The organism is Pseudomonas cuatrocienegasensis (assembly GCF_900110925.1).
GTDB lineage: Bacteria > Pseudomonadota > Gammaproteobacteria > Pseudomonadales > Pseudomonadaceae > Aquipseudomonas > Aquipseudomonas cuatrocienegasensis.
Genome location: NZ_FOFP01000005.1, coordinates 64,252 through 179,594 on the forward strand (window position 1 = coordinate 64,252; position 115,343 = coordinate 179,594).

At 61.1% G+C, this 115,343-nt stretch carries 92 protein-coding genes and 3 pseudogenes (1 of these 95 running past the window's edge); 53 read left to right on the forward strand and 42 right to left on the reverse strand.

The window, feature by feature from the left end:
- From BMW49_RS08805 to BMW49_RS08820, 4 genes are all read left to right on the forward strand, one after another.
- Positions 1 to 194, forward strand: partial view of a translation initiation factor 2 gene (locus tag BMW49_RS08805; RefSeq protein WP_069518218.1) — the 3' end only. Its footprint begins 205 nt before the window's first position; 194 of the gene's 399 nt are visible here — the last part of the coding sequence; its start codon lies off the left edge, out of view; the stop codon is at positions 192 to 194.
- A gap of 6 nt (positions 195 to 200) precedes the next feature.
- On the forward strand, positions 201 to 881 hold the full coding sequence (locus BMW49_RS08810) for a response regulator transcription factor (protein ID WP_069518220.1): 681 nt from the start codon (positions 201 to 203) through the stop codon (positions 879 to 881).
- 210 nt (positions 882 to 1,091) lie between these two features.
- Positions 1,092 to 1,502: an LTXXQ domain protein gene (locus BMW49_RS08815; protein ID WP_069518225.1), complete on the forward strand. Its 411-nt coding sequence runs from the start codon at positions 1,092 to 1,094 to the stop codon at positions 1,500 to 1,502.
- Between the two features lie 84 nt (positions 1,503 to 1,586).
- Positions 1,587 to 2,915, forward strand: coding sequence for a sensor histidine kinase (locus BMW49_RS08820; protein WP_069518227.1), 1,329 nt, complete (start codon positions 1,587 to 1,589; stop codon positions 2,913 to 2,915).
- Positions 2,916 to 2,920: 5 nt separating this feature from the next.
- Here the strand turns inward: BMW49_RS08820 and BMW49_RS08825 are convergent, their stop codons facing one another.
- A complete protein-coding gene (locus tag BMW49_RS08825; RefSeq protein WP_069518229.1) occupies positions 2,921 to 3,484 on the reverse strand; it encodes a nitroreductase family protein in 564 nt (187 codons plus the stop codon).
- Positions 3,485 to 3,565: 81 nt separating this feature from the next.
- On the reverse strand, positions 3,566 to 3,925 hold the full coding sequence (locus BMW49_RS08830) for a YkgJ family cysteine cluster protein (RefSeq protein WP_069518231.1): 360 nt from the start codon (positions 3,923 to 3,925) through the stop codon (positions 3,566 to 3,568).
- Positions 3,926 to 4,103: 178 nt separating this feature from the next.
- Between BMW49_RS08830 and BMW49_RS08835 the strand changes: the two genes are divergently transcribed.
- From BMW49_RS08835 to BMW49_RS08850, 4 genes are all read left to right on the forward strand, one after another.
- Complete coding sequence (locus BMW49_RS08835; RefSeq protein WP_069518233.1) at positions 4,104 to 5,558, forward strand: TrkH family potassium uptake protein; 1,455 nt, start codon at positions 4,104 to 4,106, stop codon at positions 5,556 to 5,558.
- Between the two features lie 5 nt (positions 5,559 to 5,563).
- The gene (locus tag BMW49_RS08840) at positions 5,564 to 7,018 is read left to right on the forward strand and encodes a TrkH family potassium uptake protein (protein ID WP_069518235.1); all 1,455 of its coding nucleotides are present in this window, start codon (positions 5,564 to 5,566) and stop codon (positions 7,016 to 7,018) included.
- 92 nt (positions 7,019 to 7,110) lie between these two features.
- Positions 7,111 to 7,428, forward strand: a complete 318-nt coding sequence (locus BMW49_RS08845; protein ID WP_069518238.1) for an Mpo1-like protein — start codon at positions 7,111 to 7,113, stop codon at positions 7,426 to 7,428.
- 143 nt (positions 7,429 to 7,571) lie between these two features.
- Positions 7,572 to 8,960, forward strand: coding sequence for an adenylate/guanylate cyclase domain-containing protein (locus BMW49_RS08850; protein ID WP_069518240.1), 1,389 nt, complete (start codon positions 7,572 to 7,574; stop codon positions 8,958 to 8,960).
- A 2-nt stretch (positions 8,961 to 8,962) separates the two neighbouring features.
- Here the strand turns inward: BMW49_RS08850 and BMW49_RS08855 are convergent, their stop codons facing one another.
- A complete protein-coding gene (locus tag BMW49_RS08855) occupies positions 8,963 to 9,994 on the reverse strand; it encodes a glycosyltransferase family 4 protein (protein WP_069518241.1) in 1,032 nt (343 codons plus the stop codon).
- Positions 9,991 to 10,815 (reverse strand): UDP-2,3-diacylglucosamine diphosphatase, encoded by an 825-nt coding sequence (locus BMW49_RS08860; protein ID WP_069518243.1) that lies wholly within the window; start codon positions 10,813 to 10,815, stop codon positions 9,991 to 9,993. The genes BMW49_RS08855 and BMW49_RS08860 overlap by 4 nt, the downstream gene beginning before the upstream one ends.
- Positions 10,816 to 10,940: 125 nt before the next feature.
- Between BMW49_RS08860 and BMW49_RS08865 the strand changes: the two genes are divergently transcribed.
- The 3 genes from BMW49_RS08865 (at position 10,941) to BMW49_RS08875 (ending at position 13,052) form a co-directional block, all read left to right on the forward strand.
- The gene (locus BMW49_RS08865; RefSeq protein WP_069518245.1) at positions 10,941 to 11,696 is read left to right on the forward strand and encodes a helix-turn-helix domain-containing protein; all 756 of its coding nucleotides are present in this window, start codon (positions 10,941 to 10,943) and stop codon (positions 11,694 to 11,696) included.
- A gap of 172 nt (positions 11,697 to 11,868) precedes the next feature.
- Entirely contained in the window at positions 11,869 to 12,204 is a 336-nt protein-coding gene (locus BMW49_RS08870) for a tRNA-binding protein (RefSeq protein WP_069518247.1), read from the forward strand.
- On the forward strand, positions 12,201 to 13,052 hold the full coding sequence (locus tag BMW49_RS08875) for a DMT family transporter (RefSeq protein WP_069518249.1): 852 nt from the start codon (positions 12,201 to 12,203) through the stop codon (positions 13,050 to 13,052). The genes BMW49_RS08870 and BMW49_RS08875 overlap by 4 nt, the downstream gene beginning before the upstream one ends.
- A 3-nt stretch (positions 13,053 to 13,055) precedes the next feature.
- Here BMW49_RS08875 and BMW49_RS08880 read toward each other — a convergent pair whose 3' ends face one another.
- The 5 genes from BMW49_RS08880 to recQ form a co-directional block, all read right to left on the reverse strand.
- Positions 13,056 to 13,355, reverse strand: coding sequence for an Rdx family protein (locus BMW49_RS08880; protein WP_069518251.1), 300 nt, complete (start codon positions 13,353 to 13,355; stop codon positions 13,056 to 13,058).
- On the reverse strand, positions 13,352 to 15,412 hold the full coding sequence (locus tag BMW49_RS08885) for a motility hub landmark protein FimV (RefSeq protein ID WP_170829044.1): 2,061 nt from the start codon (positions 15,410 to 15,412) through the stop codon (positions 13,352 to 13,354). Before BMW49_RS08885 ends, BMW49_RS08880 begins: the two co-directional genes overlap by 4 nt.
- Before the next feature lie 237 nt (positions 15,413 to 15,649).
- Positions 15,650 to 17,050 (reverse strand): DHA2 family efflux MFS transporter permease subunit, encoded by a 1,401-nt coding sequence (locus BMW49_RS08890; protein WP_069518253.1) that lies wholly within the window; start codon positions 17,048 to 17,050, stop codon positions 15,650 to 15,652.
- Complete coding sequence (locus BMW49_RS08895; RefSeq protein WP_069518255.1) at positions 17,050 to 17,484, reverse strand: MarR family transcriptional regulator; 435 nt, start codon at positions 17,482 to 17,484, stop codon at positions 17,050 to 17,052. The genes BMW49_RS08890 and BMW49_RS08895 overlap by 1 nt, the downstream gene beginning before the upstream one ends.
- A gap of 396 nt (positions 17,485 to 17,880) precedes the next feature.
- Positions 17,881 to 20,007 carry a DNA helicase RecQ gene (gene recQ / locus BMW49_RS08900; RefSeq protein WP_069518257.1) on the reverse strand — a complete coding sequence of 709 codons (2,127 nt, stop codon included), beginning with the start codon at positions 20,005 to 20,007 and terminating at the stop codon, positions 17,881 to 17,883.
- Positions 20,008 to 20,617: 610 nt separating this feature from the next.
- Between recQ and BMW49_RS08905 the strand changes: the two genes are divergently transcribed.
- From BMW49_RS08905 to lapD, 4 genes are all read left to right on the forward strand, one after another.
- A complete protein-coding gene (locus BMW49_RS08905) occupies positions 20,618 to 21,205 on the forward strand; it encodes a UPF0149 family protein (protein WP_069518259.1) in 588 nt (195 codons plus the stop codon).
- 10 nt (positions 21,206 to 21,215) lie between these two features.
- Positions 21,216 to 21,614: a YbaN family protein gene (locus tag BMW49_RS08910; protein WP_069518261.1), complete on the forward strand. Its 399-nt coding sequence runs from the start codon at positions 21,216 to 21,218 to the stop codon at positions 21,612 to 21,614.
- Between the two features lie 87 nt (positions 21,615 to 21,701).
- Complete coding sequence (lapG, locus tag BMW49_RS08915) at positions 21,702 to 22,394, forward strand: cysteine protease LapG (RefSeq protein WP_069518262.1); 693 nt, start codon at positions 21,702 to 21,704, stop codon at positions 22,392 to 22,394.
- 9 nt (positions 22,395 to 22,403) lie between these two features.
- Positions 22,404 to 24,347, forward strand: coding sequence for a cyclic di-GMP receptor LapD (gene lapD, locus BMW49_RS08920; RefSeq protein ID WP_069518263.1), 1,944 nt, complete (start codon positions 22,404 to 22,406; stop codon positions 24,345 to 24,347).
- A 104-nt stretch (positions 24,348 to 24,451) separates the two neighbouring features.
- On the opposite strand, the gene BMW49_RS08925 is transcribed toward lapD, so the two are convergent.
- Positions 24,452 to 30,661: a retention module-containing protein gene (locus BMW49_RS08925; RefSeq protein WP_069518264.1), complete on the reverse strand. Its 6,210-nt coding sequence runs from the start codon at positions 30,659 to 30,661 to the stop codon at positions 24,452 to 24,454.
- 457 nt (positions 30,662 to 31,118) lie between these two features.
- Here BMW49_RS08925 and BMW49_RS08930 point away from each other — a divergent pair, with 457 nt between their 5' ends.
- The 3 genes from BMW49_RS08930 to BMW49_RS08940 are packed head-to-tail and all read left to right on the forward strand — an operon-like array spanning position 31,119 to position 36,014.
- The gene (locus BMW49_RS08930; RefSeq protein ID WP_069518265.1) at positions 31,119 to 32,474 is read left to right on the forward strand and encodes a TolC family outer membrane protein; all 1,356 of its coding nucleotides are present in this window, start codon (positions 31,119 to 31,121) and stop codon (positions 32,472 to 32,474) included.
- Between the two features lie 12 nt (positions 32,475 to 32,486).
- Positions 32,487 to 34,643 carry a type I secretion system permease/ATPase gene (locus tag BMW49_RS08935; RefSeq protein ID WP_069518267.1) on the forward strand — a complete coding sequence of 719 codons (2,157 nt, stop codon included), beginning with the start codon at positions 32,487 to 32,489 and terminating at the stop codon, positions 34,641 to 34,643.
- A gap of 12 nt (positions 34,644 to 34,655) precedes the next feature.
- The gene (locus tag BMW49_RS08940) at positions 34,656 to 36,014 is read left to right on the forward strand and encodes an HlyD family type I secretion periplasmic adaptor subunit (RefSeq protein ID WP_069518269.1); all 1,359 of its coding nucleotides are present in this window, start codon (positions 34,656 to 34,658) and stop codon (positions 36,012 to 36,014) included.
- A 3-nt stretch (positions 36,015 to 36,017) separates the two neighbouring features.
- Here the strand turns inward: BMW49_RS08940 and BMW49_RS08945 are convergent, their stop codons facing one another.
- The 5 genes from BMW49_RS08945 to BMW49_RS08965 all read right to left on the reverse strand — a co-directional run bounded on the left by BMW49_RS08945 (position 36,018) and on the right by BMW49_RS08965 (position 46,747).
- On the reverse strand, positions 36,018 to 36,620 hold the full coding sequence (locus BMW49_RS08945) for a tRNA-uridine aminocarboxypropyltransferase (protein WP_069518271.1): 603 nt from the start codon (positions 36,618 to 36,620) through the stop codon (positions 36,018 to 36,020).
- Positions 36,621 to 36,896: 276 nt separating this feature from the next.
- Positions 36,897 to 39,596: a M16 family metallopeptidase gene (locus BMW49_RS08950; RefSeq protein WP_083251710.1), complete on the reverse strand. Its 2,700-nt coding sequence runs from the start codon at positions 39,594 to 39,596 to the stop codon at positions 36,897 to 36,899.
- Positions 39,597 to 39,651: 55 nt separating this feature from the next.
- Positions 39,652 to 41,235 (reverse strand): AAA family ATPase, encoded by a 1,584-nt coding sequence (locus tag BMW49_RS08955; RefSeq protein WP_069518273.1) that lies wholly within the window; start codon positions 41,233 to 41,235, stop codon positions 39,652 to 39,654.
- 74 nt (positions 41,236 to 41,309) lie between these two features.
- Positions 41,310 to 43,955 carry a TonB-dependent siderophore receptor gene (locus BMW49_RS08960; RefSeq protein WP_069518275.1) on the reverse strand — a complete coding sequence of 882 codons (2,646 nt, stop codon included), beginning with the start codon at positions 43,953 to 43,955 and terminating at the stop codon, positions 41,310 to 41,312.
- 65 nt (positions 43,956 to 44,020) lie between these two features.
- Complete coding sequence (locus BMW49_RS08965) at positions 44,021 to 46,747, reverse strand: M16 family metallopeptidase (protein ID WP_069518278.1); 2,727 nt, start codon at positions 46,745 to 46,747, stop codon at positions 44,021 to 44,023.
- A gap of 148 nt (positions 46,748 to 46,895) precedes the next feature.
- On the opposite strand from BMW49_RS08965, the gene BMW49_RS08970 reads away from it, so the two are divergent.
- The 7 genes from BMW49_RS08970 (at position 46,896) to BMW49_RS09000 (ending at position 54,465) form a co-directional block, all read left to right on the forward strand.
- Positions 46,896 to 48,644: an ABC transporter ATP-binding protein/permease gene (locus tag BMW49_RS08970; RefSeq protein ID WP_069518281.1), complete on the forward strand. Its 1,749-nt coding sequence runs from the start codon at positions 46,896 to 46,898 to the stop codon at positions 48,642 to 48,644.
- 48 nt (positions 48,645 to 48,692) lie between these two features.
- Complete coding sequence (locus tag BMW49_RS08975) at positions 48,693 to 50,456, forward strand: ABC transporter ATP-binding protein/permease (protein ID WP_069518283.1); 1,764 nt, start codon at positions 48,693 to 48,695, stop codon at positions 50,454 to 50,456.
- A gap of 360 nt (positions 50,457 to 50,816) precedes the next feature.
- Positions 50,817 to 51,530, forward strand: a complete 714-nt coding sequence (gene exbB, locus BMW49_RS08980; RefSeq protein ID WP_167362794.1) for a tonB-system energizer ExbB — start codon at positions 50,817 to 50,819, stop codon at positions 51,528 to 51,530.
- Between the two features lie 2 nt (positions 51,531 to 51,532).
- A complete protein-coding gene (gene exbD, locus BMW49_RS08985; RefSeq protein WP_069518287.1) occupies positions 51,533 to 51,955 on the forward strand; it encodes a TonB system transport protein ExbD in 423 nt (140 codons plus the stop codon).
- Positions 51,956 to 51,972: 17 nt separating this feature from the next.
- A complete protein-coding gene (locus BMW49_RS08990) occupies positions 51,973 to 52,776 on the forward strand; it encodes a TonB family protein (RefSeq protein ID WP_069518289.1) in 804 nt (267 codons plus the stop codon).
- A 126-nt stretch (positions 52,777 to 52,902) separates the two neighbouring features.
- Positions 52,903 to 53,418: an RNA polymerase sigma factor gene (locus tag BMW49_RS08995; RefSeq protein ID WP_083251715.1), complete on the forward strand. Its 516-nt coding sequence runs from the start codon at positions 52,903 to 52,905 to the stop codon at positions 53,416 to 53,418.
- 57 nt (positions 53,419 to 53,475) lie between these two features.
- On the forward strand, positions 53,476 to 54,465 hold the full coding sequence (locus tag BMW49_RS09000) for a FecR family protein (protein WP_069518293.1): 990 nt from the start codon (positions 53,476 to 53,478) through the stop codon (positions 54,463 to 54,465).
- Positions 54,466 to 54,486: 21 nt separating this feature from the next.
- Here BMW49_RS09000 and BMW49_RS09005 read toward each other — a convergent pair whose 3' ends face one another.
- The gene (locus BMW49_RS09005; protein ID WP_069518294.1) at positions 54,487 to 54,948 is read right to left on the reverse strand and encodes an Lrp/AsnC family transcriptional regulator; all 462 of its coding nucleotides are present in this window, start codon (positions 54,946 to 54,948) and stop codon (positions 54,487 to 54,489) included.
- 124 nt (positions 54,949 to 55,072) lie between these two features.
- Here BMW49_RS09005 and metC point away from each other — a divergent pair, with 124 nt between their 5' ends.
- Both metC and BMW49_RS09015 read left to right on the forward strand, forming a co-directional pair.
- Positions 55,073 to 56,269, forward strand: coding sequence for a cystathionine beta-lyase (gene metC, locus BMW49_RS09010; protein ID WP_069518296.1), 1,197 nt, complete (start codon positions 55,073 to 55,075; stop codon positions 56,267 to 56,269).
- A 15-nt stretch (positions 56,270 to 56,284) separates the two neighbouring features.
- On the forward strand, positions 56,285 to 58,090 hold the full coding sequence (locus BMW49_RS09015) for an aminopeptidase P family protein (RefSeq protein WP_069518298.1): 1,806 nt from the start codon (positions 56,285 to 56,287) through the stop codon (positions 58,088 to 58,090).
- Between the two features lie 18 nt (positions 58,091 to 58,108).
- Here the strand turns inward: BMW49_RS09015 and BMW49_RS09020 are convergent, their stop codons facing one another.
- The 3 genes and pseudogenes from BMW49_RS09020 to BMW49_RS09025 form a co-directional block, all read right to left on the reverse strand.
- Entirely contained in the window at positions 58,109 to 59,209 is a 1,101-nt protein-coding gene (locus tag BMW49_RS09020) for a methyl-accepting chemotaxis protein (protein WP_425272760.1), read from the reverse strand.
- 186 nt (positions 59,210 to 59,395) lie between these two features.
- Positions 59,396 to 59,674 (reverse strand): annotated as a pseudogene (locus BMW49_RS25575) (PAS domain-containing protein); the annotation flags it as partial.
- A gap of 131 nt (positions 59,675 to 59,805) precedes the next feature.
- The gene (locus BMW49_RS09025) at positions 59,806 to 60,699 is read right to left on the reverse strand and encodes a LysR family transcriptional regulator (protein ID WP_069518302.1); all 894 of its coding nucleotides are present in this window, start codon (positions 60,697 to 60,699) and stop codon (positions 59,806 to 59,808) included.
- Positions 60,700 to 60,946: 247 nt separating this feature from the next.
- Here BMW49_RS09025 and BMW49_RS09030 point away from each other — a divergent pair, with 247 nt between their 5' ends.
- From BMW49_RS09030 to BMW49_RS09065, 8 genes are all read left to right on the forward strand, one after another.
- The gene (locus BMW49_RS09030; protein WP_069518304.1) at positions 60,947 to 61,789 is read left to right on the forward strand and encodes a sugar phosphate isomerase/epimerase family protein; all 843 of its coding nucleotides are present in this window, start codon (positions 60,947 to 60,949) and stop codon (positions 61,787 to 61,789) included.
- Positions 61,790 to 61,797: 8 nt separating this feature from the next.
- Complete coding sequence (locus BMW49_RS09035; RefSeq protein WP_069518306.1) at positions 61,798 to 62,838, forward strand: isopenicillin N synthase family dioxygenase; 1,041 nt, start codon at positions 61,798 to 61,800, stop codon at positions 62,836 to 62,838.
- A gap of 42 nt (positions 62,839 to 62,880) precedes the next feature.
- Positions 62,881 to 63,690, forward strand: coding sequence for an ABC transporter substrate-binding protein (locus BMW49_RS09040; RefSeq protein ID WP_069518308.1), 810 nt, complete (start codon positions 62,881 to 62,883; stop codon positions 63,688 to 63,690).
- Between the two features lie 89 nt (positions 63,691 to 63,779).
- Positions 63,780 to 65,294, forward strand: coding sequence for an amino acid ABC transporter permease/ATP-binding protein (locus tag BMW49_RS09045; RefSeq protein WP_069518310.1), 1,515 nt, complete (start codon positions 63,780 to 63,782; stop codon positions 65,292 to 65,294).
- 187 nt (positions 65,295 to 65,481) lie between these two features.
- Positions 65,482 to 66,441 carry an agmatinase gene (gene speB / locus BMW49_RS09050; RefSeq protein ID WP_069518312.1) on the forward strand — a complete coding sequence of 320 codons (960 nt, stop codon included), beginning with the start codon at positions 65,482 to 65,484 and terminating at the stop codon, positions 66,439 to 66,441.
- Positions 66,442 to 66,480: 39 nt separating this feature from the next.
- Positions 66,481 to 68,085: a 5-guanidino-2-oxopentanoate decarboxylase gene (locus tag BMW49_RS09055; RefSeq protein WP_069518313.1), complete on the forward strand. Its 1,605-nt coding sequence runs from the start codon at positions 66,481 to 66,483 to the stop codon at positions 68,083 to 68,085.
- 224 nt (positions 68,086 to 68,309) lie between these two features.
- On the forward strand, positions 68,310 to 69,662 hold the full coding sequence (locus BMW49_RS09060) for a purine-cytosine permease family protein (protein ID WP_069518315.1): 1,353 nt from the start codon (positions 68,310 to 68,312) through the stop codon (positions 69,660 to 69,662).
- A gap of 128 nt (positions 69,663 to 69,790) precedes the next feature.
- Positions 69,791 to 70,525, forward strand: coding sequence for an MBL fold metallo-hydrolase (locus BMW49_RS09065; protein ID WP_069518317.1), 735 nt, complete (start codon positions 69,791 to 69,793; stop codon positions 70,523 to 70,525).
- Between the two features lie 57 nt (positions 70,526 to 70,582).
- Here BMW49_RS09065 and BMW49_RS25320 read toward each other — a convergent pair whose 3' ends face one another.
- The 3 genes from BMW49_RS25320 to aceK all read right to left on the reverse strand — a co-directional run bounded on the left by BMW49_RS25320 (position 70,583) and on the right by aceK (position 74,650).
- Complete coding sequence (locus BMW49_RS25320; RefSeq protein ID WP_256540153.1) at positions 70,583 to 70,717, reverse strand: PA1414 family protein; 135 nt, start codon at positions 70,715 to 70,717, stop codon at positions 70,583 to 70,585.
- A 122-nt stretch (positions 70,718 to 70,839) separates the two neighbouring features.
- Complete coding sequence (locus BMW49_RS09070; protein ID WP_244168323.1) at positions 70,840 to 72,873, reverse strand: TonB-dependent receptor family protein; 2,034 nt, start codon at positions 72,871 to 72,873, stop codon at positions 70,840 to 70,842.
- Between the two features lie 55 nt (positions 72,874 to 72,928).
- Positions 72,929 to 74,650, reverse strand: a complete 1,722-nt coding sequence (gene aceK / locus BMW49_RS09075; protein WP_069518321.1) for a bifunctional isocitrate dehydrogenase kinase/phosphatase — start codon at positions 74,648 to 74,650, stop codon at positions 72,929 to 72,931.
- Positions 74,651 to 75,106: 456 nt separating this feature from the next.
- Between aceK and BMW49_RS09080 the strand changes: the two genes are divergently transcribed.
- A complete protein-coding gene (locus BMW49_RS09080) occupies positions 75,107 to 75,997 on the forward strand; it encodes a DMT family transporter (protein WP_069518323.1) in 891 nt (296 codons plus the stop codon).
- 64 nt (positions 75,998 to 76,061) lie between these two features.
- Here BMW49_RS09080 and BMW49_RS09085 read toward each other — a convergent pair whose 3' ends face one another.
- Both BMW49_RS09085 and cysK read right to left on the reverse strand, forming a co-directional pair.
- The gene (locus BMW49_RS09085; protein ID WP_069518325.1) at positions 76,062 to 76,922 is read right to left on the reverse strand and encodes a DMT family transporter; all 861 of its coding nucleotides are present in this window, start codon (positions 76,920 to 76,922) and stop codon (positions 76,062 to 76,064) included.
- A gap of 579 nt (positions 76,923 to 77,501) precedes the next feature.
- Entirely contained in the window at positions 77,502 to 78,476 is a 975-nt protein-coding gene (gene cysK / locus BMW49_RS09090) for a cysteine synthase A (RefSeq protein ID WP_069518328.1), read from the reverse strand.
- A 131-nt stretch (positions 78,477 to 78,607) separates the two neighbouring features.
- Between cysK and BMW49_RS09095 the strand changes: the two genes are divergently transcribed.
- The 4 genes from BMW49_RS09095 to BMW49_RS09110 all read left to right on the forward strand — a co-directional run bounded on the left by BMW49_RS09095 (position 78,608) and on the right by BMW49_RS09110 (position 82,271).
- Entirely contained in the window at positions 78,608 to 79,675 is a 1,068-nt protein-coding gene (locus tag BMW49_RS09095) for an AsmA family protein (protein ID WP_069518330.1), read from the forward strand.
- A 122-nt stretch (positions 79,676 to 79,797) separates the two neighbouring features.
- Complete coding sequence (locus BMW49_RS09100) at positions 79,798 to 80,643, forward strand: AAA family ATPase (RefSeq protein WP_069518332.1); 846 nt, start codon at positions 79,798 to 79,800, stop codon at positions 80,641 to 80,643.
- Positions 80,644 to 80,659: 16 nt separating this feature from the next.
- Positions 80,660 to 81,055: a GFA family protein gene (locus BMW49_RS09105; protein ID WP_069518334.1), complete on the forward strand. Its 396-nt coding sequence runs from the start codon at positions 80,660 to 80,662 to the stop codon at positions 81,053 to 81,055.
- 37 nt (positions 81,056 to 81,092) lie between these two features.
- Complete coding sequence (locus tag BMW49_RS09110; RefSeq protein WP_069518335.1) at positions 81,093 to 82,271, forward strand: vWA domain-containing protein; 1,179 nt, start codon at positions 81,093 to 81,095, stop codon at positions 82,269 to 82,271.
- Between the two features lie 43 nt (positions 82,272 to 82,314).
- Here the strand turns inward: BMW49_RS09110 and BMW49_RS09115 are convergent, their stop codons facing one another.
- The 4 genes and pseudogenes from BMW49_RS09115 to BMW49_RS09130 form a co-directional block, all read right to left on the reverse strand.
- Entirely contained in the window at positions 82,315 to 84,477 is a 2,163-nt protein-coding gene (locus BMW49_RS09115; protein ID WP_069518337.1) for a methyl-accepting chemotaxis protein, read from the reverse strand.
- A gap of 829 nt (positions 84,478 to 85,306) precedes the next feature.
- Positions 85,307 to 86,209: pseudogene (locus BMW49_RS09120) on the reverse strand (IS5 family transposase).
- A gap of 349 nt (positions 86,210 to 86,558) precedes the next feature.
- Complete coding sequence (locus BMW49_RS09125; protein ID WP_069518339.1) at positions 86,559 to 87,140, reverse strand: GNAT family N-acetyltransferase; 582 nt, start codon at positions 87,138 to 87,140, stop codon at positions 86,559 to 86,561.
- Positions 87,140 to 87,694 (reverse strand): RNA polymerase sigma factor, encoded by a 555-nt coding sequence (locus BMW49_RS09130; protein ID WP_069518341.1) that lies wholly within the window; start codon positions 87,692 to 87,694, stop codon positions 87,140 to 87,142. The genes BMW49_RS09125 and BMW49_RS09130 overlap by 1 nt, the downstream gene beginning before the upstream one ends.
- Positions 87,695 to 87,957: 263 nt before the next feature.
- Here BMW49_RS09130 and sctW point away from each other — a divergent pair, with 263 nt between their 5' ends.
- The 13 genes from sctW to BMW49_RS09195 all read left to right on the forward strand — a co-directional run bounded on the left by sctW (position 87,958) and on the right by BMW49_RS09195 (position 104,715).
- A complete protein-coding gene (gene sctW, locus BMW49_RS09135; protein WP_069518343.1) occupies positions 87,958 to 89,076 on the forward strand; it encodes a type III secretion system gatekeeper subunit SctW in 1,119 nt (372 codons plus the stop codon).
- A complete protein-coding gene (gene sctV, locus BMW49_RS09140) occupies positions 89,073 to 91,178 on the forward strand; it encodes a type III secretion system export apparatus subunit SctV (RefSeq protein ID WP_069518345.1) in 2,106 nt (701 codons plus the stop codon). Before sctW ends, sctV begins: the two co-directional genes overlap by 4 nt.
- Before the next feature lie 10 nt (positions 91,179 to 91,188).
- Complete coding sequence (locus BMW49_RS09145) at positions 91,189 to 92,163, forward strand: FHA domain-containing protein (protein WP_069518347.1); 975 nt, start codon at positions 91,189 to 91,191, stop codon at positions 92,161 to 92,163.
- On the forward strand, positions 92,160 to 93,518 hold the full coding sequence (locus BMW49_RS09150) for a FliI/YscN family ATPase (protein WP_208600962.1): 1,359 nt from the start codon (positions 92,160 to 92,162) through the stop codon (positions 93,516 to 93,518). The genes BMW49_RS09145 and BMW49_RS09150 overlap by 4 nt, the downstream gene beginning before the upstream one ends.
- Positions 93,505 to 93,969 carry a type III secretion protein gene (locus tag BMW49_RS09155; RefSeq protein WP_069518351.1) on the forward strand — a complete coding sequence of 155 codons (465 nt, stop codon included), beginning with the start codon at positions 93,505 to 93,507 and terminating at the stop codon, positions 93,967 to 93,969. Before BMW49_RS09150 ends, BMW49_RS09155 begins: the two co-directional genes overlap by 14 nt.
- The gene (locus BMW49_RS09160; RefSeq protein ID WP_069518353.1) at positions 93,966 to 94,520 is read left to right on the forward strand and encodes a type III secretion system HrpP C-terminal domain-containing protein; all 555 of its coding nucleotides are present in this window, start codon (positions 93,966 to 93,968) and stop codon (positions 94,518 to 94,520) included. The genes BMW49_RS09155 and BMW49_RS09160 overlap by 4 nt, the downstream gene beginning before the upstream one ends.
- 1 nt (position 94,521) lies before the next feature.
- Entirely contained in the window at positions 94,522 to 95,565 is a 1,044-nt protein-coding gene (gene sctQ / locus BMW49_RS09165) for a type III secretion system cytoplasmic ring protein SctQ (RefSeq protein WP_069518355.1), read from the forward strand.
- Positions 95,562 to 96,215, forward strand: a complete 654-nt coding sequence (gene sctR / locus BMW49_RS09170) for a type III secretion system export apparatus subunit SctR (RefSeq protein ID WP_069518357.1) — start codon at positions 95,562 to 95,564, stop codon at positions 96,213 to 96,215. Before sctQ ends, sctR begins: the two co-directional genes overlap by 4 nt.
- A 14-nt stretch (positions 96,216 to 96,229) precedes the next feature.
- Positions 96,230 to 96,490: a type III secretion system export apparatus subunit SctS gene (gene sctS, locus BMW49_RS09175; protein ID WP_069518359.1), complete on the forward strand. Its 261-nt coding sequence runs from the start codon at positions 96,230 to 96,232 to the stop codon at positions 96,488 to 96,490.
- 1 nt (position 96,491) lies between these two features.
- Positions 96,492 to 97,289, forward strand: coding sequence for a type III secretion system export apparatus subunit SctT (sctT, locus tag BMW49_RS09180; protein WP_069518361.1), 798 nt, complete (start codon positions 96,492 to 96,494; stop codon positions 97,287 to 97,289).
- 24 nt (positions 97,290 to 97,313) lie between these two features.
- Entirely contained in the window at positions 97,314 to 98,399 is a 1,086-nt protein-coding gene (gene sctU / locus BMW49_RS09185) for a type III secretion system export apparatus subunit SctU (protein WP_069518363.1), read from the forward strand.
- A gap of 108 nt (positions 98,400 to 98,507) precedes the next feature.
- Positions 98,508 to 104,000: an AvrE-family type 3 secretion system effector gene (locus tag BMW49_RS09190; RefSeq protein WP_069518365.1), complete on the forward strand. Its 5,493-nt coding sequence runs from the start codon at positions 98,508 to 98,510 to the stop codon at positions 103,998 to 104,000.
- Between the two features lie 106 nt (positions 104,001 to 104,106).
- Entirely contained in the window at positions 104,107 to 104,715 is a 609-nt protein-coding gene (locus BMW49_RS09195) for an aspartyl/asparaginyl beta-hydroxylase domain-containing protein (RefSeq protein ID WP_069518367.1), read from the forward strand.
- Positions 104,716 to 105,204: 489 nt separating this feature from the next.
- Here the strand turns inward: BMW49_RS09195 and BMW49_RS09200 are convergent.
- From BMW49_RS09200 to BMW49_RS09265, 14 genes and pseudogenes are all read right to left on the reverse strand, one after another.
- Positions 105,205 to 105,525 (reverse strand): annotated as a pseudogene (locus tag BMW49_RS09200) (transposase); the annotation flags it as partial.
- Between the two features lie 185 nt (positions 105,526 to 105,710).
- Positions 105,711 to 106,040, reverse strand: a complete 330-nt coding sequence (locus tag BMW49_RS09205) for an HrpW-specific chaperone (RefSeq protein ID WP_069518369.1) — start codon at positions 106,038 to 106,040, stop codon at positions 105,711 to 105,713.
- Between the two features lies 1 nt (position 106,041).
- On the reverse strand, positions 106,042 to 107,631 hold the full coding sequence (locus BMW49_RS25325) for a pectate lyase (protein ID WP_090390909.1): 1,590 nt from the start codon (positions 107,629 to 107,631) through the stop codon (positions 106,042 to 106,044).
- A gap of 145 nt (positions 107,632 to 107,776) precedes the next feature.
- On the reverse strand, positions 107,777 to 108,175 hold the full coding sequence (locus tag BMW49_RS09215) for a type III secretion system chaperone (RefSeq protein ID WP_069522386.1): 399 nt from the start codon (positions 108,173 to 108,175) through the stop codon (positions 107,777 to 107,779).
- 99 nt (positions 108,176 to 108,274) lie between these two features.
- Positions 108,275 to 108,628 (reverse strand): negative regulator of hrp expression HrpV, encoded by a 354-nt coding sequence (locus tag BMW49_RS09220; protein WP_069522384.1) that lies wholly within the window; start codon positions 108,626 to 108,628, stop codon positions 108,275 to 108,277.
- Positions 108,629 to 108,937: 309 nt separating this feature from the next.
- The gene (sctC, locus tag BMW49_RS09225) at positions 108,938 to 110,707 is read right to left on the reverse strand and encodes a type III secretion system outer membrane ring subunit SctC (protein ID WP_244168325.1); all 1,770 of its coding nucleotides are present in this window, start codon (positions 110,705 to 110,707) and stop codon (positions 108,938 to 108,940) included.
- A 241-nt stretch (positions 110,708 to 110,948) separates the two neighbouring features.
- Complete coding sequence (locus tag BMW49_RS09230; protein ID WP_069522380.1) at positions 110,949 to 111,362, reverse strand: type III secretion system chaperone; 414 nt, start codon at positions 111,360 to 111,362, stop codon at positions 110,949 to 110,951.
- Complete coding sequence (locus BMW49_RS09235) at positions 111,349 to 111,570, reverse strand: serine kinase (protein ID WP_069522378.1); 222 nt, start codon at positions 111,568 to 111,570, stop codon at positions 111,349 to 111,351. The genes BMW49_RS09230 and BMW49_RS09235 overlap by 14 nt, the downstream gene beginning before the upstream one ends.
- A gap of 71 nt (positions 111,571 to 111,641) precedes the next feature.
- Positions 111,642 to 112,220: a type III secretion system stator protein SctL gene (gene sctL, locus BMW49_RS09240; protein WP_069522376.1), complete on the reverse strand. Its 579-nt coding sequence runs from the start codon at positions 112,218 to 112,220 to the stop codon at positions 111,642 to 111,644.
- Positions 112,186 to 112,710 carry a hypothetical protein gene (locus BMW49_RS09245; protein ID WP_090390911.1) on the reverse strand — a complete coding sequence of 175 codons (525 nt, stop codon included), beginning with the start codon at positions 112,708 to 112,710 and terminating at the stop codon, positions 112,186 to 112,188. The genes sctL and BMW49_RS09245 overlap by 35 nt, the downstream gene beginning before the upstream one ends.
- Before the next feature lie 95 nt (positions 112,711 to 112,805).
- Complete coding sequence (gene sctJ / locus BMW49_RS09250) at positions 112,806 to 113,597, reverse strand: type III secretion system inner membrane ring lipoprotein SctJ (RefSeq protein WP_069522374.1); 792 nt, start codon at positions 113,595 to 113,597, stop codon at positions 112,806 to 112,808.
- A gap of 9 nt (positions 113,598 to 113,606) precedes the next feature.
- Positions 113,607 to 113,969 carry a type III secretion system inner rod subunit SctI gene (gene sctI, locus BMW49_RS09255; protein WP_069522372.1) on the reverse strand — a complete coding sequence of 121 codons (363 nt, stop codon included), beginning with the start codon at positions 113,967 to 113,969 and terminating at the stop codon, positions 113,607 to 113,609.
- A 35-nt stretch (positions 113,970 to 114,004) separates the two neighbouring features.
- Entirely contained in the window at positions 114,005 to 114,967 is a 963-nt protein-coding gene (locus tag BMW49_RS09260; RefSeq protein ID WP_069522370.1) for a DNA-binding protein, read from the reverse strand.
- 69 nt (positions 114,968 to 115,036) lie between these two features.
- Positions 115,037 to 115,243: a type III secretion system major pilin HrpA gene (locus BMW49_RS09265; protein WP_069522368.1), complete on the reverse strand. Its 207-nt coding sequence runs from the start codon at positions 115,241 to 115,243 to the stop codon at positions 115,037 to 115,039.
- Positions 115,244 to 115,343: the final 100 nt, after the last annotated feature.

The window sequence follows — 115,343 nt, forward strand, 5'->3', positions numbered from 1 at the left end:
AAGTCGCGCGCCTGCGCCAGGAAACCCAACGCCTCAAGCTGCAACTCAAGCAGGCTCAGGCCAATGCACCAGACCGTCTACTCAGCGAACAGCAGACCTGGTTCGCCATTGGCGGCGGCGCCAGCTTACTAGGCGTGCTCTTGGGTGCCCTGCTGCGCGGCAAGCGCAGCTCCCGCCGCGAATGGATTAACTGAGTCGCCATGAGTAACAACCTGCTACTGATCGACGATGATGTCGAGCTCTGCGAGCTGCTTAGCCACTGGCTGACCCAGGAAGGCTTCAGCATCACTGCTTGCCATGACGGCCAGAGTGCGCGCCAGGCACTGGGCGGCCCGGCACCTGACGCCGTGGTGCTGGATGTCATGCTGCCCGACGGCAGCGGCCTGGAACTGCTCAAGCAATTGCGTAGCGACCATCCGGAGTTGCCCGTGCTGATGCTCTCGGCTCGCGGGGAGCCGCTGGACCGTATTCTTGGCCTGGAGCTGGGCGCCGATGACTACCTGGCAAAGCCCTGCGACCCCCGCGAGCTGACCGCCCGCCTACGCGCGGTACTGCGCCGCAGCGCGCCACCTGCGGTCTCCAGCCAACTGGAACTGGCCGACTTATGCTTCAGCCCAGCGCGCGGTGTAGTCAGTATCGGCGAGCACGAGGTACTGCTGACACTGTCTGAAAGCCGTGTGCTCGAAGCCCTGTTGCGCCAGCCCGGTGAGCCGGTGGACAAACAAGCCCTCGCGCAACTGGCATTGGGCCGTAAGCTGACACTCTACGACCGCAGCCTGGACATGCACGTCAGCAACCTGCGCAAGAAGCTTGGCCCCCACCCCGATGGTCGCCCGCGCATCCTCGCATTGCGCAGCCGTGGCTATTACTACAGCGCCTGAGAGGGATGGCTCGGACCATCTGGCTATTGTAGGAGCGAATTTATTCGCGATAGATGTCGTGAATTTCGCGAATAAATTCGCTCCTACAGGATGGCTGTAACAGACCTAGCCTTTACCCAAGCTTTACCCAGGCCTGACCGCCCTTGACCTTGACCGCCCTAGACTGAGCACATCCGGTAAATGACCGGTTTCGAGACAAGGAGAGACACCATGCGCAAGATTCTTACCGCTGCTCTGCTGGCCCTGACCCTGCCTACCCTCGCAATGGCCATGCCCGATGCCGGCCCGCGCCACGGTGGTGACCATGGCGGGCGGATGTTCAAAGAGCTGGACCTGAGCAAGGAACAGCACCGCGAATTTCGCAAACTCATGGGCGAGCAGATGAAGAGCCGCCACGAGATCAGCAAACGCTACCTCGATAAGCTGCCGGCTGCCGAAAAGCAGGCTATGCAGGATGAGCTCAAGGCCTCTCAGGCCAAGCAACAGGCCGCCATGCGTGACCTGCTCAAACCCGAGCAGCAGAAAGCCTTCGACGAGCACCTGAAGAAAATGGCAGAACGCCGCGCTGAACGTGCCGAGTTCAAAGCCTGGAAAGAACAGCAGGCCAGCAAAACCCAGTAAATGGGCTGAGCACTCCCCCGACCCGTCCCGCCTCCCGGTGTGACGGGTTTTGTTCGTTAAACCCTCAGCCAAGAAGAGGTTTTCATGCGTTCATTGTTCTGGCGAATCCTGGCCAGTTTCTGGCTGGCCATCGCCGTAGTCGCCGGCCTGTCAATGCTGTTGGGCCGCGCCATGAATCAGGACGCCTGGATTCTCAGCCGCCACCCGGCTCTGGACAACCTCGCCGAGCGCTGGACGAAAGCCTACGAGACCCAAGGCCCGGCTGCTGGCCAAGCCATTCTGGAGCGGCGCAAGCGCGAGGCACGTATCGATATCCAGGTGCTGGACGACAACGGCCAGCCGCTGGTCAAGGGGACTTTCCCGCCCCGTGCCGCAGCCTTCGAGGCACGCCAGCAGAATCGCCGCCTGCCCTGGCGGCGCCTGACCGCCGATTACACCAGCCCAGAGAGCGGCGAAACCTACCTGTTCATCTACCGTATTCCCATGCCAGAGCTGGATGCCTGGCACCGCGGCAGCCTGTTCTGGCCCCTCAGCGCTCTGGGCATCGCCCTGGTAGTACTGACCCTGTTCAGCCTGCTGCTGACCCTGTCGATCACCCGCCCGCTCAATCGCCTGCGCGGCGCCGTGCATGACCTGGGGCAGACGGCTTATCAGCAGAACAGTCTGGCGCGCCTGTCACGACGACGCGACGAACTGGGCGTGCTGGCCACCGATTTCAACCGCATGGGCGCACGCCTGCAGGATTTGATCAGCAGCCAGCGCCAACTGTTGCGCGATGTCTCCCATGAACTGCGCTCACCCCTGGCACGTCTGCGCATCGCCCTGGCCCTGGCCGAACGTGCCGAGCCGGCCGAGCGCGCGCTGCTGTGGCCGCGCCTAAGCCGCGAATGCGACCGCCTGGAGGCCTTGATCAGTGAAATTCTTGCCCTGGCCCGCCTGGATGCCGACAGTGGCGCATCCAGCCAAGTGGACCTGCCGGGCATGCTGGCGCGCCTGCAGAGCGAAATGCCCCAGGCATTTCCTGGCCAACGCATCGAGCTGCAACTCGAACCCGGCCTGCACCTGACGGGCTGGCCGGATATGCTCGAACGTGCATTGGACAACCTGCTGCGCAACGCCTTGCGCTTCAACCCAGCCGAACAACCCGTCGTGCTCAGCGCCAGCCGCGACGCCGGGCAGTTACGCCTGAGCGTCCGCGATCATGGGCCTGGTGTAGCCAGTGAACACCTGCAACGCCTTGGCGAGCCCTTCTTCCGCGCGCCCGGCCAGACGGCTCCGGGGCACGGCTTAGGTTTAGCCATCAGCCGCCGCGCCGCCGAGCGCCATGGCGGTCGTCTGGAACTGGCCAATCACCCCGATGGCGGTTTTATCGCCAGCCTGGTATTGCCGCTTACTCCGGCACTTGGGCAGTAAAAGCTTTACGCAGACGGCCAGGCGCTGACGAAGTCCTCGATGACCGCCTGGGGCGCTGTGCGCGGTTCACGCTCCGGGGTACCGATATAGAGAAAGCCCAGGTTCTGCTCGCCGTCACCCAATCCAAGCCCGGCATTGACCCAGGCGTCATAGGCCATGTCGCCGGTGCGCCAGACCGCGCCGAGCCCTTGTGCATGGGCCGCCAGCAGCATGCCATGGGCCGCACAGCCCACCGCCAGCACCTGCTCCTGGGTCGGCACCTTGGCATGCGCCTGGGTGCGGGCAATCACCACTACCAGTAGAGGGGCCCGCAGCGGCATGTTGCGGGCTTTATTCAGCGCCTCCTCGGCAGTCTGCGGATTCTTGCGCAACAACGCTTCGGCAAAGAGCTCGCCCAGTTGCTCACGCGCCTCACCCTCGATAGTCAGAAAACGCCAGGGCCGCAGTTGACCATGATCAGGCGCGCGCAGCGCAGCACGAAACAGCTGTTCGCGCTGTGCGGCATCCGGCGCCGGTTCGCACAGGCGAGGAACGGAAACGCGGTTGATCAGGGCATCGAGGGCATCCATCGGCCTACTCCAGACAGGTCAAAAGCGCAGTGTAGAGCCTGTCTCACTGCGCTTGGGAGAAAAACCGTACATCGCGCGCGCTCAGGCCACGCGCTCAGGCGCTACATGAGGCTGCAAAGGCGGCAGTCCATGGGCCTTGCGCGCCTCATCGCAATGCGGATTGTGCTCGCCGTTGACCCAGGAAGCCTCGAACTCCCTGCACGTACTGGAGCGCTGTTCGTACAGGGTGCAGCGCACACCCTGACCAACATCGCCAAGCAAGGCCGTACAGCGTACCGGCTTGTGCTCGGTGCCACGCATGGCCACCCGATGCGGGGTGATCAGTACTACCTGCTCATCCGGCACGCAGCCACCGGCCGATTGGCACTCACCCCAGAAGAAGGACACACGAAAATGCGCGCAGCAGGCGCCGCACGTAAGACAAGGATTGCTTTCGGACATGATTAGGGTCTGTTGACGTTTCGTTGCACGCCGCGTTGCTGCGCAACCCATAGGGCCGGCACCTGGCGGCTATTCTATGCAGCGCCATGGCGTTGTAAAGCCCCGTATGTTCGCGGTTTACAGCGCCATTGACGCAGGTAGAATGGCGCCCTTTATCGCCCCTTCGCGAGCTTTGCTCATGGCCTTGCCGACGCTACGCATTATCGGTTTCATCCTCGGCATCTTTCTCATCACGCTGGCTGTGAGCATGCTGATCCCCATGTTCACGCTTATGGTCTATGAGCGCACCGACGACATCGGCGCCTTCCTCTGGTCGAGCCTGATCACAGCGGTGACCGGCCTCGTCCTGCTCGCCAGCGGACGCCCGCAGAACGCCCAATTGCGCCCGCGCGACATGTACCTGCTGACCACCGGCAGCTGGCTGGTGGTGTGCATTTTTGCGGCCTTGCCGATGATGCAGATCCAGCACATGAGCTATACCGATGCCTTCTTCGAAACCATGTCGGGGATCACCACCACCGGCTCGACGGTCTTGGTCGGTCTCGATCATGCGTCACCAGGCCTGCTGATCTGGCGCTCGATGCTGCACTGGCTGGGCGGTATCGGTTTTATCGGCATGGCCGTGGCCATCCTGCCGTTGCTGCGCGTAGGTGGTATGCGCCTGTTCCAGACCGAGTCCTCCGACTGGGGTGAAAAGGTCATGCCGCGCTCGCACATGGCGGCCAAGTTCATCCTGTTCATCTACATCGCCTTCACCCTGCTCGGCACCCTGGCATTCTGGCTGGCCGGCATGAGCGGTTTCGACGCCCTAAACCATGCGATGGCATCGATTTCCACCGGCGGCTTCTCCACCTCCGACCAATCTCTGGCCAATTGGACTCAACCCGCCGTGCATTGGGTTGCCGTGGTGTTCATGATGATCGGCGCCCTGCCCTTCACACTGTACGTGGCCACCCTGCGCGGCAATCGTCAAGCGCTGCTGCGCGATCATCAGGTACGCGGCTTCGTCGGTATGCTGGTACTGACCTGGCTGATATTTGGCAGCTGGCTGTGGCTGAACTCCGATTACGCCTGGCTGGACGCCTTTCGCATCGTTGCAGTCAATGTCACCTCAGTAGTCACCACCACCGGCTTTGCCTTGGGCGACTACACTCAGTGGGGCAGTTTCGCGGTACTGATGTTCTTCTACCTGACGTTTGTCGGCGGCTGCTCGGGTTCTACGGCCGGCGGTTTGAAGATTTTTCGTTTTCAGGTCGCCTATGTCCTGCTCAAGGCCAGCCTGCAGCAGTTGGTGCACCCGCGCGCGGTAATCAAGCAGCAGTACAACCACCACAACCTGGATGAGGATATCGTCCGCTCGCTGATCACCTTTTCGTTCTTCTTCACCATCACCATCGGCATCATCGCCCTGGCCCTGACCCTTACCGGCCTGGACTGGGTCACCGCCCTGACCGGCGCGGCCACCGCGGTGTGTAACGTTGGCCCAGGCTTAGGCCCAATCATCGGCCCGGCCGGCAACTTCGCCAGCCTGCCGGACTCAGCCAAGTGGATTCTCACCGCTGGCATGCTGCTCGGGCGCCTGGAAATTCTCACTGTACTGGTGCTGTTCACCCGCGCCTTCTGGAAACACTGACCCGCATGGCTGTGCCGACGCTTCGCATCATTGCCTTTGTCAACGGCATCTTCCTGATCACCCTGGCGATCAGCATGCTGGTGCCGATGCTCACCCTGGTGCTTTTTGATCGCGCCACTGAGCTCAACGGCTTTCTCTGGTCGAGCCTGATCACCTTTGTCGCGGGCCTGGCGATGATCATCCAGGGCCGCCCGCAGGATGTGCAGCTGCGCCCGCGTGACATGTACATGCTGACGGTCTCCAGCTGGCTGCTGGTGTGCCTGTTCGCCGCGCTGCCGTTCATGCTCAGCCAGCGCATGGATCTGACCGACGCCATATTCGAGAGCATGTCCGGCATCACCGCCACCGGCGCCACCGTGCTAAGCGGCCTGGACAGCATGTCGCCGGGCATCCTGATGTGGCGTTCGCTGCTGCACTGGCTCGGCGGTATCGGCTTTATCGCCATGGCCGTGGCCATTCTGCCCATGCTGCGCATCGGTGGTATGCGCCTGTTCCAGACCGAGTCCTCGGATCGCTCGGAAAAGGTCATGCCGCGCTCGCACATGGTCGCCAAGTACATGATCGTGGCCTACCTGGGCCTGAGCATGGCCGGTTGCCTGGCATTCTGGCTGGCTGGCATGAACCTGTTCGATGCCATCAACCACACCATGTCAGCCATCGCCACCGGCGGCTATTCGACCTCGGACCTGTCCCTGGCGAAATGGCAGCAACCGGCCGTGCACTGGGTCGCGGTGGTGGTGATGATTCTCGGCAGCCTGCCGTTTGTGCTTTACGTCTCGACCCTGCGCGGCAACTTTGGCGCCCTGGCGCGAGACCAGCAGGTGCGCGGCTTTCTCGGCATCCTGCTGGCCTGCTGGCTACTGCTGGGCACCTGGTATTGCCTGACCACCGAACTGCATTGGCTGGAAGCAGTACGCCACGTGGCGGTCAATACCACCTCGATCATGACCACCACCGGTTTTGCCCTGGGTGACTACAGCCTGTGGGGCGGCTTTGCCGGCATGCTGTTCTTCTACCTGGGCTTCGTCGGCGGCTGCTCCGGCTCGACCGCCGGCGGCCTGAAGATCTTCCGCTTCCAGGTCGCCTACATCCTGCTCAAGGCCAGTCTGCTGCAACTGGTGCACCCGCGAGCGGTGATCAAGCAGAGTTACAACGGCCACCGCCTGGATGAAGACATCGTCCGCTCGATCCTTACTTTCTCGTTCTTCTTCACCTTCACCATCGCCACACTCGCCCTCGGCCTGACCCTGTGCGGCCTGGACTGGATCACCGCACTGAGTGGTGCAGCCAGTACGGTATCGGGCGTTGGCCCGGGCATGGGCCCGATCATCGGCCCGGCCGGCAACTTCGCCAGCCTGCCGGACACCGCCAAGTGGCTGCTGACCGCCGGCATGCTGCTAGGCCGTCTGGAGATTCTCACGGTTATGGTCTTGCTGATGCCGGCCTTCTGGCGGCATTGAGACGATTCAACACAAGCTGTCGGCGTGCAGGTGCGAGGGACTCGGCTTAGACTCCAAATAGACATAGCCCATAACAATAATCGGAGGCCACGATGCCCAGCCAAGCGACCGAGCGCTACCAGAGTTTCGCCGAGTTCTACCCCTATTACCTGCAAGAGCACAGCAACCCCACCTGCCGCCGCTTGCACTATGTCGGCAGTCTACTGGTGCTGGCGATCCTGGCTTATGCGCTGCTCAATCAACAGTGGTTGTGGCTGCTGTGTGTGCCATTGGTTGGTTATGGCTTTGCCTGGATTGGCCACTTCGTCTTCGAGAAGAACCGCCCCGCCACCTTCCAGTACCCGCTCTACTCGCTAATGGGCGATTGGGTGATGCTCAAGGATGCCTTCACCGGGCGTATTCGCTTTTAGCTGACCGCTTGCCTAGCGCGGCGTGCCGTTCGGCTGCGGTGCTTGGCTGGCGTGCCCGCGCTTGGTTATGATCCCCGCTTTGTCGCAGGCCAACCAGATGCTCGCCAGAAGCGTCGGCTTTCAGCAGGGACACTGACCAACGCATGAATGCAACCACCACCAGCCGACTCTATGCGATACCGGCCCCGCCCCTGCGCGAGTATTACTCCAGGGTGCTGGCCTATATCGCCATTGCTGCGAGCATCGCTGCGGGCACCTACAGCCAGCACTTCAGTTACGACATCCTCTGGGTAGTGCCCTATGCACTGCTCTATCCGCACCTGGCGCACCACCTGAGCCTGCGCTACAAGCAGGCCCATAATCAGCGCACCACCCTGACTTTGCTGTTCGTCGACGCCCTGCATGCTGGCGCTGCTACGGCCCTGCTGGGCTTTTCGGTGGTACCCAGCCTGATGTGCCTGCTCACCCTGGCCTTCAGCGCTCTGGTGATCGGCGGCCTGCGTCACCTTGGCCTGGCGCTGCTGAGTGCACTGAGCAGTGCCAGCCTGACTGCGGCGCTGAGCGGTCTGCACATCAACATCGCCACGCCGCCGCTGGTGGCCATCGCGAGTATTGGTTTTACCGCGCTGTACATCTGCATCACCGCCTACTTCGTTCACCAGCAGGGCCTGCGCCTGAATCAGGTGCGCAGCGAGATCAAGCGCGAACAGGAAAAGGCGGCACGCCTGGCACGCAACCTGGCCAAGTACCTGTCGCCGCAGGTCTGGGAATCGATTTTCAGCGGCAAGAAAAGCGTGCGCCTGGAGACCCAGCGCAAGAAGCTGACCGTGTTTTTCTCCGACATCAAGGGCTTCACCGAGCTGTCCGAAGAGCTGGAAGCCGAGGCCCTGACCGACCTGCTCAACACCTACCTCAATGAAATGTCGAAGATCTGCCTGAAATACGGCGGCACCATCGACAAGTTCATCGGCGACAGCGTCATGGTGTTCTTTGGTGACCCCGCCAGCCACGGCGCCAAGAAGGATGCCGTGGCTGCCGTATCCATGGCCATCGCCATGCGCAAACACATGAAGGTACTGCGTCAGCAATGGCGCGCCCAAGGCATCACCAAGCCCTTGGAAATCCGCATGGGCCTGAATACCGGTTACTGCACGGTGGGCAACTTCGGCGCGGACACGCGCATGGACTACACCATCATCGGCCGTGACGTGAACCTCGCCAGCCGCCTGGAAAGCGCCGCCGAGTCCGGCGAGATCCTGATCTCCCACGAGACTTATTCACTGATCAAGGACGTGATCATGTGCCGTGACAAGGGCCAGATAACGGTCAAGGGCTTTACCCGGCCTGTGCAGATTTATCAGGTCGTCGACTTTCGCCGTGACCTGGGCGCCACCTCCAGCTACGTGGAGCATGAACTACCGGGCTTCTCCATGTACCTGGACACCAACGGCATCCAGAACTTCGACAAGGAGCGAGTGATCATGGCGCTCAACCAGGCCGCCGAGAAGCTGCGCGACAAGATTATTTTGTAGCGTCAGGACACCGCCAAACGCTCAACACTGCAAGACGCACCATTGAGCAAGGGCTGGCGCGCCAGAAACTCCAGCGCACAGGCGCGCCAACTATGCTGCGCGGCCTTCTCAGCGCACACCTGGCGGTCGAGTTGCAGGGCCTCAAGACAGGCCTGGCCCAAGTCGTCCGCCATCACCCCTGTGACCCCCGGCTCCAGCACATCCAAAGGCCCCGGCACGGCAAAGGCCGCCACCGGCGTACCGCAGGCCAATGCCTCGAGCATCACCAACCCATAGGTATCGGTGCGTGACGGAAACACCAGCACACTCGCCTGCTGGTATGCCGCCGCCAGCGCCTGGCCCTGGCGATACCCGAGAAACCGTACCTCAGGATAAGCCGCCTGCAACGCGGCGCGCTGGGGACCGTCGCCGACAACCTGTTTTTCTCCGGGCAATACCAGGTCGAGAAAGGCCGCCAGGTTCTTTTCCGGCGCGAGTCTGCCGACGTAGAGAAATACCGGTTGCGCCTGGTGCACAGGCTTGGTCGCCGGCCGGAACAGCTGGCCATCTACGCCCTTGCGCCACAGCACCAGGCGCTGCAAACCCCAACCAGCAAGGGTGTCGCGCAAGCGTTCGGTGCTCACCAATACCGCCTGACTCGGCCGATGGAATGCCCGCAAGCAGGCGTAGCCCCAGCGCAACGGAATCCAGCGACAACGCGCATGCAGGTACTCGGGGAAACGGGTGTGCACCGCACTGGAGAACGCCAACCCGCGGGCACACAGCCAGCGCCGCGCCGCCCAGCCCAACGGCCCTTCGGTGGCCAGGTGTACGGCATCCGGGGCAAATGCACGAATGGTTGGGCCAACGCGCCAGAGGTTCCAGGCCAGGGGGATTTCCGGGTAGCTTGGGCAAGGCAGCGTGTGAAAATCACCTGGTGACAGCACCCGCACCTCATGCCCCAGGCCCTGCAACTCAACCACCAACGCCTGCAAGCTGGTGACCACACCGTTGACTTGCGGTAACCAGGCATCGGTGACAATCAGCAGCCTCATGCCACCGGCTCGACAGCCGCCACCTGGGTAGTCTGGCGCGGGGCCTCGCGGCTGTGATCGTCGGCCAGGCGATAGAGCTCGATGCGCCCATCCAGGTGTTCGATCAGGGCCGTGCAGGATTCCACCCAGTCGCCGCAGTTGAGGTACTCGACCTCACCCATCGGGCGAATTTCAGCATGGTGGATATGCCCGCAAACTACGCCGTTGAAGCCCCGCCGCACACACTCGTGGGCTATGGCTTCCTCGAAGTCGCTGATGAAGTTCACCGCCCGTTTGACCTTGTGCTTGAGGTAGGCCGACAACGACCAATAGCCGTAGCCGTAACGCGCGCGCCAGTGGTTCAGCCAACGGTTGAGGGTCAGGGTCAGCTCGTAGGCCGAGTCACCGAGAAAGGCCAGCCAGCGGTGGTAACGGGTGATCACATCGAACTGATCGCCATGGATCACCCATAGCCTGCGACCATCGGCAGTCAGGTGCTCAGCCTCGTCGACCAGTTGGATATTACCCAGCATCAGGCTGGAGTAGCGGCGCAGGAACTCGTCGTGGTTGCCGGTGACGTAGATCACCTCGGTGCCGCGCTTGCTCATGGTCAGCAGGCGGCGGATCACGTTGGTGTGCGCCTGCGGCCAGTAGATGCCGCCGCGCAGCTTCCAGCCGTCGATGATGTCGCCCACCAGGTAAATGCGGTCGGTCTGGTAGCGTTTCAGAAACCCCGCCAGGGCTTCGGCCTGGCAGTCCCGCGTGCCCAAATGCACATCGGAGATCCACAGGGTGCGAACGCGTTGTTTGCGGCTGGGCGTAGCGAGCTGGGCACTGGTCATCGGCGACCTCCGGCTTGGTTTAGTCGAGCTTGGGCTGTCGGGGTGAAGGCCTTATGACAGACACAAGACCGTTCGATGACGCACCTCGCCCGCGCTACACTGCACCAGCTGCCGAGGAGCCCGCCATGCACCCGATCCTGTCCCTACGCCATTACAGTCACGATGCGTTGAGCCATAGCCACGACCACGCTCAACTGGTGTTCGGCTTGACCGGCGAACTGCAGTTCGAAGTAGAGGGTCGGGGCAGCCGGGTATCACGCCACCACCTTGCGGTGGTACCGCCCGAAGCTCGCCATACCTGCGCAAGCCCCGGAGGCAGCCAATGCCTGGTACTCGACCTGCCGGCCAATGGCTGGCTTGAACAGCAACTAGGCCACCACGCCTCGCACATCCAGCGCCTACTGGATAAACCGCAAGCCCTGCAGCTTGATGCGGCCCAGGGCCAGTTGCTCAGCTGGCTAGCCGACTGCCCGATCAACGATACGGTAATCGCCGGCCAGGGCGCTGCCCTGCTGCTTGGCAGCCTGGCTTGTACGCAACCACGGATGCCTGCGGGTGGCCTACCCCTGACGATGCTGCAACGGCATATCGAACAACACGCGGCGCACCCATTGCAGGTTGCCGACCTGGCGCACTTGGCGGGGCTGTCGGTGGCACGCTTTCACGCGCGTTTCCTCGCGGAAACCGGGCGCACGCCCATGGAGCATATCCGCGACACCCGCCTGCACCTGGCCGAACGCCTGCTGCACAGTAGCGACCTCGCCGTGGGTGAAGTCGCCGCACGGGTCGGCTACGCCTCACAGAGTGCCTTTACTGCCGCCCTGTCACGTTACCGGGGCATTACGCCACGCCAGTTGCGGCGCACACGGGAAACCTTTTAGGGGCGGCTTTAGCCAAGGCTCTAGGGGCTGCAAAAGTCTTCCCGGGTGTCGCTGCGCTCGACCCAGGCTACCGAGCACTGTGCGAGAGCCTGGCGACAAAACCCGCGAGGACGGCGACAGACAGCAGCGAGTGGGCGCCCCTACACTGCCTGGCATTATCTTAGGAGTTTCCATGAACACCATCGACTGGCACGACTTCGAGCGTGTGGAACTGCGCGTCGGCACCATTCACTCTGCCCGCCCCAATGTAAAAGCCATCAAGCCTGCTTATGTGCTGGAAGTGGACCTCGGCGAACTGGGCCTCAAAACCTCCAGCGCGCAACTCACGGCCCACTACAGCTGCGACGAATTGCTCGGCCGCCAGGTGCTTTGCGTGTGCAACTTCGCCGCCAAACGCATCGCCGGCGTGCGCTCCGAGGTACTAGTGACGGGCGTGTATGACGCGGAAAATCGCGTGGTCCTGGCTGGCTTCGACAAGCCTCTGCCTAACGGCGCGCGCCTGGCATGAAGGCGGGTAACGCGCTGCTGGCGCTGCACCTGGGCGCCCTGCTGTTTGGCCTTTCCGGCATCTTCGGCAAACTTGCGAACACCACACCGCTGGCGGTCGTCGCCGGACGCGGGCTATTCGCAGTGATCGCCCTGGCGCTGTTCGCCCAGTTGTTCAGAACCGCACAGAGCGCCCGCCCCACCGCTCGCCAGGTGTGGCAACTGGGCTTCGGCGGCCTGCTCCTGGGTGGGCACTGGCTGGCCTTCTTCGAGGCGGTAAATGTCGCCGGCGTGGCCATCGCGACCCTGGGCTTTGCCAGCTTCCCCGCGTTTACCGTGCTGCTCGAAGGCCTGTTGTTTCGCGAGCGCACCCGCATCAGCGAATTTGCCATGGTCGCAGTGGTAACCCTGGGCCTGGTTCTGGTGACGCCGGCATTCGATCTCGCCAGTCAGGCAACCTTGGGCCTGCTCTGGGCGGTGCTCTCGGGGCTACTGTTTGCCCTGTTATCGCTACTCAACCGCGCCACTACACGAGAGATTGATCCCGTGCGCGCCGCCCTGTGCCAGAACCTGGTGGTGATGACCTGCCTGCTGCCAGTCGCCTGGCCAACACTGGCTGAGCTCGACGCCTGGGCCTGGGGGTGGTTGGCGCTGCTTGGCGTACTGTGCACCGGTCTGGCACACAGCCTGTTCGTCGCGAGCCTGAGAGTCATCAAGGCACGCAACGCGGCAGTAATCTTCGCGTTGGAGCCGGTCTACGGCATCGCGTTTGCCTGGTGGCTGTTCAGTGAGGAGCCTACCTTGCGCATGTTGCTCGGTGGGGCACTGATCATCCTGGCGATCATTGGCTCGGCGCGGCTGGCGCGCTGAACCTCAGGGGCGGTCGTTGTGCCCCAGCGCCCGATCCGGATCAATCAGATCACGCACACGCTGCTTGAGTTCTTTGGCTTCGGGAAAGCCACCATCGGCTTTACGTTCCCAGATCTGCACGTCGTTGCAGGTAATGCGAAACACCCCACCGCTGGCCGGCTCCAGGCTGACCCGTGCGAGGTCTTCAGCAAAGGTGCTGAGTAACTCCTGGGCCAGCCAGGCGGCACGCAGCAACCACTGACATTGGGTGCAGTAGGTAATGGCGATCTCGGCTTTTGCCGGGGCCGTGCTCACGTTGGTCATGCGATGCGCGCGAGCAGCTCGCGAGCTTCCTGCTTGTGCTCGTCATCGCCATTGTTGATCACGTCATTGAGGATGTCGCAGGCACTTTCCAGGCTGCCTTGCTCGATATAGGCCAAGGCCTGATTGAGTTTGGCGAGGTCGTCGCGGTCGCCGGCAAGGGCATCCAGATCCGTAAGCAAGGCATCCCGTGGGCTCGTGGTCACGTCATTGAGCAACGCGTCGAAATCCGCCGCCTGCCAATGCTCATCGCTTTCCTCGACCAGCATGCTGGCCGCGAATGGGCTTTGCGCATGGTGCGGGTCGTTGAGCTCGAACACCTCTGGCAGATCACTCAGATTACTTTCCAGCGGTGCCGCGGGCGCGGGCTTCTTCGCCGTGGGCGAGAAAGGGCTGACCAAATCCCAGTCCGCATCCAGCGACAGATCATCGAGATTAAGCTGGAAGTCTTCATCGCTGGCGCCAGGCGCGCTGGACGCCAACATCGGCTCGTCGAGTTCAAGCACTACATCCGCCAACTCATCGGCTTGTGCCGCATTGCCCAGTTCGGGATGGCGCGCCTTGAGCTGATCGATACGCGCCGGGGTAAAGCCGGCTTCACGCAGGGTCGCTTCCTCCTGGGCGAAGGCAGCGGTGTTGCCCATCTGCGCCAGCACTTCAAGTAAGCGAAAGCGGATATCGCTGCGCCCAGGCTGGGCATCCAGGGCCTGGCGCAGCACGCCGGCCGCCTCACCGAAACGGCCGTATGCAATGTAGATATTGGCGCCTTCGAGGGCGTCGGCCGGCACGGTCTCACGCGGCGCGGCGGCGGCCACATGCGGAGCAACCGCTGGGCTCACGGCAGCGGCAACCGGTAAGACAGGTTCGGGCTGGGATAGCGCATCCACTGGCGCTGCTGGCTGCGACGCCACGACTGTTACCCGCTGACGCTTGTTACGCCATACGGCCAGCAAAGCACCGAGCAGCACCAGCAGCCCACCCAGGCCAAGCCACCAGGCATTGCCTCCCGCCGCTGGCGCAGTAGCCGACACCTCAGGGGTTGCAACAGCAGGTGTCTGGACCGCTGGCGTGGCCGCAGGGGCCTCATTCAGACGCGTCTGCAAATCGCTTAACAAGGCGTCCTTTTCGGCCATCTGCGCCTGCAACACCTGCAACTGGGTCTGAAGTTCAGCCAGGCTCTGTTGCAGTTGCAGGCTTTCTGCCGACTGGCTCGCCAGGTCTTCTTCAACCCGACGCTGAGCCTGCACCAGGCTCTCCACCTGTGGGTCTAGCGGTTGCTCGGGAGCCGAATCCGTCACCGCGACAGCAGATTCGGCTACCGCCGCATTGCTGACTGGCGCCGCTGCCGGCGCGGTTGCAGCGTCTGGCAGTAACAGCTCTGCACCGGCACGCATGCGGTTGATGTCACCATCGGCGAACGCCTGGGGATTAAGAGCGTAAAGCGCACGCATCAGCGCCTCTTGCTCCATACCACTGCCAGCGGCACGCAGCTTGGCGGCGATCTTCCATAGGCTGTCGCCGCTAAGCACCTGATAGCGCTGTCCCTGCTGTGCCGCGGGTAGCTGCGCGGGCGCAGCATAAGCCTGTACAGGCGCAGGCGCGCGGGTGGTATTCGTTTGGCTAGCCGCAGCAGGTAGTGCCGCACTGCTCTGGTACGCCGACGCACCGGGCGGATCCAGCAGCACGGTGTATTCGCGCAGTAACTGCCCGTTGGGGCGTGCTACCTCGACGATAAAATTCAGGTAAGGCTCACGCACCGGCTGGTTGGAAACCACCCGGATGACACTGCTGCCCCCGCGCAACAAGGGGGTGAAGCGCAGGTCATTGAGAAAATACAGGCGGTCGACACCAGAACGGGCGAAGACATCGGCAGGCGCCAGACGTACTACCAGGTCGGCAGCGGACAGGTCACCCACTTCAAGCAACTCGATTTCGGCATCCAGCGGCTGGTTGAGCGCCGAGTTGAGGCTGATCTCACCCAAGCCAAGCGCAGGGACCAGACCCGAATAGAACGCCGAGCCGGATGCCAGCCCCAACAACAGATGGCGAACGCGGGTCATGCAAACCTCCAAAAAAACCGTATCGATAACACCCTCACGTGCACAGTTAGCAGTGAGAGGTCGACATAAAGCTATGGCAGCAAAGAATAAATGGGCCGTGTCGAGGCACTCGCTCACAAGTATGACGTCGATTTACCAAGACACGAATGCATATGTGACGCAGAGCACACTGCCATCATACGCAAATCCGTCCAGCGCAGGCGGCAAACCGACCATTTGACGTGACAACATGTCGGGTCAGTGCCGTGTCGCGCGAACCTGCCAGGCCGCAATACTGGTTAGCAGGAAAATACCCGCCAGCAACCAGAAGCTCTGCTGAAAAGCCAGAGCGTCGGCCCGCGCATCGTGGCCCTCAGCAACATGCCGCCACTCCAGGAAAAACGTCAGCAGGTTGACCCCGAAGGCACCGCCCAACTGACGAACGAAGGTAATCGCAGCAGCGCCTTGAGCCAGCTCATCAGGGGCGAGAATATCCAGCGAGCCGGTGGTCAGTGCCGGCAACAAAAGCCCCAGACCCATGCGGCCAATACAGGCCCAGATACACAGCCACAAGAACGAAGCACCAGAGCCCATTGCGCCCAGCCCGGCAGCCGACAGCGCGCATAGCAGCAGCCCCGCCACCAGCAGCCCGGCGGCTGCGTAACGATCGCTCAACCAGCCACCGGCAAAGGACGCCACACCCATCAGAATGCCGGTGGGCAGCAATAACAGCCCGGCGCGACCAGCGCTGTAGCCCTCCACCGTCTGTAGATAGAGTGGGATCAGGTAGATGGTCCCGTACAACGCCAGGCCAAGGGTCATGGCCACCCAACTGGCGTTACGAAAACCGCGGTGCCGCCAGAGCTGCAGTGGCAGTAAAGGTTTGGCCTGACGCCGACTGCGCATCAAGAAGCCCAAACAAGCCAGCGCCCCAAGCAAACCCAGCGCCCACACCCAAGCCGACGAGCCGGAAAACCGCTGCGCCTCAGCGAGCGCCCCAAGCCCGGCGAACAACGCCACGCACAACAGGACAAAGCCCAACACATCGAGAAATGGCGTACGCCGCTCACGCTGGTCCGGCAGCAGCCACTGCCCACCGAGCAGGGCCAGCGCGCACATGGGTAAGGGCATCCAGAACACAGCGCCCCAACCAAAGTGGTCAACCAGGTAACCGCCGATACTCGGCCCCAGGGTTGGCGCAAGCATCACGCCCAGGCCATATATGCCGAGGGCCATGCCTCGCCCGCCATCGGCGAACACCCGAAAGATCAACACCATGGCCAAGGGCTGGACGATACCCGCACAGACGCCTTGCACAATGCGCAGGCCGATCAGTTGCCAGGCCGCCGTGGCCACCAAGGCAAGCAACGAAGCGAAGATGAACAGACCCAGGCCAACCAGGGCGGTGCGCCGTGCGCCAAGCCTGGCCTGCGCCCAGGCAGACAACAGCAAGCCGGCGGTCATCGCGGCGAGAAAGCCGGTGGACAGCCACTGGGCCAGGGGTCGCCCGATGCTGAAGTCGTGCATGATCGCCGGCAGGGCGACGTTGATGCTGGTCGAGGCCAGCACCATGGCCATGCTGCCGATCATCAACAGCGCCAGTAGCCACTGCGGATAACGCGCGCCAACCCGGGCATGCAGCGCCTCGAGGTCTTGCATCAGCGTTTTTCCAGGTTACCCAGAATACGCGCGTGCACTTGCTGGCAGCGACGCAGCTCCTCCTCGTCAATGCCGGCAAACAGTTCGTGGCGCAGCTGGGTGGAAATGGCTTCGATTTTCTCGATCAGCGGCTGAGCCTGGGGGCTGAGTTCGATTTTCTTGGCTCGACGGTCTTCGGGCACCGCATGGCGGCTGACCAGACCCTGCCCCTCAAGGCTGTCGAGCAGCCGGGCCAGGGTCGGACCTTCGACCCCGACGCTCTGCGCCAGCTCACGCTGGGTGGGCGGCGCCTCGAAGCGCGCCAGATGCAGCAACACCAGCCAGCGTGCCTGGGACAAGCCGAGGCCGGCAAGACGACGGTCCAGTTCAGCCCGCCAGGATCGAGAAAGCTGCGCAAGTTGCATCGCGAAACGATGCTGATCGGATTGAGTCATGGGAATGGCTCTTATAAGTATGAAAAACTAATTATTAGTCAGCTAATCATAACCCCAGAGCCTGAGCAAGCCTGCCGATGTTTCAGAGTGTCGCAGTGCCAGCAGCTAACGACATTAGGGTCTGTTGACGTTTCGTCGCGAGCCGCGTTGCCGCGAAAAATCTCGCCAGGCCGGGCGGCGTTCCGCTAGGCGGAGGACGCAGGGAATGGTTGCTCCCTTGCCAAGTCCTCCAACAACGCATGGCGAGATTTTGCGCGCAACCCGAAGGGCCGGGCCCGTTTTAACGCGATGCTGCGTTTCTCGATGGCTCATTTAGCCGGCTAAACTTCGCATCTCGTGCCTTGCCTCGCGCTAAAACGGGCTCCGGCGCGGCCGCGAACGAAACGTCAACAGACCCTAGCCCTCGAACTCTGCCGCCAGGGCTGCCCGCACGCAGTGCAGCACGCCGTCCTCGACCCGCCCGGCGAACAGCGCGCTGATCTCGGCCACAGCCGGTAACTCGCCTTCACCATCGAGGAACGCATCCTGAATCTCGCCCATCAGCGCTTCGGGCAGATCCAGTGCCTGCTCCAACGACAGTTGCTGGGCACTGATCGCTTCGGCCAGCAGGCTGTAGACGTTCTTCTCGCTGCAGTTGAGCTGACGAGCGATCTGCGTCGGCGTCATGCCGGCGCGGGCCAGGCTGACCAGCTCGTGGCGCAGGTCGACCACCGCCTGGGGCGCCTCGCCCGCACCACCGAGCACAGCGAGAAACGCCTCACCGTAGCGCTCCAGCTTGCGTGCGCCAACGCCACTGACCCGCGCCATGTCGCTGAGGGTACGGGGTTTGCTGCGCAGCATTTCCAGCAGCGTGGCATCGGGAAAGATCACGTAAGGCGGCACGCCATGCTCCTCGGCCAGCTTGCGCCGTAGGCTGCGCAAGGCTTCCCACTCAACTCGCTCCTCGCCACGCACCAGTTGGCTGGCGGCACTGCTCGAACTCTTCGCGGTGTGCTGGGGTTTGAGGTCGCGGCGCAGTTGCAGGCTGACCTCACCGCGCAGCAGCGGACGGCAACTGTCGGACAGGCGCAAGCCGCCGTACCCCTCCAGGTCGACATCGGCCAGACCGCGGGCCACCAGTTGGCGGAACAGTGAGCGCCACTCGCCGTCACTTAGGCTCTTGCCAACACCAAACACCGCCAGGTGCTGATGCCCGAGGCTGCGCATTTTTTCGTTATCGCGGCCAAGCAATACATCGACCAGATGACCGACGCCATAGCGCTGGCCAGTGCGGTAAATCGCCGACAGCGCCTGGCGCGCGGCTTCGGTGGCATCCCAGGTCTGCACGCCGTCCAGGCAGTTGTCGCAGTGCCCGCAGGGCTGCGCCAGCTCCTCATCAAAATAGGCCAGCAGGGCCTGGCGTCGGCAGCGGGTTTCTTCACAGAGTGCAAGCATGGCGTCGAGCTTGTGCTGCTCGACGCGCTTGTGTCGCTCATCGCCCTCGGAATTGCTGAGCATCTGCTTGAGGAAGATCACATCCTGCAGGCCGTAGGCCATCCAGGCATCGGCGGGCAGGCCATCGCGCCCGGCGCGACCGGTCTCCTGGTAATAGGCTTCCAGCGACTTGGGCAGGTCGAGGTGGGCCACATAGCGCACGTTGGGCTTGTCGATGCCCATGCCAAAGGCAATGGTCGCGACCATGATCAGGCCTTCCTCGTTGAGGAAACGCTTCTGGTGGTAGGCGCGCAGCTCGGCAGGCAGACCGGCGTGATACGGCAGCGCCGGGAAGCCCTGCTCGGAGAGAAACACCGCCACCTCGTCGACCTTTTTGCGCGACAGGCAGTAGACGATGCCGGCATCGCCCTTGCGCTCGGCGAGAAACGCCAGCAACTGCTTGCGCGGCTGATCCTTGGGCACGATGCGGTAGAAGATGTTGGGGCGGTCGAAGCTCGAGAGAAAGCGCTCGGCGTTCTGCAGGTGCAGGCGCGTGACGATCTCTTCGCGGGTGCGCATGTCCGCCGTGGCGGTCAGGGCAATGCGCGGCACCGTGGGGAACAGCTCGGCAAGTTGGCCCAGCTGCAAGTATTCGGGGCGGAAATCATGCCCCCATTGCGATACGCAGTGGGCTTCGTCGATGGCGAACAGGGCGATGTCCAGACGCTGCAGAAAATCCAGCATGCGCGGCTGCACCAGGCGCTCGGGGGCCAGGTAGAGCATTTTGATCTCACCCCGGCGAATGCGCTCGGCGATGTCGCGCTGCGCGGCTGTATCAAGGGTGGAGTTCAGGGCGACGGCCGCCACGCCGAGCTCGTCGAGGGTCGCCACCTGATCGTCCATCAAAGCGATAAGCGGCGAAACCACCACGGCCAAGCCTTCTCGCAGCAACGCCGGCACCTGAAAACACAGCGACTTGCCACCGCCAGTGGGCATCAGCACCAGGGCATCACCACCGCCGGCCACGCGCTCGATGATCGCGCCCTGACGGCCACGGAAGCTGTCATAGCCGAATACGTCTTTGAGGATGCGTGAAGCCTGGTCGAGCATGGAAGGTCTCCGAAACGAGGGGCGCATTATACGCAAGTGACTCGCCGACAGGCCGCTGATCTGCCAAACAGACGCAGGTCAAAAGCCCAAGGACCTATGCCCTGTCTTTTCGCGCGGGTGTCGCGTCGACCATAATCATCGCTCCAACTCCAGACTGCGGGGGCCGGCGCTCCGCTTTAGCCGCGATATGCTCAGCGCTTTCAAGATCAGTCGCGGCTAAAGCCCCTCCCACTGAAAGCGACCTATTATTCGTGTCGCGCCCCTAACCGTCACTGCAACTCTGGCCGCTGTGCCCGGTCTGCTATAGGGGCTGCTCCCGTTTCGTTCGCGGCCGCGCCGGAGCCAGTTTTAGCGCGAGGCAAGGCACGAGATGCGAAGTTTAGTGAGCTAAATGAGCCATCGAGAAACGCAGCATCGCGCTAAAACGGGCCCGGCCCTGCGGGTTGCGCGTAAAATCTCGCCATGCGGTGTTGGAGGACTTGGCAAGGGAATAACCATTCCCTGCGTCCTCCGCCTAGCCTGGCGAGATTTTACGCGGCAACGCGGCTTGCGACGCAACGGGAACAGCCCCTAGAATCCAGCCTCGTTTACTTCTTCAAGGTAGCCTCCGATGTCCTTTGCCGAGCAACTGTCCCGCCTGCAAGCCTTCCTCGACGCCGACGAGCTGCACGAAGAGGCCCTGGACTACGTGGCCGCTCATGGCTACCTGACCGCCCTTTCGATCTGCCCGACTCAGGTACCTGAGCGCGAGTGGATCGACGCCCTGTTTTCCGAGCCGCCGCATTACCGCAGCGACGAGGAGCGCGTCGACATCGAAGCCACCCTGGTGCAACTGCAGTCGCATATTGCCCGCCAGTTGGCCAGCGATGACGAGCCGGAAATCCCCTGCGAGCTCGATCTGGGCGATGAGCCGGATGACTCCGACCTGCGCGGCTGGTGCATCGGTTTTATGGAAGGCGTATTCCTGCGTGAAGCGGTGTGGTTCGATGACGCCGAAGACGAGATAAGCGAACTGCTGCTGCCGATCATGGTGGCGTCCGGGCTGTTCGACGAACAGCCGGAGTTTGCCGAAATCGCCACCGACCGCGACCTGGTCGACAGCATGGCCGAGCAGATTCCGGAAATTCTCACCGCGCTGTTCCTGCTGTGCCAGGCGCCCGACGAGAAGCCTGCCCTGCTCAAACCCCGCCAGCACTGAGCCACGCGCCATGGCGCGTGATGTTCGCGAGCATGCCAACCCGGCGGTGCGCTACGCACTGCTGGCCGTGGGCTGGCTGAGCGTAGCGCTCGGCGTCATCGGTATATTCGTACCGGTGCTACCCACCACCCCTTTCCTGCTGTTGGCTGCGGCCTGCTTCGTGCGCAGCTCGCGGCGCTTCTACCTGTGGTTGGTCGAACACCCACGGCTCGGCCCATGGATTCGTGACTACCTGGAAGGTAACGGCATGCCACGCAAAGCCAAGGTCTATACCTTGAGCCTGATGTGGGCCAGCATCGCCCTCTCCTGTTACCTGGTGCCCATGGTCTGGGCACGGGCGTTCATGCTCTGTAGCGCCGTCCTGGTCAGCCTCTATATCCTGCGCCTAAAAACGCTGCCCAATCCCTAACGCCGCGCATATAAACTTCAGCATTGACGCGACGAATCGCCGAAACTGCGCCTAGAATTCGCGCAATAGCCTATGGAGACTTCGGCAATGCGGCACAGTGCGCGCAGGGCACCCGTTACTCGCTGCCTGCAGACTGCCTTGCTGAGCCTTGTCCTGGTCGGCATCGGACTGGCCAGCACATTGGCCAACTGGGACTTCTCGCTGATTCTGCAAAATGCCGAAAGCCGCTATGGCGCACTGGGCTCAGCCAAGACGCGCATCCAGGCCTGGGATGCCTTGATACAGGCCAATCTTGGCGAGCCGCAGGCCGTGCAACTGGAGAACGTCAACCTGTTCTTCAACCGTCAGCTCGTCTTCGCCGATGACCTTGCCATCTGGCAAGAGAACGATTACTGGGCCACGCCAATTGAAGCCCTGGTCAAAGGCGCAGCCGACTGTGAGGATTATTCGATTGCCAAGTACTTCACCCTGCGCCGCCTCGGCATCCCCAGCGAGAAACTGCGCATCACCTACGTCAAGGCCTTGCGTCAGAACCAGGCGCACATGGTGTTGACCTATTACGCCGAGCCTACTGCCATGCCTCTGGTACTGGACAACCTGATCAACCCTATTCGCCCGGCCAATCAGCGCAACGATTTGCTGCCGGTCTACTCCTTCAATGCCGAAGGCCTTTATCTGCCGGGCTCGAACAGCAAGAAAGGCGACACCAAAAAACTATCGCGCTGGCAGGATCTGCTGAAGAAAATGCGCGCAGAGGGCTTCGCCATCGGCGAGGGCTAGGAGAGCGTCATGTCACTACTCAAACAATTGTTTCTGGCCATCTGTCTGTTCCTTGTGGTGGCCTTCACCGGCAGTTTCATCGTCGGCGTGGAAAGCTCGCGCGGACAGTTGATCGGCCAGCTGCGCTCCCATGCGCAGGACGCGGCCACGGCGCTTGGGCTGTCGATGACGCCACATGTCGACGACCCAGCCATGGTCGAACTGATGGTCAGCTCGATCTTCGACAGCGGCTACTTCGCCCGTATTCGCGTGCTGCGCATTCCGGGCGATGAGGTGATCGTCGAGCGCCAGGCCGAACGCGATAGCGATCAGGTACCACAATGGTTCGCCAAGCTGGTTGACCTGCAGCCCCAGGCGGGCGACGCACTGATCATGCGTGGCTGGGAGCAGGCAGCACGGGTCGAGGTGATCAGCCACCCGCAGTTCGCCCTGGCCAAACTATGGGACAGCGCCCTCGGCAGCCTGGCCTGGCTGCTGCTCTGCGGCCTGGTCAGCGCCGTACTCGGCGGCTGGCTGCTGCGCACTCAGTTGCGCCCCCTCGACAGCATGGTAGAGCAGGCCCAGGCAATCAGCCGTCGCGAGTTCCTGAGCCTACCCCGCGTGCCACGCACACCGGAGCTCAAGCGCGTCGTCACGGCCATGAACCAGATGGTCGAGAAGTTACGCACCCTGTTCAACGAAGAAGCGGCGCGCAGCGAACAGTTGCGTGCCCAGGCCTATCAGGACAGCCTCACTGGCTTAGCCAACCGCCGCCTGTTCGACAGCCGGCTGGCCACTCAGCTCAGCGTGACGGAACACCATGCTGGCGGTTACCTTTTGCTACTGCGGGTCAACGATCTGGCCGGGCTCAACCAGCGCCTGGGTGGACCCCATGCCGATGCACTGATCAGCGCAATTGGCGAACTGCTTACTCGCCTCCTGGACCGCCCGGAACGCCGCGGCTGGCTCGCGGCACGCAGCCGTGGCGGTGAATTCACTCTGCTCGCCCCCGACCTTGATCAGGACGACACCGATGGCCTTGCCCGCGAACTGCACGAAGGTCTGGAAAGCCTGCGCCAGACCGGCGCCAGCGATTGCCAACCGGTCGCTCACATAGGCCTGACCGCCTTCCAACCCGGAGATGCCAGCCAGCAAGTGCTGGCCCGCGCCGACCAGGCCCTGGCACAAGCCCAGGGCAGCAGTAGACCCTGGGCGCGCCAGGACGCTACCGATCGCGCCGCCACGCCACCCGACCTACACGACTGGCGTCAGTGGATAGACCAGGCCCTTATCCAAAACAAGATACGCCTCTACTTGCAGCCAGTGGTAGCCTGCGCCGACGGCGCCCGGCTGCTGCACCACAAGGTGCTGGCACGACTGATCGACCCGAGCGGCGAACCCATGACTGCAGGACGCTTCCTACCCTGGATCGAACGCCTGGGTTGGACTGCACGCTTCGACCTGGCCATGCTCGAGCACAGCCTCGCTCATCTAGCGCGCTACGGGCAGCCACTGGCGCTCAGCCTATCGGCCGCCAGCCTGCGTCAACCGCAGCTCGGCGTGCTCCTTGAACGACTGCGCCAACGCAACGATGTGGCGCCCTTGCTGACCCTAGAGATCGACGAACGCTACCTACCGCCCGCAGCAGAACTGCAGGCACTGAGCCAGGCGATACACGGCGTAGGCGTGAACCTGGGCCTGCAGCATTTCGGTGGACGCTTCAGCCTGATCGGCAACCTCACGCACCTGGGCCTGGCTTACCTGAAGATCGACGGCAGCTATATTCGCGCCATTGACCAGGAGAGTGACAAGCGCCTGTTTATCGAGGCGATCTACCGTGCGACCAACAGCATCGATCTGCCGCTGATCGCCGAGATGGTGGAAACCGACGGCGAACTGGCCGTGCTCAAGACCCTGCATATCGACGGAGCCATGGGTCGGGTGGTGGGTGCACCAGCGCCTTGTCCGGACTAATCGTCTACCAAACGGATTGATTTGCCCGCACAGTAAAACGCCTGCCCGTTTGACACGGGCAGGCGTTTTAAAGCACGCGCTACGACTGATCAGGCTTACCGAGGTTAAACGGTATCCACCTGCAGCGTGCCATCACCCAGCATGCCGTTGATGATGCCCGCCGTATCCTGGCCAGCCGAGACAATTCCATTGCCGGCCACGCCCAGGTAATGCTGCGACAGGTCCACGCCTACCAACTCGATGGACTGGCTAGGCGCTCCGACACCACCTGGGCTCACGTTAATCAGGGTATTGCCCCCAGTGATTTGGAATGACAGGTAGTCATCCAGCGAGCCTGCATCAGCCTGTTCACCCGAAAGCAGATCACGCAAGTCAAGAGTGTCACCCTCCGCCAGGCTGAAATCGAATATCTTGTCAGTTCCACCGTGTCCTGCCAGCCACTGGAAGGTATCCGCCCCGCCCCCACCGTAAAGGTCGTCATTGCCTGCACCACCGATCAACAGGTCATCACCGGCCAGACCGCGCAGGGTATCGTTGCCGCCCAGGCCGATAAGCACATCGTCGTTTTCCCCACCGAGCAAGGTGTTAGCACTATTGGTGCCGGTGAGCACCTGCGGCGCGGTGGCCTCACCTTCAGCGACATTGATGGTCAGTTGTGCACTGTCCAAATCGCCATCCTGATCACGCAGGGTGTAGGTAAAGCGCTCCTGTTCAACACCCGTAACGCCTGCAGCAGCGGTATACACATAGCCGCCCGCAGCGTTGATGCTGAAAACCCCGCCTAGGGCAGTGGTGAACTCGACACCAACATCCCCGACCAAATGGTCGTTCCCATCATGACTGACCGAATAGAGCGTGGCGTTATCGTGCAGGTTGTCCCGCGCGCCCAGCGGATCAAGGCTGGCAGCGTCATTGTTAGCCTCAAACAGAAGGTTGCCGGCGACCTGATTGGTTGCCCTGAGGGTCGCATCATTAACCTCAACGTTGTCGATAACTAGGCCGCTCGTGGCCTTGTCGTCGTAATCGTCGACGGTCACAAAAGCAATCGTGTACAGGCCGGCCACCCAGCTACTGGGCAGGGTAAAACTAAAGGTATTCACCCCACTTTGCCGACTGAACCCGGCGCCGTCGCTATTACCCAGCACATCGTTAGCACTGCGCAGCACGAACAGCTGTGAATCGACCCCATTGCTGATATAGAACGCTCCAATGTCGTCGTGGTCCTCACTCTGCACCTCATTGGTGACGAAGTTCCATTGGAAGCTGACCTTGTCTTCGGGGCTGAGCAGTGCCGTGGTTTTCAGGGCACCACCCTCAATGGCCAGATTTTTACTGGCACTGTCCTCGTAATCACGCAACGCCGCTGTCAGGCTGCCGCCATCCATACCCAAAAACTTCTCGATCGAGCTGGCGTTAGCAGCGCTGCCATCGGTCCGCAGCAGCGCTGAGTGCAGACCGTCAATAACCAAACTCCCGTTGGCGCTCTGGCCTTGTACATGTCCCAGAGCTTGCCAACCCACCAGACCGAGCTCAAAGTTACCCGCCACGCTGCTGGACTGCTCGACATAAGCCTTGTTGTCGAATGCAACCGGCCCCATGTCCTGGACGTTGATCACCAGATCGGCCGTCGAACTGTCACCATCGGTATCGGTAATGGTGTAGCTGAAGCGGTCTTCTGCATCCGTGCTGAGATCGCGCGGAGCAACGTAGGTGTATGAACCGTCGCTGGCAATTACCAGCGTGCCGCCCAGCTCGGTAATCAAGGGACCACTGTTGCCCGCCGCAGCAATGGACACAGTGACCAGTGCGCCCAGCGAGTTGGTGTAACTCACGCTGGTCACACTGACCGGACCGTCATTACCTGACGCGTCGGCACCCTGCGGCCCATCGTCAAGGATCACGTTGCCGGTCAGGGGACGGGGCACAGTTTCGCTCAGAGTCTCGGCCAGTTCGTTGGGATCCTGCACGACGATGACGCTATCGCCGGCATTGCCCACTTTGGTCAATTCCTTCTCGGCTTTTCCGCCCTGTGGGATCTGGATGCCGACGGTGATTACATCGATACCATTGGCATCGACAAAGTCTTGCCAGCCAGCAGGTGCTTCATAGCCTGCGGGATAGGGCTCACCGTCCGAAAGGAAGTACACGCGGTTGGCATAGCCATCGAGCTCCTTGTTGAGTAGGTCAGCCTCCAGTTCGCTGCGCGCCAGACTCAGGGCATCGAGGTAGTGGGTATTGCCACCTGCTCTCATGCTATTGATCGCCGCTTGCGCCTCAACGGGATCAGAGCCTTCATAGGTCAGCTTAGTCACCGAATCAAAGTCGATCACTTTAAAGTTCAGCGGTACACCCAAGGCCACGTAGCTATTGATCAGGTTGACCAGCGACGCCTTGGCCGCATCCAGACGCGTCCCGCCCGCGTCAGTGCCGACCAACTTGCTCATGCTGGCGGAGGAGTCAAGCACCAGGGTCAGGCTGACTGGCGGTTGTCCGCTTTCACTGGTGCTGGCGTAGTTGTCGCGCGCCACGGGCACGCTGTCCGCGATACCGATGGTCAGCTTGGCGCTCGATGTATCACCATCGGTATCGATGATGGTGTAAGTGAAGACATCCTCGGTGTTGCTACTCACATTAGCCGGCCCCTGATAGCTGTAGCTGCCATCACTGGCAATCGTCAGGGTACCGCCGAGCTGAGTCAGCAAGGGGCCACTGCTGCCGCCCTCAGGAATAGTGACGGTTACCAGCTCACCTGCGGCATTGGTGTAGCTAATCGTAATCACACTAACCGGACCATCGGCCCCAGCAACGTCGACGCCGTCAACACCGACATCGTCGATCACATTGCCGGTCACGGTCTGCGGCACGGTCTCGACCAGAGTTGCCGAAAGATCATTCGGATCCTGTACGACGATCACGCTGTCGCCGGTATTACCCACTTTCCCCAGTTCATTCTCAGCTTTCCCGCCCGGCGGAATCTGGATGCCGACCGCGATCACATCGATACCGTTGGCATCAACGAACTCTTGCCAGCCAGCAGGTGCTCCGTTGCCTGACGGATAGGGCTCACCGTCAGAGAGGAAGTACATGCGATTGGAATAGCCATCGAGCTCCGGGTTGAGCAGATCAGCTTGCAGCTCGTCGCGCGCCAGGTTCAGGGCGTCGAGGTAATGGGTATCGCCACCCGCTCTCATGCCATTAATTGCCGCTTGCGCCGCAACAGGGTCAGAGCCCTCGTAGGCCAGCTTGGTGGTCGAATCAAAGTCGATCACTTTGAAGTTCAGCGGCACACCCAGGGCCACGTAACTATTGATCAAGTTGACCAGCGCCGCCTTGGCGGCATCCAGCCGCGTGCCGCCAGTGCTGACCAGTTGGCTCATGCTGGCGGAGGAATCAAGCACCAAGGTCAGGTTGACTGGCGCCGGGCGCCCTTCACTGACCTGAGCCTGGTTGTCCTTGGCCGTGGGTACGTCATCAATGATGGTCACATCCAACTGCCCGGTTGCACGGTCGCCATCACGGTCGGTAACAATGATGGCGAACTGCTCGGGCAGGCTGTTTTCACCATCAGCAGTAGGGTGCTGCGAGTCGGTTTGCAGGGTGTAACTGTAGCTCACACTGCCACCGCTGCTGTCACCGACGAAGCCGGTGATCGCCAGCACCCCAGCCGGGCTGTCGATCAGCAGCGGGGTGTCGACACTGGCAGCTTGCAACTGGGCGAAACTGAACGCCGGACTGCCGCCGATGCTGATGGACTGGATGCCATCGGCCGCCTCGATACTGAAGCTTCCGGTTTGCGTCAACGCAGCACTGTCCGGCGCAGAGCCATTGGCCAGGTGCTGCTCGTCGACGAGCACCTCACCGCCCTCCACATTCAGATTGCCCAGGCTGACGCCGTTGTTGCTGCCGTTAATGGTGAAGGTCAGGAACGCTGTGGAAGTATCGCCGTCTGCATCACGCATCGTATATTGCAGGCGCTGGCTGACGGTTTGCCCATCGCTCAGGCCAATGGTCTCAGGGGCGTCACTGTCCAAGGTGAAGCTGTACTCGCCGGTTACCGGGTCCAGCTCAAGGACACCATACTTGGCAAGCTCGGTCATCGCCGCGCCATTAACCGAGGTATTCCAGGTGACGAACGCCTTGCCGCCGTCGGCGCCCGCCTGGTCGTTGTCCAACACATTGCCACTGGCGACGCTAACAGCGCTACCCTCCGTCAAGGTTGCGGCTGCATCGTCGATCGCCACAGGACCATCATCTCTAAAGACAATGGCCGCGCCGATATCGACGCTATCGACGGCTACATCGCCATCGCCATCGGTGACCGTAATCACCGCCTGAACCTTGCCCACCAGACTCACTGCATCGTCATCGCCGGGGTGCTGCAGGGCAACGTACTGCACAACGCTAAGCGTTCCATCAGCACCAAGGCTGATAGCAAAAGCCGCATTACCAGCCTGAGCGCCATCAGCGATGCGCCCGACCACTAGACCATCTTCCAGGTTCAGCACAATTTCAGCGCCATCACTGGTCTTCAGCCCCGAGTCGGTACCATCGCCACCGATCACCGAGAGACTGACAAGGCTCGTTGCGCCCTCATCATCCTGCCCTACCGTACTGGCAGAAGTATCCACCACCGCCCCTGCACTTTGGGCGTAGCCGGCAGTAGCCAAACCGCTGGCGACATTGGCGACAGCGCTGAACAAAGCGGCCACAGCCGGATTGTTGGTATCGTCGCTACCGCTCTGCAGGCCTGCACTTTCGTCATGCACTACACGGCCGGTCTCATTGAGACGGATGACCGCAGTGGGGCCATCATCCTGGAAACGAATCGCCTGACCGATATCGACACGACTTACTGCGCTATCACCATCACCGTCGGTCACCGTCAGCACGGCATCCACCAGCCCGGACAGGTCAATCGCCTCATCATTGCTCGCGGCGTCGGGGTGCTGCAGCGAGGCATACTGCACCACGCTCACCACCCCTGTATTGGGATCGATGGCCACGGCGAAAACTGCTTGTCCCTCACCGTCGCGGCCGACGACCAGGCCACTCTCCAGGCTCAACGAAATCGAACCACCGTCCGTCGTTGCCAAGTCGCTCGACCCTTCGCCCAGCGCCAGGCTGAACAGCGCCGTAGCGCCCTGCTCATCGGCACCAATGCGGAAATCGGCATCCACTGCGGGCCCGGCGCTCGTGGCATAACCAAGCATATCGGACGCGACAGCAGTAACTCCGGCAAAAACAGCTAGCGGCCCGCTGACGTCATCGCTATCCGCCTGCAGCCCGGCACTTTCATCGAGTACCAGTGTGCCACCTTGCTGAGCAAGAGAAAGCAAGGCGCTGGGACCATCGTCATTGATCGCGATGCTCAGCGGCACGGTGGCCGAGACATCGTTATCGAGATCAAACACTCGCACGCTGAACGGATCGAACACCTGATCATCGGCGCCAATCACGTTAGGGTTGCTGTGTTCGAGGCTGTTATCGCCCAGGGTGTAAGTCCAATTACCGTCGGCGTCGAAGGTAAGGGTGCCGTACACCCCCTGAACCACGCCGCCGCCCAGCACATTGACCCAGACACCACTGGCGTCCAGCACCTCGATGCGGCCAATCCCATCAGGCGCGTCGATAAGCAGCGCACCCTGGGTCGACTCTGCAAGGCTTTCAGGGTTGCTACCAGGCTGGCCACCGCCTGCAGGCCCACCATTGAGCGCGGCTTCATCCACGACGCCGAGACCGGTGATTACCAGGCCAACGCCATTATCGACCACCGGGGGCAGGTCAGGGGTGTCCTCGTCCAGACCGGCGATCTCGCCATCAGGAAACTCAGGTGCACCCAGTAACCCTTCTGTCGGAAAACCGATTTCAGGCTCGAGCGCTCCACCTACGGCATCGAGCAGAACAAAGCTATTACCGCCACCGACCCCACCAACACTACTTCCGGCCCCAGGGCCTGCAGCGGTGGCTTCACCTTCCAGAGTCGGATCGAGGCCAGCTTCGATAGCCGCCTGCAGCCGCTGCACATCGGTCAGCTGCGCCTCGCTGGGGGGAGCAGGTGTCTCGCTGGTGGGGGTGACAGCGGACTCATTACCCGCAGCTAATTGTTGTGTGCTCAGAGGCAGGCTGCTATCGCGCCCCAGGGTTAGTTCCTGGCCATTGGTCAGGGCGATGGCTACGGCACCCGATACGCCTGTGACCAGTTGCTCACCTGCGAATACTCGATCACCTTCCAGTAGGGCCCGCCGCGTTCCATCGCTCGCTACCGCGAACACTTCGCCGACAACCTGACTGACGACACCTATCAAAGTAGCCATGATTCCTTCCCTCACTGCCCCTGCCGACGCTGCCGACATCTGCCTGAAAAGACCGAAAAGCACCTTCCACAACGCCGGGCATAATCCAGTGCAGTTGAGTGAGAAGCAACGGTGCGCATGCTTTGAAAAAATGACGCGTCATAAAAATGTCGCACATTTATCCCCGTCCAAACTCAACAACCAACCCCGTCCCAGCTCGTGTCAAGCCCTTTGTAGCCTTTAAATTTTATGACCCGGTCTTAAATCAAACCCAAGAAAACGGGAATATATTGAAAAACATTGTGTTGTTTTTCACAATTTGCATAAGATTTTTTTGGCATATGATATATGAAGAATTGTTCCAAGGCTCTATAGGAAATATTCGTAAGCTGCGCCTTTAGAAAGGCTGACTGCTTCGAAAGAAGAAAAAGTCAATTAATTGGCGACACGAAACACTACAAAAAGGAGATTTCATTCCATGCGGGAACTACATTCGTTATGGGTAGGCGTTGCCATGACCCTGGCCTGTGCCCAAGCTCATGCCATCACCCTGTCTGAAGCTATCCAGAGCACTCTGGATAACCACCCGGAAATCAGCGCCGGTATAAACAGTCGCCTGTCTGCCGATGACGAGGTGAAGATCGCCAAAGGTGGCTACCTGCCGACCGTCGACCTGCTGGTTGGCTATGGCCGAGAGAACACCGACAGTCCCAGCACACGAGCTCTGGGCGATCACAACACAGAAACCCTGAACAACCGTAACGCCGAAGTACGCTTGCGGCAAATGCTCTTCGACGGCTTCGCCACACCCAATGAAGTGAACCGTACCGAAGCGGTGGTCAACTCACGGGCCTACCGAGTGCTGGGCACCTCCGAGAGCCTGGCGCTGCGCACCGTGGAGGTGTACCTGGAGGTGCTCAAGCGCCGCGAGATGGTCAGCCTGGCGCAGAACAACCTGCTCGCCCACCAACGCATCAATGACCAGATCGACCTGCGCAGCCGCCAGGGTGTGGGCAGCAATGCCGACTTCGATCAGTCCAGTGCGCGCCTGGCCCTGGCGGAAAACAACCTCTATACCGAGCAGGTCAACCTGGCCGACGCCGAAGCCAGTTTTGTCAGCGTGGTCGGCCATCTGCCGGATCAGCTTGTCACCCCATCGACCGCCCGCAGCGCATTACCCGCAGACCTGGCCAGTGCACGCCAGGCCGTACTGGAAAATAACCCCTTCCTGAAATCGGCCCAGGCCGACGTGAATGCCGCAGAACAACAGTACGAGGTAGCAAAATCACCGTTCTACCCACGTTTTGACGTGGAGCTGGCGACCAGCGCCGACGACAACGTGCAGGGCGATGAAGGCCACTACAACAGCTGGCGCGCCGCGGTGGTGATGAACTACAACCTGTTCAATGGCATGCGCGACAAGGCGCGCCTGAGCTCGACCTCGCACCAGATCAACGAGGCCATGGACATTCGCAACAACGCCCTGCGTCAGCTCAACGAGAACCTCGCCCTGGCCTGGAACGCCATGGAAAACGCCCGTTTGCAGACCCCCAGAGCGCGCAGCTACGCCGACAACACGGCACGGGTACGCGAGGCTTATCAGCAACAGTTCGGCCTCGGTCAGCGCACCCTGTTAGACTTGCTCGACAGCGAAAACGAGCTGTTCACGGCCAACCGTCGCTACAGCGAAGTGCGTTACACCGAGGAGTACTCGATGTTCCGCGTGATCGCTGCCATGGGTGATCTGCTGCGTCAGCAGCAGGTCGTCGTACCAGCCGCTGCCGTCGCCCTCTCCGATGTGAAGAGTCAAGCCCGGCTGCCGGAGATGAAGTAGCAGGAGCCTGGCATGACCAGCATGGAACGAAGCGGGCCCGCAGTCGACCCGCGCCTGGGTCACGATGACCCCTTGCTCGACGGATTGTTGATCCTCTGCCGCCTGCACGGCTGCAGCGTCAGCCGTGGCAGTCTGAGTGCCGGCCTGCCGCTGGCGCAACAACGCCTGAGTGCCGAACTGCTGCCGCGCGCCGCCGCCCGCGCTGCATTGCAGGGCCGCGTGCTGCGCCGTGAGCTGAGCGCCATCGACGCCCTCAATCTGCCGGTACTGTTGTTATTTAACGATGGCCGCTGCGCCGTGTTGCGTCAGTGGGATGGCGACCGTGCGTTGATTCTGCCGTGCGAAGCCGATGGCGGCGAGCAGTGGGTCAGCCGCGACGAGCTGGCTACGGTATATGCCGGCCAGGCGTTTTTTGCCCGCCCCCGACATACCCTTGAAGATGCCCGTAGCCCGCTGCTGCCCAGGGTCGAGGCCTGGTTTCGCGACACCCTGAAACTGTCGCGCTGGCTGTACACCGACGCCGTACTGGCCAGCCTGATCATCAACCTGCTGGGGCTGATGGTGCCGCTGTTCGTCATGCAGACCTACGACCGCGTAGTGCCCAACCAGGCACTCTCGACCCTGTGGGTGCTGGCCATTGGTTTGCTTATCGGCTCGGGCTTCGAGTTGCTGCTGCGGGTGCTGCGCGCGAACCTGCTCGACAGCGCCGGCAAGAAGACCGACGTGGTGCTCTCGGCCACCCTGTTCGAGCGCATCACCGGCATGTCGATGAGCGCCCGCCCGGCCACCATCGGCGGCTTCGCCCAAAGCATCCATGACTTCCAGGGCCTGCGTGAATTTCTCACGGCAGTGACCCTGACCAGCCTGATTGACCTGCCCTTTGCCCTGCTGATGATCCTGGTCATCGGCCTGCTTGGCGGCTGGCTGGTACTCATCCCACTGCTGGCCTTTCCGCTGACCATGGGCTTTGCCCTGCTGATCCAGATGCGTCTGCGCGACACCGTGCAAAAGAGCCTGGCCCTGGGCGCCCAGCGCCAGGCGCTGCTGATCGAAACCCTTGGCGGCCTGGAAATGCTCAAGAGCTGCGGCGCCGAGAGCGAACGCCAACACCAGTGGGAAAAGACCCACGGCGCCCTCACCCGCCTGGACAGCCACGCCCGCTACCTGGCCTCACTGGCCACCAACGGCACGCTGTTCTTCCAGCAACTCGCCGGCATGGCGACCATAGTCGCCGGTGTCTACATGATCATCGCCGGCCAGCTCAGCGTCGGTGCGCTGGTCGCCTGCTACATGCTCGGCAGCCGGGTGCTGGCGCCGCTAGGGCAAATCGCCGGGCTGATCACCCGCTACCAGCAGGCGCGCCTGACCATGACCAGCACCGATGCGCTCATGGCCCTGCCGCAAGAACGCCAGGCCAGCCAGCGGCCACTCGAGCGGACCCAATTACAGGGCGCCATCGAACTACGCCAGGTCGGCTTCAACTACGCCGGTCAGGGCCAGCCGGCCTTGGCCGGGATCAATCTGAAAATCGCCGCTGGCGAGCGGGTCGGCATCATTGGCCGCAGCGGCTCGGGCAAAAGCACCCTGGCCCGCTTGCTGATGGCCTTCTACACCCCGAGTGAAGGCCAGGTGCTGCTCGACAACCTCGACCTGCGTCAGCTGGATGTCTCCGACCTGCGCCACCAGATCGGCTACGTCGCCCACGACCTGCCCCTGCTGGCCGGCAGCCTGCGCGACAACCTGACGTTGGGCGCGCGCTACGTCAACGACGCGCGCATGCTCGAAGTCGCCGAGATGACCGGTGTCAGCGAACTGGCGCGGCAACACCCGCAAGGCTACGACCGCCCCGTGGGCGAACGCGGCCAACTGCTCTCCGGCGGCCAGCGCCAGGCCGTGCTGCTGGCCCGCGCACTGCTGCTCGACCCGCCGATCCTGCTGCTCGACGAACCCACCAGCGCCATGGACAACACCAGCGAGGAAACCCTGCGCCAACGCCTGCAAAGCCTGGCCCAAGGCAAGACACTGCTGCTGATCACCCACCGTACCAGCATGCTCAGCCTGGTCGACCGCCTGGTGGTGCTGGACCAAGGTCATATCGTCGCCGACGGGCCTAAGGACGCGGTCATCGATGCCCTGCGCAAGGGCCGTGTCGGCCCCGCAGCCGCCTAAGGAAGTCTTGCCATGTCCAAACCCTCCTCAACACCTGGCTACTTCAGCGGCTGGCGCCGACAGCGCGAAGACCTCGCCTACATGCCCGAAGTGGAAGGCGCCATCCTGGAGAACAGCCCCTGGTTCAGCCGTGTTACCGTCTGGGCGGTCAGTGCCTGCCTGCTGTCGGCACTGGTCTGGGCAAATTTCGCAGTGCTCGATGAAGTCACCACCGCCGAGGGCAAGGCGATCCCGTCAAGCAAGATCCAGGTGATCCAGAACCTGGAAGGCGGCATCGTCAGCGAAATCTTCGTGCGCGACGGCCAGGTGGTGGAGAAAGACGCCGTGCTGCTGCGCCTGGACGACACCCGGTTTCTCTCCAACCAGGGGGAAACCGAAGCCGATCGCCTGTCGCTGACCGCGCGCATCGAGCGCCTGAGTGCCGAAGCCGAGGGCCGCGAACTGGTGATGCCCGAGGAAATCAGCCGCGAAGCGCCGCAACTGGCCGAAGATGAGCTGGCCCTGTACCGCTCGCGCCAACAACGCCTGCAAAGCGAGCAACGTACCCTGGGCGAGCAGTTGCGGCAGAAGAGCCAGGAGTTGGCCGAATACCGCTCCAAAGCCCAGCAATACCGCTCCAGCCTGGAACTGCTGCAGCAGGAACTGAATATGTCACAACCGCTGGTCGCCACTGGAGCGATTTCCCAAGTGGAAATTCTGCGCCTGCAACGCAGCGCCGTGGAAGCACGCGGCGCCTTGAACGCCACGACCCTGGCGATCCCGCGGGCGGAATCGGCGATCAGTGAAATCCGTAGCAAGGTCGAAGAATCGGAACTGGCCTTTCGTTCCGAAGCCTTCCGCGAACTCAACGAGCTGCGCACCGAACTGAAGAAGATCACCGCCACCCGCTCGGCCATCGAAGACCGGGTCAGCCGCACTACCGTCACCTCTCCAGTGCGCGGCATCATCAAGCAGCTCAAGGTCAACACCATCGGTGGTGTGGTGCAGCCCGGCAGTGACATGTTGGAGATCGTACCGCTGGACGACAGCCTGCTGATCGAGGCCAAGGTCCGCCCGCAAGATGTGGCCTTTTTGCACCCTGGGCAGAAAGCCATGGTCAAGTTCAGTGCCTATGACTACACCCTCTACGGTGGGCTCAAGGCGCAGTTGGAGCTGATCAGCGCCGACACCATCACCGATGAGGAAGGCAACAGTTTCTACCTGATTCAGGTACGCACCGACCGCAGCCATTTAGGCAGCGACGAGCAACCACTGCTGATCATCCCAGGGATGGTCGCCACGGTCGACATCATCACCGGCAACAAGAGCGTGCTCGACTACCTGCTAAAGCCCGTGCTCAAGGCCCGCTCCGAAGCATTGCGCGAGCGCTGAGTCTTACGCCTGCCTGTGCCCATGGTTGCGCAGAAAGGTTTCCTCGCCCATCGCCGCAATCTGCCCCTCGATCAAGGCATCGAAGGGACGTAGCAGGGCCTCGAATGTGGACGGCGCCTCCAACACCTGCAATGCCTCGACTATCGCCTCGATGGTCGAGAGCGCACCCGCCTCAGGCGCCTTGCGCAGGCGATAGCGCGAGGCGCCCACAGCGCTCAGGCGAACCCGCGGCAAGGCCGCCAGAATGGGATTCAGGTGCAACAGCTTGCGCGCCTTGCGCCAGGTGCCGTCGGGCACCACCAGCAACAGCGGCGTATCGGTCTTCGCCGGTACTGTCAGCACCTGCGCTTCGTCTCCCGGAAATAGCAGGCAAGGCCGATAGCCCGGCTGCTCCAGCCACTGCGCGAGATCATCGAATACTTCACCCACACAGAGTTGCGCATTACGCAACCCCAGGGCCGCCAGGCGTGCGGTATTCAGGGCATGGGTGGTTTCGCTCGGGTGTTGCAGAATCAGCACCCGCGTGCGGCTATCGATATCTGGGATCAACGCGCACAGGCAATGCGTGAGCGGACGTTGGCAGCGGGGGCATAAGGGTCGGGACATGCTGCGCAGTTTGCCATGAAGCAGAACATAAGACAGCTCGCCGCGGTGCCCTGGTGTCGTGACACAAATCAAACGTCGGTCAATGCCAGGGCGCGCGGGAGGGGCCGGGCGGCGTTCAAGGATTATCGCGAATAAAAGCTAGGCGCCCCCTTCGCGCCTACAGATAGCGACCAACTATGTGCAGTGACACTAGGGGTCTACTCCCGTTTCGTCGCAAGCCGCGTTGCCGCGAACGAAACGGCAACAGACCCTAGCACTATCGACCAAACACACGGCTCAATAATGGGACGGATAGAGGCTTTCACCAAGATCGGTAATCCGCCCCATAGGCCCCCAGTCAAGCGCGTTCAGCGCCGCGCCGATGCGTTGCAAATCGCCCACCACGATCCAGGTCAACTGCTCAGGCTGCACGATCTGCCGAGCCAGGTGCTGCACCTCGTCGACATGCAGGTCGGCCAGTTGCTGGCAGTAACCCTGCCAGTAGTCATCCGGCAAACGGTACTTCAAGAGGTGTTCAATGCTGCCACTAAGCCGGTCCAGGCAATCGGTCATCCCTGCCAAACCGAGCAGCATACTCTCTCGACTCTTTTCGACCTCCTGCGCGGTGAACGGACGCTGCGCTAGAACATCCCGATAGATCTGCCGGATCTCCAGCATCGCATCGCTCGTTCGCGCATCATCCACTGTGGCTTGCACCCCCCAGAGTTTGGGACCGATACCGTCACTAAGCAGGCTGCCTACCCCATAGGTCCAGGCGTTTTCCTCACGCAAGCGCATGTTTAAGCGCGAACCGAAACCGTTGCCGAGGATTTCGTTGAGCACTGCGAAGGGGGCGAATTCGGCAAGTGCTATTTGAATCAGAGAACCGGCGAACAGCGTCGCTTGCACCGCGCCAGGCCGGTCCACGACGAACAGCCCTGGGCGTGGACTGAACTCGCACGGGATAGGCCGTTGTGGTGATCGACAAGGATGCCACTGCGCAAATCGAGGTTGGATACAGTCCAGCACCTCGGCCAGCGAGACATCCCCGGTCACCACCAGGCTGGTCCGCTCGGGACCGATGTAACGTTGATAAAAATCCTGCACCTCGGCAACCCTCACAGCTTGCAGGCTGGCCTGGGTACATTGGTTGAACGCTGGCCGGGCATAGGGATGCCCTTCGGGATAAAGCAGCCCAGGTGCCAGGCGTTGCACCAGGGCCGGCGCGGAGGTCGCTTCCTGGGCCAGTTCATCGAGCATGCTGGCACGGATGCGTTCAAAAACGGCCTCAGGGAGTCGCGGATGCAGCAGCAGGTCGCCCAACAGATCGACCGCCTCGGCAAGGTTGCTGCGTAATGTGCGCAACCTGATCCAGCTACAATCCTGGTTGCCACCCAAGGAAATACTCGCCCCGATCTGCTGGAAGGCTGCAGTGAGCGCCTCGCCGTCACGCGCGCCCGCGCCGCCTTCCAGCATCAGCCGCCGGGTCAGACGTGCCAGCCCGGCGCGCGCTGCCGGTTCGACTGCCGCTCCCGCATCTACACGCAACAGCAGATTCACCACCGGCAGTCCCGCGCGGGGGTTCAACAGTACCTGCAAGCCATTGTTCAGCCGCTTTCTGTGCACTTCGAGCGAAGGCGCAGACCACGCATCCCGCCTGATCGCCGGTACCGGGCGTAACGCCATGCCCTGGCGTTCAGCGACATTACATGTGAACGGCACGACCCAAAGGGTGTAGCACTGCTCATTCAACCACTGCAGCGCAGTGGCTCGAATCGATTCGGCAGTAGCACTGCCCCGCTGCGCCAGTACCTGATGGAAACCATCCGGGCGCCCCAACAACACCTGACTCGAGCTGAACAATTCGGCGATGGCAGCCATGGTTTCATGCTGGTTGAGGAACCCCGCCCATTGGGCCATCTTGACCCGCTGCAGATCATCGACCGCGATACCCTGGGTGACCAGCAAACCTATTTCATCTTGTATTGCCTGCTCGAGATCAGCCAGGGAAACCTCTGGTCGGGCGATGGCAGTAACGATGAACTGACTGGCCAGCATACCGCTGGAAATATCTGCACTCGTCTCCACAGCCAGGGGGCGCTGCACAACCAGACGCTGGTGCAAACGACTGGACAAGCCGTTGGCCAGCAGGTCAGCCAGCAGGCCCAAGCGCGTGTGATGGGCATTGCCATAGGGCGGGATGTTCCAGATCAGTCGCACACAGCCATGCGCCACACGATCCTCCAGCACCTCTCGCGTACCGGGCACGATGGGCGGCACCTGGATGGCAGGACGACTCAAGGGTGGCCCGGATGCAATCCAGCCGAAGTACAGCTCGACCTTGGCTTTTGCGGTGGCCATATCAATGTCGCCCGCCAGAGTCAGGACTGCATTAGACGGGGTGTAATAGCGCCGAAACCAGGCATGCACATCCTCCAGGCGCGCGTTCAGCAGATCCTCCTCTGCGCCCAGCACCGTATGGGCATAAGGGTGGCCCTGGGGATAGGTGGCGCGCAACTGCCGCTCATGAATGCCGCCGTAGGGGACGCTCTCGGTCTGGCGCTTCTCGTTGAGCACGACATTGCGCTGCAGGTCCAACGTGGCCTGGCTCACCGTGTCGATAAAGCATCCCATTCGATCGGACTCGGCGAACAACACAAAATCCAGGGCTGCAGTGGGCACGGTCGCGTAATAATTGGTGCGGTCGTGACTGGTGGTGCCATTGAGGTCCGTCGCGCCGGCCTCAATCAAGTGATTGAGGAAGGAACCGGGAAGGTTGCGACTACCGCCAAACATCAAATGCTCGAACAAGTGCGCAAAACCGGTCTGACCCGGCCCCTCGTCCTTGGAACCGACGCGATACCACAGGTTGAGCGCAACCTGTGGGGATGTCCGGTTCTCATGCACGATAAGCGTCAGCCCATTGTCTAGCACACAGGTATCAAAGGTCGTGCTGAACGCCTCCTCGAAGCCCTGGGCCTGCGTCGTAACCATCATTCAAACACTCCTGGCGGAAACAGCGTCACCTCACGCAGAGGCGAGTTAAGTGACATTACCAACCGCAGGCATCACTGCCGCAGGCGCCAGCATCCGTCACCGGATAGCTGCCCGTACCGCCGACACGCAGGCTGTCATCCCCCAAGCTATCGGCCATCAGGCCGCGCAGACGGATAACTTCGTCAATCGCATTCTGCAGATAAGTACCTGCCTGGAGTTCGCGGCGCTGTTTGACGATGTCCATTGCATACAGCGCCTTGGCATCGCTGACGACTCGCCGCAGGTCCGCCGGTGTGAAGCCCTCTGTGGTTTCGGCGAGGTCTTGGAACATCACCGGCGCGCTCGTCGGCAAACCGCAGCCCTCTACCCAGCGCTCGAGGATGCGGGCCCGTATCGGCGCAGCCGGTACATGGGTCTGCAGCCATAGTTCGACACGCCCGGAGCGCAGCAAGGCCTCGGGCACCAGCGCGGCGTTCATCGCCGTCATCATCACGCACACACCACTGGCCGATTCGCTTTCCAAGCCGTCCAGCAAGGTCAACAGGTAGCGCTCCAGGCCGGCGATATGGTCGATTTTGAACAGCAAGTCGGCGTCATCAATAAACAACACCGAAGGCGCATTCTCCTTGGCCTCGTTGACCACACTTTGCAGCTTGCCGAAGAAATTGCCGGGAGGCTCACTGACAAAGGAGCCATCAATGAGAAAGAACTTGCCTTTCATTCGGTGGGCCAAGGCCCTGCCGATGCTGGTTTTCCCAGTGCCGGGCGGGCCGTAAAGCAGGACGCCACGCTTGGGCTTAAGCCCCAACTGCATTGCCAACTGGCGATTTTCCAGCGGCAACACAATATGGGTTTCCAGGGCCTCGACGATATGCTCGGCGCCCGGCAGGCGGTCGAAGGTCAGCGCCTCAACTTCCGAAACCCGCGTGTTGCTGCTCAACACATAACGGCTCAAGGTATCGATCAACTGCTCGCCGGTCAGCTCCAGGTTATCGAGCGTATGCAGGTTGAACAGGGTCCGCAGTTGATGGCCGTTGAGCAACGCGGCGTAGCGATAGACCAGTTGGAAGTCGGTCGCAGCCACGCGCGCCTCGCCCAGCAGGTTGCGCGCAATCGCCTGATAATCAGCAGGCGAAAACGCCGGCAGGCTCAATGCCGCCATAAAATCGCCGTACACATCGCCCACGCTTTCCCAGGCCTGCGGCGGTGAGCCGGCGAGCACCAGGCGCTTGTTATCGCGGCCAGCTTTGGCGATCAATTGGCGCATGGCCAACATCGGGAAATAACCACCACGGGTATCCGAACGGCCGCTCACGCTGGCGATGTAGTGATAGTCATCAATGACCACCACTGGATATTGCTCAAGCGCTTGCTCGATGCGCAGGCGCACCGCTTCGTCCCAGTTTTGCGCAGACACACTGCGGCAGGCATCAACGACTGTTTCAGCACTGATCAAGGTGCCGCCCATGGCATCGGCCAAGTGCTGCAAAACCAGGGTCTTGCCACTGCCGGTGGAACCCATCAGCACGATAGCCGGCATAATCGCCAACAGGTCCAACAGTTGCTGATAAACCTTGGCCTGGCTGGGGGCCAAGGCAGGCAGTAAGGTATTTTCTGAAGCCTTGATAATTGCAGTCATCGTTAGATATCCAAATTCGGAGAATAGAGCGCCGTTTCCCATCACTGAGAAATAATTAAAACAAGTGGAATTAGTTAGTCAAAGCTACCGGTTAGCGACAACATAAAGTTACGTGGTTCGCCATACCAAAAACCACCAGAAAACTGACCTACGGTTTGGTAGTAGGTTTTGTCGAATAAATTTTCGACATTCAATGCAACATTCCAATTGTCATCAATTTGGTATGCGGCGCGGGCAGAGACTACCGCATAAGGCTTACCCTCAAAGTTAAATTCACTGTAGTTAAAATTATCATCGAAAACCCCACCCGCCACATAGGTAGCAGACTGTGCCTTCACGCCGATACCAAGCTGCGTGCGATCGAGTATTTCATTGCCGCTCAGGTTAAAACTATTCCAAACTTTCAAATTGTGCTTGGGCGACTGCGTGTGCAACGGCTTGCCTCTCTGGAGCGGATCAGTAACACCCGCTTGCTGGTTCATATTAAAGCTGTAACCGAGACTTGCCTGCCAATAAGGAGTAATTTGCCCGGTTACTTCAAAGTCAATACCACGACTTAAATCCGGGGAAGTTGCATTGGTGAAGTAACCTTGGCGGCCTCCACCGAGATCGATTGTCGCATCGGTCAACTGCCCGGTTTGCTCATCGATGTATAACACCGGTACGGCTGTGCCAATGCGTTCGTTGCGGTATACCGACAATGACGCATTCAGCAGGCCGTCAGCACTGGCAAACTTCAAACCGCCCTCAATGCTGGTCCCGGTCAGTGGCGCAACCGGGGCACCACTGAGGGTAATGCTGCCCAACTGCGGCGTGTAAACATCGGTATAACTGGCGTACAACGACCACTCGGGCGCGAGGTCGAAAACAGCGGCGTAATAGGGCCGTTCAAATTCGCGAGCTGAACTGATAATGGCCTCTTTGGTGATAACCATCTCGGGGCCAGAAAAGTCATAAGCATTTAGCGTCGCGCGGTCCAAGTAGCGGTTCAAACGCCAACCGGTAATCAAGTGCAGCGGCTCCCACGGAGTAATCTCAACGCGAGCATAGAGCCCCCACTGCTTCAAGTCGTTGTATTGCAGATCGTCATACTGATCGGCAGGGATCGGCGGTTTGGGCACGCTGGAGTCGAACGGCAGAACGCTGACAATGGGTGCGCCGTTCGGGTAGATATCGCTAGTGCGGCCATTGCCGGGTGCGGTGTAGTACGACTTGATCTTCTGGTAGTTACCACCCAGCAACACTTTTTGGGTCAGGCCAAACACCTCGAAATGGCCATTCAGGTTGATATCCAATGAGTCCTGGGTGCTGTTTGTCTTACTGGCGTAAGTAGTCAGATACACGCCACTGCCATCGCGTGAAATGCTCCCATCGGGGAAGGCGCTCAATGTGTCGTTGTCCTGATCCAGACGGGTGAACTTTATGCTTAAGTCCGCGTTATCGCCCAACTGTTGCCTGAGAGAGGCAAACACTTCCTTGGTCTCGGTATTTAAGTGCGTCCAGGGATAGGTCCAGGCGGTACTGCGGGGTAGCTCGGGGTCGTCGCCATTGCCGTACATCGATAGACCGCCCTCCCAGGGCGTGGCATGCATCCGCGAGTAACTGCCGCCGAGCTCGAACAATGTGTTGTCAGTGAGATCGGCCTCCAAGGTGCCATAGATCAGCTTGGTGTCATCGTTGGCGATGTCATAAAAATATTTTCGGTCCTGCCAGGTCACCACCCCCCGGCCACGCAACCGCCCATCGAAACCCAATGGCCCGGAGACATCGAACGAGGTCCGGTAGTTGTCCCAGGAGCCCGCCTGCATGGTGATTGCGGTCTGGGCATGATCGAGCGGCTTCTTGCGCACCAAGTTGACCGAGCCGCCGATGGCATCGCCGTTGCCGTTGAACAGCCCATCGGAACCACGCAGCAGCTCCATATGGTCATACATCGACATATCGAAGTTGGGCCTTAGCCGATACGAGCTGATCGCTCCCACAATAAACGGTGAGCCGCCATCGATCTGGATATTCTTGATCTCATAACCGCGCGAATAGAACATCTGATCCAGGGAGCCCGTACCCTGCAACACGGTAATACCCGTCGCCTGCTCCATGGCCTCGCCCAGGGTCTTGATGTTCTGCTGCTTCATCCGCTCCTCGGTAATTACGCTAACCGACTGCGGGGTGTCCTTGATGCTGCTCGGCCCCTTTGAACCAACACTGAGCCGCGGCCCATTCAAGCTGCCCGAGCCCTCGGTTGCGGTCACATCGCGGCTTCCATTTCCACCACCCCTGAACTGCGTACCCGCAGCGCCACTGAGCCCCTCGACTCGTACCGGGCCCAATACGCGCTCAGCAGAATCGGGCTTCGGCCCTGCCGCAAAGACTTGCACCGTGTCAGTGCCAACGAAGCGGAAGCTCAGGGGAGTCCCCTGCAACAGCGCCGTCAAAGCCGTATCACTGGTGTAACTGCCCTTCAGGCCACTGCTGGACAGCCCCAGCACCAATTCCCCGGGAACCAATAGTTGCAAACCACTTTGCCGACCGAACTGCAGCAGCGCACTGCCTAAACTGCCAGAGGTAATCGTGTAATCACGCGCCTCATCCGCAACACGCTTGGCATTTACACTGGCCGGCGCAACTTCCGCAGTTGCCAGACTGCTAAAGCTTGCAGCCTGCGCAACAGCAAGCGCCAATAAGCATGAAATAAAAGGCCATTCTTTTTTGGCTGCCATTACATCGTCTCCCCATATGAGTTCCTATGAATTAAACGACTGAGTGCCTCCCTCACCACAATGACTCAACCATTAATTTGCGTGGCCGCATATAATTCAATCTGATTACTCGGTAGATAGCGCATGGGCAAGCCCAGCAAGCTATTCAACTCATTTTCAAAACCCTCAAGATCGCCGGCGATATACCAGAAACTATTATCCAGCCGAATATATTCACGGACACAGTGATTGAGCTCACTGAGTTCTAGCGCCTGCAGCTTGTCTGCCGCCTGACGCCAATGGTCGGCGCCCTGTTCGACGTACAGGGCATGCTCCAGAATCGCCGCCATCGACGCTGGCGAATCACCCAGCATGGTCAGTTGCAGCAACTCGCTGCGGCGCGCCGCCTCAAGCTCGACTGCCGTGAAGGGCCGCGTGTCCAGCATGCTGCGCAGTTCAGTAACGATCTCTGCGACCGCTGCGCCGACATTCCCAGCGGCCACCGTGAGCTCAAAGCCCATAAAACGGTAACCGGGTAGTTCGCTCATCAAGCCACTAACGCCATAGGTCAGCTGGCGATGCTCACGCAGGCGCTGGTTGATCCGCGAATCGAAACTCTCACCAAGCAATTTGTAGAGCGCGGTCAACACCGCGTCCCGCCCCTGCGCCGGAACATCGAACAACACGCTGATGGTCGTCAGTGGCATGCCCGGATAATCGGCCAGGGCCACCTGCCCCATGCTCGCGCAGCCGGCTTGCGGGTATGCATCGGCAACACCGGCAACGCCGGTCTGCCAGACGCCAAAATGGCGCTGCAGCATCGGCTCCAGGGCGTCCTGGTCAATGTCACCAACGACGAGCAGGCGGGCATTCTCGGGGCGGTAATAGGCCTGATGGAAAGCCTGGGCATCCGCCACCCGCAGTTGCTGCAGTGATGCCAGGGTTCCCTCCCGGAACAGCGGTTTGGCATAGCCATGCCCAGCTGGAAAAATCAGCGCGGGCATCACCACCAGAATCCCGGAGCGTTGCACGCTCGCCTCCAGGCTCTCCTGACGCAGTGCCTCGAACGCCTGCTCATCCAGCCAAGGCGCCTGAATCGCCGCAGCCAGCAAGGCCAGTCCCGGCTCCAGCACCGCCCGCGAAAACTGCAGGCGCAGGGTCATCCGCTCAACGCTTGTGCCCAGCTCGAAAGTCGCCCCTATACCGCGCAACGCCTCATTGAATGCCCCCGGGTCCAGCTCACCCGCCCCGCCCCCGAGCAGACCGAAGGTGAGTTGCGCCAACCCGGCCTGGGCCATCGGCTCCTGCAAGGGGGCCGCAGCCAGCAGCAGGCTGACCGACATCAGCGCTTGCCCCGCCCGCGGTACAAAGGTGACGTCCAGCCCATTGCCCAGACGCAGCTGCTGCATGGCCGGCAAACGCAACGGCGGCGACAGGGCGATGGTCGGCGGCGTAGTGCGTAATGGGCCGCTGCCAGGCGCCCACGTCAGTGCGGGCGGCGACACCTGCAGCACCAAGCCATCGTCTCCCAGCCATTCGCGCAACATGGCTCTAAGCTCTGCTGCCTCAAGCCGCAGCAGGCGCTCCAGCACCTCACGGTGAGCCCCGGGGTAGCCATACAACAGCTCGCTGAAGCCCAGCATGTGCGCCACCGTATGGTTGCTCCCGGATGCCTGCAGCGCCCCGGTCAAATGGCCGCGCTTGCACAGCTCCAACTCTTCCCAACCCGGTCCTTCGGCGGCTAGTTCGGCCAGCACTTCGCGCACGACCCGTTCCACGTGAGCATGGGTCTGGCCGGGCAAGAGCATTACCGAAATATTGAAGTAACAGGCAAGCATCCCGGTCTCGACATAAGCGGAAACCTGACTCGCGAGCTGCAACTCATGTTCCAGGCGCCAACTCAGCCGCGCACGCCAGTGACCGGTCAGGAGTTCGGCTAGCAACTGCATCCCCAAGGTCACTGGATGACCGTTGCGCGGCAGGGGCCAGGCCATCCGCAACAATGCCGGAGCCCCCCAAAACTGCTGAGCCCGGCGTTGTGCACCCACGCAAGGTACGGGACATGCCAGGGTTCGCTCCAATGGCTCGCCGGGAGCAATGTCACCGAACCAGTGCGTCACCTTCGCCAGTGCTTCGTCAGCGGTGATCGCCCCCGCCAGGCAAATCACCGCATTGTTCGGGCGGTAATAGCGCGCAAACCAGGCCTTGGCATCGGCGAGTGTCGCCTGACGCAGATCGCGCTCACTGCCAAATACGCTGTGTGCATAAGGATGGTCAGCGGGAAACAGCCCCCGCAACACCATCGCCGGCACCTTGCCGAGGGGCTGCAGCTCGGCTTCGCGCATTTCGTTGATGACCACCTCGCGCTGCACATCCATAGCCGCCTGATTCAGGCTGTTGGCGAAGCAGCCCATGCGGTCGGATTCGGCAAACAGGACAAAATCCAGCGCGCCCTGCGATACACACTGAAAGTAGTGGGTGAGATCGGCATCGGTGACGGCATTCAGCTCGCTGGCACCCGCACCCTGCAAATGCGCAATGTAATTGCCGGGCAGGTTATCGCTGCCGGAAAACATCAAGTGCTCGAACAGGTGCGCAAAACCATGCAGACCAGGCGGCTCATCCTTGGCCCCCACGCCATAGAACAGATGCACGGCGACCTGCGGCACCTCAGGACGCTCGTGCACGATCAGCACCAGGCCGTTGGGTAGCACGAAACGCTGATAGGCCAACACCGGCAATTGCGCCAGCTCATCAATAATCGCCGGCCGGGGGGAAGCAGTCGAAGAAGCGGAATCGGTCGAGAAACTCATGAGCAACCTGCCAAAGACGGCTCGCGGTGCGCGAGCCTGGATGCAGGGAGAACGAGTACCTCACCCAATCACCACACTTCAGGTTGTCAGTGCGGGTAAAGCGCTTGTCACTCGTTCTTTGAACATTCCCTCGTCCGGATCAGTGTTCATGCCTACCGCACCGCTCATCTACAACGACCCGCGCAACGCCAAATTAAACGGTCTGTTCTTTCGCCGGTTGTACCGCTTGTGCCTGCCCTATTGGACGCGCAAGGACGCTTGGAAATCCTGGCTGGCACTGGCGCTGCTGCTGGGCTCAGCGAGCGGTTTCGCCGTGCTCGGCGGTTATCTCTCCCAGCTTACGGCAGACACCACCAATGCCCTGGTGGACAAGGATCAGGTCTATTGGCGGCTGATGATCTGGATGAGTTTCGTGGGCCTGCTGATTTCAGGCGCAACCCTGACTACCAGCCTGATCAGCACCAAACTGCTGCTGCATTGGCGCGAGTGGATGACCGCCAAACTGATGGACGACTACCTGGACAAGCGCACCTATTACGAAATTCAGAAGAACGACCTGCTCGACAACCCGGACCAGCGCATTCAGGAGGAAGTGGCGCCGTTCTGCCAGACCATGATGGGCATTCCGCAATACATCTTCAGTTCACTGACCATGCTGGGGGTGCAGGCCGGTGTTCTCATGAGCATCTCTATGTCGATGTTCTGGGCGGTGATCATCTATTCCGTGGTCAATACCCTGATCACCCTCTGGCTGTATCACCCACTGATCAAGCAATACTGGAACAGCACCATGGCCAACGCCGAGCTGCGCTCCAGCCTGATGCACCTGCGCAATAACGCGGAGAACATTGCCTTCTACCGGGGCGAAAAAAACGAGCGCAGTACCCTGCAATCGCGCCTGAACGATCTGGCAACGGCACAGATGAGGATCATCCTCTACAACCTGCGCATCAGCAGCGTGACGGAGGTGATGGGGAAAATTTTCAACTTGCTGCCGCTGATTTTCATCGTGCCGCTGTATTTTCAGGGCGAGTTCCAATTTGGCACCATCGACCAGGCCACTGCGGCCGCCGCCATGATGCTGAGCGGCTTATCCACCATCAACACCTTTATCCCAACGCTGACGCAAGTGGTGCCCACCACCGTACGCCTGGCCGAGATACAGGAAAAACTCCAGGAGGTGATCGCTGCCGCAAAGAAAGACAGCACCTCGCGGATCAGCCTGGGCGAGGCTCAGACAATTCGCCTGAACCAGGTCGATATTTACACGCCACAAGGCGAACAGCTTCTGGTCAAAGACCTGTCGATCGGCATCGAGCCGGGCCAGCACACCGTCATCATTGGCCAAACCGGGGTCGGCAAAAGCTCTCTTCTACGCGCCCTTGCAGGGCTCTGGACGCGCGGCCATGGACAGATCGAGATGCCGTCGATCGAGCACCTGATGTTCATTCCCCAGCGCCCGTACATGATCCTCTCCGATCTGCGCTCACAACTGCTGTACCCGCGCATTGATGACCAGGTCGACGATGACCGCCTGTACCGAGCGTTCGCCAGCCTGGGCCAGGCCGACTTCATCGATCAACACGATGGTCTCGATAGCATCAAGGACTGGCGCCGCACCTTATCCCTCGGCGAACAACAACTGGTGGCGTTCGCGCGCATTGTGCTGCGCCAACCGCGCTACCTGTTCCTCGACGAAGCCACGAGCGCCCTCGACATCCAAAGCGAACAACGGGTTTATCAGTGCCTGAGCGAGCTGGGCATCACCTTTATCAGTGTCGGCCACCGCGAAAGCATCCTGCCCTTCCATCGTCAGACCCTGCAGCTGCTCGCTGAAGGTCATTGGCATGTCACGCAACAGAGCGAGCGGGCGTTACCTAGCCCGGCACTGGCCTGAGCCGCCCAGGCGCCTTCTTATACAGCCTGCCGAACATCGGAGATATTCATGGCCATCCTGCTTTCGGAACTGCAGAACGACCCGCGCAAGTACCGCATCGACGGGCTGTTCTTTCGCCGTGTCTACCAGCTCTGCCTACCCTACTGGACCCGCGCGGATGCCTGGAAATCCTGGCTGACCGTGGCCGGCATGCTGGCGATGATGAGCGCGTTCAGTGTTTCTGGTGCCTATATCTCGCAGGTCGGCGCCGACGTGACCAACGCCCTGGTCGACAAAAAGCCGGAACTGTACTGGGGCCTGATCATCTGGCTGACCCTGCTGGGCCTCATGCGCTTCGCGGCAGGCTTGCTGCAGCAATTCGTCGGCGCCTATCTGGATCAGCATTGGTGGAAATGGCTGACCGGCTACCTGATGGACAACTACCTGGGGAAACGCACCTATTACGAGATCACTCTGGACGAGAAAATCGACAACCCCGACCAGCGCATTCAAGAGGAAGTCGGCCCGCTGTGCAGCACCGCCGCGATGGTGCCGTATCAGTTTTTCGGGTCGATCCTCGACATGAGCGTGCAGGGCTTCATCCTGATGAGCATCTCCCCCGTGATGTTCATCAGCGTGCTGATTTTTGCGGTCTTCCAGACGGTGGTCACCCTGTACATCTACAAGCCCACCATCAAACAGAACTTCGACATCACCGTGGCCGAAGCCGACCTGCGTTATGGCCTGACCCATGTGCGTGATAACGCGGAAAATATCGCCTTCTATCAGGGCGAAGCCGTCGAACGCCAACACCTGCTGCTGCGTTTACGCAACGCCATCACCAAACAGATGCGCCTGGCCATCTACAGCCTCTACATGGGCATGATCGGCGAAGGCACCAGCCTGATCTGGACAGCCCTGCCCCTGGTGATTCTCGTGCCGCTGTATTTCGCCGGCGATATCGACTACGGCACCATCGGCCAAGCCACCCTCTCGGCCGGCATGTTGCTGTCCAGCCTATCGCTGCTGATGAACTTCATTCCCTTGCTCAGCCAGGCCGTCCCACGCGCCATTCGCCTGGCCGAGATCCATGAAAAATTTATCGCGCTGCAACACAACAGCCCCAGCGGCGAGGGCGAAAAGCGTATTGACCTGCAGGCAGGCGACACGATCCGCCTGGAGCACGTCAGTCTGCAGACGCCTGGTGGCGAACAAGCCTTGGTGCGCGACCTCAACCTGGACCTGAAGATCGATGCGCGCCTGGTCATAATCGGCCGCACCGGCATCGGCAAAAGCTCGCTATTGCGTGCCATGGCTGGGCTCTGGAGACGCGGCGAAGGCCGCATCGTGCTGCCCGACGGTGAGCGCGACTGCCTGTTCCTGCCGCAACGGCCCTATACCTTCAAGAGCGATCTGCGCAGCCAATTGCTTTACCCCAATCTTGACGCCCAGGTCAGCGACCAGGAGCTGCAGGCGCTATTGAATAAGGTCGCCCTGGACAGTTTGCTGGAAAAACACGGTAGCCTGGATACAGTCAAGGACTGGGCCCGCGTTCTTTCCCTCGGCGAACAGCAACGCATCGCCTTTGCGCGCATTTTGTTACTGCGCCCACGCTACGTGTTTCTCGACGAGGCCAGCAGCGCCCTCGACCCCAGCACTGAAGCCAAGCTCTACCAAATGCTGGAAGACGAAGGCTTCAGTTACATCAGTATCGGCCACCGTCCCAGCCTGTTGCGCTACCACACCGAAGCACTACGCCTGCTCGATGAGGGCAAGTGGCAACTCCTGCCCGCCACCTCGGTCCAGCTCACCGCCAACGAGGCTCAACTATGAGCTCGTGGTAAACGCCAGCGCAGAAAATCCCAGAAAATGTGCAAACCCACTGAGGGAAATACAACCGCGGCTCGTTTACTCATTGACCCTGCTGCAAAGCAGGCCTAGATGACAACCGTATGCGTGGCCCGAACGATGCCTCAAAAAAAACCTCACCACTCGTCCGCTGGCAAGCCACCCAGCAAGCGCAGCCAATTGCCCGTGCTGCTGGTGCTGCTCACCACCCTGGCAGCCCCTCTCATTGCGACAGCCGGGTCGGCTAGCGAGTCGCCGCCCATAACGGACATCGCTCCCACTGCCGTTGCTCCCGCAGTGACTGAAACGCCTGAGATGCCCCCTGAAGCGCTCCCCGAGATACCTGTGCAGCCTCCCGAAGCCGCGCACATCTCGGCCAAGCTGTCACCGCAGGACATGTACCAACAGGCCGATAGTGTGGTGCGGACCATCATGATTGTGCTGATGGGCTGCTCCGTACTGAGCTGGACCATCTGGCTCGGCAAAGCCATGGAGCTTAGCCGACTGCACCAGCGCTTACGCACCAGCTTGAAAACACTCGGGGACATGCGTCGACTGCAAGAAACGAAAATCGTTGCCGACCCCATTGCCGCGAAAATGCTCGACATCGCCACCCTTGAAGTAGCCTCTGTGCGCAGAGAGGGTTACCTGATTGCCGAGACCCTCAACGAGCGCGTGGCAGCGCGCATCGGTCGGGTCGAGATGCAAGCAAGCAAAAAGCTCGCGTCGAATACCGGCATTCTCGCCTCCATCGCCGCCGTAGCACCCTTTGTCGGTCTGCTGGGCACGGTCTGGGGCATCATGAACAGCTTCACCAGCATCGCGCAGATGCAAACCACCAATCTCGCCGTGGTCGCGCCAGGCATCGCCGAAGCCCTGCTGGCCACAGCTATGGGGCTGTTTGCCGCGATCCCTGCGGTGGTGCTGTACAACATTCTAAGTCGTCAGGTCGGCAATTGCCGGGTTCAACTGGGCGACCTGTCGACCCAGGTGATGTGCCTACTCAGTCGCGAAGTGGACTACCTGCAACCTGTTCACTCTCTCAGCAAGGCGGTGTGACAATGGCATTCAACCTCAATCACCAGGAGGACGATGTCGCGGAGTTGCGCGATATAAACGTCACCCCCTTCATCGACGTCATGCTGGTTTTGCTGATCATCTTCATGGTCGCAGCGCCTTTGTCGACGGTAAACATGCCACTGGAGCTGCCCACCGCCGCCAGTTCCACCTCACCACCGCCGAAAGACCCGCTGATCGTCAGCCTCAAGAGCGACTTGTCCATGGCCTTGGGTGATCATCTGATCAGCCGCGCAGAACTTGCGCCGGCCCTTGAACAGCAAACCCAGGGCGACAAGGACTCACGTATCTTTATTCGCGCCGACAAAAGCGTTTCCTATCAAGACCTGATAACCCTGATGGACATGCTCAGAGATGCCGGATACTTGAAAGTGGCGCTGATCAGTCTCGACTCACCCGCCTCCTAGAACAGCAGGAGATGGTTATGGAACGAGACTGTTTCGGCAAACGAGCGCGCCTCTGGGCATGTAACCTTTCACTGTCTATTGCCCTGCATGGCGCCTTGTTGCTGTTGTTTTGCACGCAATGGCAGCCCCCGCCTGTCATCACCCCGGCGATGGCGCCACCGGCGGCCATGATGATCGAGCTGAGCGCCATTGCCAGTGCCCCACCGACACCCCAGGTCGAGGTTGAAGAAGGCCCCGTGCAGATCGAGTCGCCCCCAGCCGCGCAACCGGAGCCCGACCCGGTCGAAGAGCCTGAGCCGAAACCAAAGCCAAAGCCCAAGGTGGAAAAACCCAAGATCGCAGCCCCCCCCAAGGTGGTGGAAAAGGCGCCGGCTGAAATCGCTGATACGCAACAAGACAAACGCGCACCTGTTGCCCAACAGCAAACAGCTGCGAAAACCACCTCAGCACCGGCCAGCCTACCCGCACCCGCGAAGACCGAGACCAAAGCCGAACAGCTTGGCCGCTCCAGCAACCTACCGAACAGCCAGGCGCAAACCTGGGAGAACGAATTGCTCGCAAAGCTGGAAAAGCTCAAGCGCTACCCGGGTTACGCCCAACGCATGAAACAGGAGGACATCATCTACCTGAAGTTCGCCCTGGACCGCTCGGGCCAGTTGCTGGACTACCGCATTGAAGCCAGCCGGGGTTATCAATTGTTGGACGCAGAGGTCCGTTCCTTGATACAACGGGCTACCCCATTTCCTCCACCGCCTGCGGAAATCCTTGGCGAACGGATCGAACTGATGGTCCCCATCGAATTCGTTGTACGGCGTATTTAATATGTACGGCCATACAACAGACATAATAATTAAACACAACAACCACAGCCCAACGGCCCTTCTCCACTCGGTTACTGCCCTAAACATACGTTGTATAAAGGGGGAACGACCTTGAGCGCACTTAACATGACTGAAATCGTTAACACTTTCTTGGAGATGCGACCAAATCTAGAACGCATCATCAGTCATCGAATGCACTGTCGTCATACCGCTCAGGACCTGACTCAGGAGTTGTATTTTCGTGTGCTGAGAATTGCCAACGAATTACCCTCCCAGAGTGATGCCAGACGCTATCTGATCCGCATGGCGATCAACGCCGCCAACGATCACGTCCGGGTCGAAAATCGCAGGGTAGAACTGCTTATGGGCAATATCGGCTTGTTCGAAAACTACGGGAGCTGCCCGCAGGACAGTGCGCTTACTGACGAGCAAATCAAACTCGTCAGCAACGCCATGCTGGAGCTGCCGAAAAAATGTCGTGACGTGCTCTACCTGAGCCGAGTCGAAGGCCTGACCCATGCGGAAATTGCCGAACGCCTCGGCGTTTCACGCAGCATGGTCGAGAAATATGCAGTGCGCGCCATAATCCATTGCCGTCACTGCTTGCAATCCCAAGACGCGGCCACCGAGACCAAACAGTGACGAAGAGACGCCGCTGGCTCGTTATAGCCAGTAGTATCTCTTAGACAAGGAGCCCCCATGCTTTCCGAAGAAGCCCACCCGCTGGTCAGCAGCATCGACGAAGAAGCGATTGAGTGGGTGGTACGCCTGACCTCCGGCGAAGCCTCTGCCGATACAGTCGCGCAGTATCAAGCCTGGGCAGACAGAAGCCCGGAACATGCACAAGCGGCGGCTAACGCACGGGCGCTATGGATCGGCTTGGGTAAAAGCCTGCCTAGCCTCCCAGCAGAACCCCCTGCCCCGCCCACGCTGGCACCCGGTCTCGCCCAGCCTGACGCGCGCCGTAGCAAGCGACGCTCCCTGCAGCTTTCGCTCGCTGCCAGCGTATTAGTCGCCGTACTCATGGGCACGCTCTACGGCTATCAGCGACATGACCAGAACACCGAAGTCGGCCAACAGCGACTGATCACCCTCAGCGATGGCAGCCATGTCCAACTGGACACCGACACGGCTCTGGACATCAATTTCGCAGTGGCCAACCGGCATATAAGTCTGGCCCGCGGCGAGGCCTACTTTGACGTCCAGCACAACCCCCAACGACCGTTTATCGTGGATGCCGGCTTTGGTCAGATCAGGGTATTGGGAACCGCTTTCTCGGTTCGCCGAGACGCTGACAACATCTGGGTCACGGTTACCCGGGGCAAAGTGCAAGTCAGTAGCAACGCGGTGCACAAGCCACTCTACCTGACAGCCAACCAGCAATTGCACTTCAGCGAAACCGATCGCGACCCACACATCAATCACGTCGATACCGAGCAGGTTCTCGCCTGGCGCACGGGCCAGATTCAGTATGAAAACGGCTCCCTTGGCGAGGTTTTACAACAGTTGCAGCGTTACGATCGGCGCTACTGGATCATAGACAAAGAGCTGGCTGACAGCCTAAGGATCAGTACCAGCATCAACCTGAACAATATCGACGAATGGCTTAAAGGGCTGCAAACCACGCTGCCACTGAAGGTGACGCAGCTAGGCCCTATCGTTTGGCTCAGACGCAACCAAACGCTGTAAGCGTCCCGTGGCGAGCGCAGCTTATCGGCAGTAGTCCAGCGGCAACTGGGTCGTGCATTTAATCTGCTCCATGGCAAAACTCGAACTGATATCCGACAGCCCCGGGATCTCGATCAGACGCTTGTACACCGCGTCATAGGCTGCGATATCGGGCACCGTCAGCCGCAGCAGATAGTCGGTATCTCCCGCCATCCGATAGAACTCGACCACCTCGGCAATCGCCGCCACCTGCTGGTGGAACTGTTCCAGCCAAGCACTGTTGTGCTGGCTAGTGCGGATCGAAACAAAGACATTCACCCCCACGTTCAGCTGCTTCGGCTCCAGAAGCGCCACCCGTCCGCGAATAACCCCCGCCTCCTCCAGCTTCTGGATGCGCCGCCAACAGGCTGTGGTGCCCAGGGCTATCTGCTCGGCAATTTCGCTCACCGCCTGGGTGCAGTCGCGCTGCAGGATATCGAGAATCTGCCGATCGAACTTATCCATGGCCAAACCCACGTTTATTAGAAAAATATTCTAATAAAGCTACGTAAAGCAGGTTCATAAAGCAAAATTATCCGCTGCAATCAGTAATAGAATTTTTCTACACCCCCCCACTGAGCGGCTCGGCATGGCGTATCCAGACACGCAGATAATCTCCACCGGGAGAACCCCAGAGCGCTTTGCCGGCATGGTCAATACGCCGGTCTTTCGCGGCTCGACCATCCTCGCCAAAGACTTCGAAAGCTGGGAGACCTCGACCTCCAGCGATAACCCTTACTCGTTGTATTGCCGCTTCGGCACACCCACTACCCAGTCTCTGGAAACGGCCATGGCCGAACTCGAAGGCGGCTACGCCAGCCTGGTCTATCCCTCCGGGTTGTCAGCTTGTACCCATGCCCTGCTGGCCTTTGTCACCAGTGGCGGCCATGCGCTGCTCAGTGACAATATTTACGGCCCAACACGGCACTTTGCCGACCACGTACTGACGCGCCTGGGTGTGCAGGTGAGCTATTTCGACCCCAGCGACCTGCAGGACCTGGAAAAAAACCTGCGTGCGACGACCCAAGTCGTGTTCGTCGAGTCGCCCGGTTCACTCACCTTCGAGATAGGCGACATCTCGGCCATCGCCGCGCGCACGCACTCCATGGGCGCCTACCTGCTGCTCGACAACACCTGGGCCTCACCGCTGTACTTCAAACCCTTCGAGCATGCCGTGGATGTGTCCGTGCATTCAGCCACCAAATACATCGTTGGCCATTCCGATGCACTGCTCGGTGTCGCCACCGCCAATGCCCGCGCCTGGGACAAACTGCGCAGCACCACCCATGCCTGTGGTGAGACCGCCGGTGCCGACGATGTCTACCTGGCCCTACGCGGCCTGCGCAGCATGGCCGTAAGGCTTCGCCAGCACTGGCAGAACGGCCTGGCACTCGCCGAAGATCTCCAGCAACACGCCGCCATTGCCCAGGTCCACCACCCTGCGCTGCCCAGCCATCGCAGCTATGCGCTGTGGCAACGCGACTTCCTCGGCGCCAGCGGGCTGTTTTCGTTCGAGCTGAAACGCTCGGACCATGACTACCTGCAACGCTTCTTCGATGCCCTCCAGCATTTCGGCATCGGATTGTCCTGGGGCGGCTACGAAAGCCTGGTACTCCCCGTGGGGACGCCGTTGCGCAGTACGCGCCCCTGGTCGGGGCAGGGCTATCTGGTGCGCCTGCATGCAGGCCTGGAAGACCTCCGCGATCTACAGGCCGACCTGCATCGTGCGCTCGACCTTGCCGAGGCGACCCTTACGGTCAGCGTCGCCTCGAACCCCACGGCCTGAAGTGAAGCGAAAACCATGACCTCATCTCTGATCCAAAACATGCGCGCGCTTATGCGCCAACATGCCGTTGACGCCTACCTGGTGCTGTCGTCGGACCCTCACCTGTCGGAATACCTGCCAGACCACTGGCAAGCAAGACGCTGGCTCTCGAACTTCGACGGTTCGGCGGGCGACCTGCTGATCACCGCCGACTTTGCCGGTCTGTGGCTCGACAGCCGCTATTGGCTCGCCGCCGAAACAACCCTGGCGGGCGGACCAATCCAGCTTATGCGCCAGGGAGCTGAGGCGGATACCCTGCAGTGGCTGCAGCACAACCTACCCAGCGGCACCTGTGTTGCAGTTGATGGCCGCACCTTGTCGGTGGCTGCCGAGCGCAAATTGCGTCAAGGCCTGCAAGCATGCCAGATACGCCTCAACACTCGCTTAGACCTGCCAGGGCTGCTCTGGCAGGATCGCCCAGCCGCACCCAGTGCAACCATCTTCGAGCCGCCGGCGGCATTTATCGGCAGCAGTCGCCAGAGCAAGCTGCAACGCTTGCGCTGCTGCATGGCCGACCAGGGCGCCACCCATCACATGATCTCGAGCCTCGACGACATCGCCTGGCTGTTCAATCTGCGCGGCAGCGACCTGAGCTACAACCCGGTATTCCTGGCACACGCATTGATCAGCCAGCACAGCGCCCGGCTGTTTGTCGCCGAAGGACGTATCGAGGCGACCTTGCGCGCTCAACTGACCCTACAAGGCATACGTCTGGAGCCCTACGAACAGGCCAGCACTGCCCTGGGCGAACTGGCGCCGGAAGAAACCCTGCTGCTCGATCCCAGGCGCGTCGCCCACGGGCTCATTACAGACCTGGATCCCTGCATCAAGGTGCTGGAAGCAACCAGCCCTTGCCTGCTACTGAAATCCTGCAAGGAGGCGTTCGAGGTGTTGCGCATCCGTGAAACCATGGAGCAGGACGGTGCCGCGCTATGCGAATTCTTCGCCTGGCTGGAACAGCACCTGGTTAGCCACAGGTTGACCGAGCTGGACATCGACACCCATCTGGTCGAGGCCCGCAGCCGTCGCCCTGGCTTCGTATCGCCGAGCTTCGCCACCATCGCGGCCTTCAATGCCAACGGCGCAATGCCACACTACCGGGCGACGGCCGAACAACATGCCTGCCTGGAGGGCGATGGACTGTTGCTGCTCGACTCCGGTGGCCATTATTTCGGCGGCACCACCGATATCACCCGCATGGTGCCGATAGGCACACCAAGCGCAGCGCAACGGCGCGATTGCAGCCTGGTTCTCAAAGGTATGATTGCCCTGTCCCGGGCCAGCTTTCCCAAAGCCATAGGCGCCCCGCTGCTCGATGCCATCGCCCGCGCGCCTCTCTGGGCCGAGGGCCTGGATTACGGCCACGGCACGGGGCATGGGGTGGGCTACTTTCTCAACGTACACGAAGGCCCTCAGCGGATTGCCTATCACGCGCCGGTGACGGGCGACGACGCCATGCTCGCGGGCATGGTCACCTCGATCGAACCGGGTCTGTATCGACGCGGGCAATGGGGCGTACGCTTTGAGAACCTGGTCCTCAACGTCCCCACCGATGGGAGTGAAGATTCAGCGTTCCTACGTTTCGAGACACTGACTCTATGCCCGATCGATACCCGCTGCCTGGACCTCTCTTTGCTCAACCAAGAGGAGCGGGACTGGCTTGATGACTACCATCGCCTGGTCCGCAAGCGCCTTTCGCCTTTACTGGAAGGGCGCGCATTGAACTGGCTGCAGGCACGCACTCAGGTAGTCGGCGCCGCTACCGACCATCGAGCGGCCTAAAAGCCGCTTCAGCTGCTGTCAGCGGTTGAACCGCTCGGCCAGGCTATGCAGATAGTCCGCCATTTCTTCAAGTTCACGGCCAACCGTTGCGCCCTGGTGAGCCTGCCCGGCGCTGCTGTCGGAGAGCTGCGCGATCCGCGTGATCTGTCGACTGATGTCTTCAGCGACGTGACTCTGTTCCTCTGCAGCTGAAGCCATTTGCTGACTCATGCCGGTGATGCGGCTGACCGACTCACTGATGCCGTCCAGCGCGGTGCGTACCGACTCAACGCTCTGCACGCTCTGCCGCGAGATTTCATCACCGCGCTGGGCCGTAACCACCGCGCGCTCGGCACCCGCGCGCAGCGAAGCGATGATCTGGTGGATCTGCTCGGTCGACTCACGGGTGCGCGAGGCCAGTGAACGCACCTCATCAGCCACTACGGCAAAGCCACGGCCCTGCTCGCCTGCGCGGGCAGCTTCGATGGCCGCGTTGAGCGCGAGCAGGTTGGTCTGTTCGGCAATCGAGGTAATCACATCGGCCACGCTGCCAATCGATTGGGTCGAGTTGGCCAGGTCATTGACCGCCTGGCCGATGTCGGACACCGCGGTGGCCATGTGCTTCATGGCATCAAGGCTACCGACAGCCAACTCACGTCCCTGCCGGGACAGGTTGTCGGCGTCCTGGGCGGCAAGGGAGGTGTTCTGTACGTTGTGCGCGACCTCCTGAATGGTCGCCGCCATTTCGTTGATCGCGGTGGCCGACTGATCAGTTTCAGCGCGCTGCTCATCAAGCAGTTCAGCAGTGGCGTTGGACAGGTGCGCCGACTGCGCGGCGTGCTTGCGCACATTGGTGGCAGCATCTTCCATGCGCGTCAGAGCGGTTTGCAGGCGTGCTTCCTCGCTGACCATCGCCATATCAAGCAAGCCTCGCGCGCCCGGGTTGTCACTGTAGGTCAGGGCGACCAGCGGGCTGGTATACGCCTTGGGGTGTGCCGCCAGAATCGTGTAGACCCACTGCCGTGCACTGCGTTGCTGATAAACCCCCATGACGACCAGCAGCACAGCAATCGCAGCCATTAGCCAGGGCCCATCAAGCAATGCATGCACCGCCAGAATCAATGCCCCGAACAGCAACATTGGCCAGGCAATAAGCAGTTGCTGAGACAGCGCACCTAAACGCGACACAGCTGGCTTGCCGGCTCGCAGCCGGGCATAAAGCGCCTCAGCGCGACGCTTCTGCGCGTCGCTGGGCCGCGAGCGCACCGACTCGTAGCCGACCATGCGCCCACCCTCATAAATCGGCGTGACATAGGCGCTGACCCAATAGAAGTCGCCATTCTTTGAGCGGTTCTTGACCAGGCCCATCCAGGGTTTGCCCTGTTTGATGGTGTCCCACATATGGCCAAAGACCGGCTCCGGCATATCGGGGTGACGCACCAGGTTATGCGGCTGGCCAATCAACTCCTCGCGAGTAAAACCACTGATGGCGACAAACGCATCATTGCAATAGGTGATATTGCTGTTCATGTCCGTGGTGGAGATCAGACGCTCATGCTCATTGAAGGTCCACTCGCGCTGGGTAACTGGTAGATTTTGACGCATGGTGATTCCCTGGAAATTTTGTCCTACAACGAGTGTAGAGCACACCTGACATGCGCAATGATTCGGCCATATAAATTATTTCTGAATAGAATCTTGGGCGAATAAAGCGAGAAACCTGGCTTTGCGCCCATTCAAGCGCCGCTGAGTTGGGCCTTGAGCAGGTCGCGGAAAGTCTGCAGCAACGGCTCGCGCGAACGGCCGCGGCGCAGAATTTGCGAGAACGGTGCCTGGTAGCCAAAAGTCGCCGGCAGCAGCACGCGCAGGCGGCCTTGATCGACCCACGGCTGGGCATAGTGTTCGGGCAGGTAGCCGACATAAGCGCCGGAGAGCACCAGAATCAGCTGCGCCTCCATCGACTCCACGGTAGCCGCGCTGTGCTTGAAGCCATGGCGTGCCAGCTCTGCCTGGCTCCAGTAGCCACGCCCGACCATGCGCTGCTGGGTGATCACTTCCGCCGGGATGCGCCGCTCGCTGAACAACGCGTGCCGCTCACTGCAATACAGCCAGTGCTGCTCGCGGTACAGCGGCTGGTAAACCAGGCCGTTCATGCGCGTGGAGAAGGCGCCGATGGCCAGATCGAGGCGGTTGTCGAGCACACCCAACTGCAACTCATAGGGGCTCATCACCGACAGGTGCAGGTGCACCGCTGGATGTTCCTGGCTGTACGCGCCAATCACCTCAGCCAGGGGCAGCGCCGGATCACCGACGGTGGAGTCAAGCACACCCAGGTTGAGGGTGCCGCGCAGCTCGCCCTTGAGCGCCGCCGAATAACGCTCGAAGCCTTCGAGCTCACCCAACAGACGCAGGGTTTCCTGGTAGAACAGGTCACCCTTGCTGGTCAGGCTGAAGCCGCCGCGCCCACGGTGGCACAGGCTCAGACCCAGTTGCGTTTCAAGCTGGCTCATGTAGGTGCTGATGGCCGAGGTGGACAGGTTGAGGTCCTGCTGCGCTGCGGCAAAACCCTGGTGGCGCACCACCGAGACAAAGATGCGCAGCAATTTCAGATCAGGCAGGGACAGGCTCATCAAGGCTCCGGTCAGGCGATGGGCGTGGACACCGGCGAAGTCTAGCGACCCGCAAGATGCGATGCACCCGCTAAATGTTCAGAAAAACCTGAACTAAGTATTTGGCCTACACCGATTGATCCGTAGCGCCGCAGCAGCGAACAATCGACTCCAGAACAACGAGACACCGGCCTTGCCGGCTGTCACCGAACGGCACGTACCGTTCCCTTGCCAAACTGCCGCAGACCACTCCTCAACGGAAACGGCCATGCGACTGGAACTCTTTCGTACCCTCTGGGGCTATCGCGGCACCTGGCAACAGGCTATCGACGAGCTGCTCAGCGCCGGCTTCGACGGCCTCGAAGCCCGCGTCCCGGAAACCGCAGCGCAACGCACCAGCAACGCCCGCCTGCTGCGCGACCAGCGTGTGCCCTATATCGCCACCCTCTTCACCTCCACCCCGGTGTTGCCACGCCAGAGCGACGGCGTCGAGGAGCACCTGCAGGATTTGGCCCACAAGCTCGACTGGGCGGCAGAGCTATCGCCGAACAAGGTCAATATTCTCGCCGGCAACGACCGCTGGCCGATGGCCGAGCAGGTCGAGTTCTTCGGCCGTGCTATCGAACTGGGCAAGGCCAGCGGCCTGCACTGCTGCTTCGAGATCCACCGCGGCCGCTCGCTGTACAGCCCCTGGGTAACCCTGGAGTTGATCCGCCACCTGCCCGAGCTGCGCTTTACCAGTGATATCAGCCACTGGCTGGTGACCTGCGAACGCCTGCTCGATGACCCGGCGGACGACCTCAGCGCCTTTGTCGAACGGGTCGAGCATATCCAGGCGCGGGTCGGTTATGACCAGGGCCCGCAAGTGCCGCACCCCGGCGCGCCGGAATACGCCGACAGCCTGGCCTTCCATCAGCGCCACTGGGAAAGCATCTGGCACAGCCAGGAGCGCCGGGGCCATAGCAGCACCAGCATGACCCCCGAGTTTGGCCCCGACGGCTACCTGCACCACCTGCCCTTCACCGATATGCCGGTGGCCGATCTGTGGCAGTTGAACCAGTGGATGGCCACGTGCGAACGCCAGCATTTCCATCGCTTCACCAGCCGTTGAGAACGCCGATGAACAGCACCACCAAACACTTCACCGAAATCCCCGTGGTCGACATCGCTGGATTGTTCAGCGCCGACCAGGCTGCGCGCCAGGCCGTGGCCGACGAACTGGGCCGTGCCGCCCGTGACGTCGGCTTTCTGTATATCAGCGGCCATGGCATCGAACAGGCGCTGATCGACGGCTTGCACCAGGCCGCCGAGGCCTACTTTGCCCAACCCCTGGACGCCAAGATGCGCCACTACATTGGTGCGTCCGAGAGCCACAAGGGCTTCGTTCCCGAAGGCGAGGAGCGCTACAGCGCCGGCAAACCGGACCACAAGGAAGCCTTCGACATCGGCTTCGAGGTGCCTGCCGACAACCCGCTGGTGCGGGCCGGCACGCCGCTGCTGGGGCCGAATCACTGGCCCACGCTGCCCAGTTTCAAGGAAGCCATACAGGCCTACTACGCACGCATATTCCAGCTCGGTCGCACGCTGTTTCGCGGCTTCGCCCTGGCCCTCGGCGTGCCGGAAAACACCTTCGACGAGATGGCCAACTTCCCGCCCTCCAAGCTGCGCCTGATCCACTATCCGTTCGATGGTGACGCCCAGGATGCCCCCGGCATTGGCGCCCACACCGACTACGAGTGCTTCACCATCCTGCTCGCCGACCGCCCGGGCCTGGAGGTGATGAACGACCTCGGCCAGTGGATCGACGCGCCACCTCGTGACGGCAGCTTCGTCGTCAACATCGGCGACATGCTCGAAGTGATGAGCGCCGGCACGTTCGTTGCCACCTCGCACCGCGTGCGCAAGGTCAGCCAGGAGCGCTACTCCTTCCCGTTCTTCTATGCCTGCGACTACCACACACAGATCCGCCCGCTGGCGCAGTTCGAGGCCGCCGGCCAGTCGTACGAAACCATCAGCATCGGTGAGCACATGTGGAGCCAGGCCCTGCAGACCTACCAGTACCTGAAAAAGCGCGTCGAGGACGGCCAGTTGCAACTGCCCGAACGCGCGCGCCGGCCCTCGAGTTTTGGCCACCTGAAACACCAGCCCAACTCACTTTGACCTTCGACTGCCAACACAAAAACTGACCCGGAGATAACCACAATGGCAATTCGCACCCCGCTGCGCCGCACCGCCCTGGCCATCGCCTGCACCCTGGCTGGCTTGTTCCCGTTCGCCGCCCAGGCCGCTGAAACAGCCAAGACCCTCGCCGAGGGAGAGCTGAAAGTCGGCATGGAGATTACCTACCCGCCGTTCGAGTATTACGAGGGCGACCAGGTAAAAGGTTTCGACCCCGAGGTATCCGCCGCCCTGGCCAAACGCCTGGGCCTGACCGCGAGCTTTAGCGATATCACCTTTCCCAACCTGATCCTCGGCCTGGATGCCAACCGCTTCGACACCATCATCTCCGGCATGTACATCCTGCCCGAACGCCTGGAGAAGGCCGACGCCATTCCCTACGCGAAAACCGGCGCAGCGATCATGGTGCGCAGTGACGCCGCGAAGAAACCCACCACCCCTGAAGAACTGTGCGGCCTGACGGTTGGCCTGCAGCAAGGCACCTCGTGGATTCCGGCACTGGAGAAAGTCTCTGCCGGCTACTGCGCAGAAAACGGCGCGGGCGCGATCACCATCAACCAGTACCCGACCACCGCTGAAACCTCCCAGGCCCTGCTCTCCGGCCATATCCAGGCGCACCTGGAAATCGACGCCGCCTCGCTGCTGATCGTCGAAAAAGCCCGGGGCCGTATCGCCATCAGCACCAAGAGTTCGATCTACCCGCAGGTGCTGGGCATCTACGTGAAAAAGGGCAACGCCCAGTTGCTCGATGCCCTGAAAGCCGCGCTGGACGACTTCAAGGCCAGCGGCGAATACGCCGAACTGCTGAAGAAATACAACCTGGAAGAAGCCTGAGAAAACAGCTGCAAGCTACAAGCCTCAAGCAACAGCCGTTCAATGTTCGGCTTGTCGCTTGAAGCTTGCGGCTGCCCTTGAGGTCACCTATGCAATTTGAATGGAGCTACTTCTTCTCGCTGTTTTCGCTGCCGGCCTTCTGGTCGGCCAGCTGGACAGTGATCAAGCTCAGCACCCTGGCCTGGCTGATCGGCCTGGTGCTCGGCTTTGCCCTGGCCAGCGCCAAGCAGGCCGCGAGCCGCTGGGTGAGCACGCCTGCCTCGCTGTACATCTGGTTCTTTCGCAGCGTGCCGCTGCTGGTGCTGCTGATTTTCGTCTACAACCTGCCGCAACTGCTGCCCGCCAGCGGCGCGCTGCTGTCCAACCCATTTTACGCTGGCCTGCTGGCCCTGGTACTGACGGAGGCGGCCTATATGGCGGAGATTCATCGCGGTGGTCTGCTCTCGGTGGCCAAGGGGCAACGCGAAGCCGCGCGCGCCCTGGGCATCAGCGCGCTGGGCAGGCAACGCCTGATCGTGGTGCCGCAGGCGTTTCGCATCGCCCTGCCGACCCTGACCAATGAGTACGTGACCATCGTCAAGCTGACCTCGCTGGTCTCGGTGATTTCGCTCAGCGAGCTGCTGCTGGTCGGTCAGCGCCTGTATGCGCAAAACTTTCTGGTCCTGGAAACCCTCGGCGCCGTGGCGGTGTACTACGTGCTGATCGTCAGCCTGTTCGGCTGGGGCCTGCAGTACCTCGAACGCTACCTCGACCTTAGCCGGCGCACGCCCAATGCCCTGGACGATGGCCTGCTCAGCGAACTGCGCAGCCAGTTACCCCACAGTGAGACCGCCCCCAACTACACCAGCCGCCCCGGTACGCCGGACGCCCTGCGCCTGAGCCGCATCCACAAAAGCTATGGCAGCCATCAGGTGCTCAAGGGCGTCGACCTGGCCGTGCGCCCCGGCGAGGTGATTTCCATCATTGGCCCGTCCGGCTCCGGCAAGACCTCGCTGATCCGCACCGTCAATGGCCTGGAGCGGATCGACCAGGGCGAGATCGTGCTGTTTGGCGAAAGCTTTATCCAAACCGGCGACCACCCCGACAACCGCCGTCAGCGCGAGGGCGTACGCCGCATTGGCATGGTGTTCCAGAGTTTCAACCTGTTCCCGCACCGCACCATTGTCGATAACGTGCAGCTCGCCCCGCGCTACCACCGCCTGGACAGCGCCACCGCGTTGCGCAACCAGGCCCTGGCCCTGCTCGACAAGGTCGGCCTGCTGGCCCATGCCGACAAGTACCCGCACCAGCTCTCCGGCGGCCAGCAGCAACGCGTGGCGATTGCCCGCGCCCTGGCGATGAAACCGGACATCATGCTGTTCGACGAACCCACCTCAGCCCTTGATCCCGAGCTGGTCGGCGACGTGCTGGCGGTGATCCGCGACCTGGCCCGCGAGGGCATGACCATGCTGATCGTCACCCACGAGATGGACTTCGCCCTGTCCATCTCCGACCGTGTGCTGTTTATGGAAGACGGCCAGATTCAGCTCGATGCCTCGCCCCAGGCGATCCGCGACGGCGCCCACGAACGCGTGCGCCGCTTTATCGGCCTGGAGAACCCATGAACGACATCACCACCGACTACGGCAATGACCAACCGTAGGGTGCGCCGCGCGCACCACGCCCCCCAGCGCCAGGGGTTTCAACATAACTTCAAACAATCCTGAACTAAGTTTTTGTCCCTGCCGATTTTTCCCATTCACCCTGTGGCCAAGAATCCGGCCACAACCACAACGAGCCTGAGGCCCCGCCATGGACAAGATTCTCCACCAGCCCCTGGGCGGCAACGAAATGCCCCGCTTTGGCGGCATCGCCACCATGATGCGCCTGCCGCACATCCAGAAAACCGAAGAGAAACGCGAGCTGGACGTCGGCTTCGTCGGCGTGCCGCTGGACATCGGCACCTCGCTGCGCTCCGGTACCCGCTTCGGCCCCCGCGAGATCCGCGCCCAATCGGTGATGATCCGCCCCTACAACATGGCCACCGGCGCTGCGCCCTTTGATTCCCTGAACATTGCCGATATCGGCGATGTACCGATCAACACCTTCAATATGGCCGAGGCCATCCGCATCATCGAGGAGGCCTACGACGAGATCCTCGACCTCGGCATCCTGCCGCTGACCCTGGGCGGCGACCACACCATCACCCTGCCGATTCTGCGCGCGATCAAGAAGAAGCACGGCAAGGTCGGCTTGGTGCATATCGATGCCCACGCGGATGTGAATGACCATATGTTCGGCGAGAAAATCGCCCACGGCACCACCTTCCGCCGCGCGGTCGAAGAAGACCTGCTTGATTGTGACCGCGTGGTGCAGATCGGCCTGCGCGCCCAGGGCTACACCGCCGAAGACTTCAACTGGAGCCGCAAACAGGGCTTCCGCGTGGTCCAGGCCGAAGAATGCTGGCACAAGTCCCTGACCCCGCTGATGGAAGAAGTGCGCGCCAAGGTCGGTGGCGGACCGGTGTACCTGTCGTTTGACATCGACGGCATCGACCCAGCCTGGGCACCCGGCACCGGCACCCCGGAAATCGGTGGCCTGACCACCATCCAGGCCATGGAAATCATCCGCGGCTGCCAGGGCCTGGAGCTGATCGGCGGCGACCTGGTGGAAGTCTCCCCACCCTACGACACCACCGGCAACACCTCGCTGCTCGGCGCCAACCTGCTCTACGAAATGCTCTGCGTACTGCCCGGCGTGCAGCGCCGCTGAATGCCACCCATAACCTCTAGAAATACCAGGACGCCGGCCATGACCACCTGCGGTGAATTTCTCGTCAAACAGCTCCAGGCCTGGGGCGTCGACACCGTATTCGGCATCCCCGGCGTGCACAGCGTCGAGCTGTACCGCGGCCTGCCAGGCAGCGGCATCCGCCATATCACCCCGCGCCACGAGCAGGGTGCCGGCTTTATGGCCGACGGCTATGCCCGCGTCAGTGGAAAACCTGGGGTGTGCTTTATCATCACCGGGCCAGGCATGACCAATATCCTTACCGCCATGGGCCAGGCCTACGCGGACTCGATCCCGATGCTGGTGATCTCCAGCGTCAACGAGCGCAACCGCCTGGGCCTGGGCAAGGGCTACCTGCACGAGTTGCCGAACCAGCGCGCGATGAGCGCAGGCGTCACCGCCTTCAGCCATACCCTGATGAGCGTCGAGGAACTGCCCGGCGTGCTGGCCCGCGCCTTTACCGTGTTCGAGGGCGAGCGGCCGCGACCGGTGCATATCGAACTGCCGCTGGACATCATCAGCGCCGACGCCACGCACATGGCGCTGGCGCCACGGCCGCTGATCAAACGCCCGGCGCCCAACCGCAGCCTGATCCGCGACGCCGCCGCGCGCCTGAAAAACGCTCGCCGCCCGCTGTTATTGCTGGGTGGCGGCTGCGTCACCGCCCAAGCCGAAGCCCGCGCCCTGGCCGCTGCGCTGGATGCGCCCACCGCGCTGACCATCAACGCCAAAGGCTTGCTGCCGCCAGGCCATCCGCTGTTGCTGGGCAGCAACCAGTCGTTGCCACCGGTGCGGCAACTGGCCCTGGACGCCGACGTGGTGCTGGCCATCGGCACCGAGCTGGGCGAGACCGATTACGACGTGGTGTTCGACGGCCAGTTCAGGCTCGGCGGCGAGCTGATCCGCATCGACATCGACGCGCACCAGCTGCAGCGCAACTTCACCCCGGCCCTGGCCATCCAGGGCGATGCACGCCTGGCCATGCGCATGCTGATGGCCGAACTCAACCCTGCCGAGGCCAGCTCCAACAGCCCCGGCGCCCAGCGCACCGCCGCCGTGCAGGCGCAACTGGCCGACGACTTCGCTGGCTGGGCGCACTACCGTCAGCTGTTCGATACGCTGCTGGAGGTGCTGCCCGATGCGCGTTTTGTCGGCGACTCGACCCAGACCGTCTACAGCGGCAACCACCTGGTCGAGCTGGACGGCGCGCGGCGCTGGTTCAACGCCTCCACCGGCTACGGCACTCTGGGCTACGGCCTGCCGGCGGCCATCGGCGCCAAGCTGGCCGAGCCGCAGCGCCCGGTGATCAGCCTGATGGGCGACGGCGGCCTGCAGTTCACCCTGCCTGAGCTGGCCAGCGCGGTGGAAGCCCAGGTCGGCATCATCGTGCTGCTGTGGAACAACGCCGGTTACGGCGAGATCAAGCGCTATATGCAGCGCCGTGATATCGAGCCGCTGGGCGTCGACATCTATACCCCAGACCTGCTGGCCATCGCCCGGGGCTACGGCTGCGCCGCCGAGCGAGCACGTGATCACCAGCACCTGCGCGAGCTGCTGCGCAGTGCGCCGACAGACCGCCCGTTGATTATTGAAGTGCTGGAGGCCCCGCCCTTTCACCCGCAATAGCACGGCGTCGCTCCCGGGTGTCGCTGCGCTCGACCCAGGCTACGAACCTGAAAAACCGGTATCGGTCGCGGCTAAAGCGGAGTGCCGCCCAGCCCCTCCTACAAAAGGCCCACCTCGCTTGCTGTGGGAGGGGCTTTAGCCGCGACACCCACACAACAAGAACCACCGTAATCACTGACTGCCGCGTTACCCATACCTACAATCAAACATCGGGGAGTCGTTTCATGTTCAAGAATCTCAGCCAGTACTTTGGCCAGGACAGCCTGGCGCCAACATCGGCGGCGCACCGCAGCCTGGGCTTTGGCGGCACCACCGCGCTGTGGCTAGGCGCCAACGTGGTGGTCACCACCATTCTCACCGGCATGCTATTGGTGCCGGATCTGCCCTTTTTGCAGGCGCTGCTGATCGTGTTGGTCGGCTCGGGCATCGGCATTCTGCCGCTGGTACTGGTTGGCCTGATGGGCCAGCGCACCGGCCTGACCACCATGGTGCTGGCGCGCGGCAGCTACGGGCCGCTGGGGGCCAAGCTGCCCTCGCTGGTGAATTTGCTGACCCTGCTGGCCTGGAGCTGGATTCAAGCCCTGCTGGCCGGCATGAGCCTGAACTACGCGGTCGAGCACCTGACCGGCTACTCCAACCTGCCGCTGTTCACCATCCTCTGCGAAACCCTGGTGCTGGCCATCGCCCTGCGCGGCCACCTGGGCATTGAGCGGGTCGAACGCTGGGCGGCGATTGGTATGCTGCTGCTCACGGCGGCAGTGTTCTATGCCATGGGCCGCAACTTCGAGTTCAGCGCGCTGCTGAGCATGCCCCAGGAGCCGCGCAACGAAATCACCCCCGGTATCGCCTTCGATATCGTCATCGCCACGGCGTTTTCCTGGATTCCGCTGGCGGCTGATTACAACCGCAACTGCCGCAGCCAAGGCATCGCCGCCACGGGCACCTGGGTTGGCTATGTCGCGGCCACACTCCTGGCTATGGGCCTCGGTGCCACGGTCTCGGGGTTCTCGGTGCTCGGCGGCATGGAGCAAACCTATGACCCGGCCGTGCTGCTGGCGGGCTTCGGCTTTGGTCTGCCGGCGGCCATTGTGGTGTTTCTCTCGGTAATGACCACCAACGTCATGTGCGTCTACAGCGCCTCGCTGTCGTACCTGAACATCAGCCCGAAAACCCGCTTCTGGAAACCGGCGCTGTGCATCGGTGTGCTGTCGATCCTCGGCTCGCAGATCCCCGGCATCCTCGACAACTTCCAGAGCTTTCTGCTGGTCATCGGCAGCGTGTTTATCCCGGCCTTCGCCGTGCTGATCGCCGACTACTTCGTGATCCATCGCGGTCAGTACGAGGTCGCCGACCTGTTGGATGAAAACGGCGGGCGCTATCGCTACCTGGCGGGCATCAACCCGGCAGCGTTCGCCGCCTATGCGCTGGGGGCGGCGCTGGCCTACTACTGGGGCTGGGTCTCCCCGCTGCCAGTGGGCGCCTCGCTGCCGGTGTTCGTGATCACCGCCGTGGGCTATGTCATCCTGCGCCGCTGGGTGCTGGTGCCGCAAGCACCTAGGCTGACGCAGCAAGGTTGATGGGCAACGAAAGCATTCCCGGGTATCGCTGCGCTCAACCCAGGCTACCGCTATGTGGCGCCGTCGTTTTTGTAACCTGGGTTGCGCGCCGCCCGCAGGGCATCCACCGGTAAAGAGCGAGGGCCGCTATGAAAATTGTCAGTCGCGACCGCTGGTTCGAGGTCGAGCACCGTTACGACGGCATCAGCCTGATCCACGAGCCTTACGTGCGGCCGTTCTACCGCTGCAACATGTGGCATATCCAGGGGCGTGAGCGCGATGCGCTGGTCGACTCCGGTTCCGGCCTGGTCAGCCTGCGTGAGCAACTGCCCTGGCTGACGGAGAAACCGTTGCTGGCGGTGGCCAGCCATTGTCATTTCGACCATATCGCGGGCCACCATGAGTTCAGCGAACGCCTGGTGCACCCGGCCGAAGCGGACATTCTGGCGGCGCCCGACGGGGCCAATACCCTGGCCACCGCCTTTGTCGGCGACGAGATGTTCGAGGCCCACCCGGATTGCCCGCTGTGCTATGCCGAGTACCGGGTCAGGGCCGCACCTGCCACCCGGCTGATCGACGAAGGCGATGTGCTCGACCTCGGTGATCGCGTGCTGCAGGTGCTGCACACACCCGGCCATTCACCAGGCGGTATCAGCCTGTGGGAAGCGCAGACGCAGACGCTGTTTTCCGGCGATATCCTCTATGACGGCCCGCTGATCGAAGACGCCTACCACTCCGACCTGCACGCCTACGCGCAAAGCCTGCGTCGCTTGCACGAAATGCCGGTGCGTACCGTGCATGGCGGGCACTTTGCGAGCTTTTCGGGCACACAGATGCGGGCGCTGATCGACAACTGGTTTGTCGAGCACCCGGATTTGGCATAAAAGCATTTAGAGCAGGCCGAACGGCCTGCTTATGGAAACCCGAAGTACCGCAGCGCGTTAGCGGCGACGCGGCGCCTGTTGCGGTCGGCGCGGATCGTTCTGGCGCACGGGGATGGGCTGCAACACTGGCTTGTCCAGCAACCCCAGAGCGACCAGCAGGTCGTGCAGGGCGTTGTATAACTTGGCGATCATGAGGTACCTCCTGCCAAGGGTGGCGAAAGCGTGCTTCGAGCACGCTTTACAAGCCTAGATGAAACCGTGGAAAACTGCGCGCCTATTCCTGCATCAGGCTGTTTCAAGCGCGCTGGTTATGGCTAAAAGGTCGCGCGCATGCCCACGTACAGGGTACGTCCGGGCCCCGGTTCAAAGTAGCGTCGATTGTTGTCGTTGATCCTTACATTGTCGAAATAACGGCGATCAAACAGGTTATCGAGCCCCAAGTAAGGTTCCCATACCTGCCCACCGGCCTCGAAGCGCTTGCCGACTCTGGCGTTCCACAGCGTATAGCCGGCCACCGACACCTGATTGGCGTCTTCGGCATACATGCCGCCCACAGCCTGCATATTCAGCCGCGCATAGTAGCTCGCCCGCTCGAAGCCCAGTTCAGTGAACAGGTTATGCCGGGGAATGCCAGGAATATCGTTGCCGGCAAAATCCCCACCCGCCGTGCGGTAATCCTCGAAACGAAAGCGGCTGTAGCTGTAGGCGCTCGACAAGCGCCAGGCGTCGGCGAACTGCCAGTCCAGGCTGGCCTCAAAGCCCTCGCGCCGAGAGGCGCCGGCATTGCGGAAGTAGTTACGGTCATTGAGTCTAAAACCGATCAGCTCGTCCTCAAGAGTCATGCTGAACAGCGCCAGGTCGTAGCGCAGCCCTGGCCATTCGCCCTTAAAGCCCACCTCGCGGTTTAACGCACGGGAGGGTTCCAGCGACGGATTGAAACCGCCACCAGCCGGGTTGGCCAGTTCGTTGACCGCTGGGGCTTCAAACGAGGTTGAAAGCCGCCCATAGAGTGACTGGTGCTCATCCAGGCGATAGCTCAGGCCGGCGCTGTAGTTCCAGTCGCGCAGGGTCCGTGAACCGGAATCATCGCCATTCGTAGGGCGGATGAAGTGGTCGTCCACCGCCAGGCGCACGCGGTCGTAACGCAACCCCAGGGTCGCCTGCCAGGCCTCGCTCAAGGCGATTTCATCTTGAATAAACAGTCCGCTGCTCGCGGCCTTTTCATCCTGGCGCAGAGTTTCATCACCACGGGTGCCGAGCAGGCTGTTGTAGCGGCGACGGTCATCACGCTGGGCTTCCAGGTCTACCCCGCTGGTAATGGTGTGGGCCAGGCCAAACAGCTCGCGTTTATGGCTGTACTGGGCGCCAACGCCAGCGAAGGTGCGGTCGAAAGTGGTCTGCCCACCGTTGGGAAACGCCAGACGATTGCCGAACTGGCGCTGGCCGATATAGCTGCGCAGCTGGTAGGTGTCGGCACCCGGCCCGAAGCCCTCCCACACCAGGCCCAGGCGCTGCTGACGAATATGTTCGTCAGCGTCATACGCCAGATTATTGGGCGCCGCCTGGCGGCGATCCCCACGCACTTCAGCGGCGGTGAGCCCGCCGGGGTCTTCGGCGCGGTTGTCGATGGCGTTAAAGGTCAGCCCGAGCCGCCCGGCGTCGCTGTACCAACGCAGTTTGCCGCTGAGCGTATTGGTTTCGGCGCGGCTGTGCTCGCGGTAGGCATCCAGCACCGTGCTGTTGAAGGCCAGCACGCCGCCCAGGTTGCCGGCCATGCCGCCGGTCTCGACCCGCGCCCGGCGATAACCCAGCCCACCGGTACTCAGGTCGAAAAACGAATAAGGCGTAGCCGGTGGCTCGCGGGTTTCGATGGCCAGCACGCCGCCAGCAGCGTTGCCATAGAGCACCGAGGCCGGCCCGCGAATCACCTCCATACGCTCGACCAGGCCCAGGTCCAGGCCGTCGAGTTCGGTCTGCCCGTCCGGCATGGTCAAGGGCACGCCATCGACCAGCACGCGCACACCGCGCACACCAAAACTGCCGCGCGCACCAAAACCGCGGATCGACGGGCGCAGGCCCTGGGCCAGGTTATAGCGGTTCTGGCTGAACACCCCAGGCACCGGTGCCAGCAGGCGGTCGAGTGCCAGGTTCTGCTCGCCCTGGGATTGGTCGGCTTGCACCGCGCTGACGGCCGCCGGGCTGGTCAGCCAACGGCTGCTGGTACGTGGTGAGGTGATGACCAGCGGCGCCAGCTCGGCGGCCGGCTCGGTGGGCGAGGTTTCGGCCAGGCTAACGCCAGAGCCCGTGCACGCCAGTAGGCCGGCCGTGGCGCGTAACAGGGTTTTCACCGGGGGCATTCCTTATTTACAGAAAAGAAGTCTTGAGGTGTGACGGCGCGGCGCCTCATTCGGTTCGCTCGCGTTTACGCCGGTAGGGAAATACATCGATCACCGCGCCGTCGCGGATGGCCGTTTGCAGCCCCTGCCAGTAGGCCGCGTCGTACAGCTCACCGTGCAGCGTGCTGAACAGCCGGCGCTGGCGGATATCGGCGAACAGAAACGGCGGAAACTCCTCGGGAAACACGTCGTTCGGTGCAATCGAATACCAGGGTTCCGCGGCCATCTCGTCTTCGGGATAACGCGGCGGCGGAATTCGGCGAAAGTTGACCTCGGTGAGCAGACTGATCTCGTCGTAGTCATAGAACACCACGCGGCCATGGCGGGTGACGCCGAAATTCTTCAGCAGCATATCGCCGGGAAACACATTGGCCGCCGCCAGTTGTTTGATCGCCAGGCCGTAGTCATCCAGGGCCTCGCGCACCTGCGCTTCGCTGGCTTGTTCGACATACAAATTGAGCGGGGTCATGCGCCGCTCGGTCCAGCAGTGGCGCACGCGCACACTGTCGCCCTCAAGCAGCACGGTAGAAGGCGCCACTTCCAGCAGCTCGGCCAGGCAAGCCGGCTCGAACTTGCTCAGCGGGAAACGAAAATCGGCGAACTCCTGGGTATCGGCCATGCGTCCGACCCGGTCGATACTCTTCACCAGGCGGTACTTCTGGATCACCGTATTGCGGTCAACGGTCTTGGACGGCGAAAAGCGGTCCTTGATGACCTTGAACACCGTGTTGAAGCCCGGCAGAGTGAACACGCTCATGACCATGCCACGCACGCCGGGGGCCATGATAAAGCGGTCATCGGTACTGGCCAGGTGATCGATCAGCGCCCGGTAGAACTCAGACTTGCCGTGTTTGTAAAAGCCAATCGAGGTGTACAGCTCGGCAATGTGCTTGCCCGGCAGGATGCGTTTGAGAAAACCGACGAACTCCGCCGGTACCGGCACATCGACCATGAAATACGAGCGGGTGAAGGAAAAGATGATCGACACCTCGGCCTCGTCGGTGATCAGGGCATCGATCTGGATGCCCCGCCCTTCGCGGTGCAACAGCGGAATCACCAGCGGCCACTGCTCATCCAGGGTGAACAAGCGGCCAACCAGATAGGCGCCCTTGTTGCGGTACAGCACCGGTACAAAGAGCTCAACGCTAAGGGCTGGGTCCTTGCACACCCAGTCCGGCAGATCGGCACGCAGTTGCGCTTCCAGGCGTAGCAGATCACCCGGCAAATCCTCATAGGGCATCGCAAACGGGTAGTCGGCAAAGATCGCTTGCAGCAGCGCACCCAGGCCATCGCCCAACGCATAACGGCGCGTTTGCGCCGCCCGCTGACGGCCTTGCAGCGCCGGCCGGGTGGTATGGATAAACATGCAGCCGTCGTTGATCTGGTCATGGCTGAACAGGCTGCAGAAGCTGGAGTTGAACCAGGTTTCGGCCAACTCGTCATCCAGACGTCGGTCGATCAACTCAATGTAGGCCCGCTTCACCCGTGGCCAGTGCTCGACCGCCAGCAACGCCTCGCCATGCTGCTTACGCAGATGCTCGGCCAGGGCGGCGACCTGTTCTTCATAGAGGTTGATGCGCGCTACCGACGCCTGCTGCGCCGCCTGCCATTGGGCCTGCTCGAAGCGCGCCTGGGCACCGTCGGTAAGGCGGCGGAACAGTTCGCGGTAGGCGTCGAACCCGTCGAGTATCTGCCGTGCGATTTGCGTATCCGGCCATGGTTGCGCCACGGGCAAACTCCTGCAGAAAGCCTAAACAGCGAGCGCCGAGCTTAGCCAGTGATGGCAACGAGTAACAGCAGCGCAGCACGGCGACCCACTTTCATCGTTATCAAAATTTTTCGATGGGGTGAGCGTTGATCGTCGGTGGGAGGGGCTTTAGCCGCGACGGTTTCAGCGCCTGTAAGATCAATCGCGAATAAATTCGCTCCTACAAAAGCTACCTTTTGTCGTTATCGAGGGCCCTCGTTCCCACGTCGAGACGTCGAACCGTCCGCGTGGGCATGCAGCCAGAGACGCTCCGCGTCTCACTACAGCGGACGCGGAGCGTCCCGAGCGTGGGAACCATCTACGCGTGTATCGCCTTATGAAATGTAGCGCCGCTGCTGTTTAAAAGTCGAATTCGGATTGTCTTGAGGCGCGCGCACGGCAACACTGCTCGCCCTCATTGATGCCTGGGAGCTTATCGTGCGCCTCGCTGACCTTTTGCGTTTGCTGCTGCTTGCCGCCATCTGGGGCGCGAGCTTTTTGTTTATGCGCGTCATCGCCCCGGTGCTGGGCAGCATGCCGACGGCCTTCTTCCGCGCCAGCCTGGGTGCTGTGGGCTTGCTTGCGGTGTTGCTGGTGATGCGCGTGGGCTGGGATTTTCGCGGCAAACTCAAGCAGTGTCTGGTACTCGGGGTGATCAATGCGGGGCTGCCGTCGGCCATGTACTGCCTGGCCGCACTGGTATTGCCGGCCGGTTATTCAGCGATTTTCAATGCCACCACACCGATGATGGGCGTGCTGATCGGCATGCTGTTCTTCGCCGAGGCGTTGACCCTGAGCAAGGCCGCTGGCGTCGCCCTGGGCCTGTTCGGCGTGGCTGTGCTGACCCGCACCGGCCCGGTAGAGCTGGACCTGCAACTGTTGCTGGGTGCTCTGGCCTGCCTGGTGGCGACTGTCTGCTATGGCTTTGCCGGCTTTCTCGCGCGCCGCTGGATCGGCCAGCAAGGCGGGCTGGACAACCGCCTGACCGCGTTCAGCAGCCTGTGCGGTGCCAGCCTGTTTCTGCTGCCGCTGTTTCTCGGCTCCCTGGCGCTGCAGCCGCCAGCCAGTTGGGGTGGGCCGGCGGTGTGGGCGTCCATGGCCGGGCTGGGGCTGCTGTGCACCGCCCTCGCCTACGTGCTGTACTTTCGCCTGCTGAGCGACGTCGGCCCGGTCAAGGCCTCGACCACCACCTTTCTGATCCCGCCGTTTGGCGTGCTCTGGGGCGCGCTGCTGCTCGACGAGCCGCTGTCCTGGGCCTACCTGTATGGCGGTGTACTGATCGCCATCGCCCTCTGGCTGGTGGTACGCCCGAGTGCCACTGCACGCTGATCAGCGAGGACCTGGGTTGCTGAGCCTGCATGCGCGCAGAAACCCAGGCACCCAGGCATGTTAGCTAGCGCTGACGGAACACCAACACCAGCCCCAGCACGATCAAGCCCATACCCAGCAAGCTCAGGGGCGCCAGGCGATTGCCGAATACCAGGTAATCCAGCACGGCGGTGACCGCCGGCACCAGGTAGAACAGGCTGGTGACGTTGACCAGATTGCCCCGCGCGATCAGGCGGTACAGCAACAGGCTGGCGGCTACCGAAATCACCAAGCCCATCCACAGGGCCGGTAACCAGAAGCTGGCCGACATCTCCAGCTCGAATGGTTGGAACGGCACCACCAGTGCACACAGCAGCAAGCCGGCCAGGTACTGCGTCGGCAAGGTGCCCAGTGGGTTGTCACGAATACCCTTCTGCATGATGGTCCCCACCGTCATGGCGAGTAACGCCGCCAGGGCGCAGAGCATGCCACTCCACGACAGACCGGACAGCCCAATGCCCTGGAACACCACCAACACCAGCCCCAGCAGACCAAGGGCCAGGCCGAGCAGTCGGGCCGGCGACAAACGTCGCTCCAGGTAAACAGCGGTGAGTATGGGTTGGGTACCGAGCAGCGTGGCCATCAAGCCGGGAGTGACCTCCTGCTCAAGGGCTAGCAAGTAGAACACCTGATAGGCACCGACCAGCACCAACCCCGTGCGCCAGGCCGCCCAACGCGCGGCAGGCGACGCCGGACCATGCAAGGGCAACAGGCGCGCCAGCAACACAAACGCACAGCACGCCAGCACAAAGCGCACCAGCAGAAAGGCGAACGGTGAAGCATGGGCCAGGCCCAGTTTGGAAACGATCGCACCACTGCTCCACAGCAGCACGAACAAGGCTGTGGTGCCATAGGCAACCAGGGTATTGCGGCTCAAGACAATCATGAAAATGCCACCTGTACAGGCAAAACGATAGCGTCACGTCACGAGGACGGAAGGACGCAGGTCAGGGGAAGGCCGGGCGGCAGGCTGCGCAAGCAACCTGCTGCGGCCAGGCCTCAGGCCGCTGCTGGCGGCGGAGGCGCGTAGCCCGCTGGCGGGCTGACAGGTGGTGGTGCCAGGGAGGTAATCGCCGCAGGCGCCATCGACTGCTGCAACGCGTGCAGAACAGAGGACTGGATAGGCGACGCGGCGAAGAAGGACATGAGACGTCTCGACAAAGCGATCAGAAGTTGCCGGACTATAACCCTGCCCGGGCAAGCCTGACCAGCGCTCTGCCGATTAGCGCTGCGTGATGTTCAGGTCATCGGCCTGCGCCACCTGAAAGCGATGGGGATATCCCGGTTGGCTGTTGTAACCCGTGCAGACCATAACCACCGAAGACGCGTAGGAGCCCCGCCTCGGGGCGAAGCGATTGCAGCCATTCAGTGACTTCGGCGTTGCCCCTGGCATTCGCCGCGGGGCGCGGCTGCCATGAAAAGCATCGTCCCCGTGCAACAGGGCAGACCTATGCCCTCGCGAGGGCTACTGCTGCAGTTCCTGCTCGGTGAACATATCGCTGAACAGCATGCTCGACAGGTAACGCTCACCGGAGTCCGGCAGCACCACGACCATCGTCTTGCCCTGCATCTCCGGGCGCTCGGCCATGCGTACGGCCACGGCCATGGCTGCGCCGCAGGAAATCCCACAGAGAATGCCTTCTTCACGCATCAGTCGCAGGGCCATAGCTTTGGCGTCTTCGTCGGTCACCTGCTCGACCCGGTCGACCATGCTCAGGTCGAGGTTCTTCGGCACAAAACCGGCGCCGATGCCCTGGATTTTATGCGGGCTGGGTTTGACCTCGTCGCCGGCCAGGGTCTGAGTAATGACCGGCGAGCTGATCGGCTCCACCGCCACCGAGAGGATCGGCTTGCCCTGGGTCTGCTTGATATAGCGCGACACACCGGTAATGGTGCCACCAGTACCCACGCCACAGACCAGCACGTCGACCGAGCCTTCGGTGTCGTTCCAGATTTCCGGGCCGGTGGTCTTCTCGTGGATTGCCGGGTTGGCCGGGTTGTCGAACTGCTGCAGCAGCAGGTAATCCTGGGGGTTGGCGGCGGCCAGTTCGGCGGCTTTGTCGATAGCGCCCTTCATGCCCTTGGCCGCCTCGGTCAACACCAGTTCGGCACCGAGAGCCTTGAGCACCTTGCGCCGCTCCAGGCTCATGGAGGCCGGCATGGTCAGCAGCAGCTTGTAACCCCGCGCCGCCGCGACAAAGGCCAGGCCAATGCCGGTATTGCCCGAGGTCGGCTCGACCAGGGTCATGCCCGGCTTGAGTACGCCGCGTTCCTCGGCATCCCAGACCATGCTGGCACCGATGCGGCACTTGACCGAATAGGCTGGGTTACGCCCCTCGATCTTCGCCAGGATGGTGACCCCCTTGGGCCCGAGACGGTTGATCATCACCAGCGGCGTGTTGCCGATGGCCTGGGCGTTATCTGCGTAAATACGGCTCATGCTGCCTCTCCTTGATGCGCGAGGCACACAGCCTATGCCCGCTGCTGGCAGGCGTCCAGCCGCAAAAACGCTCGAACTCACCATGCACCCTCAGGGTCAATCACTGTGTCTGATTACCACCGGCCCTGCTTATGCTGCTCCGTAAACGCCTCCCGCTTATCCTGCTCGGCCTGGGCGCCCTGCTGCTCGCGCTGCACGTCACCCTACCCTACCTGGCGCGCGACTACCTGAATGGCAAGCTGGCCGAGATGGGGGATTACCGCGGGCAGATTGACGACATCGACCTGGCGCTCTGGCGCGGCGGCTACCGGATCAACGGCTTGCGCATCGTCAAAGCCGAGCGCGAAGCGCCCGTGCCGTTCGTCGATGCGCCACAGATCGATATTGCGGTGAGCTGGAATGAGCTCTGGCGCAAACGCGAGGTGGTCGCCCGCGTGGTGTTCGAGAACCCCGAACTGAACTTCGTCGATGGTGAAGGCGCAGACGACTCGCAGACCGGTGAAGGCGTCGACTGGGCTGAACAATTGAACAAGCTGCTGCCCATCACCCTCAATGAAGTACGGGTGAACAACGGCACCGTGGGCTTCCATAATTTCGCCTCGACACCACCGGTGGACATCAAGGCCACTGCGGTCAACGCCAGCCTGTATAACCTGACCAACGTGGCCGACGCCCAGGGCAAGCGCGTGGCCCGTTTCGAGGGCAACGCCCAACTGCTCGACCATGCGCCCCTGGAAGCCACGGCGGTGTTCGACCCGTACCACAACTTCGAGGATTTCGAGTTTCGCGTACGCGCCACCGACGTCGAACTGCCGCGCCTCAACGACTTCGCCAGCGCCTATGGCAACTTCGACTTCGCCGCCGGCACCGGCGATCTGGTGGTCGAGGCCAGCGCCGAGCAAGGCCAGCTCAGCGGCTATATCAAACCGCTGCTGCACAATGTGGAAATCTTCAACTGGCAACAGGATGTCGAGCGCGACGACAAAGGTTTCTTCCGTGGCCTCTGGGAAGCCCTGGTTGGCGGCGGCGAAGCCCTGCTGAAGAACCAGCGCCGCGACCAGTTCGCCACCCGCGTAGAACTCAGCGGCAGCGTGCACCAACAGAATGTCAGTACCTTCCAGGCGTTTATCGGCATCCTGCGCAATGCCTTTATCGAAGCTTTCGACCCGCGCTTTGAAGGCCCACCCGCGCAAGACTGAGCCACCGTGACTGCCCATTCAGTGACTGAATGACCCGTCTGCGTTCACAGTCGTGAAGCCGGCGCGGTATAGTCTCGCCCACTGTTCAACTGTCCGGGCGCGCCCCGTTCGAGGATTTTCCGATGAAGTTTGAAGGCACCCAGTCCTACGTCGCCACCGACGACCTCAAGCTGGCGGTCAATGCCGCCATCACCCTGCAACGCCCGCTGCTGGTCAAGGGCGAGCCAGGCACCGGCAAGACCATGCTCGCCGAGCAACTGGCCGAATCTTTCGGCGCGCGCCTGATCACCTGGCACATCAAGTCCACCACCAAGGCCCACCAGGGCCTCTACGAGTATGACGCGGTCAGCCGCCTACGCGACTCGCAGCTGGATTCGGACAAAGTTCACGACGTGCGCAACTACATCAAGAAGGGCAAGCTGTGGGAGGCCTTCGAGAGCGATGAGCGGGTGATCCTGCTGATCGACGAGATCGACAAGGCCGACATCGAGTTCCCCAACGACCTGCTGCAAGAACTCGACAAGATGGAGTTCTACGTTTACGAAACCAACGAGACGATCAAGGCCAAGCAGCGCCCGATCATCATCATCACCTCGAACAACGAGAAGGAACTGCCCGACGCCTTCCTGCGCCGCTGCTTCTTCCACTACATCGCCTTCCCGGACCGCGTGACCCTGGAGAAGATCGTCGATGTGCACTACCCCAATATCAAGAAGGACCTGGTCGCCGAAGCGCTGGACGTGTTCTTCGACGTGCGCAAAGTGCCGGGCCTGAAGAAAAAGCCCTCCACCAGCGAACTGGTCGACTGGCTCAAGCTGCTGATGGCCGACAACATCGGCGAAGCCGTGCTGCGCGAACGCGACCCGACCAAAGCTATCCCGCCCCTGGCCGGCGCGCTGGTGAAGAACGAGCAGGATGTGCAGTTGCTCGAACGCCTGGCGTTTATGAGCCGTCGTGCCAGTCGTTAAGAATAGGGAACAAGCCATGCACAGCGGCAGTTGCCTTTGCGCTGCAGTGAAATACCGCATCGACGCACCTATCGACTCGGCGAATCATTGCCATTGCGTGATGTGTCGCAAAGCCCATGGCGCGGCATTTGCCACTTACGTCAATGTGCGGCGCAAGCACTTTCACTTCACACAGGGCGAGGAATCACTGGGCCTCTATCACTCCTCACCGGGCGTGACGCGGACCTTTTGCAAAAATTGTGGCTCGACCTTGCAGTGGTACAGCGAACAGCCCCATCCGAACTGGCTTTCAGTAGCATTGGGCACGCTGGATACAGCAGTGGGCGAGATCGCTCAGACGCATATTTACCCGGAATCGAAAGCCGACTGGTACACCATCAATGATGGGCTGCCAGTGGAGCAGCGCTCCTAAAAGCGCCGCAATCAACCGAATTCACGAGGACGCAGCCATGCTGCTCAACCTATTCAACGAAATGCGCGCCGCCAAGGTGCCGGTGTCGGTGCGCGAGCTGCTCGACCTGATCAACGCGTTGAAGCACAACGTCGTGTTCGCCGATATGGACGAGTTCTACTTCCTCGCGCGCACCATCCTGGTCAAGGACGAGCGGCATTTCGACAAGTTCGACCGCGCGTTCGGCGCCTACTTCAACGGCCTGCAGAACCTCAACCAGCATATCGAGGCGTTGATCCCCGATGAGTGGCTGCGCAAGGAGTTCGAGCGTTCGCTGACTGACGAGGAGCGTGCCAAGATCGAGTCCCTCGGCGGCCTGGACAAGCTGATCGAGGAGTTCAAGAAACGCCTCGAAGAACAGAAGGAACGCCACGCTGGTGGCAATAAGTGGATCGGCACCGGCGGCACCAGCCCGTTCGGCTCTGGCGGCTTCAACCCGGAAGGCATTCGCGTGGGCGACGCCGGCAAGCGCCAGGGCAAAGCGGTCAAAGTGTGGGACCAGCGCGAGTACAAGAACCTCGACGACCAGGTCGAGCTGGGCACGCGCAATATCAAGGTAGCCCTGCGCCGCCTGCGCAAGTTCGCCCGCCAGGGCGCCCAGGACGAACTGGACCTGGACGGCACCATCGACCACACCGCGAAAGACGGCGGCCTGCTGAATATCCAGATGCGCCCGGAACGGCGTAACGCAGTGAAACTGCTGATCCTGTTCGATATCGGCGGCTCGATGGATGCCCACGTCAAGGTCTGCGAAGAACTATTCAGCGCCTGCAAGACCGAGTTCAAGCACATGGAGTATTTCTACTTCCATAACTGCGTGTACGAGTCGGTGTGGAAGAACAACCTGCGTCGCACCAGCGAGCGCTTCTCCACCCAGGACCTGCTGCACAAGTATGGCGCCGACTACAAGGTGGTGTTCGTCGGCGACGCAGCCATGGCGCCCTATGAGATCACCCAGGCCGGCGGCAGCGTCGAGCATTGGAACGAGGAGCCAGGTTACGTCTGGATCAAGCGATTTATGGAGAAGTACAAGAAGCTTATCTGGATCAACCCCTACCCCAAGGACACCTGGAGCTACACCGCCTCGACCAGCATCATGCGCGAGCTGCTCAACGAGCAGATGTACCCGCTGACGCTGCAGGGGCTGGAAGACGGCATGCGCTTTCTGTCCAAGTAACGCAAACAGGCCCGTTAGGGCCTGCTGTGTAAAGCCGGTTGGCCTAGGCCTTCTTGATCTTGAAGCGGCTCAGCTCCCGCTGCATCAACGAAGCGCGGTCCGACAGTTCCTTGGCTGCCACCGCACAGGCTTGTGAATTGGACTGATTCTTCTGCGTCACTTCGTCAATTTGCTCAAGGCCGATACTTGCCTGCTGCAAGCCGGAAGCCTGTTCGCTGGAGGCCTGGTAGATCTGTGACACCAGGTTGGAGACCGCGGTGGTGCCGGTGACGATGCTCTTCAGCGACTCGGCGGTGCGCCCGGCGATAATCATGCCGCGCTGGGTCTTGATCGACGAGTCGGCAATCAGCGCCGAGGTTTGCTGCGCCGCCTCGGCGCTGCGTGCGGCCAGGCTGCGGACTTCATCAGCGACCACGGCAAACCCGCGCCCCAGCTCGCCAGCCCGTGCGGCTTCAATCGCCGCGTTCAACGCCAGCAGGTTGGTCTGGGCGGCAATATTGTCGATGGTGGTGATAATCGCGGTGATGTCTTTGCCCGAGTTGTCGATTTCAGCCATGGCGGCAATCAGCTCGCTCATCAATTTGTCGCTTTCGCCGGCATCGGCGCGTGAGGTTTGCGATTGCAAGTCGGCCTTTTTCGCATTGGCGGCGTTGTCGCTGGTTTGCGCCGCCATTTGTGTCATCACCGCACTGATCTCGGTGATCGACGAAGCCGAGTTGGACGCCCCGTCCGACAAGGACTGACTCAGCTCGGTGACCTGTGCCGAACTGCCGGTGATCTGGGTCGCGCTGCGTTGCACTTCGGAGATCAGACCATTGAGGTTGCCAACCATCTTCTCCAGGGAAATACCCAGGGTGTCCTGAGGTGACGACAGCTGCACCTGCAGGTCCAGATCGCCCTCGGAGATACGCTCGGCGACCCGCACCTGGCGTTGCAGGCTTTGCGACATATCGTTGAGGGCAAAAGACAGTTGCCCGACCTCGTCCTCGGTTTTCTGCACCAGACGCTGGGAGAAATCACCCAGGCTGATATTGCCCGCCAGTACCGCAGCCTCGCGAATCGGCCCAACAATCTTTGCCGCGGTCAGCCACAGGGCGACCAGGGCCAGCAGGGAAATCACCAAGCCCGCGGACACCTGCCAGAAGCTGTTGCTGATACTGCGCGCCTGCAGTTCCTGCTCCAGGGCAATCGCCTGGCTCATGACTACGGCTTTAGGCAGGCGAATCAACAGCGCCCAGGGTTTGCCGGTGCGGCCTAACTCAATCGGCATCAGCACCTCGAAGTTCCCGGTACTCGGGTCGAGCAAGCTCTGGGCACGCCCCGCCTGGATGTCCCCCAGGACCTTTTCCCAGGACGTCGGCAGTAAGGTCTTGAGCGCCTGCCCGATCAAATCACTGCGCTGGCTGTCGGCAACTATTAATCCCTGGTTGCTCAGAATGGATACGGAACCTTTGCCGTCATACAGCTCAGTGGACATTTGCTCGCTGAGCTTCTGAATAAAAGAAATATCAAAGTCAGCCCCCACCACCCCATAAAATTTGCCATTGGCCACGATCGGCACTGACAAGGTGGTTAACCAGACATTCTTGCCCTGCACCACGTAGGGCAGCGGGTCCAGCACGCTTTCTGTCAAGGTGTCGCGCGGGCCGCTGTACCAGCCGCCTTTCAATACCCCGTTGGGGTGGCGATCCGCCGAGTCATACTCCACCAGCGGCTGTACCGCGATAGTGCCGTCGGCACTGCGCGTCCAGTACGGTGTAAAGCGCCCGGTCTGGGGATTATTGCCATCCTGATCGTTGCGAAACGCAGAATCCTGCCCGTCCAGGGCATCCGGCTCCCAGCAGGAATAAGTACCGTTGAAGTCGGGATTACTCTTCAGAACGCTGAGCAATACCGTATTGATTTGCTCACGACCAATGTCCAGCGGGCTTTGCGCAGCCTTGCTGGCAGCAAAGGTATTGGCCATGGTGCGCGCCGCATCCAAAGCGCCCTGCAACTTGGTTTGAATGGCATTGGCACGAGACTCGGCCAGGTTTTCAACTTCCCGGAAGGTCGCTTTTTCAATCAGACCAGAAACCTCCTCGGCAACATATGCCTCATTCGCCCGGGCACTAAAAAGCCCATATCCCACCAGACTGGCGGACGAGAAAAACAGGCATATGCCCGCTGTCACACATATGCGCATCTGCAGCGACTTGAACTTCATAACGCCCTCGGTCTTTCTAATTTTGCGTAAAAGATGGCAGCATCCAATTCCCTTGCACAAAACTTCCAAACGACGAAAAGCGTTCACCCGCCATCATTCATCGCTAAGGGCAACTCCCCTCAACATGAGCGTGGTGATTTATCTGGATGTCAAAACCGCTTATCCCAGAGCAGGACAGCAGCTCCTCACCTGGCAAGCACCGTTCAGGAAGCTCCCCTGGGTGGACGACAGAGAGGGACACGGCACGAATGCATTCAGATCAACAGCACCAGTACCATGCGCCTATTATTTTCAGCCCAAAAAAAATTAAAACCAGCACAAATAAAAAATACGGCCCTGATCTGCAAACCGAAAGCCTTCAAAAAGTTAAACACGCTAAATAAAGCTCAATACTGACGCAGATCAGGCTGGGGCTAGATTAAATTAGAAAACGGCCCATGACAGTTAATACTTTAGCGCAATCGCAACTACTACTTTAGTAGCACTCACAACAACAATACCATCAGAGAAACAAGAGAAACCTATAGCTTTCAAGCCTAAACCGACCTCACACAACCACTACACCGCCGGCCTATTAAATATTGACGCAAAGTCACAACACCAAAATTTACGCAAAACTAAAAAGAACCATAACCATTAAGATAAAGATTAAAACTCAACCAAATCTGGATTTTAATTCTTAGGGAAGGTCTGAAGTAGTCATGTGTTTCTTACTGACTTCAGCCTCTGCTGATTTTGAAAGGGGCTAACCGATCAAAAACGATCAGATCGCCCGCTCATTTGTGTATTTCTGGCCTCAGCGATAACCTCGCCGCGGCTATTTCCCACACTACAGGCGCACCTCTCCTACATTAGTCAGTAAATGTCTGCGCGCCATCCACAGGTTCGACACCGCGAACAATGTCATCAGTTGCGCCGTGTTCTTTGCCAGACCACGGAAGCGCGTCTTCACATAACCGCACTGGCGCTTGATCACTCTGAATGGGTGTTCGACCTTGGCGCGCACCTGGGCCTTGGCCTTCTCGATCTTGAGCGTGGCTTTGTACAGCGCGCTGCGCTTACCAGGTTTCTTGTTAGTGCTGCGGCGGGCGACGATCTAGCAGATGACCTTACGGCCTTCATGCTCAGGACGTTTATCGACGCCGGTGAAGCCCGCGTCACCGCCGACCATGCTTTCATCGCCGTGCAGCAGCTTGCCGACCTGGGTGATGTCCGCCACGTTGGCCGCAGTGCCCACCACGCTGTGTACCAGACCGGACTCAGCGGCCACGCCGATGTGAGCCTTCATTCCGAAGTAGTACTACTGGCCCTTCTTGGTCTGGCGCATCTCCGGGTCGCGCTTGCCGTCCTTGTTCTTGGTCGAGCTCGGCGCATTGATCAGCGTGGCATCGACGACGGTGCCTTGCCGCAAGGACAGACCACGGTCGCCCAGATAGCCATTGATGACGGCGAGGACGCCAGCAGCCAGTTCGTGTTTCTCCAGCAGCCGGCGGAAGTTGAGGATGGTGGTTTCGTCTGGGATACGCTCCAGGCTCAACCCCGAGAACTTGCGCAGAATGGTCGTCTCGTACAACGCCTCTTCCATCGCCGGATCGCTGTAGCCGAACCAGTTTTGCATCAGATGGACCCGCAGCATCGCAATCAACGGATACGCCGGGCGGCCACCTTCACCTTTGGGGTAGTGCGGCTCGATCAGGGCAATCAAGCCCTTCCACGGCACAAACTGATCCATCTACTCCTTGCGGGTCTGCTTGCGCTTGCCGGCGTACTCAGCGTCGGCAAAAGTCATCTGCTTCATCGGGAGTCTCGGTGGGTGGAGTCCGGGTATTTTGCCAAAACTAGGAAGCCTTCTTCAGAGTTTCCTTAAAAGGTGTGCCCTAAGGGGGTAGGTTTGAGTGAATAGCGACAGGCTACGTCGCCGTAGCCTGGCCAAAAATCAGCGTGCTGAAGAAGCGCGCTAACAGCAGGCACAGCTAAGGGCCGTGTGGGGCGACGGCCCCACTGCGCAATCGCCGTGGCCCGGTCTGTCAACGCGCGCGTGCCCACGCATACGCGAACACTCGTTGCTCAACGTGGGCGAGTCAGACTGCCTCCGAGGCATGCTGCCGAACCGGTACGTTCAGCGACGGCCCCAAGGGCAGGCCAAACAGCAGCACGTCGGCGCGTTGCTCACCAAAACGGGCGATGTTGGGCAAGCGCGCCCACAGTTGGGCGCCAATCGCCGTGACGATCTTCTGGCTCGGGGTGTTGGCCGCCATGATCCACGCCACCAGGTTCTCCAGCCCCGCTTGCTGCCCGAGGATGACCGTGGCCTTACAGAGCAACACGCCAATACCGCTACCGAAATGGTCCGCGCGCACGTAGATGGCCGTTTCCCCGGTGCGGTAACAGGCCTGCGTGCCCCAACTGAAACGGTTGATCGACAACCAGCCAAGGACCTCGCCCCGCCGCTCATACACGTAGACCGGCAAGCCATCGCGCTTGTAGAGGTTGACGTAAAACTTCACCTCTTCATACGTCATCGGCCGGGTCACCGGCGAGTTGGCGCCACTGCCCGCCGTCTCATTGAAGATGTTCATCATTGCTTCGAGATCGTTTTCCGTGAACTCGCGAACACCTTTGGGCAGACGTGGCAGCTCGGGCTTAAGGACAAAGCCGTTCATCAATGCACCTCCTTGGAGTACACGCTGTTTTTGAGCTGCCCGCGCGCCCGCGCCAAGCGTGAGCGGATGGTGCCAATCGGGACATCCAAGTGCCGCGCGGCGTCCTGGTAGCTGATGTCCGAATCGACCACCAACTGGATGACGGCGCGCATGTCTACCGAGAGTTCTTCGATGGCATCAAGGGTGCGCCCCAGGGTGCGCTGGTAATCGCTGACATGGCTGGGGTCATGGCCATGCTCCAGGTTTTCCAACTCGGCGTCGGTCAGTTCCATACAGCGGGGCTGGTTGTAGAACGTCTTGAAAAAGTTGCGCACCAGGTTGGCGGCAATGCCGAACAACCAGGTTTCCGGCTTGGAGGTGCCTTGGTATTTGTGCTGGTTACGCCAGGCTTCCAGGTACGTCATCTGCATCAGGTCATCGACATCAGCCTGGTTGAATACCCGCTTACTGATGAAGCACCTGAGCTTTTCCTCGCTGCTTTTGGCCAGGCCACCCAAGTCCAGCGCAATCACACCAATGACTTTACCTTCGCACTGCAGGCTTTTGCTTCCCACGGTTGTATCTCCCTATCCACACATAATATTTGCCGAAGTGGCCAGGGAGGGAGAGCAGCGAATGTACCAACCATTTATAAAAAACAAGTCGTTGTTTTATAAGGCTTTATAAACAGCAAAAAGGGGGTTTTGTGCCAGTTTTGGCACGCCTGCAAAAAAACCTGTGCCAGATCAGGCACAGCCGGCAAAACACTCACAGGGAGGAACCGCGAGCGCGCAAATGCCACTCAGGGCACACATGATCCGAGGCGATAGCGCAGCCCATGAAAATCAATTCTCTTCCCGACATGCGGCCAGCCGACCTGGAGCCGCTCCCTCGCCCACCCGTTCAGGAAACAGCCAAGTCGTTTGCCCCCAAGAACCCGCTACTCGACTCCATGGAAGAAGTGGCGATGAAGTTCAGCGAAAGCGTGGAGCGCCACAGCAAGGGGCTGGAGCAGCGGCAAGTGCGTGAATCCAGTAGCGCGCAACGCGTCGAGCGCATCGAGAAGCTGACCGAGATGTACAGCCTGCTCGATAACGGCGAGCAACCCAGCCTTGAGCAGCAAGCCCGGCGCATGCAGATCCAGATGATGCAGCAAGGCAGCTCGCTGCCTGATCTGCTGAAAATGGCCGATAACGACCCGGCGCGCGCCGACATCCTGTTGCAACAGGTTGTGCGCATGTCCGCCTCCGGAGGCAGCGAAGCCGATCATGAGCACGCCCAAACACTGCTTGATGAACTGCGCCTGACCCATGGCGACAAGATTCGCGCCGGCTTTAATACCGCCAGCGCCATCGCCCTGTTCAGCAGCGACCCGCAACAGCGCAGCCTGATGCGTCAACTCTATTACAAGGCAATTATCGGCCAGCAACCCTTGGCCAGCCTGCTCGAAGCCTTGCTCGAACGCTTCAACGAGGATCAGCTCAGCCGTGGCCTGCGCACCTTGCAACGGGCATTGGCCGACGACATCGCCGCCCTCGCCCCGTCACTCCCAGGCGGGGTGCTGCGCTCGATGCTGCGCAGCCTGGGCGCCAGCGGCCAATTGAATAACCTGCTGAAAGCCTGCCTGGCCTTGCTCGAACGCCTGGCCAAGAAGTCCCCCGACAGCAGCATGACTGCACTGGGTATGAGCAAACGGATATTGCGTTTCTGCGGTAATGGCTTCTTCGCCCGCGACCTGACGTTGCTTGCCGAAGAAACCATGGGCCGCACGCCCAACCTCCAACCGCTGTTCTTCAACAGCCTGTACCCGCTGCTGCAAAACCTGCCCCTGGCGCTGTGGAAAGACCTGAAAACCCGGCAGAACGGCCTGCGCCTGCTGCAGGGTTTGATGGATGAGCTGGCTCACCAGGAGCGCAAGGCCATGGGCCTGGATGATGGCGGGAGGGTCATCCAATGATCCGCCTCATCCATGCCCTCAATAACCTGGCGCTGGCCGTTATGCGGCGCACGGAAATCGTCGGCGCAATCATGGTCATGGCCATCGTATTCATGATGATTCTGCCCTTGCCCACCGCCCTGGTGGACGTGCTGATCGCGCTGAACATCTGTATATCTTCCTTGCTGATCGTGCTGGCGATGTACCTGCCGCGCCCGCTGGCGTTCTCCACCTTCCCGGCCGTGCTGCTGCTAACCACCATGTTTCGCCTGGCCCTGTCGATTGCCACCACCCGCCTGATTCTGCTGCAACAGGATGCCGGGCATATCGTTGAGGCATTCGGCAGCTTCGTGGTGGGTGGCAACCTGGCGGTGGGCCTGGTGATCTTCCTGATCCTGACCATCGTCAACTTTCTGGTCATCACCAAGGGCTCGGAGCGGGTGGCTGAAGTAGCGGCACGCTTCACCCTGGACGCCATGCCCGGCAAGCAGATGTCCATCGACAGCGACCTGCGCGCCAACCTGATCAACGTTCGCGAGGCGCGCCATCGGCGTGAGCAACTGTCCAAGGAAAGTCAGTTGTTTGGTGCCATGGACGGCGCGATGAAGTTCGTTAAAGGTGATGCCATCGCCGGCCTGGTGATCGTGTTCATCAACCTGATCGGCGGGTTTTCCATTGGCGTGCTGCAGCACGGCATGGAAGCTGGCGACGCCATGCACCTGTATTCGGTGCTGACCATCGGTGACGGCTTGATCGCGCAGATCCCCGCGCTGCTGATCTCCCTGACCGCCGGCATGATCATCACCCGTGTAGCCCCGGACAGCCAAACGGCCGATGCCAACATCGGCCACGAAATCGCCGAGCAGCTCACCAGCCAGCCCAAAGCCTGGGTGTTCTCCTCCATCGGCATGATGGGCTTCGGCCTGATACCGGGCATGCCGACCCTGGTGTTTGCCAGCATCAGCCTGCTGTGCCTGTTCAGCGGGCTGATCCAGTTATGGCGCATACGCCAGAAAGAGCTGTATCAAAACCAGATCGGTGCTGCCCGCAATGGCGCGCCCGAACTCAATGGCCGCGAAGATATCCGGCGCTTCAACCCGGCACGGGCCTACCTGTTGCAGTTCCATCCCAGCCACAAGGGGGCACTAGAACTCGACACACTGATTCAAGGCATTCGCCAGTGCCGCAACACCCTGGTGCATAACTTTGGCCTGACCCTGCCGTCGTTTGACATGGAGTTCGTCGAGCACTGTGAGATCGACGAGTTTCGTTTCTGCGTATATGAAGTGCCGTTTATTCGCGCCACCCTGTCGCTGACCCACCTGGCGGTCGATGTGCGTGATGTAGAGGCAGATCAGCCCGGCGAACGCGGCCGGGTTGAGCGCGACGAAGCCCAGTGGATCTGGGTTGATGCCAACGACCCGCTGTTTACCGACGAGGACATCGTCGGCATCAAGCCCTACGACCTGATTCTGGAGCGCATGGGCCGCGCCTTTCAGGCCACCGGCCCACAATTTATCGGCCTGCAGGAAAGCAAGGCGATCCTCAGTTGGCTGGAGTCCGAACAACCCGAACTGGCGCAGGAGCTGCAACGCACCTTGCCATTGGCGCGCTTTGCCGCCGTGCTGCAACGCCTCTCCGCCGAACTGGTATCACTGCGCTCGGTCAGGCCGATTGCCGAAACCCTGATCGAGCAAGGCCAGCATGAACGCGACCTGAATGCCCTGACCGACCATGTACGCATCGCCCTCAAGGCACAGATCTGCCATCAACACAGCGAAGCCAACACCCTCAACACCTGGCTGGTGACCCCGGAAACCGAAGTGTTGCTGCGCGATGCCCTGCGCCAGACGCAGAACGAATCCTACTTTGCCCTGGAACCCGAGCTTGGCAGTGCGCTGCTCGAACAACTACGCGAAGCCTTCTCCCTGCACGCCAACCCGCCGTCCAGCCCCAAAGTCGTTCTGCTGGTCGCCCAAGACCTGCGCAGCCCCTTGCACAGCCTCTTGGCAGACGAGTTCAACCACGTACCCGTGCTGTCTTTCGCCGAGTTGTTGTCCACGGTGCAAGTCAAGGTTCTTGGTCGCATCGACCTGGATGAAGCACACGCCCTGATGGCCTGATGGAGTCCCTATGGAAGCGCAAAAACACTACGAACTACGGGTTCTGACCGGCCTGCACCGGGGCGCGGCATTGCCCTTGAATGGCGATCAATGGTGCATCGGCTCATCCAGCGAGGCCGACCTTGCACTCTACGACCCCGGTATCAAGGACAGCCACTGCATGCTGCGCCTGGTGGACAGCACCTGGTCGCTGGCCAGCAGCGAAGGGCCCGTCACCGACAGCGAAGGCCACAAGATCGAGGGCACCACCGAGCTGGAGCCAGGCACCCCCTTTGCCCTCAATGGCGTGTGGCTGTCGGTGCTCAGCGCCAACACCGAATGGCCGCCCGAAGACGAGCAAGCGCCCGCATCTGCCCACGCCCTGGCCAGCCCCTTTACAGAAGACGCCGAGCCGCAATACGCCGCCGATGAGCAAGCGCCCACGCATCTGGTGGCAGAACGCGACGCCCCGGCCGCCAAACCGGCGCCGCGCTCGCTGCTGGGGCTTGGGCTGCTGGCCGGCTCGCTGGTGGTGTTTCTCGGCGCGCTGTCCTGGCTGGTCAACCGCGAAGAACCCGCCCCGCCCGCACCACTGCAACCGCCCAAGGTGGTTCTCAAGGATGCAGCCGAGGTCAAGCAGGTCCTGAGCAAAATGCTGGCCGAGCGCGAGCTGCACACACGCGTCAGCCTGGAGGAGGAAGACGGCAAGATCCTCCTGCACGGGCCGTTCGAGGAGGACGACCTGCTGCAGTCCACCTCGCGCATGCTGCTGCACTTCGACCGCCAGTACAGCACCCCGCTGCCTGTGCTAAACACACTGCCAGTGGCCACGCCGGCCCTACCCTTCACCCTCATCCAAATCAACAACACGCACCTGGCCAGCGTGCTCACCAGCGATGGCCGACGCCTGTTCCTGGGCGATGAGGTCGATGGCGTGCGCTTTGTCGATATCAACGAACATAGCGTGGTGTTCGAGGGTGAGCGGCGTGTGGAGGTGAGCTGGTGAGCGCATCGCCCACCGCGCGCCTGGACGCCTGGCGCCAGGCACACCGCGAGCGCCTGCAACGCTGTGCGCCCGTGCAGATCATGGGCCGTATTGCCGGGGTCAACGGTATCCTCCTACACAGCCACATGCCCCAGGCGCGCATCGGCGATTTGTGCGAAATCCGCCGCGCCGATGGCAGCGAGGTGATGGCCGAAATCGTCGGCTTCGATCGCCAGCACACCTTGCTCGCCGCCCTCGGCGCGCTGGACGGGATAGCCATCGGTGCGCCGGTTCGGCCGCTGTTCCAGCCCCACAGCCTGGTGGTGGGCGACCACCTGCTGGGCGCGGTGCTCGATGGTTTCGGCCGCGCGCTCAGCGCGGACGGGCCTTCGGCCTTTGCCCTGGCCGGTGCGGTCGGCGCCCAGCCGGTGATCCGCGATGCGCCGCCAGCCACCGAACGGCCGCGCATCGAAACGGCCCTGAGCACCGGGCTGCGCGCCATCGACGGGCTGCTGACCCTCGGCGAAGGCCAGCGGGTGGGCCTGTTCGCCGGGGCCGGCTGCGGCAAGACCACTCTGCTGGCGGAGATGGCGCGCAACACCCCCTGCGAGACGATTGTGTTTGGCCTGATTGGTGAACGCGGCCGAGAGCTGCGCGAGTTTCTCGACCACGAGCTGGACGAGCAACTGCGCGCGCGCACCGTGCTGGTCTGCGCCACCTCGGACCGCAGCAGCATGGAGCGCGCCCGTGCGGCCTTTACCGCCACCACCATTGCCGAAGGTTTTCGCCAGCAGGGCAAATCGACCCTGCTGATCATCGACTCGCTCACCCGTTTCGCCCGCGCCCAGCGCGAGATTGGCCTGGCCAGCGGCGAGCCGGCCGGTCGCGGCGGGCTGCCGCCGTCGGTCTACAGCTTGCTGCCGCGCCTGGTCGAGCGCGCCGGGCGGACCCGCACCGGGGCCATCACCGCCTTGTATTCGGTGCTGATCGAACAGGACTCGATGAACGACCCGGTGGCCGATGAAGTGCGCTCGCTGCTGGACGGCCATATCGTGCTTTCGCGGCGCCTGGCCGAGCGCGGCCATTACCCGGCCGTGGACATTCTGACCAGCCTGAGCCGCACGATGAGCAATGTGGTGGGAACCGAACAGCTCAAAGCGGCCACACAGATACGCAGACTGTTGGCGGCTTATCAGCAGGTGGAAATGTTGATCAAGCTGGGGGAGTACCAACAGGGGAACGATCCACTGACCGACTTCGCCGTACACAGCCGTGAGCAGGTCATGGATTTTCTGCAGCAATCGCTACGAGACCCGGTGTCGCTGGACGACACCCTGGACCACCTCATACAGGTAACTGCTGATGTCCCACGATGACCTTGATCTGCTGGATTCGGCCAATGACCCGCAGATGGAAACCCTTGGCCAGACCCTCGATGTCCTGGCGCCGATCCGGCGCCACCGCTTGACCCTCGCCGAACAGGCCTGGCGCCGCCAGAACCAGGTGCTCAAGGCCCTGCACAGCCGCCTGCAACAAATGACCCAGGACATCGCATCACTGCACCACGCCTATCGCCAGTCACGCATTGAGCAGCGCCAGCGACATGCCAACCGACCCTTGCCCCTGAGCGAAATGAATGCCTGGCTGGCCCAGGAGCGGCAGGCCATCCGGCATATCGAGCGCAGCGAAAAGCACCTGAGCACCCTGCAGCATGAATACCGCCAGCAGCACATCTGGACCCAAGACAGCCACCAGGAGCTGCGCCAACGCCAGCGTGATGTTGAAAAGCTCGACTACCTGCTGGATCTCGTACAGGAGGCGTCATGAACAGCACACCGGCGCCGCACAAGCCCACCCCGCCTCGCCCGCAGGAGCTGCCCAAGCCCCGCAGCGCGAGCAGCGAAAGCAGTCTCCCGGCACTCAAGCACGAACGTGGCGAGGCGCTGCCCCACGAGACCCTGGAAGAAGGCGAACTCTTCGAGCAGATGATGAGCGCCGCCAACGACAACGTCTTCTGGCTGGCTAGCGAGCCGCCGCACGGGCTGGCCGATGGCTGGCGCGATGGCGCAAAGCAGGGCGGTAATGCCTACCTGCCCCCGGCCCCGGTCAAGATCTTGTGGGACGCGCTGCTCAACCCAATCGGAGAGCACCTGACCAGCCACGCCATGCAGGCCATGGAAGCCGTCTTCGAGCTGCCACAGCTCGGCAAGGTGACGGTGCAGGTGACACCGCGCAGCGACGGCCTGGATATCGCCCTGCGCTTTGCCCGCGACGCCGCCTTGCAGCGCTGCCAGGAAACCCGTGAAGCCAGCCGTGACTGGCTCAGCCAACGGCTGGGGCGTCGCGTCAGGCTAACCCTCACGCAGGCAGGTGATTGAGATGAACGCACAGGTACTGGCCATCAGGCCCGTCAGCAGCACCGAGGCGTCGATCCGCGAGCGCATCGGCAGTGGCTTGAGCCTGTTGTTTCGGCTCAATCGACAAACCGGTCAACTGGCCATGCGCCTGGCCCCCACCACCGGCCAGAGCATTGATGTCGGCCATCTGGAATGCGCCTCGGGGCCGATGCGCCTGACCAACAGCGAAGCCCTGCTGGGCCTGTTGTCCAGTTGCCCGGCCCTGTCGCAGCAACCGGACAGCCGCGAAGACCACCATTGGTACTGGGAGCTTTATAACCATTATCTGAGCCCCGAACTGCAGCACCTGTTTGGCACCTTGCAGCCGCTGGCCCAGCCCCTGAAAGGCGGGCTGGATTGCCTATTGGAAGCGCGCATCAACGGCTTGCGGGTCTGCGCCCGGTTGAGCGCGCCGCCCGCCACGCTGCTTGATCTGCTCGATCGCGGCCGCTGGCAGCCCACGCCGGCCAACGCCTGGCCGTGGCCGATCAACACCCCGCTGCTGCTGGGCCGCCTGGCGCTAAGTTTGAAGCAGTTGAAGGGGCTGCGGCCCGGCGATGTGCTGCTGCCAGACCAGCCCCTGTTCACCCCCAATGGCCACGGCACACTGCACCTGGGCGCCAACCGGCTGAGCCTGGTACAGGAGTCCGCCAATGCACTGTGCTTCACCCTAACCGATCTGGAGCAAGACACCATGAATGCCACCCTCGACCACTTTACGCCCCGTGACAGTGACAGCCCGCTGCTGCTCGACGACCTTCAGATGCCCGAGGACAACGCCGACAGCGGCGAGGATCTGGAGCGCTTCAACGACCTGGCCCTGGCACTGTCGCTGCGCGCGGGCAATTTATCCCTGAGCCTGGGCCAGTTGCGTTCGCTGTCGGTCGGCTCCGTACTGACCTTCAATGGCTGCGCACCGGGCCATGCCATGCTGTTCCATGGCGAGCGCCCGCTGGCCCATGGTGAACTGGTGGATGTCGAAGGCCGTCTGGGCCTGCAGATCACGCGCATGGACGCGTTGCGATGAATCTGCAGGATGCCAACCCGTTGACGCTGGCCTTGTTTCTCGGGGCGCTGTCACTGGTGCCATTGCTGATGATCATCTGCACGGCCTTCCTGAAGATCGCCATGGTGCTGCTGATTACCCGCAACGCCATCGGTGTGCAGCAGGCCCCGCCGAACATGGCGCTGTATGGCATTGCCCTGGCGGCGACGCTGTTCATCATGGCGCCGGTGTTCAACGAGATGGGCCAGCGGGTCAAGAAACTCCCCGAGCGTCTGGATGACTTCGCGGCTATGCAAAGCGCCGGGGAGCATGTGATCGAACCCTTGCGCCTGTTCATGACCCGCAACCTAGACCCGGATATCCAAACCCACCTGCTGGAAAACACCCAGCGCATCTGGCCCAAGGAAATGTCCGCTGCCGCCAGCCGCGAGGACTTGCTGCTGGTGGTGCCGGCCTTTGTGCTGTCGGAGTTGCAGGCCGGTTTTCAGATCGGCTTTTTGATCTACATCCCGTTCATCGTTATCGACCTGATTGTCTCGAACATTCTGCTTGCCCTGGGCATGCAGATGGTGGCGCCAATGACCATTTCGCTGCCGCTGAAAATCCTTCTGTTCGTGCTGGTCGATGGCTGGACCCGCCTGCTCGATGGGCTTTTCTACAGCTACCTGTGATCCACCGAGGCCTTATGGAAACCCTGACGCTGTTCAAACAGGCCATGTTGCTGGTGGTCGTGCTCTCGGCACCGGCGTTGATTGTGGCGGTGATTGTCGGCGTCATCACCTCGCTGCTGCAGGCGGTGATGCAGTTACAGGACCAGACCCTGCCGTTCGCCATCAAGCTGGTGGCCGTAGGCGTGGCGCTGGCACTGACCGGGCGCTGGATTGGCATCGAACTGATGCAACTGACCTACCTGGCGTTCAACATGATCGGCCAGACGAGGTTTTGAGATGTTCGAGCTGCCATTCAAGGAGATCAGCGAGTCGATCATTGCCCTGACCGTGGGCATGGCTCGGCTGTACCCGTGCCTGTTCCTGATTCCGGCGTTTGCGTTCACCGAACTCAAGGGCATGTTGCGCCACACGATCGTGCTGGGCCTGGCCCTGTTCCCCATGCCGAGCATCCGCAACGCCCTCGCCGAGCAGACCCTCGGCTGGCTGGACCTGACAGCGCTGCTGCTCAAAGAGAGCCTTATCGGCCTGCTGCTGGGGCTGCTGCTGGCCATGCCCTTCTGGCTGTTCGAGTCCATTGGCTGCCTATTCGATAACCAGCGTGGCGCGCTGGTGGGCGGCCAGATCAACCCGGCACTGGGCGACAACACCTCGGAGCTGGGGCACATGCTCAAACAGGTGATGATCTTGCTGATGATTCTGGGCGGCGGTTACGCCAGTCTGACCCAGATCATCTGGGACAGCTACCTGGTCTGGCCCGCCAGCCAATGGGCGCCTGTCACCGGCCCGGAAGGTTTTGAGGTCTATCTGCAATTGGTCGCCAGTACATTTCGCTTTATGGTGCTGTACGCCGCACCGCTGGTGGGCCTGTTGCTGCTGATCGAGTTCGGCATGGCGATCCTCAGCCTTTACAGCCCACAACTGCAGGTTTCGACACTAGCCATGCCGGCCAAAAGCCTGGTTGGCCTGGGCTTTCTGGTGCTGTACATGCCCATGCTCACCTGGCTGGGCGAAGGCCGGCTGAATGCGTTGAGCGACTTGACCCACCTGCTGCCGCTACTGTTGCAGACCCCCTGAGCGCCCGCTGCCGGAAGCCGGACCATGAGCGAAAAAACCGAAGAACCCACGCAGAAAAAGCTCGATGACGCCCGCCAGAAAGGCCAGGTCGGGCAAAGCCAGGATGTGCCCAAACTATTTATTTTCGCCGCCTTGATCGAGATGATCCTGGGCCTGGTCGACTCCGGTATGGAACGCCTTAAGGCGTTGATCATGCTGCCCATGACGAAGCTGGACCGGCCCTTCTCCGCCGTCCTGGGCGAGGTGATGAGCAAAGCCGGCATAGAGCTGCTGCTGTTTATGCTCCCGGTACTAGGCATTGCGGTGGCCATGCGCATGGCGGGCGGCTGGATTCAGTTCGGCCCGCTGTTCGCCAGCGAAGCCCTGAAGCTAGACTTTGAGCGCCTGAACCCGATCAACCAGTTCAAGCAGATGTTCTCTTCGCGCCAGTTGTTCAACCTGTTCAACAGCCTGTGCAAAGCGGTGATGATCACCCTGGTGCTGTATTGGGTACTGCCTCCCGCACTGGGCGACCTGATCAGTCTGGCCCAGACGGACCTTGACAGTTACTGGAAAGCCTTGGTGGAGTTGTTCAAACGCTTGTCGCGCATCTGCCTCGGGCTGTTGCTGGTGCTTGCGGCCATCGACTTCGCCCTGCAGAAGTACTTCTTCATCAAGGGCCAGCGCATGAGCCATGAAGACATCCGCAGGGAGTACAAGGAGTCCGAAGGCGACCCACACATGAAGTCGCACCGCAAATCCCTGGCGCGGGAAATTTCTCAGCAACCCGGTTCCGCAGCCCCCGCTAAGGCCCCGGTCGAAGACGCCGACATGCTGCTGGTCAACCCGACCCACTTTGCCGTGGCGCTCTTCTACCGCCCGGAGCACACCCCGCTGCCGCGCATCATTTGCAAGGGCCGTGACGCCGAGGCCCGCGAACTGATCGAGCGCGCCCGCAACGCCGGCGTGCCGGTGGTGCGCTTCGTGTGGCTGGCCCGCACGCTGTACCGCGAAAACGTCGGCCAGTTCATACCCCGCGCCACGCTGCAAGCCGTGGCCCAGGTCTACCGCCTGCTGCGCGAGATGGACGAGCAGAGCCAGGCCGACGTGATCGAGATGCCACATTACTAGGAACCAAGTCACAGGGCATTCCCACTCAGGGCAAAGGAATTTTTCCTTTAAGGCCAGGGCATCCATTGCGAGGTTGCGCCTGATCAGTCCATGACACGGAGAATGCCGATGATTGCGCTTAACAACACGCCTGGCGTCAGCCAGGTTCAGGGAGCGAGTACCTCAGGTCACAACCCGCAAGGCCTTGAGCAACGCCCTCACACACCGACACAACGCACCACCGTCTCGCTGGACAAACTCGGCCAACAGGCACCCAGCAAGGTCGGCCCGGTGACGCAAGACCTGCAAACAGCCGGCAAAATCGGCCTGCCGGGCAACGAGCAGCCGGCCATAACGGCGCAAGACCCCGATCAGATCGCGCAACACGCCGCCCAGCACCTGCGCGGGGCGGGCGGGCGCCTACGCGGGGCCGATAAACGCGGCCGCTCACTGCTCGAAGAGCCCAAGGCAGACGCGGGTAAAACCACAAAAAACGCCGACAGCAAACCGAGCGCCACGGCCGAGGCCACGCCCCAGCCCCCGCACCAGGAACCTGTGGCGGCTAACGCCCAGGGGCTGAGCGGGCCGCTGCGCACCAGCAAGCTGGAGCGCGCCTTGATGGGCGGGACGCCGGACGCCGCCAACACCTCGAAAAAGGCGCAAAGCCCTGCCGCTGAGCCTGCCCCCGCCAACCCAGCGCCAGCCAGCCAGACCGGCAGCGCGAAGACCGCCATGAAGGACGCGCAGGCCCTGCAACACGCCGCGCAAAGCAGCCGCGACGCCAACGGCCGCTTCAGCGGCGCGGATGGCAAAGGGGCTTCCATCAAGGAGCAAGCCAAGCCCCAAGCGCCTGCCTTAGGCGACGCCCAGCCGTTAGCCGGCGGACGCTTTGTCGGCATGGACGGCAAAATCGAGCGCCCCGTGCGGCCCACCATCACCCCCAACACCGTCCGCCTGGACCACAACGGCCAAGCCAGCTTCGAGAACTTCACCCCGCCGGCCTTGAACAGCCTGCTGCAAAACACCGTGGGCAAAGCCGACAAGACGTACCTGGCCCACCAGAGCACGCCGCACGGTGACGAGCAGGTCCTGCTCGAACCCAAAGGCCACCTGCTGAACATCAAGCAAACCGACACCGCCATCGTCTTGCTGCGCAGCAGTAAATCGCTGGATGTGCCCCCAGACAGCGTGCCGGGCAAGCTCGAACTGCAACGCCAGGGCAACTCGATGAACGTCGCGGGCCTGCTGTCCACGGTCACTCAGCCGTTGCCAGACAAGGCGCATATCGCCCATTTGAGCGGCGCTCATCAGGATGCCGATGGCCTCAACCTGCGCCTGCACGACGAAAAGCTCTATCACTTCCACCCCGCCACACTCAAGTGGACGCCCCTGGCCGGTACGGCCGACAAGACCTTCAGCAGCCTGGCGAGCGAAGGTGACGGCAAGCTTTACGCGCGCACCGGCGACACGCTGATCAACCTATCCAGCGAGAAAAAACCACAGATCACCCTAAAAGACCTGAGCGCGCATTCGGTCGCCCCCGACGGCACTGTGGCCCTGCTGGCGGGCAAGGACACCCAGACCCTGCAGTTGGCCAAGATGGGCAGCGCCCCCGAGCTGCACCTTAGCCTCGAACTCAACGAGGGCAAATCCGAAGCCAAGAGCATTGGCCTGAGCAAAGACCGCCTGTTCGTTGCCGATGCCGAAGGCAAACTGTACAGCGCCGCGCGCCATGCACTGCACAGCGATGACGGCGTTTTGCGGCTCATGCCGGAGAAAAACTACCAGCCCGACACGGGCACGCTGGGCACCCACCAGCAGGTCACCGGCTTTATGAGTGGCGAGGGCGGGCAACTGCATGCCTTGATCAAGGACAGCGCCGGGCATGTGCATTCCCACGGCCTGGACGAGCAAAGCGCCAGCCTGCAGAGCGGCTGGAACCTCACGGATGTGCTGGCCCTCGAAAACACCAAGGGCCTGCCCAGCAAGAGCGCGCCAACCCCGGAAAACACCCTCGACCTGCACCGCAACGGGCGCGTCGGGCTGGTCGACGGCAGCATTCAGGTCTGGAGTTCCGCCACCCAGGACTGGAAGGACAGCGGCGTCAAAGACATCGACGCCTTAAAGCGCGGCATCGACGGCAATGCCTATGTGCTCAAGGACGGACAGGTTTACGAGCTGAAGGTCACCCCCGATTACGGCAAAGCCGCCTTCAACGACACCCACACCCTGAAAGAGTCACCCCGCGCCACCAAGGTCGAGCTGGGCGATGCCATCGCGGGCCTGGAGGACCGCGTGATCAAAGACTTTGCCATATACAACGACAAACAGTTTGTCGCCCTTGACGACCAGGGCCGCATGACCGCCCACCACAAGGAAGGTGACCCCAGCGAAATGACCCGCCATGGCCTGGAGGGCACGGTGGCCTACCTGACCCTCGATGCCAACGGCGTGCATGCGGCAACCAGCAATGGCGAGCTGTTCTTCATGCTCAAGGAAGACTGGCAGAGCAAACCTGCCGAGAGCGAGCCAGCGCCAGCACCGGCGCAAGCCGCCAGCGCCGCAGACACCCCGGCGGCTTCAGCCAAGCCCTCCACCTCTGCGGCGGCGCAAGACAGCCCTGCCAGCGCGAAACCCTCGACCGCCAAAACCGACAGCGAGCCTACCTGGCAAAAGATCCCTTTTCGCCCTGCGGGTGAGATCACCAGCCTTCGCACCGAGGTGGACAATACGCTGTGCATCACCTTGAAAAACGACCCCAACGGTCACGGCGCCTACCAGTTGAAAGGGAAGCAGTGGCAAACCATCGAGCATCGCCCTGCCGACCAGAACGAACTGAACAGCATGTTCGAGCGGCTCGACAGCGGCATGATCAGCAAAAGCATCCCAGGGGTCGGCACCTTACGGGTGACCTCCAACCTGCTGGGGCGCAGCGGCATCGAGCAAGGCCATAAATCCAGCACAGCGGAGTTCATCGGGGCGCACGTGTTCCAACCGGGCCTGGAAGTGCGACCGGCCAAGAACCTGGTCAACTACATCGACCACAAGATCAATGGCCGCGATGGCCTGGCAGACGTCTACCGCGCGCAGGCGCCCTTGTTCCAGGACCTTAAAGAGATTCGCCAAGCGCCAGGCAAGGCCCCCGAACCCGGCAACGACCTGAAGACGCGCATCGCCAAGTTGGACCTGGGCGACGACGGCAAGGCGCTGACTGACAGCCTGGAGTCGTTTCGCGAAGAGTTGGAAAACCACAGCCGCAAGGCCGTCATGACGCTGGGCGAGAAAAGCGGCCTGCTCAACCTGCATGGCGAGCCAACAGACAAGGCCAAAGACAAAGCCGGCAAATCGCACACGCAAGCGCCCACCGAGCGCAAAGAATCCAAGAACGACCTGCTGGCCCTGAGCCAGGGCGCGCTGGACAAGGTCTCGCCCTCGCCCGACAACCCCACCGGTGCATTGCTCAAATCCCTGCAGGGCATGGGCCTGAAACTCAAACATCTGGATGCCGACACCCCCGCCGATACGAGGCGCAATGGTGCCGATGAACACGCCCTGACCAAGGCCCGCCTGGCGCTGGATATCAGCACCCTCAACGAGGTCGGCAAGCTGCTGGATAAAGCGGAAAAGCTCCCCGATGGCCCCGAAAGAAACGCCCAGATAAAGGCGCTCAAACATGAGCTAACCCAGTTGCGCGACAAGACCTATGGCGAACACCCGATCAAGCAGGTGTCGGACATGGGCTTTACCGAGCACTACCAACTGGAAAAAGCCTACGACGGGCTCAAATCGTTCCTCAATGGCTTCCACAAGCCCGGCCACGCCACCAGCGTCAACATGCGCGCCGCCACCCACAGCAAGGACCAGACGGAGCTGGCTGACAAGTTCAAGAACGCCCTTAAACAGTTGGAGTTTCCCGACGACGAAATCAGTCTGTCACGCAGCTACGGCATGACCCTCAGTACGCCCTTTATCGGCCTCGCCAAAAATGTCACCGGCCCATGGCCCAGTGCGCAGTACAACAACACGCGCAATTACGCCTTTGCCGCCGAGCGCGGCGAAAAAGGTGTGGAGGTCTATCTGCTGCGTGAGCACGCCAACTTGCTCAGCGGCACCGTGGGCGCAGGCAAGGATGTCCTGCCGGATATCACCACGGCGGGCGACTACACAAAACTCACCACTCTGGACCTGGGCAATGAGAAACATGGCGCGCTGGCCTTTCGTGTGGGTGGCGATGTAACGGCCGCCGGCACCTACACCGAACGGACCGGGGTGGCATTCACCGTGCCGGATGAAAAGATCGACAAATTCGTCGATAACTTGTTCACCGGCAAGATGACCGCCCTGGATGTTCTCAAGGAAGGCGCAAGCCACAAGGCCCACGAAATGAAGCGGGTCAACGTCGACTTGACGGCTGGTTTCAACACTGAGTTTCGTGTGCAACTGGGCATGTCGGATCATGACAGCAAGCCATTGACCGCCTCTGCCCGATTCGGAGCCGGTTTCACCGCCAACGTCAACCTGGCCAACTTCACCTGGCAAAAACTCAGTCAGGAAAACGATACCAGCCGCATGGATGAGGCCAGCCAGAACCGCGTGCGCCTGCTCAACAATGTCGGCGTCGGTGCGTTTGCCCGCGCCCAAGTCGTGGGCGGCCATACCAACCCAAGCCCCAGCACGGAGCCAGGCTCCCAGGCGATTACCAGCAGCAACGGGGTCACGGTAAACGCCTCTCTGGACGACAAAACCACCAAGCGGATCAAGTTCCAGTTCAAGGAGGCCACCCCGCTGACCACGGCCAACGTGACCAAGCTTGCCACCTCGCTGGGCGATGCCTTCAAGGACAAGGTGTCCAAAGACGAGCTGACCCGCCTGGCCGACGCCACGCAACCCGAATACAAGGACGCCAGCGCCAAGGAGAAGATCCAGCTTCACCTCAAGGGGCTAAATGATTTCTTTGCCAGCAAAACGCCAGAAAACGATGACCAATACACCGCATTGCGGGCGCTCAAGCGCGCCATGGTCCAGCAGGAGGCCTCGGCCAACAAACACAGCATGCTGGACAATGGCCGCTTTGAAAGTAGCTACACCAACCTGGCGCGCCTGGACTCACAGAATGTCTCCTCCAAGATCATGAGCGTGGTCTACGGCAACCATCAGACCAGCAACGCGGAAAACATCGCCAAGCTGATCGACCAGGACCCCGCACTCAAGTCGCTGATCAAACAGTTCCAGGCCACCGACGGCACGCTGGCACGGGTTCGCCTAGAGCCAAAGGACCACGTCTTCGACAGGTTCGATGCCGGCAGCCGGGATGGCACACTCACCCAGAAAGAGATGTTCGAGCTGCTCAGTAACCGCGACAACATGCGGATCTTGGCGATCTCGATCTTCAAGAGCGCCTCCCAAAACGACGGTTTTACCACCCCCACTCCGCTGATCAGCGGCAACAGCTCAGCCTCCATGGCCGTGAACAAGACCCTGGCCAAGGTCAACTTCAGTTATGGCCAGGATCAGGACACACCCAAGGCTTACTACGTCAACGGGGAGATTTCCCGACCCTCGGACACCCATAAAACCATCGTCCAGGAGCTGAAAAAGAACGGCCTGGAACTCAAGAGTTGAGCCAGCACCGACCCGCTGTTGCCTGACGTAAAGCAGGCTCGCGGCGCTGCAATGATGGCGCGCGAGCCTGGGTTGTGTGCCTTAACCCTGGTAAGGAACCTTGAAAATGACCACCGCTTTTTATCCGCTCGAAGATTTTCCCGCACTGGCCAACCTGGTCGCCAACTGCTCGGTGATGCAGCAAGAGCTAGCGGCTCTGGATGCTCCCGTGCTCGATATCGATCGTACCAACAAGCCGCATCAGCACGTCCACGCAGAACTCACCGAACACCTGCAACAAGGCGGCGATTACGGCTGGCTCAAGGGCTGGGGCGCCGAAGGGGGCAACCATGACTGGACGCAATATGCGCTGCTGTTCAGAGACACGCCGCTCGGCCCGGCCCAGCTCACCATGCCCCGCACCCTGGCACTGCTGCAACCGCTCAAGGGCCTAAAAGTCGTGGCCCTGGCCCGCCTGGCGCCGCACAGCTTCTTAAGCGTGCATCGCCACCCGGAGCTGACGGCCGAAGGGCTGCTGCAGATGCATATCACCCTCAGCGCCGCGAGTGAGGCCAACTACGCCTACCTGAACGTAGCGGGCGAGTTCTATCAGCAAAAACCCGGCACCGGCGCGATATTCGACGGCTCGCTTGACCATTTCGCGGTCAACGCCACAGCGGTCGCGCGCACCATCATCTACATGGAGTTCGAGAAAGAGTCGTTCATCAAACAGTAAGTGAGGCAACGGCTGCACCCTCTCCCACAGCGCGCCAATAACGCCTGTGGGATTTTTTTAGGATCGTCGCATTACTGTGGAGATGCTGCTCTTGACACTGGACTGGCAAATAAGTGTGCGTTGCTGATGACGCGGCTCTATCCATTACCAAGCCGGCTACGGGATGGGTGACGCCTACAGGCGTGGCAGCTACCGCCGTTGTAGGCACCCGCTTGCGGGCGATCCCCGCAGATCCACACAACACCTGCATACCCAACCGCAACACGCTGGCGCCCACACGGCTTGCTGCGCGACCGGCAAGGTTGAGCGCAGCCACCTTAATGACTAGGGTCTGTTTGTAGTGGTCAACTAATTCCGGACACCTCGATAGATCGTTCCGACGCCATCGTCCGTTCATACAACCGTCGGTGACAGATATCCCAGTTTCGAATGCAGTCGCTCGTTATTGTAAAACCCAACGATGTATTCAGTGATGTCGCGTTTCGCTTCGGCCCGACTTTCCCCTATGGCTTCATCATCTGCGCAGGCTGCGCCGGCACTGTGCTGGTGAGCCTTGGTATAACTGCCATCAATGAAAGCCCACTCCATGTCGGGGCCAGCAACAAGCGCCTTGAAGATCCTGTGCCACTTGCCGCAAGCAGACCAGGCATTAAAGCGTTTGTAGACCCTGCTCCAGTCCCCAAACGCTGCGGGCAGATCTCTCCAGGGGCATCCCGTGCGCATGCGATAAAGCATGCCTTCGACGGTCATTCGTAGATCACGCTTGTTGTAGATGGCCATGTGAAGCAGAATTTCTCGTAGCTTCGACCAGTGCTAGACGCTGATCATCACTGGGGCACTGCAAGCTCGTATTGGTGTTGTGTGAGAGCTACAACGATGCGATCTTTATTTCATAGATCAAGTACTTGGATCTAAATACCAACAGACCCTAGCAACAGCGCGCATAAAAAACGGGCTCTTCAAAAGAGCCCGTTTTGTTTCTCGCCTTATGCCTGTCAGTGCATCACAGGCCTGGCACCCGCAGCTTCCAGCAGGCGATCGGCCAACAACCGCACGATCCAGAACGCTGTCAGCGACGCATCGCCACGCAGTTCGTCGGCACCGGCATCGCGCTTGAACTGCGACTCAAGGCTGTCAATGTAGTTGTTCAGGCTGAACAGGCCATTGACCCGGTTACCCGGCTTGTCGAGAGTGGTCTGCAAACGTTCGTTGACCAGCGCGATGGCGTTTTCAAACGCCTGGCGCTGCTCAGGCGTCAGGTAACCGCCCTTGCGCACCAGCGCCGCCCAGGAGAAGTCTTCAGGCTTGTGTGGCGTGGCTGTCATATCAGACCTCCTTGTGGTTGGTAGAGCCCGGCAGCTTGTCGTAAGGGTGCTCGACGTTCTTCAGGTTGATGCCGCTGGTGGTCAGGTTGAGGCCTTCACTGTCGCTCTTGACGAAGGAAAACTTGCCGTTTTCAGCGTCGATGTTCTTCAGGTCCAGGTTCCAGTTGCCTTGCTGGCCACCGTTGGTGCGCATGAAGGTGCCGAAGTCCTTGGCCTTGAAGTTGTCCACTGTCACGTTGGCGTCAGCATTGAGTTGGAAGATCTTGTCCGCAGCGCCCTGGGCACTGCTGTTGGTGATGTTCAGGTTGGTGACTTTGGCACCGCCCTCGCCCTTCACGGTCAGCGCATCCTCACCGACGTTGGTCCAGTGCACGTTATCCACGTTCACGGGCTTGTCGCTGCCGGCACGCACATGCACCCCATCAGCGGCGTTTTCACCAAAGGTCACGTTTTTCAAGGTGGCACCCTCAGCCAGCTCGAAAATTGGCTTTTGTCCTTCGCCCTGTCCGCCATCACCCAATTTAGGGCCGGCAGTGAAGGTCTTGCCCTGGCCGTCGAACACCTCGCCCGGACCTACCTTGATTGTTTCATTGACTACGGTGGGGCTGCCCGACGCAGTCGGGAAGGACACTGGAGTCGCTGAGCCAGCAGTGCCAGTAGCGCCAGGACCACCTGCACCAGGCGTCGTGGGCGGTGTCATCCCCCCGATAGAGGGCGTGCCCGCACCGCCACCGCCGCCGACAGCCGGAGCACCACCGCCGCCACCCACCGCCGGAGCACCGCCACCACCACCACCACCACCACCACCACCACCACCACCACCGCCAACAGCCGGGGCACCACCGCCGCCACCGCCGGTTCCCTTGCCGGAGGTGTCAGACGGCTGATTGAATGTTTCGGGATGGCTGTCCATGAACTGGGCGATCATTTCCAGCAGCTCCTTGAGCTTGCTGTCCGGAGAAACCTGGCCGCCACCATCGGATGCCGGCTGGATAGACTTATCCAGGGAACCACCACCCAGGCCTTTCATCAGGGCGTTGACCAGATCTTCAACGCTACCGGAACCACCCGCAGCGCCCTGGCTCGCGCCCAGGCCTTGCCCCCCCCCCAAACCTTCCAGCCCCTTGGTGCCGCCCCCCCCGGCCCCGCTAACAGGCGAACCGGAGCCCATGCCATTACCGCCACCTTCGCCAGTGCCATTGGCGCCACCCAGCACTTTTTCAAACAGCGCCATCAGAATCTGGGTCAGCAGCTCCTTGGACGTTTCGTCACCGCTACCCGTCGCCTCTTTGCTCTTGCCATCGTTCTGGCCACCGCCTTGCAGGGACTGCAGCAGGGAGTCGATGCTGCTCTGCCCAGACTTGTCTGCCTGGTCTGCCGCCGAACCCAAACCGCTACCCGTTCCAGAACCACTACCAGAGCCGGAACCGAGCAACATCTCCGCCAGCATGCCAGCCAATTGCTCCAGAGCGGATTGCCCACCCTGACCGGTGGCAGCACCAACAGCACTGGCACCCAGCCCACTGGATAAGCCCGATAGACCGGAAAGACCGCCCTGGGAAATACTCGAAATACCCGTGATATCAGACATTTTCTAACTCGCTACGCCATTGAGAGTGTCCGGCGTGCGGCAATCAGTGCCGCCTTAACCGGGGTTAATGCCAACCGAGGTTCACCTCGTAGTGGCACCTACCGTTATGTGGCAACAACCGACAAGCAGTTCCCGCAACAACGATTTAATTCAACAAGGGCTGCACGGTAATACGGGTACGCTGAACTTGAGTAATAAACCCATTGACCAGATCGCAGAACTTTCCCTCATCCAGACTGGCCAGTTCACGCTGAGTACACAAACGCAGTTCTTTCTGGTCCAGGGCCAGCCAACAGCCACACAAATTGGCAACATCAAAATTGATAGTGAGCAGGCGCTGCATGTTTTCCTGGCTCTTGCGTAGCGAGCCTAGGCTGCAATGAATGACCACATAGTCACTGCGCGGTGGCACTTCAATAACGGCGGCTTGACGTTGCTGGTTGTCATACAACGCACAGACGCCCTGTTCAAGGGTTAACGCCGTACCGAGCATTTCACTTAAACGCGCAATAAACCGTTGGGCATCGCGTTGAGAGTTCGCCATTAGATTTTCCTCCTGTGGGTCATTGCTCAAAAAGAGCCATGGCGACAACTGAGTGGAAAATTAATGGCGAGAGGTTCCGCGGGGAATAAATATTTGCCGCTAGTGTTTAAAACCAGTCAAGGTAAGAAACTCACTGAGCAGGCTTTGCAGGGTTTCTGCTCGGCGATAATCAAGATCCAACTCGTGCCAAACAACAAACCGCTGCTGGTTATCCAAGCAAATATAGTAACCGTCATAAGACTCAATGTTCTCGAAACGCCGCTTTAACGTATCGCAGAACAAGTTAGGCCACTGCGCCTGACGCTCTATCATCAGCGCCAGCCTCCAGCCCACGCTGTCTCGACGGTACTCGAAGTCGATGCCGGGAGCCCACTGCCAGGTGCTGGGCTGCTGCTGGCCGATACTGACAAAAAAATCGCGCTGGTCAGTTCTACGCTGAATCGTTTCATTCATTCAGATATACCGTCGTGTATTCAGTTACGTCGTTACGCAGCGCAGGCGTCCACCACACGCTAAGGCTTGAATCATTGGCGTCAACAGTCTGGCACGCACGGGTAAAACAAGACGTTTGCATCGTCGTACACGCGCCCAACAAAAGCGCGACCATTAACAAGGCGGCGGCATGTAGCAACTTCATTTTGGATTCTCCCTATAAACGGACTGTACTCAATTCGGCCCTGAAAAAGTACTGTAGCAATAGACTGTAAGGCTATTAAAAAAATAGCGGCGCTGCGCCTTAAGATGTTGCCTGCTGCTTCTGTTTCAAGGCGACAGCATTGATACTCTGGCGGGGCTGTCGGGTGTCGCGATGCTTGCAACCGGCCGTATTGCCACAAACACTTCTGTTGATTGACCTGGCTGAAGACGCGCACCAGGCGACATTGTTACAGCGAGTGTACGATCCCCAGGACAGGATGCCAGAGAGAAATCCTGAGCCTTACCACTGGTGTTACGCACAACGCCGACAACAATATCGAAATCATCCCCGACAAACCATTGACCTCTCGCAGGATCGATCAAAAACTCGCTCGGCGCCTTACACAGCTCCTCCAGACGCACACCAGACGATGCCTCTTTGAGATCAGCCGGAATACTGCCTTTGACCAGATCAGAAAACGCGTTGGAGATGGCTATTTTCTTACGTTCGCGGCTGCTGGGTGAGCCACCTAATGCCAATGCCTTATCCAACTGCGGGCGGTTTTCATTGGCGATGTAACGGGCGGGATCTATCTGATCCCCAATCAGCCTTGGCGTCAGGATAAACAGGCGTTCACGACGCGAAACCTCCTGGCGCTTGGCGGTGAACAGCGGCCCCAATATAGGCAGATCACCGAGCAGCGGAACCTTGTCATGATGCTGACCGGTCTCATCAACATGAAACCCGCCAATGACCAGCGAACGATTTTCGCCGATCACCGCCTGGGTGCTGACCGTACCGCGCTTCACATCCGGTGTTTCGCCGTTGCGAGAGCGGTCGAGTTGGCCGTCCTCAATGTCGATGATCAACTGGAAGCGGTTGGGCTGCGCACCACCAATGGTGCGCGGGATCACCTGCAGGCTGGTCCCCGCCGTGACCGACTGCACGTTGGCGACCCGCTCACCGGTGGCGGTGATATAGGCGGTGCGACTGAAGTCGATCACCGCTGGCTGGTTTTCCAAGGTCAATACCGACGGTCTGGCGATCACCGATGCCACACCCTGGCCTTCCAGCGCTTGGATATCGGCAAAGAAACGGTCGAAGTCAGTGATCGAAAGCGTGGCCGAACCGCCGGTCAGCAGTGAGCTGCCAACAGAGACCGAACCGGCACGCGCCGACCAGCGCGACTCCAGGGCGCTCACCTGGGTGCGGTCGATATCCAGAATGATTGCGTCGATTTCCACCAGATTGCTGGGTTGATCCAGTTGCTCAATCAACTGCTGGTACATGTCGCGCTTTTCCGGGGTGTCATAGATCAGCACCGCATTGTTGCGCACATCGGCGACCACCTTACGGTTGCTCGCTGTTTTAACGGCTTTTGTCGGCTCACGCGAGGCGCTGCGATCGGTGGCCAGGTTGATGATCTTGTTGCGGCCCATCTCCGCAATTCCCTGCAAGGCCTGGATATTGGCCGCCGGGTCCTGGGGCGAAGGGGCTGCCGCCTGCTTGCTCTGCAGCAAGCCATCGAGGAGGGTCGCCACCCCTGGAATGGTTATGCTCTGCTCCCGATAGTGGATATCGCGGTCGGCCACGGCGGCGTAGCGCAACGAGAACATCATGACCTGCTGCTTCTCTTGCGGCTTGACCTTCTCCTTGCTGAAACCGCGTATCAACTCGACATAGCGCGCCGGACCACTGACCAGCACCACGCCTTCGTCCGGTAGTTCACCCCAGCCGAAGCGCTTATCCAGCAGGCCGATATCAGTCAGCGCCTGCTTCAGGTCTGGAGCGGCATCGGAGGAAACTTCCATGCGTTGCGCTACTTGCCCCGACTGGGGACTGACGTACAACTTGCCGTTGTACAGGAACCACTGAAATTGATGCTCCAGGGCCATGCGGTCGAGAAACTCCTGGGCATTGCCGGCACGAATCTTTGCATCGACGACCCCACTGACCCCCTGCATCTCCAGGCCCACCCCGTAGGCACTGGCAAAATCCTTCAACACAGTGGTCAGCGGAGCCTGGGATGCCTCGTAGGCATACGCAAATTGGCGCCACTCTTCAGGTAGCGCCGCCACGCTTGCCTCGGCCTGCATGCCCAGCAGCGCCAGGCAGAGCAGTCGTTTCATGCAGTGCTTAAACATAAGAGCCTCTCAGTGCCAAGGGACGCACGAAGGGCTTGGGTGGCGTCACCTTCTTGGGTTCGAGCATCGCTTCCCAGACATCACGCTGGTTAACCAAGGCTTCGATATCATGGATGACCGCTGCCGTATTCTGAAACGGTTGGTACTGCACCAGGCACAGGTGGCACGTCTCGGGGTCGAGTGCCAGGGCGCCGCGAAACCGCCCAATGCTGGGGCCGGAAAGACGCAACGCGGCCTCAAGGCCCGCATCACCACCGCGCCACTGTGCACTCAAGGGTGCGAGATAGATCAGCCCGGCATGACTGCGTTTCAGGCTTAACGGCTGCTGATCAATGTGCAGCAGCAACACTGGGGTGTTGCTGTCGAGCCAGCGTTCGACAGCAAGGGGCAGGTCAACGGATTTCATTGATGATGGCCTTGGCCAGGTTGTGCTTGACCACAATTTCCTGGTTCACCGCCCAGCTCGCCGTCGAAGACTGCCGGATAGCCGAGTTGAAGGCGTGCCAATCATCCGGGGAAAAGGCATCCAGATTCAGGGCAGCCGAGTCCAGATCCTGTTGGGCGTTTTCAAAGTTGCTGTCGAGACGGCGTCTGAGTGCATCGGAAGAAAGCATGGTGGTGACTCCTGGTTCGGGAACTCATGACTGAGTGGCAAACGCAGAAGTTTGGTTCCACAGGCCTTTGCTTACGGCCAGATATGCTGTTGCAAGGCGCTCCAGCTCAGGCTGAAATCGCCCTGTTCGGTGCGCAGGCTGAGGGCATCGGGTGCCAGGCTCGGCTCACCGCGCAGAGTCCAGCCCCGCTGCCCCTGCTCTTGCAGGCTGTGGGCAAGCTGGGTGAGCTGGTCTGGGTGGCAATAGATCAAGGCCGACTCCTCATTGGAAATGGCCAAGGTCAGTTGCCGCAGGACTGCGCTGACTTTTTTGTCATCCGGCAATTCGTCCAACACTATCTCCAAGGCCTGCTGCACCAGTTCCTGCGCAGCCTCGACGATGCTGGCCAGGGTCACTTCGCGCTGCTGCCGCAAGTCGTCGAGCAAGCCCTGGGCCTGCTTCCACACCTCTGCGCGGGCTTCGGCTTCACAGCGCTGACGCAGGGCCTGGACTTCGGCCTGCGCGGTGTCGAATATCGCCTGCGCCTGGGCGCGGGCATCGTCCAGCAGCTCTTCTGCCAACAGGCTCTGTGCAAGCACTTCGCGGCGCAGAAGCGGCTCGTTGACCGTGGAGCGGTTAGGGGTAAGCGTCAGGCTGCGACTGGCCAACATGCGGGTGTTCCTCCATGCGTGTGTTCAAAACGTACCCGCCCACGGCCTGCCACAAGGCGCACAATCTGGCTTTGGGTATTTCATCCAATGGCAGACGCTCGGCCTGACCCACGGCATCGCGCGCGAATGTAATCCGCAGCCGTTGCCAAAGCCGCTCACCGACCCAGGCTCTCAGTAACACCAGACCGGCCACCTGTGACTGCCGGGCATCCCAGCTCTCGGGCAACCAGTGACCGGGCTGCAAGGCCCGGCCCAGGCGCCGGCACCAGAGCCAGGTGGGCTCATCCAGATGAGGCGGACGAGGCATACGACTCCCGGCACAGACACTCACACACAGGTCGAGCGCCAGTGCCCACTGCGCCGCAGACAACGCCAGCAGGGGCAGCAACAGCGCATCGGGGGCCGGCGGCAGTGTCGAGGTCATGCCAAGACGCCGGTCGAGCAGCGCATCATCGAGCTGCCCCACCAGCCCCAGGGCTGATTCGCTCATGCCTGCCCTCTCGCGCAATTGCCAACTGGCGTGGGCCTGCCGCCAGCCTCGGGTCCACCAACAGACCCAGGCCAGCGCCTGCGGCTCACTTACGTTCATTTCGGCGATGACGCCGGCACAACCGGCGCCGGCTGCGCCTTGAAGCGCTGGCGCCAGTGGGGGTTGAGTACCCACAGGCCCGCCAGCAGCAGGGCCAGCGCGAATGTGCAGAGCAGCGCCATCCACTGCCATAAAGCCAGGCGCTCACGCGTCAGGGTAAACGGCCCGACATTGACCATCGACACCGACTCCTGGTAACCCTGGGACGGCACGAAGACCACAGCCAGTTTTTTCTCGTCCGCATTGGCCATGCCCGGAATACTGCTGGCAACCATGCGCCGTATGCGCGGTAATACGCTATCGGGGTCAAGGTCCGCGCGGTACTTGATGAACACCGCCGCCGAGGCGGGTTGAACCGGCTCCCCCGGCGCAATGCGTTCCGGCAGGACAACATGTACCCTGGCCACCACTACCCCATCAATCTGCGACAGGGTCTGCTCCAGCTCTTGAGACAAGGCGTAGATGTAGCGCGCCCGCTCCTCCATTGGAGAGGAAATGACGCCTTCTTTGCGAAAAACCTCGCCCAGCGTGGAGCGGGAGCGGCGAGGCAGGCCTACCGCTTCCAGCACGCGCACGGCACGGGAAATATCATAGCTGGACACCAGAACGGCGACGCCACCCTTGTCCAGGCGCTTTTGCGCATCAATGTTTTTACCTACAAGTTCCGCCACTACTTCGTTGGCATCCTGCTCGGTCAGATCGCGATGCAGCTCCATCCGGTCGCCGCAACCGGCCATCAGTAACGCCAAAAGCATAAGGATGGCCAGCCTGATTGCCTTGGGGTGCATAGTTAGGCCTTATTGCAGACTGGTCAGTTTTTCCACGCTCTGCGCCGCCTTGCTTACCAACTTGGCACTGAGCAGGCTTTGCAAATAAAAAGAAGACAACGAACGGTTGGCATCCAGTGCCATTTTCGGGTCACTCGACTGGGCTGCCCGCTGCAGATCGCGGTCAACCTTCTCGGACTCTTTCTGGTACGCGCTCGAAGCCTTGGAGATGGGCGACACCAGCATTGATGAATCGCTGGCAGTCTTCGGTTCTGCCGAGCGCATCGCGGCATTGAACCAGGCAATGTCCGCCTCGACAGGAGTAGGACCTGGCGCCGTCACCTCTGTCTCAAATAGCCCAGCGTGATGAGTGGATACACGAGTAACAGCCATGTTTGCTTGCTCCTGCCGAGACGAAGGTTTACAGATCAACCGCGAGCGTCGGAGACGCTTTGCTGAACAAGAACCGACAGAACGTTGCCTGCTGCGATACTGGCATCGGTCTTCAAGGTATTGCCGGCACCACCGCTCTGGAAGTTCTGCTCCGCATTGGGAAACAGCCCACCCAGCGAGTTGCCTTGAGCGCTGTCCTTAATTTCGCCCTTGATCATGTTGATGGCCTTCTGGAATTGCTCGCCTTCAGCCTTGGACATCACGTTATCGCCCTCGGAAAGCTCACCCATCCAGTCCTTGGATTTGCCGTCCGGTTTACCGAACTCTTCCGGGTGCATATCCATGAAGCGCGACACCTCTTTGAGCACATCCTTGTCCTCAAAGTTGAAGCTCATCTGCCCGCTCTTGGCGTTCGCAGCAGTATTGGGCGTCAACAAATTATCGAGCTTTTCCTCACCCAGGCTGCCCAGTAGTGCAGCCAGCAACTCCTGAAGAGCACCGCCCCCGGAAGACGTGCCACCGCTGGCCGCAGGCGCACCGCCACAGTTGGCCGTGGAGTGGCTCGCGCGGGTGTTGCCCGCACCGAGACCCGAAGTACCCGAAGTACCCGAGGTATTCTGGCCAGTCGAGCCGCCGCTCAGGAACTCGTTGATCAGCCCTTCAAGCCCCTTGGTAAAAGAGTCTTTTTCTTTGCTGTTCAGATACTTGTCTTCCGACAGCTCGTCGCGCCAGCCCTTCACTTTGCCATTCGCGTCGTGCGGCTTGCCGAACTGGTCGGGGTTACGATCCATATAATCGGCCACCATGCCGAGCAATGGATTATCGGTATTACGGATGTTGGCGCCGCTGCCGGACTTTTCAAACATCGAGTCACTGAGCAATGAGGCGATCTTGCCAGCACTTCCGTTGGCATCGGACTGCATGGCAGTCATCTGCGTAGTGGCGAAAGTACTTTGGAACGTACTACTTGGGGGGGCGCTTATCGAAGAAGAAAGCATACGTTTACTCCTTGAAAACCGAACAGGTTGAAGCCCTCTTGGCGTGAACCAAGAGGGCGCGACAACCACTTAGTAGTTGATCGCCTTACCGGTTTGCTGAGCAGCGTTCTGCGCCTTGGTAGCAGAGTCCTGGTAGGCGCTGGCAATACCGTTAATGGTATCGGCTTGCATTTTGTTCGATTGGGCTTCGGCGTTCATCATGGTGGTTGCAGCAGCAGTGCTGTCCATCATGGTCATTGCAGACATCGAAGCGCCGAGGGAAGCAGTACCAGCCATAGTTATTACTCCTGATCATCGAAAGGGTTTGGACACCGTATTGGTGTTCGAACAATGAGTGGTCGATTTTCAGAAGCGGTTCCATGCGCGCGCAGGAATA

What these genes read in the sequence shown, in the direction of transcription:
- BMW49_RS09220 (WP_069522384.1), bottom strand. Translation starts at nt 108,628, where the DNA reads ATGAATGAAACGATTCAGCGTAGAACTGACCAGCGCGATTTTTTTGTC.
- lapG (WP_069518262.1), top strand. Translation starts at nt 21,702, where the DNA reads ATGCGGCACAGTGCGCGCAGGGCACCCGTTACTCGCTGCCTGCAGACT.
- sctJ (WP_069522374.1), bottom strand. Translation starts at nt 113,597, where the DNA reads ATGCACCCCAAGGCAATCAGGCTGGCCATCCTTATGCTTTTGGCGTTA.
- BMW49_RS09195 (WP_069518367.1), top strand. Translation starts at nt 104,107, where the DNA reads ATGACCACCGCTTTTTATCCGCTCGAAGATTTTCCCGCACTGGCCAAC.
- BMW49_RS08945 (WP_069518271.1), bottom strand. Translation starts at nt 36,620, where the DNA reads ATGTCCCGACCCTTATGCCCCCGCTGCCAACGTCCGCTCACGCATTGC.
- BMW49_RS09020 (WP_425272760.1), bottom strand. Translation starts at nt 59,209, where the DNA reads ATGTTGCTGTTCGGGGCATTGATTCTGGCGGTGCATGCATTGCTTGAT.
- BMW49_RS09265 (WP_069522368.1), bottom strand. Translation starts at nt 115,243, where the DNA reads ATGGCTGGTACTGCTTCCCTCGGCGCTTCGATGTCTGCAATGACCATG.
- BMW49_RS08815 (WP_069518225.1), top strand. Translation starts at nt 1,092, where the DNA reads ATGCGCAAGATTCTTACCGCTGCTCTGCTGGCCCTGACCCTGCCTACC.
- BMW49_RS08930 (WP_069518265.1), top strand. Translation starts at nt 31,119, where the DNA reads ATGCGGGAACTACATTCGTTATGGGTAGGCGTTGCCATGACCCTGGCC.
- BMW49_RS08925 (WP_069518264.1), bottom strand. Translation starts at nt 30,661, where the DNA reads ATGGCTACTTTGATAGGTGTCGTCAGTCAGGTTGTCGGCGAAGTGTTC.
- BMW49_RS09110 (WP_069518335.1), top strand. Translation starts at nt 81,093, where the DNA reads ATGCTGCTCAACCTATTCAACGAAATGCGCGCCGCCAAGGTGCCGGTG.
- BMW49_RS08955 (WP_069518273.1), bottom strand. Translation starts at nt 41,235, where the DNA reads ATGACTGCAATTATCAAGGCTTCAGAAAATACCTTACTGCCTGCCTTG.
- BMW49_RS09155 (WP_069518351.1), top strand. Translation starts at nt 93,505, where the DNA reads ATGTCCCACGATGACCTTGATCTGCTGGATTCGGCCAATGACCCGCAG.
- BMW49_RS08810 (WP_069518220.1), top strand. Translation starts at nt 201, where the DNA reads ATGAGTAACAACCTGCTACTGATCGACGATGATGTCGAGCTCTGCGAG.
- BMW49_RS09260 (WP_069522370.1), bottom strand. Translation starts at nt 114,967, where the DNA reads ATGCTTTCTTCTTCGATAAGCGCCCCCCCAAGTAGTACGTTCCAAAGT.
- BMW49_RS08890 (WP_069518253.1), bottom strand. Translation starts at nt 17,050, where the DNA reads ATGCAAGACCTCGAGGCGCTGCATGCCCGGGTTGGCGCGCGTTATCCG.
- BMW49_RS08875 (WP_069518249.1), top strand. Translation starts at nt 12,201, where the DNA reads ATGAAGGCGGGTAACGCGCTGCTGGCGCTGCACCTGGGCGCCCTGCTG.
- BMW49_RS08880 (WP_069518251.1), bottom strand. Translation starts at nt 13,355, where the DNA reads ATGACCAACGTGAGCACGGCCCCGGCAAAAGCCGAGATCGCCATTACC.
- BMW49_RS25320 (WP_256540153.1), bottom strand. Translation starts at nt 70,717, where the DNA reads ATGATCGCCAAGTTATACAACGCCCTGCACGACCTGCTGGTCGCTCTG.
- BMW49_RS08995 (WP_083251715.1), top strand. Translation starts at nt 52,903, where the DNA reads ATGACTGAAATCGTTAACACTTTCTTGGAGATGCGACCAAATCTAGAA.
- BMW49_RS09215 (WP_069522386.1), bottom strand. Translation starts at nt 108,175, where the DNA reads ATGGCGAACTCTCAACGCGATGCCCAACGGTTTATTGCGCGTTTAAGT.
- BMW49_RS09100 (WP_069518332.1), top strand. Translation starts at nt 79,798, where the DNA reads ATGAAGTTTGAAGGCACCCAGTCCTACGTCGCCACCGACGACCTCAAG.
- BMW49_RS08870 (WP_069518247.1), top strand. Translation starts at nt 11,869, where the DNA reads ATGAACACCATCGACTGGCACGACTTCGAGCGTGTGGAACTGCGCGTC.
- BMW49_RS09015 (WP_069518298.1), top strand. Translation starts at nt 56,285, where the DNA reads ATGACCTCATCTCTGATCCAAAACATGCGCGCGCTTATGCGCCAACAT.
- BMW49_RS08895 (WP_069518255.1), bottom strand. Translation starts at nt 17,484, where the DNA reads ATGACTCAATCCGATCAGCATCGTTTCGCGATGCAACTTGCGCAGCTT.
- BMW49_RS09095 (WP_069518330.1), top strand. Translation starts at nt 78,608, where the DNA reads ATGCTGCTCCGTAAACGCCTCCCGCTTATCCTGCTCGGCCTGGGCGCC.
- BMW49_RS09060 (WP_069518315.1), top strand. Translation starts at nt 68,310, where the DNA reads ATGTTCAAGAATCTCAGCCAGTACTTTGGCCAGGACAGCCTGGCGCCA.
- BMW49_RS08840 (WP_069518235.1), top strand. Translation starts at nt 5,564, where the DNA reads ATGGCTGTGCCGACGCTTCGCATCATTGCCTTTGTCAACGGCATCTTC.
- BMW49_RS08825 (WP_069518229.1), bottom strand. Translation starts at nt 3,484, where the DNA reads ATGGATGCCCTCGATGCCCTGATCAACCGCGTTTCCGTTCCTCGCCTG.
- BMW49_RS08950 (WP_083251710.1), bottom strand. Translation starts at nt 39,596, where the DNA reads ATGATGGTTACGACGCAGGCCCAGGGCTTCGAGGAGGCGTTCAGCACG.
- BMW49_RS08940 (WP_069518269.1), top strand. Translation starts at nt 34,656, where the DNA reads ATGTCCAAACCCTCCTCAACACCTGGCTACTTCAGCGGCTGGCGCCGA.
- BMW49_RS09025 (WP_069518302.1), bottom strand. Translation starts at nt 60,699, where the DNA reads ATGAGCCTGTCCCTGCCTGATCTGAAATTGCTGCGCATCTTTGTCTCG.
- BMW49_RS08975 (WP_069518283.1), top strand. Translation starts at nt 48,693, where the DNA reads ATGGCCATCCTGCTTTCGGAACTGCAGAACGACCCGCGCAAGTACCGC.
- BMW49_RS09230 (WP_069522380.1), bottom strand. Translation starts at nt 111,362, where the DNA reads ATGAAATCCGTTGACCTGCCCCTTGCTGTCGAACGCTGGCTCGACAGC.
- BMW49_RS09000 (WP_069518293.1), top strand. Translation starts at nt 53,476, where the DNA reads ATGCTTTCCGAAGAAGCCCACCCGCTGGTCAGCAGCATCGACGAAGAA.
- sctQ (WP_069518355.1), top strand. Translation starts at nt 94,522, where the DNA reads ATGAACGCACAGGTACTGGCCATCAGGCCCGTCAGCAGCACCGAGGCG.
- BMW49_RS08835 (WP_069518233.1), top strand. Translation starts at nt 4,104, where the DNA reads ATGGCCTTGCCGACGCTACGCATTATCGGTTTCATCCTCGGCATCTTT.
- BMW49_RS08865 (WP_069518245.1), top strand. Translation starts at nt 10,941, where the DNA reads ATGCACCCGATCCTGTCCCTACGCCATTACAGTCACGATGCGTTGAGC.
- BMW49_RS08970 (WP_069518281.1), top strand. Translation starts at nt 46,896, where the DNA reads ATGCCTACCGCACCGCTCATCTACAACGACCCGCGCAACGCCAAATTA.
- BMW49_RS08905 (WP_069518259.1), top strand. Translation starts at nt 20,618, where the DNA reads ATGTCCTTTGCCGAGCAACTGTCCCGCCTGCAAGCCTTCCTCGACGCC.
- BMW49_RS09040 (WP_069518308.1), top strand. Translation starts at nt 62,881, where the DNA reads ATGGCAATTCGCACCCCGCTGCGCCGCACCGCCCTGGCCATCGCCTGC.
- BMW49_RS09235 (WP_069522378.1), bottom strand. Translation starts at nt 111,570, where the DNA reads ATGCTTTCTTCCGATGCACTCAGACGCCGTCTCGACAGCAACTTTGAA.
- sctW (WP_069518343.1), top strand. Translation starts at nt 87,958, where the DNA reads ATGAAAATCAATTCTCTTCCCGACATGCGGCCAGCCGACCTGGAGCCG.
- lapD (WP_069518263.1), top strand. Translation starts at nt 22,404, where the DNA reads ATGTCACTACTCAAACAATTGTTTCTGGCCATCTGTCTGTTCCTTGTG.
- BMW49_RS08860 (WP_069518243.1), bottom strand. Translation starts at nt 10,815, where the DNA reads ATGACCAGTGCCCAGCTCGCTACGCCCAGCCGCAAACAACGCGTTCGC.
- BMW49_RS08990 (WP_069518289.1), top strand. Translation starts at nt 51,973, where the DNA reads ATGGAACGAGACTGTTTCGGCAAACGAGCGCGCCTCTGGGCATGTAAC.
- BMW49_RS08855 (WP_069518241.1), bottom strand. Translation starts at nt 9,994, where the DNA reads ATGAGGCTGCTGATTGTCACCGATGCCTGGTTACCGCAAGTCAACGGT.
- sctI (WP_069522372.1), bottom strand. Translation starts at nt 113,969, where the DNA reads ATGGCTGTTACTCGTGTATCCACTCATCACGCTGGGCTATTTGAGACA.
- BMW49_RS08850 (WP_069518240.1), top strand. Translation starts at nt 7,572, where the DNA reads ATGAATGCAACCACCACCAGCCGACTCTATGCGATACCGGCCCCGCCC.
- BMW49_RS09030 (WP_069518304.1), top strand. Translation starts at nt 60,947, where the DNA reads ATGCGACTGGAACTCTTTCGTACCCTCTGGGGCTATCGCGGCACCTGG.
- BMW49_RS09045 (WP_069518310.1), top strand. Translation starts at nt 63,780, where the DNA reads ATGCAATTTGAATGGAGCTACTTCTTCTCGCTGTTTTCGCTGCCGGCC.
- BMW49_RS09125 (WP_069518339.1), bottom strand. Translation starts at nt 87,140, where the DNA reads ATGAACGGCTTTGTCCTTAAGCCCGAGCTGCCACGTCTGCCCAAAGGT.
- sctR (WP_069518357.1), top strand. Translation starts at nt 95,562, where the DNA reads ATGAATCTGCAGGATGCCAACCCGTTGACGCTGGCCTTGTTTCTCGGG.
- sctC (WP_244168325.1), bottom strand. Translation starts at nt 110,707, where the DNA reads ATGGCCCTGGAGCATCAATTTCAGTGGTTCCTGTACAACGGCAAGTTG.
- BMW49_RS09160 (WP_069518353.1), top strand. Translation starts at nt 93,966, where the DNA reads ATGAACAGCACACCGGCGCCGCACAAGCCCACCCCGCCTCGCCCGCAG.
- BMW49_RS08845 (WP_069518238.1), top strand. Translation starts at nt 7,111, where the DNA reads ATGCCCAGCCAAGCGACCGAGCGCTACCAGAGTTTCGCCGAGTTCTAC.
- BMW49_RS08830 (WP_069518231.1), bottom strand. Translation starts at nt 3,925, where the DNA reads ATGTCCGAAAGCAATCCTTGTCTTACGTGCGGCGCCTGCTGCGCGCAT.
- exbD (WP_069518287.1), top strand. Translation starts at nt 51,533, where the DNA reads ATGGCATTCAACCTCAATCACCAGGAGGACGATGTCGCGGAGTTGCGC.
- BMW49_RS09190 (WP_069518365.1), top strand. Translation starts at nt 98,508, where the DNA reads ATGATTGCGCTTAACAACACGCCTGGCGTCAGCCAGGTTCAGGGAGCG.
- BMW49_RS25325 (WP_090390909.1), bottom strand. Translation starts at nt 107,631, where the DNA reads ATGTCTGATATCACGGGTATTTCGAGTATTTCCCAGGGCGGTCTTTCC.
- BMW49_RS08910 (WP_069518261.1), top strand. Translation starts at nt 21,216, where the DNA reads ATGGCGCGTGATGTTCGCGAGCATGCCAACCCGGCGGTGCGCTACGCA.
- recQ (WP_069518257.1), bottom strand. Translation starts at nt 20,007, where the DNA reads ATGCTCGACCAGGCTTCACGCATCCTCAAAGACGTATTCGGCTATGAC.
- BMW49_RS08960 (WP_069518275.1), bottom strand. Translation starts at nt 43,955, where the DNA reads ATGGCAGCCAAAAAAGAATGGCCTTTTATTTCATGCTTATTGGCGCTT.
- BMW49_RS09205 (WP_069518369.1), bottom strand. Translation starts at nt 106,040, where the DNA reads ATGACAGCCACGCCACACAAGCCTGAAGACTTCTCCTGGGCGGCGCTG.
- BMW49_RS08885 (WP_170829044.1), bottom strand. Translation starts at nt 15,412, where the DNA reads ATGACCCGCGTTCGCCATCTGTTGTTGGGGCTGGCATCCGGCTCGGCG.
- BMW49_RS09145 (WP_069518347.1), top strand. Translation starts at nt 91,189, where the DNA reads ATGGAAGCGCAAAAACACTACGAACTACGGGTTCTGACCGGCCTGCAC.
- BMW49_RS09085 (WP_069518325.1), bottom strand. Translation starts at nt 76,922, where the DNA reads ATGATTGTCTTGAGCCGCAATACCCTGGTTGCCTATGGCACCACAGCC.
- sctU (WP_069518363.1), top strand. Translation starts at nt 97,314, where the DNA reads ATGAGCGAAAAAACCGAAGAACCCACGCAGAAAAAGCTCGATGACGCC.
- metC (WP_069518296.1), top strand. Translation starts at nt 55,073, where the DNA reads ATGGCGTATCCAGACACGCAGATAATCTCCACCGGGAGAACCCCAGAG.
- speB (WP_069518312.1), top strand. Translation starts at nt 65,482, where the DNA reads ATGGACAAGATTCTCCACCAGCCCCTGGGCGGCAACGAAATGCCCCGC.
- BMW49_RS09065 (WP_069518317.1), top strand. Translation starts at nt 69,791, where the DNA reads ATGAAAATTGTCAGTCGCGACCGCTGGTTCGAGGTCGAGCACCGTTAC.
- BMW49_RS08935 (WP_069518267.1), top strand. Translation starts at nt 32,487, where the DNA reads ATGACCAGCATGGAACGAAGCGGGCCCGCAGTCGACCCGCGCCTGGGT.
- BMW49_RS09115 (WP_069518337.1), bottom strand. Translation starts at nt 84,477, where the DNA reads ATGAAGTTCAAGTCGCTGCAGATGCGCATATGTGTGACAGCGGGCATA.
- sctV (WP_069518345.1), top strand. Translation starts at nt 89,073, where the DNA reads ATGATCCGCCTCATCCATGCCCTCAATAACCTGGCGCTGGCCGTTATG.
- BMW49_RS08820 (WP_069518227.1), top strand. Translation starts at nt 1,587, where the DNA reads ATGCGTTCATTGTTCTGGCGAATCCTGGCCAGTTTCTGGCTGGCCATC.
- sctL (WP_069522376.1), bottom strand. Translation starts at nt 112,220, where the DNA reads ATGTTGGCCAGTCGCAGCCTGACGCTTACCCCTAACCGCTCCACGGTC.
- BMW49_RS09105 (WP_069518334.1), top strand. Translation starts at nt 80,660, where the DNA reads ATGCACAGCGGCAGTTGCCTTTGCGCTGCAGTGAAATACCGCATCGAC.
- sctT (WP_069518361.1), top strand. Translation starts at nt 96,492, where the DNA reads ATGTTCGAGCTGCCATTCAAGGAGATCAGCGAGTCGATCATTGCCCTG.
- sctS (WP_069518359.1), top strand. Translation starts at nt 96,230, where the DNA reads ATGGAAACCCTGACGCTGTTCAAACAGGCCATGTTGCTGGTGGTCGTG.
- BMW49_RS09005 (WP_069518294.1), bottom strand. Translation starts at nt 54,948, where the DNA reads ATGGATAAGTTCGATCGGCAGATTCTCGATATCCTGCAGCGCGACTGC.
- BMW49_RS09245 (WP_090390911.1), bottom strand. Translation starts at nt 112,710, where the DNA reads ATGAGCGAATCAGCCCTGGGGCTGGTGGGGCAGCTCGATGATGCGCTG.
- BMW49_RS08965 (WP_069518278.1), bottom strand. Translation starts at nt 46,747, where the DNA reads ATGAGTTTCTCGACCGATTCCGCTTCTTCGACTGCTTCCCCCCGGCCG.
- BMW49_RS09035 (WP_069518306.1), top strand. Translation starts at nt 61,798, where the DNA reads ATGAACAGCACCACCAAACACTTCACCGAAATCCCCGTGGTCGACATC.
- BMW49_RS09055 (WP_069518313.1), top strand. Translation starts at nt 66,481, where the DNA reads ATGACCACCTGCGGTGAATTTCTCGTCAAACAGCTCCAGGCCTGGGGC.
- cysK (WP_069518328.1), bottom strand. Translation starts at nt 78,476, where the DNA reads ATGAGCCGTATTTACGCAGATAACGCCCAGGCCATCGGCAACACGCCG.